The 100,973-nt window shown below is 50.9% G+C and carries 77 protein-coding genes and 2 riboswitches; of the genes, 39 read left to right on the top strand and 38 right to left on the bottom strand.

All coding sequences use genetic code 11. The annotated features are described in order from the left end of the window. Positions 1 to 572: 572 nt before the first annotated feature. The 13 genes from gspE (QLH52_RS19460) (at position 573) to QLH52_RS19400 (ending at position 18,170) form a co-directional block, all read left to right on the top strand. On the top strand, positions 573 to 2,279 hold the full coding sequence (gspE, locus tag QLH52_RS19460; RefSeq protein ID WP_319962646.1) for a type II secretion system ATPase GspE: 1,707 nt from the start codon (positions 573 to 575) through the stop codon (positions 2,277 to 2,279). A gap of 145 nt (positions 2,280 to 2,424) precedes the next feature. Next, the gene (locus tag QLH52_RS19455; RefSeq protein WP_319962644.1) at positions 2,425 to 8,205 is read left to right on the top strand and encodes an autotransporter domain-containing protein; all 5,781 of its coding nucleotides are present in this window, start codon (positions 2,425 to 2,427) and stop codon (positions 8,203 to 8,205) included. Between the two features lie 318 nt (positions 8,206 to 8,523). Further along, entirely contained in the window at positions 8,524 to 9,741 is a 1,218-nt protein-coding gene (locus QLH52_RS19450; RefSeq protein WP_319962645.1) for a type II secretion system F family protein, read from the top strand. Between the two features lie 58 nt (positions 9,742 to 9,799). Continuing rightward, a complete protein-coding gene (gspG, locus tag QLH52_RS19445) occupies positions 9,800 to 10,225 on the top strand; it encodes a type II secretion system major pseudopilin GspG (protein ID WP_319962643.1) in 426 nt (141 codons plus the stop codon). Further along, positions 10,226 to 10,693, top strand: a complete 468-nt coding sequence (locus QLH52_RS19440; protein ID WP_319962642.1) for a GspH/FimT family pseudopilin — start codon at positions 10,226 to 10,228, stop codon at positions 10,691 to 10,693. Further along, the gene (locus QLH52_RS19435) at positions 10,680 to 11,099 is read left to right on the top strand and encodes a type IV pilus modification PilV family protein (RefSeq protein ID WP_319962641.1); all 420 of its coding nucleotides are present in this window, start codon (positions 10,680 to 10,682) and stop codon (positions 11,097 to 11,099) included. Before QLH52_RS19440 ends, QLH52_RS19435 begins: the two co-directional genes overlap by 14 nt. Continuing rightward, positions 11,099 to 11,812 (top strand): prepilin-type N-terminal cleavage/methylation domain-containing protein, encoded by a 714-nt coding sequence (locus tag QLH52_RS19430; RefSeq protein WP_319962640.1) that lies wholly within the window; start codon positions 11,099 to 11,101, stop codon positions 11,810 to 11,812. Before QLH52_RS19435 ends, QLH52_RS19430 begins: the two co-directional genes overlap by 1 nt. Beyond that, positions 11,805 to 12,785: a type II secretion system minor pseudopilin gene (locus QLH52_RS19425; protein WP_319962639.1), complete on the top strand. Its 981-nt coding sequence runs from the start codon at positions 11,805 to 11,807 to the stop codon at positions 12,783 to 12,785. The genes QLH52_RS19430 and QLH52_RS19425 overlap by 8 nt, the downstream gene beginning before the upstream one ends. Next, the gene (locus tag QLH52_RS19420) at positions 12,763 to 13,935 is read left to right on the top strand and encodes a PilN domain-containing protein (RefSeq protein WP_319962638.1); all 1,173 of its coding nucleotides are present in this window, start codon (positions 12,763 to 12,765) and stop codon (positions 13,933 to 13,935) included. The genes QLH52_RS19425 and QLH52_RS19420 overlap by 23 nt, the downstream gene beginning before the upstream one ends. Continuing rightward, the gene (gspM, locus tag QLH52_RS19415) at positions 13,932 to 14,510 is read left to right on the top strand and encodes a type II secretion system protein GspM (RefSeq protein WP_101052139.1); all 579 of its coding nucleotides are present in this window, start codon (positions 13,932 to 13,934) and stop codon (positions 14,508 to 14,510) included. The genes QLH52_RS19420 and gspM overlap by 4 nt, the downstream gene beginning before the upstream one ends. Continuing rightward, on the top strand, positions 14,507 to 15,124 hold the full coding sequence (locus QLH52_RS19410; RefSeq protein ID WP_171694837.1) for a hypothetical protein: 618 nt from the start codon (positions 14,507 to 14,509) through the stop codon (positions 15,122 to 15,124). Before gspM ends, QLH52_RS19410 begins: the two co-directional genes overlap by 4 nt. Beyond that, the gene (gene gspD / locus QLH52_RS19405; protein WP_319962637.1) at positions 15,114 to 17,378 is read left to right on the top strand and encodes a type II secretion system secretin GspD; all 2,265 of its coding nucleotides are present in this window, start codon (positions 15,114 to 15,116) and stop codon (positions 17,376 to 17,378) included. The genes QLH52_RS19410 and gspD (QLH52_RS19405) overlap by 11 nt, the downstream gene beginning before the upstream one ends. 45 nt (positions 17,379 to 17,423) lie before the next feature. Beyond that, positions 17,424 to 18,170, top strand: a complete 747-nt coding sequence (locus tag QLH52_RS19400; RefSeq protein WP_319962636.1) for an MgtC/SapB family protein — start codon at positions 17,424 to 17,426, stop codon at positions 18,168 to 18,170. Positions 18,171 to 18,238: 68 nt separating this feature from the next. Here QLH52_RS19400 and QLH52_RS19395 read toward each other — a convergent pair whose 3' ends face one another. The 3 genes from QLH52_RS19395 to QLH52_RS19385 form a co-directional block, all read right to left on the bottom strand. Continuing rightward, a complete protein-coding gene (locus tag QLH52_RS19395) occupies positions 18,239 to 18,451 on the bottom strand; it encodes a hypothetical protein (RefSeq protein ID WP_033159564.1) in 213 nt (70 codons plus the stop codon). A gap of 316 nt (positions 18,452 to 18,767) precedes the next feature. Continuing rightward, positions 18,768 to 19,985, bottom strand: a complete 1,218-nt coding sequence (locus tag QLH52_RS19390; protein WP_319962635.1) for a M20 aminoacylase family protein — start codon at positions 19,983 to 19,985, stop codon at positions 18,768 to 18,770. A gap of 18 nt (positions 19,986 to 20,003) precedes the next feature. Continuing rightward, on the bottom strand, positions 20,004 to 21,419 hold the full coding sequence (locus QLH52_RS19385) for a sigma-54 dependent transcriptional regulator (protein ID WP_101052137.1): 1,416 nt from the start codon (positions 21,417 to 21,419) through the stop codon (positions 20,004 to 20,006). A 228-nt stretch (positions 21,420 to 21,647) separates the two neighbouring features. Between QLH52_RS19385 and QLH52_RS19380 the strand changes: the two genes are divergently transcribed. Continuing rightward, entirely contained in the window at positions 21,648 to 22,892 is a 1,245-nt protein-coding gene (locus QLH52_RS19380) for an HlyC/CorC family transporter (protein WP_101052136.1), read from the top strand. A 208-nt stretch (positions 22,893 to 23,100) separates the two neighbouring features. Here QLH52_RS19380 and corA read toward each other — a convergent pair whose 3' ends face one another. The 3 genes from corA to xrtA all read right to left on the bottom strand — a co-directional run bounded on the left by corA (position 23,101) and on the right by xrtA (position 27,729). Then, positions 23,101 to 24,378, bottom strand: a complete 1,278-nt coding sequence (corA, locus tag QLH52_RS19375; RefSeq protein ID WP_033159561.1) for a magnesium/cobalt transporter CorA — start codon at positions 24,376 to 24,378, stop codon at positions 23,101 to 23,103. Between the two features lie 274 nt (positions 24,379 to 24,652). Then, entirely contained in the window at positions 24,653 to 26,053 is a 1,401-nt protein-coding gene (locus QLH52_RS19370; protein WP_171694834.1) for a mannose-1-phosphate guanylyltransferase/mannose-6-phosphate isomerase, read from the bottom strand. A 152-nt stretch (positions 26,054 to 26,205) separates the two neighbouring features. Continuing rightward, positions 26,206 to 27,729, bottom strand: coding sequence for an exosortase A (gene xrtA, locus QLH52_RS19365; protein WP_319962634.1), 1,524 nt, complete (start codon positions 27,727 to 27,729; stop codon positions 26,206 to 26,208). Positions 27,730 to 27,989: 260 nt separating this feature from the next. On the opposite strand from xrtA, the gene QLH52_RS19360 reads away from it, so the two are divergent. From QLH52_RS19360 to QLH52_RS19295, 14 genes are all read left to right on the top strand, one after another. Beyond that, positions 27,990 to 29,228, top strand: a complete 1,239-nt coding sequence (locus QLH52_RS19360) for a hypothetical protein (protein WP_319962633.1) — start codon at positions 27,990 to 27,992, stop codon at positions 29,226 to 29,228. A 36-nt stretch (positions 29,229 to 29,264) separates the two neighbouring features. Further along, positions 29,265 to 30,218, top strand: coding sequence for a glycosyltransferase family 2 protein (locus QLH52_RS19355; protein WP_319962632.1), 954 nt, complete (start codon positions 29,265 to 29,267; stop codon positions 30,216 to 30,218). A 56-nt stretch (positions 30,219 to 30,274) separates the two neighbouring features. Beyond that, the gene (locus tag QLH52_RS19350) at positions 30,275 to 31,498 is read left to right on the top strand and encodes a glycosyltransferase family 4 protein (RefSeq protein WP_319962631.1); all 1,224 of its coding nucleotides are present in this window, start codon (positions 30,275 to 30,277) and stop codon (positions 31,496 to 31,498) included. Between the two features lie 20 nt (positions 31,499 to 31,518). Continuing rightward, the gene (locus QLH52_RS19345; RefSeq protein ID WP_033158988.1) at positions 31,519 to 32,091 is read left to right on the top strand and encodes a tetratricopeptide repeat protein; all 573 of its coding nucleotides are present in this window, start codon (positions 31,519 to 31,521) and stop codon (positions 32,089 to 32,091) included. 63 nt (positions 32,092 to 32,154) lie between these two features. Beyond that, a complete protein-coding gene (locus QLH52_RS19340; protein ID WP_033158989.1) occupies positions 32,155 to 32,973 on the top strand; it encodes an ABC transporter permease in 819 nt (272 codons plus the stop codon). A gap of 43 nt (positions 32,974 to 33,016) precedes the next feature. Continuing rightward, entirely contained in the window at positions 33,017 to 34,255 is a 1,239-nt protein-coding gene (locus QLH52_RS19335; RefSeq protein ID WP_319962630.1) for an ABC transporter ATP-binding protein, read from the top strand. A 12-nt stretch (positions 34,256 to 34,267) separates the two neighbouring features. Continuing rightward, a complete protein-coding gene (locus tag QLH52_RS19330; RefSeq protein ID WP_319962629.1) occupies positions 34,268 to 35,260 on the top strand; it encodes a class I SAM-dependent methyltransferase in 993 nt (330 codons plus the stop codon). 4 nt (positions 35,261 to 35,264) lie between these two features. Beyond that, complete coding sequence (locus QLH52_RS19325) at positions 35,265 to 36,278, top strand: glycosyltransferase family 2 protein (RefSeq protein WP_319962628.1); 1,014 nt, start codon at positions 35,265 to 35,267, stop codon at positions 36,276 to 36,278. Positions 36,279 to 36,340: 62 nt separating this feature from the next. Further along, positions 36,341 to 37,540 carry a glycosyltransferase gene (locus QLH52_RS19320; RefSeq protein ID WP_319962627.1) on the top strand — a complete coding sequence of 400 codons (1,200 nt, stop codon included), beginning with the start codon at positions 36,341 to 36,343 and terminating at the stop codon, positions 37,538 to 37,540. Positions 37,541 to 37,589: 49 nt separating this feature from the next. Beyond that, positions 37,590 to 38,987 (top strand): glycosyltransferase family 4 protein, encoded by a 1,398-nt coding sequence (locus QLH52_RS19315; protein WP_319962626.1) that lies wholly within the window; start codon positions 37,590 to 37,592, stop codon positions 38,985 to 38,987. A 30-nt stretch (positions 38,988 to 39,017) separates the two neighbouring features. After that, entirely contained in the window at positions 39,018 to 41,066 is a 2,049-nt protein-coding gene (locus QLH52_RS19310; RefSeq protein ID WP_319962625.1) for a glycosyltransferase family 2 protein, read from the top strand. Next, on the top strand, positions 41,063 to 42,391 hold the full coding sequence (locus QLH52_RS19305) for a glycosyltransferase family 4 protein (protein WP_319962624.1): 1,329 nt from the start codon (positions 41,063 to 41,065) through the stop codon (positions 42,389 to 42,391). Before QLH52_RS19310 ends, QLH52_RS19305 begins: the two co-directional genes overlap by 4 nt. Before the next feature lie 72 nt (positions 42,392 to 42,463). Next, complete coding sequence (locus QLH52_RS19300; protein WP_225893069.1) at positions 42,464 to 43,420, top strand: glycosyltransferase family 2 protein; 957 nt, start codon at positions 42,464 to 42,466, stop codon at positions 43,418 to 43,420. A gap of 86 nt (positions 43,421 to 43,506) precedes the next feature. After that, positions 43,507 to 44,391, top strand: coding sequence for an FAD:protein FMN transferase (locus tag QLH52_RS19295; RefSeq protein WP_033158993.1), 885 nt, complete (start codon positions 43,507 to 43,509; stop codon positions 44,389 to 44,391). Between the two features lie 494 nt (positions 44,392 to 44,885). Here QLH52_RS19295 and QLH52_RS19290 read toward each other — a convergent pair whose 3' ends face one another. Continuing rightward, positions 44,886 to 45,863, bottom strand: coding sequence for a malate dehydrogenase (locus QLH52_RS19290; RefSeq protein WP_033158994.1), 978 nt, complete (start codon positions 45,861 to 45,863; stop codon positions 44,886 to 44,888). A gap of 207 nt (positions 45,864 to 46,070) precedes the next feature. Here QLH52_RS19290 and QLH52_RS19285 point away from each other — a divergent pair, with 207 nt between their 5' ends. The 4 genes from QLH52_RS19285 (at position 46,071) to QLH52_RS19270 (ending at position 50,712) form a co-directional block, all read left to right on the top strand. Then, positions 46,071 to 46,928, top strand: coding sequence for an NADP-dependent methylenetetrahydromethanopterin/methylenetetrahydrofolate dehydrogenase (locus QLH52_RS19285; protein WP_033158995.1), 858 nt, complete (start codon positions 46,071 to 46,073; stop codon positions 46,926 to 46,928). Positions 46,929 to 46,945: 17 nt separating this feature from the next. After that, entirely contained in the window at positions 46,946 to 48,301 is a 1,356-nt protein-coding gene (locus tag QLH52_RS19280; RefSeq protein WP_033158996.1) for a glycerate kinase type-2 family protein, read from the top strand. Between the two features lie 24 nt (positions 48,302 to 48,325). After that, positions 48,326 to 49,585 (top strand): serine hydroxymethyltransferase, encoded by a 1,260-nt coding sequence (glyA, locus tag QLH52_RS19275; protein ID WP_033158997.1) that lies wholly within the window; start codon positions 48,326 to 48,328, stop codon positions 49,583 to 49,585. Positions 49,586 to 49,992: 407 nt separating this feature from the next. Further along, positions 49,993 to 50,712, top strand: coding sequence for a hypothetical protein (locus QLH52_RS19270; protein ID WP_033159041.1), 720 nt, complete (start codon positions 49,993 to 49,995; stop codon positions 50,710 to 50,712). Between the two features lie 540 nt (positions 50,713 to 51,252). On the opposite strand, the gene lolD is transcribed toward QLH52_RS19270, so the two are convergent. From lolD to fur, 3 genes are read right to left on the bottom strand one after another with little or no spacing between them, the layout of a single operon-like run. Continuing rightward, positions 51,253 to 51,951, bottom strand: a complete 699-nt coding sequence (gene lolD / locus QLH52_RS19265) for a lipoprotein-releasing ABC transporter ATP-binding protein LolD (RefSeq protein WP_033158998.1) — start codon at positions 51,949 to 51,951, stop codon at positions 51,253 to 51,255. Further along, positions 51,944 to 53,191, bottom strand: coding sequence for a lipoprotein-releasing ABC transporter permease subunit (locus tag QLH52_RS19260; protein ID WP_033158999.1), 1,248 nt, complete (start codon positions 53,189 to 53,191; stop codon positions 51,944 to 51,946). The genes lolD and QLH52_RS19260 overlap by 8 nt, the downstream gene beginning before the upstream one ends. A gap of 2 nt (positions 53,192 to 53,193) precedes the next feature. Continuing rightward, positions 53,194 to 53,616: a ferric iron uptake transcriptional regulator gene (gene fur, locus QLH52_RS19255; RefSeq protein WP_026146882.1), complete on the bottom strand. Its 423-nt coding sequence runs from the start codon at positions 53,614 to 53,616 to the stop codon at positions 53,194 to 53,196. A 115-nt stretch (positions 53,617 to 53,731) separates the two neighbouring features. Here fur and QLH52_RS19250 point away from each other — a divergent pair, with 115 nt between their 5' ends. Next, positions 53,732 to 54,286, top strand: a complete 555-nt coding sequence (locus QLH52_RS19250) for an outer membrane protein assembly factor BamE (RefSeq protein ID WP_033159000.1) — start codon at positions 53,732 to 53,734, stop codon at positions 54,284 to 54,286. 18 nt (positions 54,287 to 54,304) lie between these two features. On the opposite strand, the gene QLH52_RS19245 is transcribed toward QLH52_RS19250, so the two are convergent. From QLH52_RS19245 to QLH52_RS19225, 5 genes are read right to left on the bottom strand one after another with little or no spacing between them, the layout of a single operon-like run. Next, positions 54,305 to 54,778: a LabA-like NYN domain-containing protein gene (locus QLH52_RS19245; RefSeq protein ID WP_033159001.1), complete on the bottom strand. Its 474-nt coding sequence runs from the start codon at positions 54,776 to 54,778 to the stop codon at positions 54,305 to 54,307. A 7-nt stretch (positions 54,779 to 54,785) separates the two neighbouring features. Next, positions 54,786 to 55,100, bottom strand: a complete 315-nt coding sequence (ppnP, locus tag QLH52_RS19240) for a pyrimidine/purine nucleoside phosphorylase (protein ID WP_033159042.1) — start codon at positions 55,098 to 55,100, stop codon at positions 54,786 to 54,788. A gap of 36 nt (positions 55,101 to 55,136) precedes the next feature. Further along, positions 55,137 to 55,724, bottom strand: a complete 588-nt coding sequence (gene mnmM, locus QLH52_RS19235; RefSeq protein ID WP_033159002.1) for a tRNA 5-(aminomethyl)-2-thiouridylate-methyltransferase MnmM — start codon at positions 55,722 to 55,724, stop codon at positions 55,137 to 55,139. Then, a complete protein-coding gene (locus QLH52_RS19230; protein ID WP_033159003.1) occupies positions 55,699 to 56,754 on the bottom strand; it encodes an NAD(P)/FAD-dependent oxidoreductase in 1,056 nt (351 codons plus the stop codon). Before QLH52_RS19230 ends, mnmM begins: the two co-directional genes overlap by 26 nt. 5 nt (positions 56,755 to 56,759) lie before the next feature. Beyond that, a complete protein-coding gene (locus tag QLH52_RS19225; RefSeq protein ID WP_033159004.1) occupies positions 56,760 to 57,110 on the bottom strand; it encodes a HopJ type III effector protein in 351 nt (116 codons plus the stop codon). A 366-nt stretch (positions 57,111 to 57,476) separates the two neighbouring features. Here QLH52_RS19225 and QLH52_RS19220 point away from each other — a divergent pair, with 366 nt between their 5' ends. From QLH52_RS19220 to QLH52_RS19205, 4 genes are read left to right on the top strand one after another with little or no spacing between them, the layout of a single operon-like run. Further along, positions 57,477 to 57,986, top strand: coding sequence for a polysaccharide biosynthesis/export family protein (locus tag QLH52_RS19220; RefSeq protein WP_033159006.1), 510 nt, complete (start codon positions 57,477 to 57,479; stop codon positions 57,984 to 57,986). 25 nt (positions 57,987 to 58,011) lie between these two features. After that, complete coding sequence (locus tag QLH52_RS19215) at positions 58,012 to 59,352, top strand: hypothetical protein (protein WP_319962623.1); 1,341 nt, start codon at positions 58,012 to 58,014, stop codon at positions 59,350 to 59,352. Between the two features lies 1 nt (position 59,353). Continuing rightward, entirely contained in the window at positions 59,354 to 61,096 is a 1,743-nt protein-coding gene (locus QLH52_RS19210) for an LPS biosynthesis protein (protein ID WP_033159008.1), read from the top strand. Positions 61,097 to 61,114: 18 nt separating this feature from the next. Continuing rightward, positions 61,115 to 61,897, top strand: coding sequence for a CpsD/CapB family tyrosine-protein kinase (locus QLH52_RS19205; RefSeq protein ID WP_319962622.1), 783 nt, complete (start codon positions 61,115 to 61,117; stop codon positions 61,895 to 61,897). Positions 61,898 to 61,945: 48 nt separating this feature from the next. Here the strand turns inward: QLH52_RS19205 and QLH52_RS19200 are convergent, their stop codons facing one another. The 21 genes from QLH52_RS19200 to QLH52_RS19100 form a co-directional block, all read right to left on the bottom strand. Then, positions 61,946 to 64,333 (bottom strand): tetratricopeptide repeat protein, encoded by a 2,388-nt coding sequence (locus tag QLH52_RS19200; RefSeq protein ID WP_319962621.1) that lies wholly within the window; start codon positions 64,331 to 64,333, stop codon positions 61,946 to 61,948. Positions 64,334 to 64,487: 154 nt separating this feature from the next. Further along, a complete protein-coding gene (locus tag QLH52_RS19195) occupies positions 64,488 to 65,147 on the bottom strand; it encodes a hypothetical protein (RefSeq protein ID WP_319962620.1) in 660 nt (219 codons plus the stop codon). Positions 65,148 to 65,158: 11 nt separating this feature from the next. Then, positions 65,159 to 66,853 (bottom strand): putative porin, encoded by a 1,695-nt coding sequence (locus QLH52_RS19190; RefSeq protein ID WP_101052126.1) that lies wholly within the window; start codon positions 66,851 to 66,853, stop codon positions 65,159 to 65,161. 18 nt (positions 66,854 to 66,871) lie between these two features. After that, on the bottom strand, positions 66,872 to 67,534 hold the full coding sequence (locus tag QLH52_RS19185) for an energy transducer TonB (RefSeq protein WP_240617987.1): 663 nt from the start codon (positions 67,532 to 67,534) through the stop codon (positions 66,872 to 66,874). 11 nt (positions 67,535 to 67,545) lie between these two features. Beyond that, positions 67,546 to 67,950: an ExbD/TolR family protein gene (locus QLH52_RS19180; protein WP_020482301.1), complete on the bottom strand. Its 405-nt coding sequence runs from the start codon at positions 67,948 to 67,950 to the stop codon at positions 67,546 to 67,548. A 91-nt stretch (positions 67,951 to 68,041) separates the two neighbouring features. Continuing rightward, positions 68,042 to 69,829: a DUF2341 domain-containing protein gene (locus QLH52_RS19175; RefSeq protein ID WP_319962619.1), complete on the bottom strand. Its 1,788-nt coding sequence runs from the start codon at positions 69,827 to 69,829 to the stop codon at positions 68,042 to 68,044. 193 nt (positions 69,830 to 70,022) lie between these two features. Continuing rightward, a complete protein-coding gene (locus QLH52_RS19170) occupies positions 70,023 to 80,600 on the bottom strand; it encodes a filamentous haemagglutinin family protein (protein WP_319962618.1) in 10,578 nt (3,525 codons plus the stop codon). A 42-nt stretch (positions 80,601 to 80,642) separates the two neighbouring features. Next, positions 80,643 to 80,721, bottom strand: a riboswitch (cyclic di-GMP riboswitch). A 565-nt stretch (positions 80,722 to 81,286) separates the two neighbouring features. Beyond that, on the bottom strand, positions 81,287 to 82,876 hold the full coding sequence (locus QLH52_RS19165) for a ShlB/FhaC/HecB family hemolysin secretion/activation protein (RefSeq protein ID WP_240617986.1): 1,590 nt from the start codon (positions 82,874 to 82,876) through the stop codon (positions 81,287 to 81,289). A 109-nt stretch (positions 82,877 to 82,985) separates the two neighbouring features. Beyond that, positions 82,986 to 84,545, bottom strand: coding sequence for a hypothetical protein (locus tag QLH52_RS19160; RefSeq protein WP_101052120.1), 1,560 nt, complete (start codon positions 84,543 to 84,545; stop codon positions 82,986 to 82,988). A gap of 100 nt (positions 84,546 to 84,645) precedes the next feature. After that, a complete protein-coding gene (locus QLH52_RS19155; protein WP_101052119.1) occupies positions 84,646 to 85,437 on the bottom strand; it encodes a hypothetical protein in 792 nt (263 codons plus the stop codon). A gap of 39 nt (positions 85,438 to 85,476) precedes the next feature. Then, a riboswitch (cyclic di-GMP riboswitch) is annotated at positions 85,477 to 85,555 on the bottom strand. Positions 85,556 to 86,251: 696 nt separating this feature from the next. Next, the gene (locus QLH52_RS19150) at positions 86,252 to 86,767 is read right to left on the bottom strand and encodes a type II secretion system protein M (protein WP_319962617.1); all 516 of its coding nucleotides are present in this window, start codon (positions 86,765 to 86,767) and stop codon (positions 86,252 to 86,254) included. Continuing rightward, on the bottom strand, positions 86,748 to 87,941 hold the full coding sequence (gene gspL, locus QLH52_RS19145) for a type II secretion system protein GspL (RefSeq protein ID WP_319962616.1): 1,194 nt from the start codon (positions 87,939 to 87,941) through the stop codon (positions 86,748 to 86,750). Before gspL ends, QLH52_RS19150 begins: the two co-directional genes overlap by 20 nt. Beyond that, entirely contained in the window at positions 87,934 to 88,854 is a 921-nt protein-coding gene (gene gspK, locus QLH52_RS19140; protein WP_319962615.1) for a type II secretion system minor pseudopilin GspK, read from the bottom strand. Before gspK ends, gspL begins: the two co-directional genes overlap by 8 nt. Continuing rightward, a complete protein-coding gene (gspJ, locus tag QLH52_RS19135) occupies positions 88,851 to 89,429 on the bottom strand; it encodes a type II secretion system minor pseudopilin GspJ (RefSeq protein WP_319962614.1) in 579 nt (192 codons plus the stop codon). Before gspJ ends, gspK begins: the two co-directional genes overlap by 4 nt. Beyond that, a complete protein-coding gene (gspI, locus tag QLH52_RS19130) occupies positions 89,419 to 89,796 on the bottom strand; it encodes a type II secretion system minor pseudopilin GspI (protein WP_319962613.1) in 378 nt (125 codons plus the stop codon). Before gspI ends, gspJ begins: the two co-directional genes overlap by 11 nt. Continuing rightward, a complete protein-coding gene (gspH, locus tag QLH52_RS19125; protein WP_319962612.1) occupies positions 89,793 to 90,335 on the bottom strand; it encodes a type II secretion system minor pseudopilin GspH in 543 nt (180 codons plus the stop codon). Before gspH ends, gspI begins: the two co-directional genes overlap by 4 nt. Further along, positions 90,320 to 90,751 (bottom strand): type II secretion system major pseudopilin GspG, encoded by a 432-nt coding sequence (gene gspG / locus QLH52_RS19120; RefSeq protein WP_319962611.1) that lies wholly within the window; start codon positions 90,749 to 90,751, stop codon positions 90,320 to 90,322. Before gspG (QLH52_RS19120) ends, gspH begins: the two co-directional genes overlap by 16 nt. Before the next feature lie 96 nt (positions 90,752 to 90,847). Next, on the bottom strand, positions 90,848 to 92,059 hold the full coding sequence (gene gspF, locus QLH52_RS19115) for a type II secretion system inner membrane protein GspF (RefSeq protein ID WP_319962610.1): 1,212 nt from the start codon (positions 92,057 to 92,059) through the stop codon (positions 90,848 to 90,850). Positions 92,060 to 92,065: 6 nt separating this feature from the next. Then, complete coding sequence (gene gspE / locus QLH52_RS19110) at positions 92,066 to 93,577, bottom strand: type II secretion system ATPase GspE (RefSeq protein WP_101052113.1); 1,512 nt, start codon at positions 93,575 to 93,577, stop codon at positions 92,066 to 92,068. Further along, positions 93,564 to 95,468 (bottom strand): type II secretion system secretin GspD, encoded by a 1,905-nt coding sequence (gene gspD / locus QLH52_RS19105; RefSeq protein ID WP_033159029.1) that lies wholly within the window; start codon positions 95,466 to 95,468, stop codon positions 93,564 to 93,566. Before gspD (QLH52_RS19105) ends, gspE (QLH52_RS19110) begins: the two co-directional genes overlap by 14 nt. Positions 95,469 to 95,489: 21 nt before the next feature. Next, a complete protein-coding gene (locus tag QLH52_RS19100) occupies positions 95,490 to 96,035 on the bottom strand; it encodes a type II secretion system protein N (protein ID WP_165385939.1) in 546 nt (181 codons plus the stop codon). Positions 96,036 to 96,186: 151 nt separating this feature from the next. Here QLH52_RS19100 and QLH52_RS19095 point away from each other — a divergent pair, with 151 nt between their 5' ends. Then, positions 96,187 to 97,326, top strand: coding sequence for a hypothetical protein (locus QLH52_RS19095; RefSeq protein ID WP_319962609.1), 1,140 nt, complete (start codon positions 96,187 to 96,189; stop codon positions 97,324 to 97,326). A gap of 57 nt (positions 97,327 to 97,383) precedes the next feature. Beyond that, positions 97,384 to 99,639, top strand: a complete 2,256-nt coding sequence (locus tag QLH52_RS19090) for a hypothetical protein (protein WP_319962608.1) — start codon at positions 97,384 to 97,386, stop codon at positions 99,637 to 99,639. 167 nt (positions 99,640 to 99,806) lie between these two features. On the opposite strand, the gene QLH52_RS19085 is transcribed toward QLH52_RS19090, so the two are convergent. Continuing rightward, positions 99,807 to 100,271 carry a hypothetical protein gene (locus tag QLH52_RS19085; RefSeq protein ID WP_319962607.1) on the bottom strand — a complete coding sequence of 155 codons (465 nt, stop codon included), beginning with the start codon at positions 100,269 to 100,271 and terminating at the stop codon, positions 99,807 to 99,809. Between the two features lie 139 nt (positions 100,272 to 100,410). Beyond that, positions 100,411 to 100,973 (bottom strand): hypothetical protein (locus tag QLH52_RS19080; protein WP_319962606.1); only part of this gene is annotated, 563 nt, incomplete at its 5' end.

The raw sequence follows: 100,973 nt of genomic DNA, 5'->3' as shown, positions 1-100,973 counted from the left end.
GCGCGTCTACATCAATTCTCAAGACCGGCTGAGTAACTTTACGACAGCTTGAGGGCTTCGATCATTTGGCTGACGCCAAATTTTCGGCTTAAAAAAACTTAAGTCCGACGGGCTCCTAGGGGGGTGCGTACTTTCTGCCATAGCCGTATATTTACGTTTTGTTGAGCTTGTCATGGATTGTATCGGCAATACCCGTTTGGTCAAACGCTTCAAATGATCTGACATCTGAATTTATATAAGGATGGCTAAAGACATTTGCTTTTGACAAAGGTGCAGGCAGGTATAGGGGCGATGCCAAGCCATTGGGGCTTGCCATCATGATCAACCTACCAAGCAATTGATCAGTATTTAACCGTCAACTCACCATGGTGCGATCTGACAAAAGCGGGAACCCAAGGGCGTCAAAATCCCCAACACTCGCCACCCCAAAAACAAGAAACTGTTCGAGCAGCGCCTCATTCCCTCTCTAACGCGGCGCAAGAGTCACCATCCCATAAACAATTACTGCCGGACTGAGTGGAAAATCGCTACAATGCGCCCGAGTTCTGCAAGTTTAGGCTGATACAGTGAACATGGAAACCGTGGAAAACCCCGAAAAATACGCCGCCTTTCTCAGCTTGTTAAAAAGGAAAGGTAAGCTCTCCGACAGCGATTTGAGTAAAGTCCGCCGCATGCAAAAATCGGCATTGGACGACTCCGTGCCGCAACTGCTGATCAAACTGGGTTTGTGTTCGGACAGCGACATCGCCGGCAGCTTCGCCGAAGCCAGCGGGATTGCTCGCGTAGGTCCGGCACAGTACCCGCCGCAAACGCCGCTGCCGGATAGTGTTTCGCAGCGTTTTTTAAAGCAATACCATGCCGTAGGTCTGACGGCGGACGACGAACAGATCCAAGTCGCGGTGATGGACCCGGAAGATGAATATGTGACGCAAGCGCTGCAACTCGCCACCGGTAAACCCATTAAATTGCAAATCGGCCAACTTTCGGAAATCGACGCCGCGCTGGAATTGCAATACGGCGAAGGCAAGTCGCAAATGGACAAGCTGATGGACAACCTCAATGTCGAGGAAGAAGGCAGCGAAGACCTTGAACATCTGAAAGACCTGGCCAGCGAAGCGCCCATCATCAAAATGGTGAACTTCATCCTGCAAAAAGCCGTGGAAAGCCGCGCCTCGGACGTGCATATCGAACCGTTCGAGCAAAGCCTGAAAGTGCGTTTACGCATCGACGGCGTGTTGCAGGACATCGACTCGCCGCCGGTGGCTTCCACCGCCGCCGTGCTGTCGCGAATCAAGATCATGGCCAAGCTCAATATCGCCGAACGCCGCCTGCCGCAGGACGGCCGCATCAAACTGCAAATGATAGGCAAGGAGCTGGATTTGCGGGTTTCCACCATCCCTACCCTGCACGGCGAAAGCGTGGTTATCCGCTTGCTGGACAAGGAAAACGCGGTACTGGATTTCGAAACCCTGGGTTTCGTCGGCAAACAGGCTGAACGCTTCATGGAAGTGCTGGCCCAACCGCATGGCATTTTGCTGATCACCGGCCCGACCGGTAGCGGTAAATCCACCTCTCTGTATGCGGCTTTAAAAACCCTGAACACCTCCGAACGCAAGATTATAACGGTCGAAGATCCGGTGGAATATCAGCTGGAAGGCATCAACCAGATTCAAGCCAAACCGCAAATCGGCCTGACTTTTGCGTCGGCGTTGCGTTCCATCGTCCGCCAAGACCCGGACGTGATCATGATCGGCGAGATGCGCGACCTGGAAACCGCAAAAATTGCCGTGCAATCGGCGCTGACCGGTCACTTGGTGCTGTCCACCCTGCACACCAACGACGCCGCCGCCGGCGTCACCCGCTTGCAGGACATGGGCCTGGAAGAATACCTACTTAGCTCGACCATCAACGGTATCCTGGCCCAGCGCCTGGTGCGCCGCCTATGCCCGCATTGCAAACAAGCCCACCCGGCCTCGGACACGCTGATCGAAGAAATGAAACTTAGACAGTGGCAACCTACCGGCAAAATCCTGCTGCACAAACCGGTCGGCTGTCCCACCTGTAACGGCATCGGCTATAAAGGCCGACTAGCGATCATCGAATTTTTGACGATGACCGACACGATCCGCAAGCAAATCATGAAACACGAAGAAGCTTTCGTGATCCAGCAAACCGCGATCCAGGAAGGCATGCAAACCATGTACGAAGACGGCGTCGGCAAAGCCTTGCAGGGTATCACCACCTTAGAAGAGGTATTAAGGGTAACGACCGAAGCTTGAGCCGTTTAATCGGCGCCCGACAACAAACTTTCGTTGATCCAAACCTAGAAAGGCTTTGAATAACAAAGCCAACATACCGCATAACAAATAGCGTCAAGTGGAATATGACTAAAACCCACTTTTTAATCAACATCATGGATTCAAGATGTGCCAATCGCCAGCCGAGTCTGCAAATAATCCACCGATAACCAAACGACGTTCGCGCAGCGTCGGTGCCGATGCCTCTTGCGCTTTCTCGGCGTTGCTGATCGGATTTTTTTCAACTGCCGAAGCTGCCGTTTGTACCTGGCAAGGTGGGGATGATATTTGGTCTACGCCCGCTAACTGGTCATGTGCCGCAAGCCCCGGAGCGGCCGATGATGCGGCTATCAATGTCGGCCAAAATGTGGCTCTTGATATTTCGCCCACTGTGGCAAATTTCAGTATGGCGCATGCCGGGGCAACTTTGAGCGGTGCCGGCACATTATCCTCAACCAACGACTTTGATATGCAAGCCGGTACGGTCAGTGCCGCACTAGGCGGCAGCGTCGGATTGACCAAAACTACTGCCGGCAGCGTGACACTGAGCGGGACGAATACCTACACCGGCAACACCCAAGTCAATGCCGGCACGTTGGCCTTGGGTGCCAGTGATGTGCTTGCCAACACCTCCAGCTTGATCGTCAACGGCGGCACTTTTGATTTGGGTGCTAACAACGACACCGTCGCCGGCGTGCAATTACTGTCCGGTTCGATTACCGGCACCGGCACGTTAACATCAACCAGCGCGTTTGATATGCAATCCGGCACGGTCAGTGCCGCGCTAGGCGGCAGCGTCGGATTGACCAAAACTACTGCCGGCAGCGTGACACTGAGCGGGACGAATACCTACACCGGCAACACCCAAGTCAGTGGCGGCACGTTGGCTTTGGGTGCCAGTGACGTGCTTGCCAACACCTCCAGCTTGATCGTTAACGGCGGCACTTTCGATCTGGGCGCAAACAGCGACACCGTCGCCGGCGTGCAATTGTTGTCGGGGTCGATCACCGGCACCGGCACGTTAACGTCGAACAGCACGTTTGATATGCAAGCCGGCACGGTCAGCGCTGTGTTAGGCGGCAGCGTGGGCTTGAACAAAACCACTGCCGGCACCGTGACGCTGAGCGGCACCAATACCTACACCGGCAACACCCAAGTCAGCGCCGGCACTTTGGCCTTGGGTGCCAGTGACGCGCTTGCCAACACCTCCAGCTTGATCGTCAACGGCGGCACCTTTGATCTAGGCGCAAACAGCGACACCGTCGCCGGGGTGCAATTACTGTCCGGTTCGATTACCGGCACCGGCACTTTGACGTCTACCAGCACGTTTGATGTGCAATCAGGCACGGTCAGCGCGGCGTTGGGCGGCAGCGTGGGCTTGAGTAAAACCACCGCAGGTACCGTGACGCTAAGCGGCAGCAATACTTACACCGGCACCACCCAAGTTAGCGTCGGCACATTGGCTTTGGGCGCCAGCGATGTGCTTGCCAATACGTCCAGTCTGGTCGTCAACGGCGGCACTTTCGATTTGGGTGCGAACAACGACACCGTCGCCGGGGTGCAATTACTGTCCGGTTCGATTACCGGCACCGGCACGTTAACATCAACCAGCGACTTTGATATGCAAGCCGGCACGGTCAGCGCGGCGTTGGGCGGCAGTGTGGGCTTGAGTAAAACCACCGCCGACACCGTGACCCTGAGCGGGACGAATACCTACACCGGCAACACCCAAGTCAATGCCGGCACGTTGGCCTTGGGCGCCGGCGATGTGCTTGCCAATGCCTCGAGTCTGATCGTCAACGGCGGCACTTTCGATTTGGGCGCGAACAACGACACCGTCGCCGGCGTGCAATTACTGTCCGGTTCGATTACCGGCTCCGGCACTCTGACGTCGAACAGCACGTTTGATGTGCAAGCCGGCACGGTCAGCGCGGCGTTGGGCGGCAGTGCGGGCTTGAGTAAAATCACCGCAGGAACCGTGACGCTGAGCGGGACCAATACTTACACCGGCAACACCCAAGTCAGCGCCGGCACGTTGGCCTTGGGCGCCAGCGATGTGCTTGCCAATGCCTCGAGTCTGGTCGTCAATGGCGGCACTTTCGCTCTAGGCAACCATAACGACACAGTAGATGGGGTGCAATTAACGTCCGGTTCGATTACCGGCTCCGGCACTCTGACGTCGAACAGCACGTTTGATGTGCAATCCGGCACGGTCAGTGCCGCACTAGGCGGCAGCGTCGGATTGACCAAAACTACTGCCGGCAGCGTGACACTGAGCGGGACGAATACCTACACCGGCAACACCCAAGTAAATGCCGGCACGTTGGCCTTGGGCGCCGGCGATGTGCTTGCCAATACGTCCAGTCTGGTCGTCAACGGCGGCACCTTTGATCTAGGCGCAAACAGCGACACCGTCGCTGGGATGCAATTACTGTCCGGTTCGATTACCGGCACCGGCACCTTGACCTCGAACAACACATTTGATGTGCAAGCGGGCACGGTTAGCGCGGCGTTGGGCGGCAGTGTGGGCTTGAATAAAACCACCGCAGGTACCGTGACGCTAAGCGGCAGCAATACTTACACAGGCACAACCCAAGTTAGCGCCGGCACATTGGCTTTGGGCGCCGGCGACGCGCTTGCCAACACCTCCAGCTTGATCGTCAACGGCGGCACTTTCGATTTGGGTGCGAACAACGACACCGTCGCCGGCGTGCAATTACTGTCCGGTTCGATTACCGGCACCGGCACGTTAACATCAACCAGCGACTTTGATATGCAAGCCGGCACGGTCAGCGCGGCGTTGGGCGGCAGCGTGGGCTTGAGTAAAACCACCGCAGGTACCGTGACGCTGAGCGGTAGCAATACCTATACCGGCAACACCCAAGTAAATGCCGGCACGTTGGCCTTGGGCGCCAGCGATGTGCTCGCCAATGCCTCCAATCTGATCGTCAACGGCGGTACCTTTGCTCTGGGCAGCCATAACGACACGGTGGCTGGCGTACGACTGCTGTCGGGGTCTATCACCGGCACCGGCACCTTGACCTCGAACAGTGCCTTTGATCTTCAATCCGGCACGGTCAGCGCCAATTTGGGTGGTGGCGCGGGTTTGAACAAAACCACTTCGGGTACGGTGACCTTGAGCGGCACTAACAGCTACACCGGTAACACACTGGTAGATGCCGGCGTATTGAATTTTACCGGCAGCAATACCCACTCCGGCAATTTCACCGGCAACGGTACCTTGCAATTCGGCGCAGGCACGCAACAATTCAATGCCGGCACCAACCTCGGCACGGCTAATATCGCTTTTAGCGGCGGAACCAATCTAGTCAACGCCGGTGTTGCGCTAACGGCCAGCGATGCGGTGTTTAGCGGAGGGACAACTACTATCGCCGGCGATTATTCGGTAAGCAATTCCACGACGGTATCCGGCGGCACCGTCAATTTTTCGTCCGCAGCGACCAAGCAGCTCAATCTGGGTAGCACTTTTACCATAAACAACGGCACCGTCAATTTGCAGCACACCAGCACGGAGGTCAGCCGTTACGTGCAGACTGGCGGCATATTGTCGGGCCCGGGCGAATTAAGAGTGCAATCCGCAGTGCTTTCCGGCGGTGAGATGCGCGGCCCAGGTAGCTTGATTATCAGCGGTTCAGGAGGCTCCGCCAGCGACTTATTGCTGAACGGCAATTTCATCCTCAACAATCAATCGACGGTCATTAATTCCGGCAATGTGCGCGTGACCGGCAACGCAACCTTTACCGGCAACGGCACTTACCGGCAAACAGCGGGTACTACCCGGGTAGACGGGGTTTGGAGCCAGGCTTTGACCGACATACAAGCCGGCAGCTTCGGCGGCAACGGCAGCGTCAGCGGTCCGCTCATCAACAATGGCACGGTCGGCATCGCCGGTTCGCACCTGACTTTGAACGGGCCGGTATCCGGCAGCGGTTCTTACGCCGGCATCGTGGACATAAACAACAGTTTCTCGCCGGGTCCGGGTGCCAATGGGCAAGGGATAGCGGCCATTGACGCCGCATCGGCTGATTTGATTTTCCGCCAATCCGGCAGCTTGAATTTGGAATTGGGCGGGGTAAACGGACAGTTGGTAACCGATTCGATTACTGCGCGCAGCATCGATATTCAAGGCGCAAAGCTTAACTTACAACGCTTGGCCAGCCAGCCTAACTTCTCGCCGCAACAGGCTTTTTCGCAGTCTGTGCTGTTGCAAACCACCAGCGGCAGCATCTCCGGAAATTTTAACCAAAGCATTACCTGTCCGGAAGGCTCCAGCGATATGTTTATATTTTCCAAGCAGGAAAAGCAGTTTTTGCTGACCATGGTGCCCAGATTGCCCAATCTGGTTCCCGCCGACGTGCAATCCTTGGCCAACGCCTTACAGCAAATAGACTGCAGTGCCTCAACCCCAACTAATCTGCAGAATCTATTGAACGGCTTGAAACCCTTTTTAGCAAACGGTAACGCCGATGCCAGCAAAGTAGACCAATTCATCAGCGCGTTGCGGCAAATCAGCCCTGGCCAAATCGCGGCGGAACAAACCGTATCGAACCAAATAGCCAAATTGCAGACCGGCAACATCACTCAGCGACTCGTCACCCTGAGGTCCGCAAGCGTCGGCGCCGGTTCCGCTTCAAGTTTCAAGTCGTCCCCCACGTTCAACACACCGGTAAGCAGTTCAATGGCTATCGGCAGCTCTCCGGGTATTCTCAGCGCACCCAGCTCAGCCAACAATATCAGCTCGCCGAATGCGTCAAGCAGCATAAACACGCCTAGTAGTGCACCCAGTGCGCCCACCAGTTCAGTCAGTTCAGTCAGTTCAGTCAGTTCAGTCAGTTCAGTCAGTTCAGCCAGTTCAGCCAGTTCAGCCAGTTCAGCCAGTTCACCCAACACACCCAGTTCTAACGCTATCAGCATTCAGGCTTCAACGCCGGAAAAAGACGGTCAATCCTCATCCAATGCCCCCTCCTCGGTCAGTATTTCCTTAAGCACGGATAACAACAACGACGGCACCGATCTTATCTCCGGCTTCAGCAATTTGGGCTTATTCATTAACGGCCAATTCGAATGGGCTGATAGAACCGCAACGGTCGTTCAACGCGGTTATGCGTCCACGATGTCCGCCGTCACTGCCGGTGCCGACTATCGCTTGAGCAAACGGCTACTCTTGGGTTTGTCTGCCGGCTACGGCAGCAGCACGGCCCTGATTTCCCAACAGGGCGGCAGCCAAAGCATAGATGGGTACACCTTATCAGCCTTCGGCTCGTTAAACCTGACCGATAACTGGTACGTTGATCTGGTCAACAACCTGACTTATAACCAGTACGATTCCAAACGTGTCACACTTTATAACGATGCCAACGGCACAGCGATTAATGAAACGGCATCCAGCCAAACCGATGGCTGGCAAAATCGCACCAGCCTCAGTAGCGGTTACGACATAGCGGTAAAAGAATGGACATTCGGCCTTAGAGGCCGCACGGAATACGGTTACAACTTTGTCAACGGCCGCAAGGAACAAGGTGCCGGTTTAGGCATGAACATGATAGTCGGCGAGCTGGACAACGAGTCGTTGAGCAGCAGTATCGGCGCGATGGTCTCGCATGCGCTGAGCACACCGGTGGGCGTGCTGGTTTCGCAAGTGAATGTCGAGTGGGAGCATCAGTGGTTCAACAAAAACTCCTTGATTACCACCCGCTTCGTCGATTCGCCTAACAATGCCTTTACCACCAACAGTTTTAGCGTCGATAAGGATTACATCAATTTGCGCGCCGGTTTATCCGCCCAACTGCCGTTTGGCGGCTCGGCATTCGTGCAATACGACACCACCTTCGGCCAGGAGTACGTTTCCCGCCACGCCTTTAATGTCGGGATACGCATGGAGTTTTGAGATACGCCCGCAACTACTTTATAGTGGCGAGCATGTTTTGCCGACGGAATTAAGCCTCGCCAGACCGAATCTGCGTGATGATTAACCCGGCCCTTAAATACCCGGTCACCTTTATGCCCTTTGGCTATCGAAGCGCACATCCGTCTGGGCTTAACTTGATCGGAATATCCGTGATCAATAGGGCCGGGCTAGTAACATGAAATGTGATAGACATATACACGTTACGCCACGGTTATCGAGTATCCATGTTTTGGCATTGCAAAAACATTGCCGACTACCGAAGCGCAAACCCAGCTAAAAAGCAAACTAAACAAATACATGCCTTTATTCTCCTACAAAGCCGTCAACAGTCAGGGTGTCGCCGAAGAAGGTGTGCGTAATGCTGCAGACGAGCAGGCCTTGCTGCTGGAATTGCAAAACCAGGGCTTGATTCCCATCCGCATTGAGTTGGCGAAAGATAAGACTTTTCTGGGTTTCAAACTAAAGTCGGCTGCCGTCAAACTGTCGCAAAAAGAAATCGGTATGCTGACCGGCGAATTGGCGACTTTGCTGGAATCGGGTTTGCCGCTGGATCGGTCGTTAACGATTCTGATGCAGTTGACCGAGGAAAATCCGAAACTGAATAAACTGGTCGGCGAAGTACTGGAAAAGGTCAAAGCCGGCAAGGCACTAGCCGATGCCTTGGAAAGCCAGAGCGGGGTGTTTTCCAAATTTTATCTGAACATGATCCGCGCCGGGGAAATGGGCGGCAATCTGGGCGGCGTGTTGCTGCGCTTGTCGGAATACATGGAACGTTCGCAGGAACTGAAAGACACGGTCAGCACCGCGTTGATTTACCCGGCCATTTTGTTGCTGATGTCGCTGGCCTCATTGTTCGTAATGCTGACTTTTGTAGTCCCGCAGTTTAAGGAAATGTTCGATAGCGCCGGCCAAGCCTTGCCGGTGCCAACCCAGATAGTGATTGGCCTGGCCGAGTTTCTGCAAAGTTATTGGTGGGTACTGCTGATTGTTATTGTCGGCAGCGTGCAAACTATAAAATTGCAGTTGGCCGATCCGGCCGGCAAGAAAGCCTGGGACGGCCGGCTACTGAAGTTTCCGTTGTTCGGCGACATCATCCTGACCATGGAAATAGCCAATTTCAGCCGTACCTTCGGCACGTTATTGGGCAACGGCGTGTCGATTTTGAAATCGCTGGGCATCGTCCGGGAAACCGTCGGCAATATAGTCTTGGCCGATCTGTTGGAGCATGCCGAAGCCCAGCTCAAGCAAGGCCGGACCATGTCGGACGCCTTGGCCCAGCAAAACCTGTTTCCCAAACTGGCGGTGCAAATGATTAAAATGGGCGAGGAAACCGGCAAGCTGGAGGAAATGCTGATGCGGGTAGCCACCATTTACGACAAGCAGCTAAAGACCACCATCCAGCGGATGCTGGCGCTGCTGGAACCGGCTTTGATTATTTCGTTGGGCTTGATGATAGGCGGCATCATCGTTTCCATCTTATTGGCTATTTTGAGCGTTAACGATTTGGCTGTTTAGGCCTACGGACGAATAAATTCGCCCGTACCATCCAATTTTAATAGAAGGAGTTTTGCAAATGAAACACATGTTACGCCGCCACGGCGGTTTTACCTTGCTGGAACTGTTGGTGGTGTTGGGCATTATCGCCATGCTGGCCGGGATTGTCGGGCCGCAGGTAATGAAACATATGGGCGCCTCCAAAACCAAGGCCGCCAGGGTGCAAATCGAGGATCTGGCTGCATCGCTGGACATGTACAAACTCGACGAAGGCCGTTATCCCACCGCACAGCAAGGTTTGGCGGCGTTAGTGGAAAGACCCGCCGATGCCAAGCGTTGGAACGGCCCTTACTTGCGCAAGGACAAGATCCCGCAAGACCCTTGGAATCAGGATTATCACTATGTCTTCCCCGGCCAGCACGGTAAGTTCGATTTATTCAGCTATGGTGCCGATCAAAAAGAAGGCGGCGAAGGCGAAGATCAGGATATCAACAGCTGGGAATAAATGACCGCCCTACCCGCCCGCCAACGCATGCAAGGCTTTACGCTGATCGAGCTGATCATCGTACTGCTGATCAGCGTGCTGGCTTTTGCGGTGGTCGGCAGTAATATCGGCTCCGGCAACCGCAGTACCAAGTTACAAGCCGTCGCCAGGGATATGGCCTCGGCCCTGCGTTACGCCCACGGCCAGGCACTGATGACGCAAAAGCCGGTCAGCGTGGCCATCGATCTGCAAGACAATAGTTACCGCATCAGTAACCGCGACAAAACTTATCCGTTTGCCGAAGAGATTGACGTGTCCTTAGTGGTCGCGGAGGAAGAGTTTAGCGAGGGCGAACAAGGCCATATTCGGTTCTTTGGCGACGGCTCGTCCACCGGAGGCAGAATCACGCTGGAATGGGGCAATCAATTGCGCCGCATCGACGTTAACTGGATTACCGGCCAGGTCAGTATTTCCGATGCATCGGCATAAAGGCTTTTCCCTGCTGGAAATTCTGGTCGCCTTTTCCATCATGGCGATAGCGTTGACGATACTGCTGCGCATCTTCGGCACCGGTGTTAACAATGCGGTTATTTCCGAGGAATACACTATCGCGGTGCAAATTGCCGAATCGCTGATGGCCCGCACCGGGGTGGAGACAGAGCTGACAGCCGGTGAAAGCCAGGGCACGGAAGGCGATAAATACGACTGGCAAATCACGGTCAATCCGGCGACGCCGGCGCAATCCCGTGCCAGTCTGAAAGATACGGATCCCGATCAACAAAAACCGGCGCCGGTGCTGATGTCAGTACGGGTAGTGGTGGCGTGGGGTGAGGACGAACAACCGCGTGCCGTGGAATTGCATACCTTAAAACTACAACAACCAGGTCCGGGCTAGTGTCGCAGCATTCATCGGTAAAAGGATTTACGCTGATCGAAATGCTGATAGCCATCAGCTTGCTGGGGATCATGGTGGTCTTGCTCTTCGCCAGTTTGCGGATAGCCGCGGAAAGCTGGAACAGCGGTGAAGCCAAAATCAGCGAAGTGAATAAAAAAGCCGTGGTTTACCAATTCTTCAAACGGCATTTGAGCAATACCAAACCCTTCCCTATCATCCAGGAAAACCAAGCACAAAACGCTCAACAACTGGGATCACAAGAATTGCCGAAACTGGCTTTCGAAGGCTTGCCGCAAAGCATCAGCTTTGTCTCTGCGCTGCCGGCCGCGTCGGCGCGCAAGGGCTTACAAGTGTTTCATGTCGGCCTGGACCCGCAGCAGCCGTCGACCCTGAAAGTCGCATTAACCCCTTACCGGCAAACCGAATCGATACCGGCCGACGCCGAACCGGTCGTACTATTGGAAAACTTACGGCATTTCAAAATCAGTTACTTTGGCGCATCGGCTGACAACGTTGACGGTAATGGTGCTTGGCTGGACGAATGGCAAGGACAAGCCACCGGCCAGTTACCCAAACTGGTAAAAGTCAGCATCGCACTAAACGACGACAGTTTTTGGCCGGACATGATATTTGCATTAAAAATCAACGGCCAGCCGAACGCAGAAGCGTTGCTCGGCGAGCAAAACCAGCAGCCTGGCATCGCGAATGAATAGCACGCTTCGTACACAGGCCGCCCATCGGCAACGCGGCCTGGCGCTGGTAATCGTCATTTGGATTTTGACGCTGCTGAGCCTGATGGCCGGCAGTTTTGCGTTAAGTATGCGCCGGGAAAGCAGCGTCGCCGGCGCGTTGAAAAACAATGCCCAAGCCCTAGCACTGGCGGAAACCGGTTTAAACATTGCCCAATTTATGCTGCAACAGGCCGATCCCGAGCGGCGTTGGCACGCGGATGGCAGTATCTATCGAATACCGGGCAACGATAGCGAAATTCGGGTCCGAATTATCGCCGAATCCGGCAAAGTCGATATCAACGCCGCGGAGGAACCTTTATTAAAGGCCTTGATTAGTTCGGTAAGCGACGACAAAAAGCTACAGCAGAATTTGTTGGATGCCCTGCTCGATTGGCGAGACGCCGACGATGATCCGCGTCCGCAAGGCGCCGAGAAAAAACAATATCGGCAGGCCGGGCTGGCTTATCAGCCCAGCAATCAACCTTTTCAATCCCTGGAGGAGTTGCAATTGGTGCTGGGGTTCAACGCCGAAATTTTCGAGCAGCTGCAACCGTGGATTACCATCTATTCCGGACAAGCGGAATTAAACTTGCAGAGGGCACCGTCGGAGTTACTGGAAATGGTTGGTGACAACCTGAAGGCACAGAATATTCATGATGTATACTTGGACAAACGCTTGTCTGAATCGGCTGCGGCAGACGATAGCACGGCCGATCAGACCGATCCGGCATTGGCGGATGAAGAGCAAACGTATACTATTATGGTACAAACCCTGCTGGAAGATCAGGCGACGGCCGCTATCGAAGCAGTGGTAAGAATCCAGAACCAAGACCCCAGCCAAGCGCCCTACCAAATCCTGGATTGGAAACAAGGTCAGCAAGTATTGGCCTTATTCGACTCGGCCAAGGAATCCCAGCTCATTACCGTTCAAGATGAATTTACAAACCAGCATTGATTTCGATCTGAAACGTTTCTTCCAGTGGTGGGGGCGAGAATTGGCGTTTTTGGTACCGAGTCGTCTCAGATCCTTGCTGACAGACCGTAGTGGCGCATTCGTAATCAGCGCCGCCGACGCGGATTTTCAAATCCGTTTTTACCGCGAGGCCGAACAGCAAACCCCGATGACATGGCGCTTGGACAGCAACCTCGCGGATAGTTATCAAACCTTGAAGGCCCAACATCCGGATTTTGAAAAAGCCGAATGTATCTTGCGCCTGGACCCGACACAGGCGCTAAAAAAAATCGTCTATTTACCCGCTGCGGCACAAGAGAATCTGCAGCAAGTTGTCGGATTTGAGTTGGACCGTTACACGCCGTTCAAGGCCGAGCAAGTCTATTTTGCCGCCATTCCGCTCGGTAAAACCGAGCATGGTCAAATTGAAGTATTACTGGTATTTACACCCAAAACCGTACTGGACGAGCAACTGGTCAAACTACAGGCTTTGGGGATACAGCCGGTGCGGGTGGATTTTTGCCATGCCAGCACCGTGTGCCCTGCCGATGCGCCCGCTTACAATTTACTCCCGGAACGCTACCGGCCACACGGCAACGCCTTAGCTCAAGCCATGCACTGGCTGCTGAACAGCTTACTGTTACTGTTGTTTCTGGCAGTTTTGATTTGGCCGGTGTGGCAGGAAGGTCAAGCCGTCGATGTCTTGAAAAATCACATCAAAACGCTGGAAAAAGAAACCCGCGTAATAGAAGAACAACAGCACGAAATCGATGCCTTACGCCAGCAAACCCAACGATTGATAGACATTAAAACCCAGTCTCCCGCTCTGGTCGCGGTATTGAACGAACTGAGCACCTTGTTAAAAGATGACAGCTGGTTAACACATTTTCAATTTGCGGACAAACGTCTGCAAATCCAGGGTCAATCGCCGGGCGCGTCGTCTTTGATCGGTTTGTTGGAAAGTTCCGGATATTTTAGTAATGTCAGTTTCGTCTCGCCGTTGACCCAGGATAAAGCCACCGGGCGCGAGCGCTTTCAAATTAGTATGGATGTTAGCCCGCCACCCGCTGAGCCTGCTGAGGATACTGAGGCGACGACGACCAGCCAGCCTGCTCCAGCTGAATCCGAGGCAAATGGAGGGTCCGAGCAATGAATCAAGCGCGCTATCAGCGCTGGCTGGCACTGGCTCTACTTGGATTGGTGTTATTTACCGTGATATTTTTGGTACTGCTGCCTTTATTCAGCAGCTGGCTGGATTACCGCGAGCAAAAAAACGACCTGTTGTTTCGTTTGCAACGCCAACAAGCCATTGTCGCCCGCCGCGACAGCGTTGCCCAAAACCTGGAATCATTGAATCAACAATACCAACAGCAAGGCTATCTGAGCGACAGCGACACCGAAGCCTTGGCCTCAGCTGAGCTGCAAAACATCGTCAAGACCGCAGTAACGGAAGCCGGCGGCCAACTGACCAGCACGCAAGGTTTACCGGGCAAGGCCGAAGAGGATTTTGTGCGTATCGCGGTAAAAGTGCGCATGAGCGGCAGCATTGAAGCATTGCGCGCGGTGCTGCATAGTCTGGATACCAATATGCCCTTGCTGCTGGTCGATCAATTGGACATTTCCCCGGTACGCGGCGCGCGTAACCGCAGCACCAACAAAATGGACCCCAGTTCTCAGTTGAATGTCAGTTTTGAAGTGATCAGCTTTATGCGAGCCAAAGCCTCATGAATCAGAAACTGATCAGATTGCAATTACTGGGTTGCGGCACGCTGAGCCTACTGTTGGCAGCGGAATGGACTTATAGTCAATATACGTTAAAGCAATTGCAAACACTGCTTGAGCCGCGCCCGCAAACCGAATCCCCGGCCGAGCAATTGCCCAATATCGCCGATAATAGCGGCTCTGCGGAAACCTACAGCGATATTGTCGATAGACCTTTGTTTGTGGAAGGCCGAAAGCCTGTCGCCGAAACCAATCCGACCGACAATTTGCAAACTCAAGATTCCGGACAAATCGACGATTGGGAGTTAATCGGCGTTTACGATAAAAATAACAAGCCGACCGCCTTGTTTAGAAAGCGCAACGAAGCCAAAAAGTTTTTAAAAATAACCGAAGAACAAAGCATATCCGGCTGGCTGCTGAAGCAAATACACGCCGACCATGTGCTGCTTCAGCAAGGCAGCCAGGAAAAATCGGTCGTATTGAGAAAGCCGCGTGCGCAAGTCAAGCCTCCGGTACCGGGCAAGCCAGCCGTACCGCCCAGACCGCCGCAGCCCAACGCCGTTGCCAAACCTATAGAACCAGTACCTAATGAAAATCCCGAGAACATCAATGACAACTAAAAAAATCAACATTCCTCCAATGTTGGCGTTGGCGCTGTCCATGACCGGCTGTGAATTTATCGGCCCGCAGTTGCATGAAAAACTGGCTATTGCCGATCACAAACCGGCTCAAGAAGATACTTTGTTGATTCCGGAACTGGCTAACGAGGCCAATAAAAACGCCGAAAATAGAATCACCAAAGTCGAAATGTACCCTAGCGGCGACGCAAGCATCGCCCCGCAAGCCGGCCACCAAGGCAGCGGCAAAACCAGTGGTAAGGGCGAATACAGTTTGAATTTCGATGACGCCGATCTGGGCGAAGTGGCGAAAGTAATACTCAGCGATATTCTGGGCCGGAACTACACTATCAGTCCGCAAGTGGTCGGCAAAGTGACTTTGCAAACCTCCAAACCCTTAAGCAAGGACGAGCTGATCCCAACCCTGGATATGCTGCTGAGCTTGAATAATGCCGCCCTGACCGAACAAGGCGGCATGTATCTGATTAAACCGTCCAATGAAGCCTTGTACAGCAGCTCAATCAGCTCGCTGTCCGGCGCCAAAATGCCCAATGGTTATCAGGTGCGGGTAATTCCGGTCAAAAATGTCGCGGCCTCGGAACTGGCGGAGATATTGAAACCGTTATTGCCGGAAAAATCGTTGCTGCATGTAGATCCGAACCGTAATCTGATATTGGTCGCCGGTTCCGGCGCGGAAATCTCCAGGGCGTTGGATGTGGTCAATACCTTTGATGTCGATATTTTAAAAGGCCGCTCGTTTGCTCTGTTTACACCGGCTAACGTCAGCGCCGGCAAAATCATTGAAGAGCTGGAACAAATCTTCAACACCAAAAAATCCAAAGACGACGAAGCCAGCTTTTTCCGGTTTATCGAAATAGAAAGGCTTAACGCGGTATTAGCCGTCACCCATCAAGCCGGTTATCTGAAGGACATTGAAAACTGGGTATATAGGCTGGATCGCATTAACACAGCGGCAGCCGGCGGCGTAAATGTGTACCGGGCGCAACATGTCAGCGCCACCGATTTGGCCGAGACCTTAAGCAATATTTTCGGTAGCGGCGGTTCCGGCAAATCCAGCAAGGCTTCTATCGCCTCCGGCCGCAAATCATTATCGGCCACCAATAAAAAGTCGGATAGTTCATCAAGTAGCAGCGCAGGCGGCGCCAACCGGCAGCAGGATTCGATGAGCGATAGAACGCTCAGCGACCGAACCAAAGATAAAAGCGGCAGCGGCGCACTCGGCGGCAATTTAAGCGGCAATTCGGGCGGCAGCAATAACAACGACATGCCGAATGTAAAAATCATCGCCGACGAAGGCAATAACGCGCTGATTATCGTCGCGACCGCCCAGGAATATGCAGTGATTGAGCGCGTGTTAAAACAGCTGGATGTGCTGCCTTTACAAGTGATGATCGATGCCACGATTGTGGAAGTTACGCTGAAAGACGATTTAAAGTATGGATTGCAATGGTATTTTAGCCACAATAACGGAGGAAATAACGATACAGCTGGAGGCTCTGCACAAGGCTTGAGTCTCACAAATGTTGCTAAAGATGCTATGAAGGCATTTGGCACAAGTGGTTTCTCCTACGCTTTTTCTAGCGGTTCGAAGGACATTCAAGCCGTACTAAATGCCAGTGCTGTCAATAATAACGTCAATGTCATCTCCTCGCCGTCCTTGATGGTATTGAACAACCAGGAAGCCACGATCAAAGTCGGCGATTCGGTGCCGATACGTTCGTCGGTTTCCAGCAATTTGAGCAGCAACAATTCCAATAACGGTATCGTGCAAACCAGTTCAATCCAGATGATCGATACTGGTGTGAATTTGTCGGTTAGGCCCAGGGTGAATGCCGGTGGATTGGTGCTGATGGACATATTACAAAGTGTTAATCAGGCTATCAAAACCACGACCAGCGACACCATCGACTCGCCCACCATTCAAAAAAGGGAAATCGAAAGCAGCGTTGCGGTACAAAGTGGCGAAACCATTGTTTTGGGCGGTTTGATCAAAGAAAACAACGATTATTTGCGTGACGGCGTGCCGCTGCTGCACGAGATACCCTTAATCGGGCCGCTTTTCGGCGGTACGACGCGGAACAAGGACAAAACCGAGCTGGTGGTGCTGCTCACCCCGCGCGTGATGAAAAGCCGCCAGGATGCTAGGGATATAACAGACGAGTTCAAACGTAAACTGTCCGGCATCTATTATCAAAAGCCTGTTGAAATCAATGTTGAAGTGGAAACAGTGCCATAGACCCAAACCTGTAGCCCGTATCTACCAAAAAACCGGACGATAAACATGAATCCAATCTCGCCGGACCGGCTGATCTCGTTTTGGTCGCTTGCCCAATTGGAAGCCAGCGTGGTGATTCTGATGAATATCGTCGGCGCTTTGTTTTTGGGCATGGTGGTGGGCTACGAACGCTCCTACCACGGCCGAGCAGCCGGCATGCGCACCTATGGTCTGGTGTGCATGGCTTCCGCGGCAGTAACGGTTATCGTCGGTTACCCGCAGTTCTGGTTTGGCGGCTTATTGCCGCTCACCACTACCGCCGACCCCACTCGGGTTATTCAAGGCATCGTGACAGGTATCGGTTTCTTGGGTGCCGGCGTAATCATGAAGGAAGGTCTGAACATCAGCGGCTTGACGACCGCCGCATCGATTTGGGCCTCTTCGGCGATTGGTATTTTATGCGGCGCCGGGTTTTATTTTGCGGCCATTTTGTTGGCTTTAATTGCGTCGGCGACGATGATCTGGGGCGGGCGAATCGAATCTGCCTTGCCTTCCCGTCATGCAGTGTCAGTGATTTTGCGTTTTCAAACCAGCTATCGACCTAATCAGACCGAGATTAACGATTTGGCAAATGCCTTGGGTTATCGATTGGCCGAAGGCTCGATTAGCGTTATCAGCAACAATAAACACGAAGAATGGCATCTGGTTTTTATTGCAACCGGTAATCATAAAATATCGATTCCTGCGATTGCGGAAAGCCTGGAACGCTGCGATTTTCTCAGCGGTTATCAAGTCGCCTTTGCCCGAAACTGAGCGTCAGGAAGCAGTGAATCGTTAAGACGCCCTGCTTCCTCACCGCTTTTCTCCGTTGAATTGCCGGGTTATTCCAATACGTTTTTCACACATTGTCTGGCGAACGTATTAATCGACAGCGTATCGCTTAAGTATTGGTTGAATAAACCGCTGATATCGACCGGGTTGAGATAGACATAAACGCCGCAGCCGGTTAGCGCGATAAATTGCTGACTCAGCGTTTCAACGAATAAAGTGCGTGTGTTGCTGAGTTGGGTGATTTCGTTGCTTGAGGTTTTCATGACATCCACCTAATTTGCTGGTTAAACCCAACAACCAAGCAGCATGATCCACGCCAAATCACTCATCGATTACGCTTCAATAGCCTGAACGCAAACCGGAATCCGTCCAAGTACCTCAAAATCCTGCTTTTTCTAAAACAAAAGAAAACCGACTGCTTCTTTCTCTGGATTGATGCTTTGAAGGAAACCGCTCTCCTCATGAGCTAAGCATGGAAAACTGTGCACTGACCTGGCAATTTTGTCGCAAAAACTGCCAGAGTTGTCACAAAACCGGCATTTTCAATCCACTCTGTCACAGTCGTTTGGCAGGCATTATTTAAGCCGGCAGACAAGTTTCTACCAATCTCACCCAGTAGGTCGCGCCCAGGGGCAAAATATCATCGTTAAAATCGTAACTGGTGTTATGCAGGGCACAAGGACCGGCGCCATGACCAATACTGCGATGATCACCAGAGCCGTTGCCGATGAAACAGTAGCTGCCGGGTAACTTTTGCAGCATAAACGCAAAATCTTCGGCGCCCATCGTGGCTTTTTGCTCCAAAACATGCCGGTCGCCAACAATAGAGGCCATGACGCTACGCGACGTTTCGACTGCCTCACTGTGATTAACCGTCGGCGGATAGCTACGTTTAAATTCAAAATCACATGCCATTCCATGTGCCAGACAAATATGCCGGGCTACTTCCTGCATACGGGTTTCGATCAAATCCAGTAATTGGTTGGAGAATGTGCGTACTGTACCGGCTAGCTCGCAGGTATCGGCAATAATATTGGTCGCCTCTCCGGCATGTAACATCGTGACTGAAATCAAACCGTTATCCAAGGGATGGGCGCTGCGGGTTAAGATGGTTTGAAACGCCATAATCATTTGCGCGGCCACCGGCACCGGATCCAATCCCAAGTGCGGCAATGCTGCATGGCAGCCTTTGCCCCGAATCACGATACGAAAAGTATTCAAAGATGCCATCACCGGTCCGGGACTCACCGCAAACTGCCCAGCCGGCAACTCCGGCCAATTGTGCATGCCATAAACCGCTTGCATCGGAAACAATTCAAACAGGCCATCCTTGATCATCTCATCGGCGCCGCCACCGCCCTCTTCCGCAGGTTGGAAGATCAGATAGGCTGTACCGTCAAAATGACGGTGGATTGCCAGATATTGCGCCGCAGCCAACAGCATCGCGATATGGCCGTCATGCCCGCAGCCGTGCATTTTGCCTGGGTACCGCGAGGCATGTGCAAAGCTGTTTTGTTCATGCATCGGCAAGGCGTCCATATCGGCACGCAAGCCGATTGCCTTGTCGGAACTCCCTGCTTTGATGATCCCGACTACACCGGTTTTACCCAAGCCGCGATGAATAGGAATCCCCCATTCGGTCAGTTTAGCCGCGACCAAATCCGCGGTACGCATCTCTTCGAAGCACAACTCCGGATGGGCGTGTATATCGCGGCGCAATTGGCGAATACCGGCAATATTGGCGACAATTTCCGGTATCAGTAAGGCTGACGACAATTCAGCATCGAGTTTATTCATGGCAAGGCGGTGTGCGGTCTAAGCCGTATCGGTTTTGCGCAGCTTTTCCACGAGCGTGGTTCTGCGCATATTCAGCAGTTTGGCGGCATGGGCGACAACGCCATTGCATTCTTCCAAAGCCTGACGAATCAGTTCGTTCTCGAGATCGGTCAAATATTCCTTAAGATCGATACCTTGTTCGGGTAAATGCACGGCCGCGACTGCACCGGGAGTCGGCATCGCCAGCGCTTCACGCTCAGCCGGCCGCACAATGTGAATATCTTGCTCCGGCAATACAATCTGCACGCCTTCCGGTACTTCATAGCCCTGAAATTTTTCCGGTAAATCACTGACATCGACACTAGCATCCGGACTAATGATGGCTAAACGCTCGATCAAATTTGACAACTCGCGGACATTACCGGGCCAACTGTGTTGCATCAAGGTGGCGATTGCGCGAGGCGATAAACTGACGGTACCCCGGTTGGCGGCTTCCATGCGGGCTATCAGGTCGTTGATTAAATAAGGAATATCTTCGGCTCTTTCCCGCAAGGCTGGCACTTCGATCGGGAACACATTCAGACGGTAGAACAAATCCTCTCGAAAGCGCTTCTCGGCAATTTCCTGTTCGAGGTGACGATGCGTCGCGGCAATAATCCGCACATCGCAATGGATGGTTTTATTGCTGCCGACGCGCTCGAAAGTGCGCTCCTGCAATACTCTTAACAATTTAACCTGCATCGGCATCGGCATGTCGCCGATTTCATCCAAAAACAGCGTACCGCCTTCCGCCATTTCGAAACGACCTTGCCGCGAAGTCAACGCGCCGGTAAATGCACCCTTCTCGTGGCCGAACAATTCACTTTCCAGCAGTTCACCGGGAATAGCCCCGCAATTGACCGGCACGAATGGCCTGTCTCGCCGCGCAGAGGCACGATGCAGCGCTTGCGCCACCACTTCCTTACCTGTGCCGGATTCGCCGAGGATAAGCACCGTGGCGTCGGATTTGGCGACTTGATCGATCTGCGCACGAGTTTTTTGAATGGCTTTGCTTTTACCCGCCAGGCCCTTATCAGGCAGCGATTTTTTACTGGCTTGCGCAGGCTGCGGCAAACTGTCCAATAGTTGGATCAATAGCGGGTAGACAGTCGGCCACTCCAAGGTTTTATTGACCATTTGCTGAATGGCGCTAACCACCTGCGGCCCACCGGCGTCCACCAGCAAAACCACAGGAATGTCGCCGACGCTTTCGGTGACCGTTTTGATCAAGCTGGCTTGCTTGTCTCCGCCGCAGCCGACAAATACCGCACCGAAACTGTCATGATCTCTAAACGCCGCTTCAAAATCGCTACTGGCAACCGCCTCCACCCGATATTCCAAAAACCGGAGTATGCCTTCCACTTGCTGACTGCGGTGGGTGTTGTCATCAATGAGCAAAATTTCTGGCAAAGCCATGCGTATATTCTCTACAAACTACGTTGTTTTAAGGCGGAAGGGGGTTGCTGATTTTAAGTTAAGCATCGAATCCGGTTATTGTCAAAATGGCCCCATTTCAAGCTATTGCATAGTTTAGTTCATGTTATTTACATCGATTGACTAATCAGCCATCCCATTTTGCAGCTTGACAAATTTTCCACAACATAGAAACTAGCTCGATGTTTAACAACCAAGAGCCCCGTTGCCTTGAACGACATATCTTTGAGTATACTGTTCGGTATACTGGCAGCCTTACTGATTATTTCAGCTTTTTTTTCTGGCTCTGAAACCGCCTTGATGACGCTGAACCGTTATCGGTTGCAGCATTTGGTGAAAAAAAATCATAAGGGCGCGATTAAAGCCCATCAACTCTTAAAAAGGCCGGACCGTTTGCTGGGCCTGATCCTGCTGGGCAACAATTTTGTCAATATCCTGGCGTCGTCGTTAACAACCTTGATTGCCATCCGCGTGAGCGGAGATAACGCTATAGCCCCCGCTATCGGCCTGCTAACTTTCGGCATGCTGGTATTTTCCGAAGTAACCCCAAAAACCCTGGGCGCCCTCAAACCTGAGTTGCTGGCCTTACTATCCTCCTGGATTTACATTCCCTTATTAAAGATATTTTATCCCTTGGTATGGGTGATTAACGCTATATCCAGCCTGTTGTTATGGCCGTTCGGTATTAAAAGCTCGAGTAATACGGCTATCGAATCGCTAAATAAAGACGAGTTAAAAAGTATCGTTTCGGATGCAAATCATTTGCCGACGCGCTATCAAAACATGCTGTTGAGTATTTTAGATCTGGAATCCGCCAGCGTTACCGACATCATGACCCATCGCAATGAAATTATCGGTATCGATCTGGAAGAATCGGTAGAAGACATTATCGAACAACTACAAAATAGTCCGCATACTCGCCTGCCGGTATACAAAAAAAATATAGACCGGGTGATAGGTTTTCTACATTTACGTACGATTTTGGCACAAATTAGCGACCCTGATTTCGATAAACACAATATCACCAATAGCCTGTCCAAGCCTTTTTTCATTCCGGCCAGCACCTCGATTCACAAGCAAATGCAAATCTTTAAGGCCGAAAAACTCCGTATCGGCTTGGTAGTAGACGAATATGGCGATGTACAGGGCTTAGTGACGCTGGATGATTTATTACAGGAAATCGTCGGTGAACTGGTCTCGGAAGAACCCGATATAAAAATGCAAAAAGACGGTAGCTATCTGGTGGATGCCGGCGTAACCATCCGCGAACTCAATCGCATCACCCACTGGGATTTGCCCACCGAAGGCCCGAAAACATTGAATGGCTTGGTAATCGAATACATGGAAACCATTCCGGAACCGGGTACCAGCGTGAAACTGCATGGGCATATTATTGAAATAATTAAGCGCGATGAAAACGCGATCAAGCTGATTAAATTCAATCCCAAACGCTGACCAAAATTTATTTTAGGCAAAAAAAAGGCGGTTATTTTTAATAACCGCCTTAGAAGCAATAGGAAGAAATATAACGCAACTTTAAACTATCAAACCGAACTAAAAAGTTAGGTTAATCATAGTGGCGAAAATTTCAAATTCAAATGTGACATATTGTCGCAGGTTGAGTTTGAGCGTTAAACAGTTCAGCGGTATGTAAATCGCTCTCTTACCTCAACCAACCCTTCCTTTTAAAGAAAATAAACGGCAATAATACCGAGATAGTCATCAATCCGAGTGCAAAAGGATAACCCAGCATCCACTGCAATTCCGGCATATTCTCAAAGTTCATACCGTAAATACTGGCAATCAGGGTGGGCGGCAACATTGCCACCGAAGCAACCGAGAAAATCTTGATCACCTTGTTCTGATTGATATTGATAAAACCGACGGTGGCATCCATTAGGAAGTTAATCTTGTCGAACAAAAACGCGGTATGGCTATTAAGCGATTCTATATCGCGCAGAATTTGCTGCGCATCTTCCAACTGCGTGGTATTCAGCAGTTTGCGGCGAATCAAAAACGACACGGCGCGCTGAGTATCCAGCATATTCCGGCGGATTCGGCCATTTAAATCCTCCTCTGCGGCAATATCAGTCAAAATATCCGCGGCTTCTTCGTCGCTAATATCCTGGCTCAAAACTTTTTTGCTGACAATTTCCAACTGCTCGTAAATATTCTCCAGCGCATCGGCGGAATACTCGGCTTCGGCGCCGTATAAATCCAGCAACATATCCTTACAGTCAGAGACAAAGCCTGGCTGCGTGCGGGCCCGTAAACGCTGTAAGCGAAACACCGGCAATTCTTCGCTACGTACCGAAAACAACATGTCGCCGCGCAGTATGAAGGCGACAGGTACACTGCGCGATTTGCCTTCGCGATCCAGTAAAAAATCCGAATGTATATGAATTTCGTGCTGATCCTCGACGTAGAACCGGGCGCTGGCTTCCAAATCGGTCAAATCCAGGGGGTCCGGCAACTCCAGGCCATAATGTTGCCCGATAAGCAGCCGCTGCGCCTTGCTTGGCGCCAACAAATCGATCCAGATCGGCTTGATGGCGTACAAATCGTGGCGGCAGGTAATCGCCACTTTGGCGAGGCGACCTTCGACCAACTCGAATGCGCTCATTTGTCCCACGCCACAATGCGGTTCTCGGTCGCCGACCAATTCCTCGCGCAAGGTATCGGACAATTCCCAAAGCACATCGTCCTGTCTGGCTTCCTCGACCTGCTGCCAAACCAAGTTCGCATCTTCCAGATCCAGAGCATGCAGAATTTGCCCAATTTCGATAGCAGACAGCCGCGCCAACAGACTACGCAGTTCCACCATGTGCTGCTTTTGTACCAAAGCAGTGATCAGCTTGCGACGCGGCATAGGCTGATTGTTCAGCATGCCTTCGACAAGCTTATGTTTTTTCAACAAATCGTTGATTGTTTGTAGCGACAAGAGCAACTCCGGAATAAAGCAAGCACCAAATTTTTTATTCGGCGGGTATAAAACGGCTAACTTTAAACCAAAACGCTGACAAAAAATCCTTCGCCGCTCTTCGTTGAACGGCGAACTTCAGTAAATTTAGACAAAAGCACTTAATTTTGATGACACATCAAACGATGGATTGATGCAAACCATCTGCTTAAAGTAGTTACTGACAGATAATTCAAACAATATGCAAGTCCAGGCGCCACGTAAACAGACGCGGCGATAAGCAAGCAATTCCGAGTTAAATACGGCCGTATTGGTCTTCGTAACGGACGATATCATCTTCGCCTAGGTAGCTGCCGGACTGGACTTCCACCATTTCCAATGGAATCACCCCCGGATTCTCCAGGCTGTGAATAACCCCCAAAGGGATATAAATCGATTCGTTCTCGGTGACTAAAATTTTCTCACCGTTTTTATCTACCCAGGCAGTACCTTTGACAACTACCCAATGCTCTGCGCGGTGATGATGCTTTTGTACTGATAATTTGGCGCCGGGCTTCACGACAATACGCTTGGTTTGATGGCGCTCACCGGCATCGACCAAATCGTAATGTCCCCAAGGTCTGTAAACTTTACGATGCACGCTGGCTTCACTGCGTTTCAATTTTTTCAGTTGATCGACTACTTCCTTGACGTCTTGCACCCTATCTTTCGCGGCGATCATGACCGCATCGTCGGTTTCGACCACTACCAAATTATCCACGCCGATCACCGCTACCAGTTTATTAGCCGAGTGAATATAGGAGTTGCAAGTATCCACCGTTAACACATCGCCTTTGATGGCGTTGCCGGCTGCATCTTTATCCGTTACGTCCCAAAGCGCGGACCAAGAACCGACGTCATTCCATTCCGCATCCAACGGGATCACTACCGCCTTATCGGTTTTCTCCATCACCGCGTAATCAATGGAATCTGATGGACACGTCGAAAAAATCTGCTTATCCAATCGAACGAAGTCCATATCCGGTTTAGCGGCCCGCAGAGCCTCCCTGCATACTTCCAGCATTTCCGGATTGAATTTTTCCAGCTCACGCAAAAAGCAACCCGCTTTAAAAGCGAACATGCCGCTGTTCCAAAAATACTCGCCACTTTCCAGATAGCGCTGCGCGGTTTGCAAATCGGGCTTTTCAACAAATGCGGCAACTTTATAGGCTTCACCGTGGCGGGTATCGCCGCGCTTGATGTAGCCATAGCCTGTTTCCGGCTCGGTTGCGACGATGCCAAACGTCACCAAAAGATCCTGTTTCGCCAACAGTTCGGCTTGAACCACCGCCCGATGGAAAGCGGCACGATTACCGACCACATGGTCAGCTGGCAAAATCAACAACACATCGTCTTCGGAGCGTGCACTTAATGCCGCCATCGCTACGGCCGGTGCGGTATTTTTGCCGACAGGCTCCAAAATAATGGCAGCCGGTTTGATGCCGATTTCCCGCATTTGCTCTGCGAGCATAAATCGATGGTCTTCGTTACAAACCGCAATGGGTGCTTGTAAGCCGGCAACGCCATCAAGCCTTAAAATGGTTTCCTGAAGCATGGTGTTGCCGGACACCAATGGCAAAAATTGCTTGGGATACTGACCACGAGACAAAGGCCATAGCCGAGTTCCTGAACCGCCTGATAATACTACCGGGATCATAATGTCGTTTTCCTTACGGGCTGAATGAAAATGGGTTGAGCTAGTCTAACATTTAGGTAACTGCTGGGGTCAAGCCTTGGATCAGGTAATTTGACTCGCAAATTTGCCCCTGCGTTTTCATTGAATTGTCACAATAAGCTCGGCGCAGCCGTTTAATCACAACAAGCTATCGCGAGCTGTTTCAATTTTTGCCGGGCCAAATCGTAATCTCCATCCGGGGTTTCGGTATACATCACGACAAGCAACTCAGCGGATGCATCACCTGACAAACGTTTCAGCAATTGCCACCATTTAGCCAGATAGGCATTGGCGGTATTTTTGTTGCCAACCCGATACCAACGCTCAACCAACAAACTCCGATGCGTACTGTTTAGTACCGCTTCTTCAATATCGCCGCTTTTATCGGCCGCCCACTGCATGGCAATGACGTCGTCATGCAGCATCCGCCATATCGGGTGTTTTTGCGGCACCAGATAATTTTGCGAATTGACCAGTTCACCGCCTTGGGTTTCATCGCCAAAATTGGCAAAATACATACCGACTATCGTTTGACCATCGCTTAAATAAACTTTGGCATCCGCCACCACGCCCTTAAAATTGGGCTCCCAACCCCAATCGGGCACTGCAACCGGCTGCCAATCAGGCAAAGACGGACTGCTAAAGCGCTCGGGTACCTCGACGTGGGCGGCCTGTAGTGCGGATAGGCCTTGTGACGCAAAGGGCCAAATAAAAACGCATAAAGCGGTTACTGTTAAGGCTGGCCAATAATGTTTGTAAATCGTTGCAGCATCAGCAAGGTTAGAGTCACCCGCCAAATCCAGGGTCGATGCGGCCCCTACCCCAGCATCCGAATCGTGCCAAAAAGAGCCAAAATAAAACAACGCAAACATGACGATCCCAAAAAACACCCAGCCGTAAACGATGTGATCGACACCCGCAGCCAGTTTCATGTTACTGAAATGGCCTATCATCACAATCAAATAGGCGCGCAGACCGTTAGCTAAAATTGGCACCAAGAAGGAGAGCGTAATGAAGATAGTCCGTTTGTTGTAGCTGCTGTAATTGAGATAGGCATAGACCGAACCCAGTGTTAGCGAAGAAATCAAATAACGCAAACCACTGCAACCCTCTACCACCGACCAGTTACCCGAGGTTAGCGTAAAAAACAAGCCTTCCCGGTAAACACTCATTCCGGTCAGCCGTATCAGCGTAACGACAAAGGTGGCGGTGTATTCCATTAAAGGCGGAATAAATGCTTCCCCGAATGGCACCATCAAAAATAAAAACACTATCGGAAATAACATTTGCGCGACGGTATGACTGCCAAGCACAGCCCAAAAACCACCGACCAAAACACCAACCACGGCCCATTGCTGAATCACCGCCACATGCACCAAATCCGCAATTAACCAGCCAAATCCGCTAACGATAATAAACAGCAAACCTAACGGGCTAAAAACCGGCCGTAAATCTCGATAGAGCTCCCGGCGCGACCAAATCAACCAAAGACTAACCGGGGCCACTAAAAAACCGTGCGTGAATGTGTCTGACCGCGACCAAATAGCGACAATTTCTGACCAGGTCTCAAAAAAAGCCGCTACTGAAACCAGGGTAACCAACACGACGCCCAGCAGTGGTTTACGCCAGTGTTCAGACAGTCCTAAAGCTTTTAACATTCTAATTCCTCTGCTATTTAGAGTTTTGTTATGGTTACTCAACTACGAACGCCCGCGTCGTCTATGTGCTACAGAGCCTAGACTCATCCCAATGTTTAGCGAATGGCTATTTACCGCTGTTATCATAAGCCTGCTGCTATGTCGACCACATCTAAAGTTTGCGCAGTGGTTTTCAGCTAGTTCACTAATCTCTGCTACGATAAAAGTTCAGCGCGTTGGTCGACCCAATATTCAGGCTTTTTAATTATTAAACAAAATCCATGGTAGTTCTGTTTTTTTTAGGTTTCTGGCTGGCCTGCCTTACCGGCTTATGGCTGTGGAAAAAACCCTTATTTATCGCTACCTGGCGTGAGCCCTATTTTGCCGATACGCCGGTTTTAATCGAAAGCGACGACTGGGGTCCGGGTGGCGACTTCCACGCAGCCCGTTTAACAGAGCTGCTCTCCATGCTGGCTCAACACAAAGACGCTGTAAACCGCTCTGCAATACTTACCGCCGATATGGTGTTAGCCGTTCCGGATTTAGCAAAGATCGAATCCACGGGCCAATACCACAGGCGCATGCTGGACAAAGACTTCCCGGCCATTTTTGCAGCACTGCAACAAGGCATACAACAAGACACTTTAGTGCCGCAACTGCATGGGATGGAACACCTGAACGGCAAGGCCTTCGCGGAATTATGCCGGCAACAAGACCCGCGCCTGGCAACCGCTCGCGCAACCAAGGATTGGTGGGACTGGGAAAAACTGGATTCGCCGCTACAAGGCCACTATGTAGACGGACGCAATTTACCTACCCAGGCAATTGACGCCGCGGAAGCCAATTCACTGGTCGCAAATGCCATGCAATGTTTTACCGGCATGTTCGGCTATCCCAGCCTCAGCACAGTCGCCCCGTGCTATTTATGGAACGATGAGATCGAACAAAGTTGGCAACAGCAAAATATCATCGCCATTCAAACTGCCGGCTACCGCTGTACCGGGCGCAATGAAACCGGACATTATTTTCAGGATCCTCCGCTGATACGGGTCGGCAATACCAATCGTTTCGCACAACTTTACCTCGTTCGCAACGTGATGTACGAACCTGTTGACGGCAAAAACACACCGGCCAGCGCGTTTGCCGAAGCTGAAATGGCTTATCGCCAAGCCCTGCCTGTGAGTATTTCCACACATCGCTACAATTACACGCGCTCGGAAGACGAATGCCAACAAGCGATACGTGGATTAGACCATCTTTTAGGGCAAATCAGGGCGAATTTGCCCAACGTTCGCTTCTTGGCGTCCCCGGAACTCGGCGAATTCTTGCAAAACAAAACCGACAATATCGTTAATCATTTCAATCAGCGTCAATGGCCAGCAATTAGCTTAGCTGCGACGCACCGCAAAACCGGAGCATTTCTATACCGTCTATACTATAGGCACAGAAAATTAGCGCTGATCGGTTATTGCACCGGATTAATTGTACCGGCGTGGTTGATCTGCAAAACCAGTCTATAACCATTCTAACGTATCGAAAATTTTGATTAGCCCAAAATGAAAATCAGCGCCGTCATTCCAGCGTATAACAGCGCGACATTCATTCGTGCCGCCATCGAAAGCATCCAGGCGCAAACCAGCAAAGTTGACGAAATCATCGTGGTGGATGATGGCTCCACGGACAACACCGAACAAGTCCTTAAGACGTTTGCCCATACCGTCATTTATCACAAACAAGCCAATCAAGGCCCATCCGCCGCGCGCAATAAAGGCATAGAATTGGCTAGCGGTGACTGGATTGCATTTCTGGATGCCGATGATCAATGGACTGTGGACAAAACCACCAAGCAAATCCAAGCATTGCAAACCAATCCGGAACTCCACCTGATTGCCGGCGACATGACGGAAATCGACAACGACGACCAACTGCTAACCCAATCGGTGTTAGCCAAACATAAAATGTTGGACTATTTCCAACAGCTGGCCGGAAAACCAGTTCCCAACGCCCTTGCCGCGTTAGTGAAAAAAAACTTTATACCGACAGGTACCGTTTTGGTGAAGCGCCAAACCTTGCTTGAAGCAGGCATGTTCAATACCGAGATTCGCTATGGAGAGGACTTGGAATTGTGGGCAAAAATCGCCACGTTTCACGCAGTAACGTGCCTTCCCGACATTTTGATGCTGCGCCGCCAGCACGGCAACAATGCCACGCAAGCCAGCGAAGGTATGTTAATAGACTTGACCAAGGTCACGGAGTCTATTCGAAACTTTGCCTCGTCCCAACTAACTGCTCAAGGCATTTCGCCGAATAGTCTGGTGGCGGAGGCGCAATGGACGCTTGGCTACTGGTATTTCAGCGGCGGCAATAATGCCAAAGCCAGAGAGGCCTTTAAAAAAAGCCTCTCCCAGGATTTCACACTTACCAATCTACTCTATCTGATTTTCAGTATCTTGCCAGCCAGCTTAATTAATGCGCTACGTATCATTAAACAAAAATTCGCAAAATCCTGAGTATATGAGAATATTCCTTAACGCTTTCTACGCTGATATTGCCAAACTCTGATTTCATGTCGACCAACAACCTCCCAAAAAGAATTATCTATGTCGAAAACGGAATTGGTTATGGTGGAGCCATTATCTGTTTGAGACATTTAGTCAGAAATCTTGATCGTGATCGCTTTCTACCTCTGGTTGTGACAGGACGCAGCGGTCCGCAATATCGGGAGATTGCCGATGAAGCCTTATGGAAACACATCCCGGACCGCCATATAGACATCGTGGCGTGGCGTGCAAAAGCGGAATCGATTCAATGGTTAACGAAGGTGTCTCCCCTGCGGTTTTTCGTCAATCAACTGATAGCCAGAAGCGACGATTTATTTAATTTTTTACCGTTTTTTCTCGACTTGCTTTGGACTGCATGGCGTTTCAAAGCCGACTTGATCCATGCCAATAACGAGCCGCTTTGTAACAGAGCCGCACTCTTGGTAGCAAAGATTTTGCGTATCCCCAGTATTTGCCATGTCCGTGGCAACCCTGACGGACCGCATTCAGCGCGCTGGGCTTATTCCCTACCCGATCATTTTGTGTCCGTCTCCCATTGGGTTGCCAACAGCATGCGTGAAAAATTAGCCATGCACGACGAGAAAATTAGCGTGGTCTATGATGGCATCGCTTTGGATAAGCTGAACAGCCAAGCAGGTGGCTCCTTATTTAGGCAACGATTCGATTTACCTGCAAATATCTTTATCGTAGGTTTAGTAGGCTTACTTATTCCTTGGAAAGGGCAACAACTATTTATCGACGCGGCTAAAATACTGCAAGACCAAGTACCCCATTTAAAAATGCTGATTGTCGGTGGAACGCCAGACGACTGCATCCCTTACGAACGAGAGCTTAGAGAACGTGTAAGACAGGAATCGCTGTCGGATACCGTCCACTTTATCGGCCACGTCAGCGACATGATAGAAGCCTACAAAGCGCTGGATATTGTGGTCTCAGCATCCACTAGCCCCGAACCATTAGGTACGGTCGTCATCGAAGCGATGGCGTTAGGCCGGCCATTGATCGTACCAAACCATGGCGGCGGCGCGGAAATGGTTGAAGATAATCAAACCGGACTGTTATTTAACAGCGGTGACGCGGAAAGTTTGGCAGCGTCTATCCTTAAGTTTTACCGCTCCAGCGAGTTGATGAATCGGTTGGCCAGTAACGCCCGGGCCAAAGCATTAGCCACCTTCGACGTCCGGCAGCACACAGAAGCGATACAGTCCATATATCAAAAGTTTTTATAAAACAGTACTCAAGCAAATTCATGCGCCAGAAAAAAGTCAGATTACTTCCATTGCTATTTATTGCCTGTATCCGGAATGCGGCAGCCGACTATCCGAAAACCGACGCCGATTACGCCTTCCTGCCACCCTACTGCAAGGCGCGCGCATCCGATCAAAAATCGCCTGACTACCAAAGCTGGAACCGAAAGCTCGGCGACGACTTCATTCATATCCACCACTATTGCGCAGGCTTACACACCATGAATTTAGCCTTCAGAACCCATGACGAGGCAGAAAAACAGTCTAAATACCGCGCGGCAGTGGGAGATCTTCTATATGTACCGGATCACGCCTCGCCTACTTTTAAGTTAATGCCAAAAATATTTTACGATGTCGGTCAAGCCTACCAATTCATGGGTGAAATTGATGAAGCAATTGCCGCCAACTTAAAGAGTATTTCGCTTGATAAAAATAACTCTTTTCCTTATGCCGCCTTGAGCAGTTTGTATCAAAGAAAAAACATGAAAGCAGAAGCTAAAACCATTTTAGAAAAAGGCTTGGAACACAACCCCAACTCGAAAATATTGCTTAAACGCATGAAGAATTTCAAATAATCCCCATCTCTAATTAAAAGCTTAACCGCTACCGATTGGATTATTCAGTTAAAATAAATACCCATGTTACGAATCGCCAAAAACTTATATACCTACAGAGAGCTAATAGCCGCACTCACCTGGAAAAACATCGTTATCCGCTATAAGCAAGCATACCTCGGAATTTTATGGGCTGTATTAAAGCCTATTATGTTAATGCTGGTATTTACCTTGGTTAAGGGTTTTGTGGGCATAGAAACCGGGGGCTTACCTTATCCGCTTATTACGTTTGCAGCACTAATACCTTGGGTATTTTTTCAGGAATCAGTTTCTGAGGGCGTCAATAGCGTAACTTCGAATGCCAATTTGATCAAAAAAATATATTTCCCGCGTGAAGTGTTTCCATTAACCGCGATGGTTACCAAACTAGTGGAATTAGTTATCAGTTTTGCGATATTGGCGGCCATGATGATTTATTATCATGTCATGCCCACTCTGCATGCGGTCTGGATACCGGCTTTCGTGCTATACACGATGATAGTCGCCTTAACAATCAGCTTCTTTGGCGCAGCGATGAATGTATACTACCGCGATATAGCTCAAGCAATACCAATAGCATTATCTTTATTGATGTACGGTTCCCCAGTCATCTATCCGTTGAGCTTGGTACAAAAGAAATTAGTTATCGAACAGGCAGCGGGCGAGTGGTCCAATGATCTGTATTTTTTATACACACTTAATCCATTAGTGGGCATTATAGATGGATTTCAAAGTGTTTTAATTAGAGCAACAGAGCCCGATTTAAATGTAATTTATCCGGGGTTAATTTTGATTTTGGTAATACTACCGTTCAGCTATTGGTTTTTTAAGCGCGCGGAAAGTTGGTTCGCCGATGTCATATAAGATTCGGCAAAAAACTTCAAAATTACATCATTAATTAGCATATATGGCCATCATAGAAGTCAACCACCTCACCAAGGAATACCAACTCGGTCACCTTACCAGTTTGAAGGAAACCGCTTTAAACACCATGAGACGCCTCGCCTTCCAACCGGTTCACGAGCGCGAGCGTTTCAAAGCGCTTGACGATGTCAATTTTCACATCAATGAAGGTGAAGTAGTCGGCATCATCGGGCATAACGGCGCAGGTAAAAGCACTCTGCTCAAGCACTTGGCCAATATCAGCAAACCCACCAAGGGCGAAGTCATTGTTAAAGGCAGCGTAGCACCGTTGATTGAAGTGGGTGCCGGTGTCAATCCGGAACTAACCGGCCGAGAAAATATTTATCTTAATGGCGCCATCCTGGGTATTCCCAAAAAAATCATTCAACAGAAATTGGATGAAATCATTGATTTCTCCGAGCTAGAACAATTTATTGACACACCGGTTAAACGTTACAGCTCCGGAATGACTGTTAAATTAGGTTTTTCTATTGCGACTAGTATGGAAGCTGATATTCTTATTGTTGATGAAGTATTGTCAGTCGGCGATCTAGCATTTCAAAGAAAGTGTTTTGATCGAATGGAAAACCTTATAAAACACAACAAAAAAACTGTTTTAATTGTCTCACACAATATAAGACAAATAGAAAGACTATGTACAAGAGCTATTTTATTCGATCATGGCAAAATTCAAAGCGATGACACGCCTGAAACAGTATGCGACCTATATTACTCACAAAGTGACACAAAAATAAACAAGCAAATTAAAGAATCTCGCCAACTATCAAAGAACAATCAAATAGGCAGTGGAGAATTTGAACTTATTCGAATGCATTTAACCACGCAAGACGAACAAGAAGTATCATCAATTATTCACAAAGGAAACATTGATGTAGTTATAGAGTTCTTTTTAACTTCACCACTGGAACATATAACTTTTGGATTAGGAGTGCATACTACAGACTTTTTATATCTCACAACACACAATAGTGAAAATGAGATTCCAGAAATGGCGTTAGCGGCAGGAAAACATCAAATTAAATGCACTCTAAAACACATTCCTTTACTACCCGGCATTTATTCCTTAAGGCTTGGAGTTACAGCATCTAAAGTTACACGCACGATTTTTTATTCAGAGAATATTTTGACATTCCAGGTTATGCCAGAATTAGGAAAATCGCAAACCACAACAATGCGGGATGGATTCTTCGCTTTAGATGCCCAATGGATCCCCGTAAATTAATTATTAAAGCACATGAAATCAGCCATTAAATGCCGTATTTGTGACTCAAAAGACAATCATCAACGCTTTATATTAAAGGAAATGATGTTTGGTTCCAACGAAGAATTCGAATACTTCAAATGCTCTCACTGTGGATGCCTTCAAATCACTGATATTCCTAGCAACTTATCTAGATTTTATCCTGATAATTATTATTCCTACCAAAAACCTATTTCAGATAAAACCTCTAAAATTTATACTTGGCTACAAAAACAACGCTGCAAAACGGCGATGTTCGGAAAAGGTGTTAAATTTAATAGAATACTATCGAGATTCATAGACTTACCATATGAATGGTACAAAACAGGACCATTACTCAAAAAGGCGCTATTTAAAAATTTCGACGACGCAATATTGGACATAGGTTGCGGAGAACATTCAAACTGGCTCATTGAAATAAAAAAATTTGGCTTTAAAAATCTAATTGGCATTGATCCATTCATTAAAATGGATAAAGAAGAACAAGGAATAACTTACTACAAAAAAAGCCTATTAGAAATGGAAGGGAAATTTAAATACATCACATTTCATCACTCGCTGGAGCATATACCAGACCAAATATCTCAGCTTGAAGCCGCCAGCAAGTTGCTATCACCTGGCGGTATTTGTCTAGTTCGGATACCACTAGTGTCTTCATATGTTTGGGAAAAATATGGTGCTAGCTGGGTGGAATTAGATGCACCAAGACACTTATACCTTCATACAAACAAAAGCATAAAATTACTTGGAGAAAAGGCTGGTTTACGTTTGATTGATACAATCTATGACTCAGATGAATTTGAATTTGCAGCGAGTGAACAATATCAAGTAGGTATTCCGCTTTTTGACGAGCGATCATACCTAGTCAACCCTAAAAACAGCATTTTTTCCAACTCCCAAATGGATGAATTTAGAAAAGAAGCTGAACGTGTAAATAGAGAAGGTTCCGGTGGTAGAGCCGGATTTTATTTCGCTGCTAACAAATAAAAATATGGCATACAACCAACCAAAAGTTGCTATTTTAATATTAAACTGGAATGGAAAAAAAGACACGCTGGAATGTCTTGAATCATTGACATTATTAAAATATAAAAATTATCAAACTGCTGTGATAGATAATGGCTCCAACGATGACTCAGTGGAAGCTATAATGAAACAATATCCGCAAACCACAGTTCTACAGACAAACGCAAATCTAGGCTACGCAGGTGGAAACAATGTTGGAATTAGCTGGGCAATAGATAATAATTTTGATTATATATTTTTATTAAACAATGACACTATTGTCGACCCCTACTTAATTAATTCCCTCATAACCTCAGAACAAAAACAACATAATAAATCAATTCTTGGTGCAAAAATATACTTCTACGACAAGCCAAACACACTATGGTTCGCAGGCGGTCGTTGGCTAAAACAATTCAATCGATTTGAACATATAGGTTATGGCTCAACCGACAACATTAACTTCAACAACTTAAACGAAGTGGACTATATTACTGGTTGCGCACTGTTTGCATCTGCTGCCACATTTAAGGATGTAGGATTATTGGATGAGCAGTTTTTTCTTACTTACGAAGAAACTGATTGGTGCTACCGTGCGCGAAAAAAAGGTTATAAGTGTTTCGTGGTTCCTGATGCAAAGCTGTGGCATAAAGTCTCCTCTTCTTTCGGTGGAGCCGAATCGCCGCTAGTAATTTATTTCATGACTAGAAATAAATTACTCTGGGGAAAAAAACATCTAACTTATCAAGCCATACTCAAACTTCACAAAGATAACTACCACATATTGCGTAATATTTTCTTACCACCCATTACCTTATACAACCCTGAATTACCTTTGATAAAAGGTCTGCTTTGGTCATTATCCACTTGGCTCAAAACAATCAAACTCAATATTTCGAAACCAGCAAATATAGCAACTTTAATTGCAATTCGAGACTATTATTTTAGCAGATTTGGCGACTGTCCTGAGAAAATTAGACAACTAAACATAAAAAAATAAAACCACAATTTTCAATCGCCGTTTTTTTTAAATTTACTCCAGAAGCAACTAACACATTAAAAATGAATATTCTAATAGTAAGCATGTGGTTGCCAATGCCTGACCGAGCATCCGCCGATCTTCGTTTTTATACTTTTTTAAAAATTTTATCGAAGTCGCATCAGATTACCATCTGTCCCTTCAACTTAAATGAACAAGTTGAAGAAATTGGAGAAGAAGCAGTTCAAGGCTATCTAAATATACTCAAAAACCTTAGCATTCATCTCGGCACTACAGATGTATTAACCACCCTTAGAATCGAAAAATTCGATATTGTTATTTTCGAATATTTTCATTACGTTAATCGCTATATTGATTTTGTTAGATTTTTTCAACCGAAGGCCCGTATTTTAGTTGACTCAGTTGACATTACGTATAACCGATTCTTTTCAAAGGCCAACTTAACTAAAGACTCCGCTGATTTTAAATACGCTGAAACTATAAAAAATCAAGAACTTTCAGCCTACGCCAGAGCGGATATGACTATCACTGTAACGATTGATGATGATTTACTGCTTAAAAAAGATATTTCCAATATAAAAACCTGTATTTTGCCTAATATCCATAAGATTCCTGAACGGCTCTTGCGCACTCCACCTTATACCAAATTATTATTTGTTGGTGCTTTCAAACACGAACCGAATATTGATGCCATTCATTATTTCTGCAAAGAAATTTTTCCAAAAATATTAGAAGTCAATCCTAATTTCCAATTGGAGGTAGTCGGGCCAAACCCACCAGAGTCGGTTCTAGAACTACAATCTGAAAATATTTTTATTCGTGGATTTATTGAAGATCTGGAAGAACATTACCGTAACGCTCACATATCTATCGCCCCACTACGTTTTGGCGGAGGAATGAAGGGTAAAATAGGTGAAGCGTTGAGTTACGGTATACCAGTAGTGACCACCCAAATAGGTGCTGAGGGGTTTGGGCTAACTAACAATGAAAATATTTTAGTCGCAGAAACCTCAAATCAATTTGCGGAACTTGTCTTAAAAGTTAGCAGAGATGAACAGTTTTACGAAAAGCTGTCAATCAATGGGTATAACTTCATTAAAGACAAATATTCCGAAGATGCAACCAACAAAAGAATTACAGAGATAATAGACTCTATCCCGCTAATTACACCAAAAAAACTAAGCGTTATTACGAGGATAAAAATGTTTGTAAAATTCAGTTACAACCGACATTTTGGTTGGCGGCTAAACAGTACTAAATGAATTTAATTTGATCATACTCCGACACTTTTCGTGATTCGACCAACCCCAAATGATTACGCCGTACAAACCCAAAAGAATTCTATTTGTACAACACGGTGCCACCGTGATGGGCGGCGTCGAGCGACTGTTGTTACAAATCTCGGACTCCTACCGGGACAGGGGTATTGAATCCATCGTGGTATTGCCCGAAGACGGGGAGCTCGTGACCCGTTTAAATGCTATCGGCATAAAAACCTATATTATCCCGAGCATTTTATTCCCTGGCTCAAACAACGCCGGCATCAATCTATACCTTGCAGGTACTATCGAACGAGCACAAGCGGTATTACAGATCATTAAAGACGAAGCAATCGATATAGTTCATACCAATACTGTCTACCCATTCGATGGCGCTTTAGCGGCAAAAATGGCCAATATTCCGCATATCTGGCATGTACATAGTAATTTCGATATCGATACCACTCCTACGCTGCTAAAGGCCTACAACTTATCCGATCAAGCGATTAGAGCGCTTTACGCCGCTCTTTGCGATACTTTGGTAGGGGTGAGTAGGCGTACTTTGAAATTTTTTGAAGGAGACCCCAGGATTTCCTCGCGTGTCATTTTGAACGCGCTCAAGATAGACGAGTTTGATCATAAAACCTTATCCCAAAGCGGCGAACCAAACTTACGCGATTTATTAAAAATTAATAGTAATTACCCGATAGTCGGCTTCGTTGGCAGGATATGCGATCAGAAAGATCCTTTAACATTTGTGCGAGCGGCCAAACTTATTTCCGAAAAAAATCCGGAGGCGCATTTTGTAATCATTGGCCCCCCAGATGATAAAACTCTAAAAAAGCTAGTCGAAGACGAAATTTGCCGTTCTCGTAATCCAAGCCATTTCCATTTCCTAGGCGAAAGAGAGGACGTTCCTGCCCTGTTGCCGCAACTCAGCGTCATACTCATCACATCGATATTCGAGGGACTTGCCGGCGTCTGCCTTGAGGCCCTTGCAGCACGCTGTCCTACCGTGTCAACACGTTGTGGAGGTTCTGAGGACGTAATTGTGGATGGTGAAAACGGTTTTTTGGTCGATATAGGGGATTATGAAGCTATAGCGCAAAAGACTTTGAGAATTATTGAAGATCCTGAGCTCTCTAATAATTTAAAGATTTCCGGAAGAAAAATAGTTGAAAAAAACTTTTCCTGGGAATGCTTTATCGATAATTTTATAGCTTTATATTCTGAATTACTGAAAAAAAATAATGATCGGCAAAAATCCGACCCGGCCTTGGAGCTCTGCTTTCATCTTATCGCGCAAAATGCTGCGCTAAACTTAAAGCTCGAAGCCCACAATTCCAGACTTATTGAATTGGAAGGTTTTTTTGAGCGACTGCAAAACAGTAATGTATACCGCATCACCAAGTATATTTATAAAATACTTGGCGGGCATGTAAGGTCATAAAAACCAATCATGCATATTAGGCCAAACGAAATGGTGCCGCCATCCATCAGCGTCATCATGGCCGTTTACAATACTCAACGGTATTTAACGGAAGCCATTCAGAGTATTCTGTCGCAATCTTTTACGGACTTTGAATTGGTGATCGTCGATGACGGGAGCACCGATGGCAGCCCGGAGATTTTGAAAAATCTCGCCCAACAAGATTCGCGCATCAAACTCATCACTCAAGTCAATGCCGGCATAGGTGCAGCAACCCAAAGAGGCATTACCGAAAGCCAAGGTGAATATATCGCCATTATGGACTCCGACGATATTTCCCTCCCCGATCGATTAAAGCTACAGAAACAGTTCCTCGATCAGCATCCAGACATTGACGCGGTCGGTAGCCAATGGCGAATGTTGCACGCCGACGGGCGAGATATTGGTATCGATACGCACCCGCTTGATTCAGAGAGAATTTCGGTGTTGATGTACGCTTTTTTTTCGCTGCATCACCCGACCACGATGATTAGACGACACGCATTGGAAAAAGTGGGCGGATACTCCGTAGACCGCAGTTGTCTGGTACCCGACTACGACGTATTTATGCGCATGCAATTGGCGGGATGCCGGTTCGCGAATCTGCCGGAAATTCTGTTCATCTGGCGCTTAAATCCAGCCAGTACTACACACCACAAAGCGCGAGCACAGTGTGCTTCGGTAGCGGAGGTTCGCGATGCGGGATTTAACCAACTGCTATTGAACGATCCTCTGCAAGCTGCGGACACCGCAAAAACGGTTATTTGTACTTTTCCAACCGGCACATGGCAAGACGAAAGAATCAAACAACTATTACCCGAGCAGGGACCGTCATTGTTGTATCGCACCTGGCGGAATCTGCCAGACGCTACCTCGGGAGACCGTCTTAACAAGGCGCTGGTCTTGTGGCTGGAAAAGCCGGAGCTCTATTGCGAAACCTTGCGCGAACAACTACTCGTCAACGACAAGCCTTGGTTGGCGGCATTACTCAATGCCTACCGCGGCATCGAAAACCTAGACCCAGCCCTGAATCCCGATACGCTGGCGATTATCCCCAGCAATCAGATAGCAGTAAGTTTATTCGTTACCTATAACCAAGCTGGTGAAGATTTCAATCAACGTCTGCAACAAGCCTTCGCCTTGAAGGCTCAGGCTAAGTTTTCGATAGAAATTATTGTAGTTTCAGTCAAACCAGAACTTAGCCTGAAACCTTTTATCCCGTCACTTGCCACTCATGATTGTATTTTCGATGAAAACGGCCTTGCGTGGCACACGGCATTGCATAGGGCTAAAGGTGCTTATTTTGCATATTTGGAAGACAATTTTAGATTCAATATCGATGTAATGTTGAAAATCCTGGCAAGTCACATCCAGCACAAAACATCTATTTCATTTATGCCGGATACTCGATACTTTAGCGAAGCATGCGATGAAAAAGGTCAACCAGCTCTAGATAATCAATTCCATCCAGTTTGGACACGTAGCACTCTACTTGGAAAAAATCGCGTGCAGTCTAGTCACTTTATTCATCATCGCTCTTTATTGAACAACTTAAAAGGCAATTTAGCGGAGCTGGGTGTGGCAACAGGGCGATACCTGGGTAGATACTTGGCAATTAGAAACGAATTTAACATTATCGATGGAGCTGTTAGCTATTTTATGCCAGGAATAATTTTAAACGCCAACCCATTACCTTTATTTCAACAAACTGTTGGCGATTGGTATCTGGATTATGGCATGACAAACTTTCCTGATTTTGTATTCCATGACAACTTGTCAAAATCTGAAATTTCACATTATGCTCAAACCCTTTCAACAGCTTGGCTCAACAAAAATTTATATGTATACCAAGGTAATATATCGGTACTGGAAAGCTTCTACCTCAATCGTGTCAATTTAGCGATCAGAATACCATTATTTAGATACTTACTCGCACACAACAAGAAAACTTATTTACTCGCCTTCTGGCGGAAGAAGGATTATCTAAATGCAACTTTGGCTTTATTTTATTGTGTTTATCAGACCATAGCTGTTCGTTTGTTTTCTCCGTATAAAAAATGAAAACTCTACATATTTGCCATAATAGTGATTTAAAAAACGGTGTTGACAAAACCACCTGCACCTTGATGGTCGCATTAAAAAAACTAGGCGTTGAACCTATCGCGGTGGTGCCCAAAGCAGGCAATGTCACGGAATATTTGCAGTCTCAGGCGATTCGTTACTGGCTGGTCCCATATTCCTGCTGCGTAAGCCGAATAGAGCGGGCGCAATTTAAGTTTTACGGAGATTCTTTTGCACAATTAGACAATTTAATTACGTTGATACAGCAGGAAAACCCGGACATTATTCATATTAACACCGGTCATTTACTGCATGCCGGTATTGCCGCCGCGCGTCAAAGAGTACCGGCCATTTGGCATATTCATGCACCGTTTGCGGAAGATTTGTCCCGTTATGAATCCAGCATTGGCACCGGCGGCTATATTCACCTTTTAAAACAATTGAGCAGCCGCATCATCGGCGTATCAGACGACGTTGCTAAATCGCTATCGGAACATTTGCCCCCAGACAGAATAAATACGCTCTACAACGGCATCGATATAGAAGAATTGCGTAGTTCTGCCAAGTCGTCTTCAACCGATATTCGCGCGGAATTGGGCCTTTCCGCAGACGCAAAATTGGTAATCGGCGTGGGCCGCATCTCTGCTCAAAAGGACTTTGCTGCCTTTGCCAGAGTAGCCGCCAAGGTCGTTACGTTTAAATCGGATTGTTATTTCCTTATCGCCGGCCCAAAACAGGAACCGGAAGCTGTCCGCCTGTTGGAAGACGAATTAGAGCGTGGCCAATTAAACAACAAGTTACATATACTCGGACCGCGAGATGACATTGCCGCCTTGCTGGCACAAAGCACTATATTTCTCTCCACGGCAATTTTTGAAGGCCAAGGCATTGCCGCTCTGGAGGCAATGGCTTTGGGTACGCCAGCGGTCGCGATGGCGTGTTCGGGTCTACGGGAGTGCATCGTTAACGAACACGACGGCATTTTGGTAGATCCGGGCGATGAAAATTCCACCGCTACGGCCATTTTGCGCCTGCTGGACGACCCAGAATTGGCTCAAAAACTCACCGCCAACGCCCGTATCTCCGTCGCTGAAAATTTTTCCAGCCAAAAATACGCTAAGCAATTTTTGAACATCGCCAACGCTGCGCTGGCCTACGGCCCGCCGGCGATTTCTGATCAAGAACTTGATCTGCTATCGGGATTATTGGGACAAATCAATAATGCCCATCTGCGTTTGCTAGGCTTTGAACAGCAAACCTTAAATCAACGTATAAAAGGCATTCTCTGGGAATGGCGCCAACAGCTAAAGGCAATATTCCAGTAAAAGCTCGAATTGCCACAATTTGATTTAAAATAAATTTCGCACAATCAACGGCCTGATTCAGGCGAATCCAGTATGCGACAAACTACTGATATATCTCAAGCTAAACCACTCATTTCCGTGATTATGCCTTGCTATAACTCGGCACATATCATTGAAAAAACCATCGCCAATCTGTATCAACAAACTTTCAAGAATTTCGAATTGATAGTCGTTGACGACGGTTCATCGGATAACTCGCTAGAGGTTTTGCAGACAATAACAACGCTGTATCAAAATATATTAGTTATTTCCCAACAGAATAAAGGCCCCGGCCCTGCGCGCAATCGCGGATTGGAAGCCGCATCAGGAGAATTTATCGCCTTTCTGGACTCCGACGACAGTTGGCACCCTGAGTTTCTGGCAAAGCTTCATCATAAGCTTGAAGAAAAACCGGATAGCGTACTCGCATACTGCGGCTGGCAAAATATTGGTCTGAGCGCAGAAAAATCCCAACCTTATATTCCGCCTGATTACGAAGAAAATGATAAGTTTGCCGTTTTGTTGCGCAGTTGCCCTTGGCCAATTCACGCCGCATTGACGCGCAAATTTGCCATCGATCAAGTTGGAGGTTTTAACGAACACTGGCTAACCGCTGAAGATTTCGATATGTGGATCAGAATTGCAATGTTTGCCAATATTGTCCGCGTTCCTGAAGTATTGGCTTATTATCACCATCAACAAGGCGAACAAATTTCCAGCAACCGACTTAGGGCCATAATAAATCATTGGGGCGTGCAAAAAGGCTTGCTGCGAGACTTTCCCGTAATATCGCAAACGCTGGGTAAAGCTAAAACCGATCTTTTGACAAAAGGCCAGTTATTGCAAAGAGCTTATGAGTTTTATTGGAAAAACGATTTACCTAGCGCGCATCATTTATTTAGAAAAACCTTGGGTTTGGGGTATTTTGGTATGAAGGACTTAAAATATATTCTACCCAGTTTACTGCCTCTAGCGCTTTACCTGGTTCTAATAAAAAAAATACGGAGTTAATATTCCATCAGCCACGCTTATCACTTTAAAACCGACAAAGATTAATCGTGAGCCCAACATCCTTATTTCGCTTCCCATTCCAGGCTATGGGTACTCAATGCGAAATCCAATTGATTGCCACGGAGCATAAACAGGCCAAGCGTATTGCCGATATAGTAACAGCCGACGTGCAACGCTTGGAGGGCTTGTATTCCCGGTATAAACCCGACAGCCTGCTTTCAAGCATCAATCAAGTCGCAGCCATGGGCGGCCGCATTACCGTGGATGAGGAAACGGCTGGCTTACTGAATTATGCTGCAACCTGTCATCAACAAAGCGACGGCCTGTTCGACATCACGTCCGGAATTTTACGGCAGGCTTGGCGTTTCGAGTCCGGCCAGTTGCCGGATGAACAACTAATTAAAACACTATTGAAAAAAGTTGGATGGGACAAACTACGCTGGCAGGCACCGCTATTAGAGTTCCCATTGGCCGGCATGGAGCTGGATTTTGGCGGCATCGTCAAAGAATATGCCGTAGACCGGGCTGCGGTAATTGCACGGAATGCCGGCGCTCGCCACGGCTTTATCAATCTGGGCGGCGACATCAAACTGATAGGCCCACGTCCGGACGGCACTGCCTGGCGAGTGGGTATCCATCACCCCCGCCAAAGGCAGGCATTAGCAAGTACTTTGGCACTACATAACGGCGCAGTCGCCAGCAGTGGGGACTATGAGCGCTGCATTATCGTCAACGGCCAGCGCTACGGACACATCCTCAATCCGAAAACAGGCTGGCCGGTTCGGCATTTGGCATCTGTCAGTGTCGTCGGCGAATTCTGCGTAGTGGCCGGCAGCGCGTCAACCATCGCCATGCTCAAGGAAGAACAAGGCCCAAGTTGGCTGGAACAGTTGGCATTGCCGTACTTATGGATAGACGTACACGGCAATTCCGGAGGCTCGTTAGCCGTTGCAGACCCAGCAACGCGCTGAGTTTTATCCCTTACCGATACGGTGCCAATTCAATATGCCCAAAAATACGGCATATCCCTTGCCATTGCGGCATAAGCCTCAAAACCGGTACTTTGGAATCACCCATCACCCCGTACGTGCCCCGTCAAACGGGAATTCATAATTGGCACACCTATTGCTTTATCTAAAAAAATAATAAAGCACTGTTTTGTTGCCTGCCCCACCCAAACAATTTCCGGGGTATCAATTAAAGCCCCCGACCCATTCAAGATTTTAAGGACGCGCTAAAAAACTCTCTCGCTGGATGAGGGATGGAGCGCTTTTTACCAGTCGTTAACAAGCTGCCACGGATGGCGGCGCCTTACGAATCGGCTAGCCGAGAGACCCGCCGACGTAAACACAAGAAAACATCAGCAACAAATAATGGAGCGGTAGTTATTGCGCTATACCGCGATTGTGATGCTCGATAAGCCCAGCCGCGCGGAATAGCCGCAGAGCTCCCGCATTCGGACAATTTAGAGTAGATGTTTGATGGCTTGTCGCTCTTCTTTTAACTCTACTTCGTTTTGACGCAATCTTGCCAAGCTGAACTCGTTAAGATCCAAGCCCTTAACGATGCCGATCTGCCCATCCACCACCGTCACCGGGAAGGAATAAACCAATCCTTCCGCAACACCATAGCTACCGTCGGATGCGACCGCCATACTCACCCAGTCCCCCGGATCGGTACCGAAGGCCCAAACCCGCATATGCTCAATCGCCGCATGCGCCGCAGACGCCGCGCTGGACTGACCGCGTACTTTGATAATTTCCGTACCTCGGTACTGCACAGTGGGGATAAATTCATCAACAAACCAGGATTGCTCGACCAAAGAGAATACATCCATGCCCTTGACCTTGGCATGATGTAAATCAGGATATTGCGTGCAGGAATGGTTACCCCAAACCGCGACGTTTTTCACGTCTCTGCTCAGCACCCCGCATTTCTCGGCCACCTGACTGATCGCGCGTTTATGATCGAGCATGGTCATGGCCGTAAAACACTCCGGCGCCAAATCCGGTGCGTTATGAATAGCGATTAGAGCATTGGTATTGGCCGGGTTGCCGGTCACTAAAACCTTGACATTCCGGTTGGCTACTTCATTCAGCGCCCGGCCTTGGGTGATAAAAATCTGCGCGTTATCCAATAACAAATCGCTACGCAGCATCCCCGGTCCGCGCGGCTTTGCCCCTACCAAAAAGGCATAATCGACGTTATCGAATGCCACTTTCGGATCGTCGGTAATGATGATTTTGTTGATCAACGGAAACGCGCAATCGTTCAACTCCATCACCACGCCTTGTAACTGCTTCATAGCCGGTGGAATTTCCAATAGACGCAGCACGATAGGCTGATCCGGCCCCAGCAATTCGCCAGACGCCAAATGAAATAGCAAGGAGTAACTAATCTGACCAGCTGCACCTGTTACAGCAATATCCACGGGCGTTTTCATCTGCGTTCCTCTTTATTGATTGGATTCTTCCACACCCGACCCAACGGCAGGCTTTTCCAATATGACATAAAGTTTTTGAGCAAACAATCACTAATTCCTGCTTGCCAAAACCCGCTTGGATTCTGCGGCGAGGTAAATATTATTCTGTATAATGCCGGCGGCTAACCTTCTCCCACCGGGCCACCATTATTCATATCAGGTAGCTTAATGAAAAAATTGTTATTCCAGTTCGACACCGACACCCATCCCTCGGCTTTCGATACCGTAGTCGCTTACGACGGCGGCGCGGACCATGTCATTGGTTACGGCAACATTACCCCCGATAACGTCGGCGGCCTGGTCGACGGTACGATCTTCACTCGCGCCCCCAAAGACAAAAAAAACACGGCGATTTTTATCGGCGGCAGCAATATCGAGGCCGGCCAGCGTTTACTGATAGCGGTGCAAAAACATTTTTTCCCCGGGTTTCAAGTGTCGGTGATGCTGGACAGTAACGGCAGCAACACTACAGCCGCCGCCGCCGTCGCCAAACTGGGCAGCAGCGCAAGCCTGGCCGGCAAAAAAGCGGTGGTATTAGCTGGTACAGGTCCGGTCGGTCAACGTGCGGCGGCAATGATGGCGCTGGAAGGCGCGCATGTCAGCATCACGTCCCGACACATATTTAACGCGGAAAAAGCCTGCTTCGCGATGAAGGAGCGTTTCGGCGTAGATCTGACACCCATAGAAGCCGCCGATTACGACAGTCGCGCCGCCGCCATCCAAGACGCCAACGTCGTATTAGCGACCGGTGCTGCCGGTGTCCAATTATTAAAGCCGGAACATTGGCAAAACAATCCAAATCTGCAATTGTTGGCGGACGCCAACGCCACGCCGCCTGTCGGCATTGGCGGCACGGATGTACTGGATAGAGGCGAACAACGACACGGCAAAATCGTCTGGGGCGCCATCGGCTTCGGCGCGCTAAAACTAGCCCTACACCGCGCCTGTATCACCAAGCTATTTGAAAGCAATAAGCAGGTGTTCGACGCGGAAATCATCTTTGCACTCGCTAAAGCCATGGCTTAAGGTTCTGCCGGATCGATATGTCCGCAGTTCAGCCAAGTTATCGTGAACAGGCAGCCGCCATTTTTCGCGCCGGCGTTGCGGCGGCTGATCCGTATCTTGCCGTAAAACGTTTTCTCAGAGCCGATAGCGAACTGCTGCATATCGGTTCGGAACAAACCGGCTACCGCAGCGGCGACTGGCGGCGCATTCATTTAATATCTTTCGGTAAAGCTGCTTGCGCAATGGCCGATGCGGCACAAACAATAATTCCCGAGTCTTGGCTTGCCGCTAAAGGCATTGTCGTGACCAATTACGACAACATTGATGTCGTCGAAAACTGTCAGGTATTCGGCGCCGGCCATCCGCTGCCGGACGCCGCTGGCTTGCATGCGGCAAAAGCCATCGCTACCCGCCTGAGCAACACGAATCCCGGCGAGTTGGTGTTGGTGTTGATTTCCGGCGGCGGCTCGGCATTGCTGCCCTACCCGGCCGTCGGCATCAATTTGGCGGATAAAATCGCCACCACCCGTCTATTACTGGCCTCCGGCGCAACCATCAACCAGATCAATTGCGTCCGCAAACATCTGTCTCGACTCAAAGGCGGCGGTCTTGCCCGATTTGCCGCACCCGCCGACTTGCACGCACTGATTTTATCCGACGTGCTGGATAACGATTTGAGCGCCATCGCCAGTGGCCCCACCGTGCCCGACGACACCACTTTCATAGACGCCGTCGCAATATTGGAATCGTTCGGCATATGGCAGAAAATACCATCCAGCGTGCAAAACTATTTGCAACAAGGCGCTCAAGGCTTGCAAATCGAAACGCCTAAAGACAGTGACCCGCTCTTCCGGCAGACGAGCCACCATTTGCTTGGCAGCAATGCCATTAGCGTTGACGCTGCAATCGATCAAGCATGCAAATTGGGCTATGACACCCAGCTTTACAGCAAACAGTTGGGCGGCGAAGCGCGCTTGGTTGCCGAGCAAATAGCACTGCATGCGCTATCCGCAACAGCCGGCATGACGCAACCGACAGCCGTCATCGCCGGCGGCGAAACCACTGTTACCTTAAAGGGCAATGGCAAGGGCGGCCGCAATCAGGAAATGGCTCTTGCCTTCGCCCTGGCCGCCGAAAAATACGGGCTGAACGGCGCTTGGACCTTTCTCAGCGGCGGTACTGATGGCCGCGACGGCCCTACCGATGCCGCCGGCGGCATCGTCGATGACGGCACTTTGCCACGCATCCGCGCCGCCGGACTCGACCCGGCGGCCTTGCTCGACGATAATGACTCATACCCTGCCTTGCAAGCGGCGAACGATTTACTGCTGAGCGGCGCAACCGGCACCAATGTCGCCGACCTGCAAGTCCTGCTGCTGCATCCCCACGAATAACCCGAACTTACTTTAGGAGACCCCATGTTTAGCGAATCGATGACCATCAAAGGCTTTGACGACGAACTATTTCAAGCGATGGAACAAGAACGCCAACGCCAGGAAGACCATATCGAACTGATCGCCTCGGAAAACTATGCCAGCCCCCGAGTTTTGGAAGCCCAGGGCACGGTGCTGACCAACAAATACGCCGAAGGCTATCCGGAAAAACGCTACTACGGCGGCTGCGAATACGTCGATGTCGTTGAGCAATTGGCGATCGACCGCGCCAAAGAATTGTTCGGCGCCGATTACGCCAACGTGCAAGCTCACTCCGGTTCGCAGGCCAATATGGCAGTTTTCATGTCATTGATTCAACCGGGCGACACCATCCTGGGCTTGAGCCTGGCCGACGGCGGCCATTTAACCCACGGTGCCAAACCCAACTTTTCCGGCAAAATCTACAACGCCATCCAGTACGGCTTGAACAAAGACACCGGCGAAATCGATTACGAACAGGTCGAAGTCCTGGCCCTGGAACATAAACCTAAACTGATCATCGCCGGTTTCTCGGCTTATTCCCGCATTTGGGACTGGCAACGTTTTCGAAACATTGCCGATAAAGTTGGCGCTTACTTCGTCGTAGACATGGCCCATGTCGCCGGCCTAGTCGCAGCGGGTTTATATCCCAATCCGGTGCCGATTGCGGACGTGGTCACCAGCACCACCCACAAATCCCTGCGTGGCCCGCGCGGAGGCTTGATCTTGTGCAAACACAATCCGGACCTGGAAAAAAAGATCAACTCCAACATCTTCCCCGGCATCCAAGGTGGTCCGTTGATGCACGTGATCGCCGCCAAAGCCGTAGCCTTTAAAGAAGCGCTGACCCCGGAATTTAAAACGTATCAGCAACAAGTGGTGAAAAACGCCCAAGCCATGGCGGCGGTTTTTATCCAACGCGGTTTTGATGTGGTTTCCGGCGGCACCGACAACCACTTGATGCTGGTGTCTTTAATCCCCAAAGGCATCACCGGCAAAGCCGCCGACGCCGCATTAGGCCGGGCCCACATCACCGTCAACAAAAACGCGGTACCCAACGACCCGCAGTCACCGTTTGTCACCAGCGGCATCCGCGTCGGCACCCCTGCTCCCACCTCGCGCGGCTTCAAGGAATACGAAGTCCGTCAAGTGGCGGAATGGATGTGCGATGTGATGGATAACCTGGGGGATGAGAGTGTGATTGATGCGGTTAGGGAGAAGGTGCATTTGTTGTGTGCTAGGTTTCCGGTTTATTCAGCCAAATAGGATTTGATTTTATTCAGTTGATATTGTGTCGCTACCGCGACGGTTTATTTTGGTGTCGGGTCTCGGCCCGACGGCCGAGATACTTTCTTTTGCTCCGCCAAAAGAAAGTATCCAAAGAAAAGGCGGCCCGGATGCCGCTTTGATCCTGCGCTCCTCGCTTTTGAACGGGGTTGCCGAAAGGGGCTTCCTGCCCCTTCGGCAACGCGATGCATCCCTGCATCGCCCCTAACGGGCTGATCCGTTCAAAAGCTCCGGTGCTCGGCGCGACATACGGGAGAAACCCAAGCGCAAATCCCACCGCTTGTGCTCTTCAAAATTTTGTAGGGTACGTTAACAATAGCGTAATGCACCGAACGATCCAGAATCACAACTTAGCCTTAAGCAGCCAATTTATTTATGGAGGATTTATGAAAAAAGCCTGGATTTTTACGCTCACGACACTTCTAGCAGCTTGTTCCGCAACTGATATGCGGCCCCATCTGGAACAATCGATTGGAGACACTCCAAGAACTCAGTTTTCCACCGCTACAACTGTGGAAGAAATTAGAAATTTGCGCCCGCAGGCAACGATCCCATTGAAAGTCGCGGTAGTACCAGCCAACCACCGTCGAACGGAAATTTCAAAAGAAGAGCAAGAGGCTATAAACATTTGGGGCGAAAAGTTTAAGGCCTTGGGTTTTATTAAAAGCTTTGACATTGTCCCTCAATCCTTAATATCAAATTGTGGCTATCGAAGCGAAGGCAGTTGCTTCTCCAACGAATCACGCCTAGCCGGCGCAAGGATGGGAGCCGACACCATCTTGTTCATCAACGATAGTACGGATACAGATTCATACTTAAATCCATTGAGTATGTTAAATATATCCATCATTGGAATGTGGTTAGCTCCTGGGCACCACCGAGACTCATATTCGATATACGAGGCCTCCCTTCTTGACATAAACAATGGGTATTTGTACGGATTCGCACGGGATAGCGGCGAGTACAAAGCAATCCGTCCGTATATGTACGCGAACCGTAATACAGGGCAAAACGAAGCTCGGCTGGAAGCGTTGAACAAAGTTTTTCAAAAACTCTATGCCGCAGCCGAAGAACAGATGCATAAAGGTTTAAGTTTGCACAAATAGCCTAGATGAAACTCAGCGAAATCCAGAATCATTGAAGCCACCAAAACCTCGATTTCGTTTCACTCCATCGCAGTTTCATTGTTCCCTAACCGACTTTTAATTCCGGGACGATTTTTTATCCCGTATGCCGCGCCGAGCACCGGAGCTTTTGGCGAGAATTGCCCGAAGGGGTGCGGCAGGGATGCCGCACGTCGGCGGAGGGGCTGGGAAGCCCCTTCTGCCGACCCTCGTCAAAAGCGAGGAGCGCAGGGAATAAGCGGCATCCGGGTGGCCTTTTCTTTGGATACTTTCTTTTGGCCACGCACAAATTCGTCTGGAAGGAATTTGAACAGCCGACAGGCTGGCCCGAAGGGCGAAAACCAAGGATGGTTTTCGTAGCGAAAGTATCTCGGCTGTCGGGCCGAGACCCGACATTAAATCAAGCCGTCGCGATAGCGACACAACCATTTGAATCTCCTCTCCCCAACCCTCTCCATCAGGAGAGGGAGCAAACGCCCTGAGGAATTAAGGGCAGTACCAGAAAATCAGAGATAGCCGCCTTCAGCTATGATGCACCCTTTCCGGCACAATCAACCCATCCTCCATATAAAGCACATGATCCATTCGCCCAGCCAACTCAGGATCATGCGTCACCACCAAAAAACTCACCTGTAATTCCTGATTTAGCTCCAGCATCAACTGATAAATCTGCTCGGCGGTTTTGCTGTCCAGGTTGCCGGTAGGCTCGTCGGCCAGGACGCATTTAGGCTGATTAATCAAAGCCCGGGCTACAGCAGCGCGTTGCCGCTCGCCACCGGACAATTCGCCGGGCTTGTGCAGCATGCGATGCCCCAAGCCGACACGTTTGAGTAGCTCGGCAGCTTGCTGTTGGGCTTGCTTGATCGATTGGTTGCCGATCAACAATGGCATGGCGACGTTTTCCAGGATGGTAAATTCACCCAGCAAATGATGAAACTGGTAGATAAACCCCAGTGAACGATTACGAAGCTGACTCAGTTTGCCGGCGCTAATCTTATTCAAATCGGCGCCATCCAGCATCACCGAGCCGGAGCTGGGTTTTTCCAGGCCACCCAGCAAATGCAGCAAGGTGCTTTTGCCGGAGCCGGATGCGCCCATGATAGCGACACGCTGACCGGCATGAATCGCCAAATCGACGCCGCGCAACACTTCGACATTCAAATCGCCCTGTTCATAACGCTTGGTTAACTGCTGGCACTGCAACACGATGGCATTATTCATAACGCAACACCTCGGCAGGATTTATACGCGCCGCCTGCCAAGCTGGATACAGCGTCGCCAGCAAGGATAATAAAAACGCCACGCAGGCTATCCAATACACATCGGTCCAGATCAGTTTTGACGGCACTTCGCTGATGTAATACACATCGGCGGCCATGAACTGCACGCCAAAGGCTTTTTCGATGGCCGGCACAATGGTTTCCACATTTAGGGCCAGCAACACGCCGCCAACCGTGCCTAATAAAGTACCTATACTGCCGATGATACAGCCCAGAACAATAAAAATCCCCATCACCGACCCGTTCGATAAACCCTGAGTTTTCAGAATGGCGATGTCACCGCGCTTGTCAGTGACCACCATCACTAGTGTGGAGACGATGTTAAACGCCGCTACTGCCACGATCAGCAGCAAAATGATAAACATCGCCCGCTTTTCGGTTTGCACGGCGCGGAAAAAGTTGCTGTGGGCTTTGGTCCAGTCGCTGACCCGAAACTCTTCGCCCAGCGTATCTGCCAAGCCTTGGGTAATGCGTGGCGCGTTGAATAAATCATCCAGCTTCAAACGCAAACCGGATACTGCCGACTCCAATCTGAACAATTTGCCGGCATCATCGAGATGCATCAGCGCCATATTGCGGTCGTATTCGTACATGCCGACTTTAAACACACCTACGACGGTGAAGCGCTTCATGCGCGGCAGAATCCCGGCCGGCGTGGAGTTAATTTGCGGCGTTATCACGGTGACCTTGTCACCCATCATCACGCCCAGATAACTTGCTAACTCGGCACCTAAAACGATGCCAAACTCGCCGGGGACTAAATCGTTCAAACTACCGAACATCATTTTATTGGCCACTTCAGACACTTTGGCTTCATATTCGGGCAACACGCCCTGCAACAAAGTGCCGCTGACTTGACGATCAGCATTCACCATCACCTGACCGTGGATAAACGGCGCAGCACCTTCGACATGAGGCATGCTGCGAGTGCGTTGCTCTAAAGCTTGCCAATCATCCAGCTGCCCGAAGCGGCCGGTAATTGTGCTGTGCGCGGTCATGCCCAGGATGCGCTCGCGCAATTCGGCTTCGAAACCATTCATGACCGACAGCACGGTAATCAAGGCGGTCACGCCCAATGCGATACCGAGTACGGATGTTAAAGTGATGAATGAAATAAATTGAGTGCGTTTTTTAGCACGGGTATAGCGTAACCCGATATACAGGATGAGAGGTTTAAACATGCTTAGGCTTTTGGGGGTTTACAAGCAGCGCAATAACCGTAAAGGTAGAGGCTGTGATCGGTAAGGGTGTAACCCAATCTTAGGGCAATTTCCGATTGGCGTTTTTCGATGACTTCATCGGTAAATTCGTCGACTTTTCCACACTTCATGCAGACGACGTGATCGTGGTGGCCGCCGCTATTTAGTTCGAATATCGAGTTGCCGCCCTCGAAATGATGACGGTTAACCAAGCCGGCGGCTTCGAACTGGGTCAACACCCGATAAACCGTCGCCAGGCCAATTTCCTCACCTTCCGCCAACAGAATTTTGTAGACCTTCTCGGCCGACAAATGCCTATCGTCCTGTTGTTTTTCCAGAATCTCCAGAATTTTGATTCTGGGCAAGGTCACCTTTAAGCCCGCATTACGCAAATCCTGAGTTTCCACAAGCCCCCTCCTTTAAACCGATAATCCGCAACATTGTATCGTTTTTTGCGCCAAGCCGCTGACAGAATTATGGGATAATGGCCCATCGTTTGTCGTCAGACTCCATTCTCTTCTCATGAAAAAATCGACTTTTTTGCTAGCGGCCGTCACCAGTTTATCGATTAACGCTTGCAGCACCATTCTCACTAACTTGCCCGGCGTGTACACCCTGGATATTGAGCAAGGCAATATCATCGATCAAAGCATGATTAACCAATTGCGGCCCAATATGACCAAGCGCCAGGTCTTGTATATCATGGGTTCGCCTATGCTGTCCGATGCCTTTCATGAAAAGCGCTGGGACTATTTATACTCTGAGCAACCGGGCGGCGAAGACCGGGTGCAAAAACGGGTGTCTTTATTTTTCAATGGTGACAATTTGATGGGCGTGCAAGGCGACTTCAGACCCAGCTCGATGCCGGTTGCCAAGGAATCCACGGAAACCAGCGTTGACGTACCAAAACGCGACCTGGAACGCTCGATGTGGGAAAAAATTAGCGGTTTATTCGGTAGCGACGAACCCGACACCTTTGCCCGCAGAAACAATCAAAACGCTACCGAACCCAAAGAAGCCGCCAGTTCCGCAGAGAAAGGCAAAGAATTGGTAGAAGAAGACGCCGACAAACAATAAGCAAAACGCCCAAACGTCTTACAGCAATAATGCGCCGGCAATGGCAATGAAATTGTCGGCCGCTTGAATCAAGGCCGGCGCGGTTAAACTATGAATGCCATAAACATCGCTGGCAGTACCGAAATCGCTGCGCACCTTTTGCAATAACAATTCGAAATCGCCATCCCCGGACAAGAGAATAATCCGATCAGCCTGCGCAGCGTAATCCATTACATCCAGGGTAATCCCCACATCCCAATCGCCCTTACTGGTACCGTCGCGGCGCTGAATATAGGGTTTTAGTTTGACGGTAAAACCGATATTTTTCAGGATTTGCTGAAAACCTTGTTGCTTGCTGTCTCCGCGGTCCGTCGCATATGCAATGGCAGCAACAACCTGTTTACCCGCGGTTGCCTGCTGCCAAAACGCGCTGTAATTGAAATGTTTCTGGTAGCGTTGCCGGGTGGTGTAGTAAATATTCTGCACATCGACAAAAATCGCTACCCTTTCCATCCGGCGCTTACTTCAAAAAAGAACAGCAGTAATCGCTGGCAACACTAACCTTCATGGTGAAAGCGGCATTGCCCGGCACATTGAAAGACTCGCCGCCTTTCACGGTTTGCCAGGCATCGTTACCGGGCAATAACACTTGCAGTTCGCCCGCCAGTATTTCCATCAATTCAGGTTCGGCCGTGTTAAAGGTATATTCGCCTGGCTGCATAAAACCCAAGGTTTTTGAAGAGCCATCGGCAAACTTAATGGTGCGGCTATTCACTTTTCCATCGAAATAGACATTGGCCTGTTTGACGATGGTGACGTTATTGAATTCTGACATGATGCACATCTATTGCTAGTAAAAAAAGGAGCGCAATCATAGCAGATCGGCTTGTTTGCGAATAACAAAAAGCCGGGGCGCACTAGGTTTGTCGTGACTGCTGAGAATGACCTCAGAAGTAAAATGGGTGCCATCCAACTGCCCGGACCATGCCGCCAACTGCTGGGTTTCCAGATCACCGCCGGCATGACCCGGATACGCCAATACCGTGATAACGGCGCGCGGCGCCAACAAGCCAGACGCGGCATTTAAGGCGGCCAGCGTCGAATCGATTTGGGTAATCACGGTTTTGTCGGCGCCGGGTAAATAACCCAGATTGAACATCACTGCTCTCACCCGGCCACGCCACTGCTCAGGAACATGCAACAGCATATCGGCATGGCTGGCGAGACGCAGTATCACCCGGCGCTGCAAATCGAGCTGAAGTAAACGCTGAAAACTGTTGATCAGCGCTTGCCGCTGAATATCAAATCCGAATACATGACCACTCGCCCCAACGCTCTGCGCCAGAAACACGGTATCGTGACCGTTACCCACTGTCGCGTCGACCGCCACGTCACCCGGATCTAGGTAAGAACCAACAATATGATGGGCAGTTTCAAGCAGGGATATAGGTTTTGTCATAGCGGCGTATATCACAAACGGGTGGCAAACCGGCGTACTGTTGCAAGTAATCGGCAAACCGGGCAGCGTACCAGGGAATCGCCAAGCTGCCCTTGGCGCCAAAGCCATTGAAAATATGCAGTTGCGGATATTTGGGATGCGTGCCGATAAACGGCTGTTTATCGCGTGTAGCCGGCCGGATTCCGGCGCGATGCTGATAAACATTAAGGTTTTGTTGTTGTGGGCAGACCGCACGTAAGCTCGCCAATAAAGCGGTTTTCGCTGCTTCGGTCGGCACATGATCTACTTGATCTGTTTCGAAAGTCGCACCGGTCTTAAAGCGCCCGGACTCCAATGGAATCAGCCAATGCCCGTAATTCAAAATCTGTTTTGGAATATCTTGCCTACTTTCGCAACCCAGTATTTCACCTTTTGCCAATTGAAACGGTAAATACTTAAACCATGGATTGGTAAGCGCCTGATAACCCTCGCAGAAAACAATATGCCGCGGATATATTTCCTGCCAACGCAGCGCCGGCTCGAGATTAATTTCTGCGTATTGCAGAGTGTGTCGCCGATAACAGTGCTTGTTCCGTAAAAAATCACGCAACCGACTCAGCAAAGCCTCGGTCCGCAAATAGCCGGTCTGGCCTTGTTGCAACACACCGTAAGGCGCGTTAATTCCCTTGGAGGCCGCCGCCAACTCCGACAAATAGTCACGATAATCCGCCTGACTCAAACGGCGTTCGGCAATTTCAAGCTCTTTGGCGGTGCGCAAAATTTTCAGCATTGGCATTTGCTGATAGAAGGCTTGTCCAAACTGTCTCTCAAGTTGCCGATAAGCATGCATTGCGACCGGCAGCAGGTTTTCCACATCCACCTGCTTTACCAAGCGCTGCCCGGTCACTGGATTGATTAAACCGGCTGCGACTTGCGAGGCGTTCTCCGCGCCGTCGTCCACCACCAAGATTCGCATTGGCCGCTGCAATAACTCCCAAGCCAATAAACTGCCAGCCAAACCCTGACCGATCAGCAGTACATCGATTTGCACGGCAATTATTGGGCTTGCAAGGCCTCGCCTTTAAAAACAATGCCTTCCCAACCATCACGCATAAAGTGTCTGATATTTTGATGATCGTCGCCGGACGGGTTACCCAATACATCTTGGCGATAATAATCACCGAAGAGCGCCAGAGTTTGTTCGACAGTCAGTTTATGCAATTTGGCGAATGCAAAAATCTTGCAAGAGCCCTCATTACGACCCGCTTCGTTTACCAGAGGCTGTTGCAAGCCGTTACTAAATTCGGTGGGTTGGTATTGATAATGCTCGGCAATGAGCGCAATGACTTCCTGAAATTCGACCGCTTGCCCGGACTTAACACGTTGTAAAAAATCGTTCACTGTCACTGCCTTACTCCCGAAGTTTTATTAATTTTTGGTTAATTTACTGTTTGATTCGAACAAAACACAGTCATTCCCGGTTATAATCGCATGAAATGTCTAGGTGTTTCTCACCTAAGACTGCGTTTGGGATCGTCTTATTCTTGTTATATTCCGTTACTAAAATCCCGCCTTACTTTGGCGTTTGGCTCGAAAAGTGCGGTTTGCAACCTCAATAACATCATAAAGGAATACATTTTGAAACAGATAATTACTCTTTTCTCGTTTTGTCTGCTTTGCTCCTCCACTGCCCTGGCAGAACCGGAAACCCCGATCCCACCTGCACCGCCAATAGAGCCCATTAACAACACTACAATCAGCCCTGCACCTACGGTGACTATAGAGCAGACCAATTATGCGGCTTACCAACTATCGCCTGGTGATGCATTGGAAATCACAGTCTGGAAAGAAGAAGGCTTACAACAATTGCAAATCCTGATTTCCCCGGACGGCACGATTATTTTCCCCTTGATCGGCACCGTCGGTGCTGCCGGTAAAACCATTACCGAACTGAAAGACAATTTGACCAGCCGATTGGCCGATTACATATCCGACCCCTCGATTTCGGTTAAATTACTCAACAACCAGGGCAACTCGATCTTTGTGATCGGTAAAGTCAATAAGCCCGGACAAGTGTTTTCCGGCAGACGCCTCGATGTGCTGCAAGCCCTGAGTCTGGCCGGCGGCCTGACCGTGTTTGCCAAGGAAGGTTCGATTAGCATTATTCGCCGCACCGGCGATCAAGTTAAAGTGTTTCCTTTCGACTACAGCGATGTGATTGATGGCGAAGACCTGGAACAAAACATCCTGCTGGAACCGGGAGACACGGTTACCGTACCCTAAGCGGAATTAGATAGAAGCACTATCTATGAAGATAAAAACGGATTTTTTGCTACCTGCGTTGGTTTTATTCAGCACCGATGGCTATGCGCTGGATTTGCTGTTCAAACCGGAGTTTAGCTTTAAGGAGCGCTTTGACGATAATGTACGCATGCAGATTCATCCAAAGCATAGCAATTTTATCAGCACCCTTTCTCCAGGTGTGATGTTCGGCTATCTTGCCGACGACAACGAATTGAATACCCGTTTTAAGTGGAATGAGTTGATTTACAGTAGCGACTCGGCGCTGGATTTTTCCGAAAAACTAGTCAACCTCAGCCACAAATATCAGGGCGAGCGTTTAAAAACCGATCTAGCAGCAAGCTATGCGGAAGAATCCTCGATTAATAACCAACTTGACCCTACAGTAATCGACCCAACACAGATCAACGAAGCAGGTGGCGTGCAACTTCTCGTACCACGGAACACCAAATCAGTCTCCCCAACTGTCACTTATAACTTGAACGAGAAAAGCTCTCTACAATTGGGTTATAGCTACCAGGATGTGGCGTTTGACAGAGCGCAAAACCTGATAAATAACATTAATTACTCGGATTATAGTTTCCAGCAATATTCGGCAACGGCCAGCCATGCCTACACCGAACGCTTGTCATTTAACCTGACAGGTGCGTATTCGGTGTATGAATCGGCAAACGAGAGTCCAGGAATCGGTCTTTTCAATCCTTTTCCTTTTCCTGTACCATTGCGATTTTATCAAACCGCGCCAATAACAACAGGTTTCAGCCAAAAATCGACTACGTTCACTTACCAGGCGGGTGTGCAATATCTATTTGACGAGCAGACCCAATTAGCATTTTCAGCTGGGATTCGCGACACAACAACTGACAGCACTCAATTCACCAGCTCGTCAAACCCTGCGCCAGAGCTTAATAGTCGGTCTTCCTTATCCAAAAACACCATAGGCAACGTATTTTCGGCAAGCTTGGCTCGTAAAAGCGACTGGGGTGACTTCAGCTTAAGTGCCGGACAACAGCTCAACCCGGCCAGCACCGGTCAGCAACAAACCTCAACCACCTTTTCAGCCCGAGGCCGATACAATCTCACGGAGCGCTTATCCACCGGTATCAACGCCAATTACTTGCTATCTGAATCGATATCCACATTTAGTAACGATACCAGCAGAAGCAATAACCGCACATTTATTACCCTATCACCGAATGTTCAATGGCGCTGGACGCCGGAAATCAATTTGGATCTGTCTTATAGCTATCGCCAGCAAGTGTATGAAGCAAACAACCAGACCATCACCGGCGACAGCGTACAACTACAATTCTCTTATCAACCGCAAATCAATCGTCAGGTGAAATAGCGTGGAAAATCAAGCCATCGACATCAAGGACTATCTAAAAATCATCAAACGACGTAGACGGTTTTTAGTTATTCCGTTTCTAATCATTGCGCTGATCAGCATCGTTTTGGCAGTGCTGTTACCGGCAGTTTACCGCTCTACTTCCACCATTCTGATCGAGGCGCAAGAAATCCCCGCCGAACTGGTGCATTCCACAGTGACCACCTTCGCCGACCAGCGGATTCAGATGATCAGCCAACGGATCATGACCCGACCGAATTTGACGGAAATCATCAAGAAATACGATCTCTATGCCGAGGAACGGCAAAAAAAGCCGGAAGAAGTCATTCTGGAAAAAATGCGTAAAAGCATCAAAGTAGAAACCATCAGTGCCGACGTCGCCAATAACAAAAGCGGCCCTGCCCAACAAGCTACCATTGCCTTTACGCTAACATTTGATGATAAATCACCCGCGCTCGCGCAAAAAGTCGCTAACGAATTGACTTCCTTGTTCCTGAAAGAAAACATCAAATCTCGCACCGAATCCGCTGAAAATGCGGCGTTGTTTTTGAGCGAAGAATCAAAGCGCCTTAAAGCCAAAATCCAGGAAATTCAACAAAACCTGGCTACGTTCAAGGAAAAGAACCTGAATCAACTGCCGCAAATCAGCGCCATGAACCAGCAAGAACTGACATCTCTGAGCAATCAGTTATTGCAATTGGATAGCCAAGAACGAACGCTGCAAGATAGGCGTTATTATCTTGAAGGCGAACTGGCGCAAATCGATCCCAACACCATGGCTACCAACGCCGTGGGCAATCGGGTGTTCGATATGAAAGACCGCTTGAAGGAACTGCAATCGCAATATCCATCGGTGTTATCCAACCATTCTGCGAACCATCCCGATGTGATTAAAATCAAGCGAGAAATCGACTCATTGCAAAAAGAAATTGGCTCCAACACCGATCTGAATGCGATGAACGGCGAACTAACCGACAGAAAAGCAGAATTGGCCTTGTTGTTGAAACAGTATTCGGACAAACACCCTGATGTGGTGAAACTGCAAAAACAAATCAGCGCCTTGCAACAAAGCCTGGCTAGCGCGAAACAAAGCGACTACAGCAATGCCAGTATTCAACCGGATAACCCGGCCTATATCACCTTGAAATCGCAACTAGCTTCAGTGAATACCGAAATCGAATCGTTGAATTTCACACGTAGTCGCGTACAGAGCAAAATGGAAGAGTTACGCTCAAGCCTACGCCAATCGCCATTGGTTGAAAAAGAATACATGGATTTGATCCAGGATCTGGACAATACCAATCTACGCTACCGTGAAGTGAGTGCGCGAGAAATGGAAGCGCAAATCTCGCAGCAATTGGAAATGGAAAGAAAAGGCGAGCGTTTTACTTTAATCGACCCCCCCCAAGAACCATTACAACCGGTCAGCCCGAATCGAATTGCGATTATGGTACTGGGCATGGTGTTGGCGGTGGCGAGCGGCTTAGGGGCGGTGGCATTGACCGAAATGCTGGATTCGACCGTTAATAGCCCAAAAGCGGTCGCGGCGATTCTGGGTGTGGAACCTTTGGCGTCGATACCTTATTTCGAAAGCCAGCGGGAACATCAAGCACATAGAAACGAACGACGGCTGTTGTTGATAGGCATGGCAATAGCCGGCGTTCTGGCTGTCATCGCATTTCATTTTATCGTCATGCCGCTAGATGTATTTTGGTACAAATTACTACGTGTCGTGGGCAATTAATCATTTAAGGGAAAATTCATGAACCCCATTGAAAACCTCGTGGAAAAAAGTAATCCAGCCGCAACCGGATTGGCCAATCAACCCGGCGACAAAGTCAGCATCGCTTACACCCAAACGCGGGTGCACACTCCGGATCAAAACTTACTGAAGCAAAACCGGATTATTTCCGCGGCGTTACCTGGAAAATGGCTGGAATCCTACCGCATGCTACGCACCCGCTGCTTGCAGCAGATGGATGCGATGGAATGGAAAACCATGGCTATCACCAGCCCCAGCGAAGGTACCGGCAATAGCTTAACAGCCGCAAATTTAGCCATCAGCATGGCGATGGAACTTGACCGCACAGCCCTGCTGGTGGATGCCAATTTCCAAAATCCCAGCATTAATCAATTATTCGGCATTCAGCCGGGCGCAGGTCTTAGCGATTATTTGTTGAACGACACCGAATTAAGCTCCATGCTGATCAATCCGGGCATCGAACGTCTGGTAGTACTGCCGGCCGGCAAACCCTTGTTTAATTCCACAGAAATGTTGCGCTCACCGAAAATGGTACGACTGGTTAACGAACTGAAAAGCCGTTACCCATCGCGTATCATTATTTTCGATATGCCGCCGATCCTGTCGCACGATGATACACTGGGTTTTTCGCCTTATGTGGATTGCGTGTTGTTGGTGATCGACGAGGGACATACCAAGACGGATCAATTGAAGCACGCGGCCTCTTTGTTAAAAGACACCAACGTACTGGGGACAGTATTCAATAAAGCCACCGACATTAAAATCGGCTATACCGGGGTTTAAGCCGGTTTGACGTGGCTACCTGCGGTAGCCACGTCCCTACATTTCCTATCAGAGTTTACTCAAAACATCCTTCGCTTCATTCAAGCCATCGAATTCCACTTTTTTATCGACCGCTTTTTGCAAATATTCGCGGGCTTTAACCGGATCATTTTGCTTGAAATACACCATACCCAAATGATAATTGCTGATCGGCGATTGCGGATCGCGTTCAATCACTTTCAACAATATCTCTTTAGCCTTATCGTAATTGCTTTGTTTATAGGCAACCCAAGCAACCGTATCCATCATATTGGGATTATTGGTTTGCAATAAAGGTTCGGCCAATTTGGCTGCCCGTTCCAAACTATCCGGACCGGCGGAAAAATCCGACAAGTAACTGGCCAGATTGTTAACCGCCACCACCGAATCCGGATGCAGTTTGTAAGACTCTTCGTAAAGCGCCAACACCTGCTCATGCTGACCGTCACGATGATACAAACGCGCCAAGTCGTCGACCAATTCCAATGCACCTTTAGTTTTTTCAATCCCTTTTTTGTAGATATTGATGGCTTCGGCCTGGTTTTTTTGTGCCAACTCGATCAAGGCCAAGTTCCGATAAGGGCTATACCACTCTGGTTTGATATTCAAAGCCTTTGTGTAAGCTGTTTTTGCTTCGGCAAATTTCTGTTCGTTCAGATAAGCACCACCCAGCAAATTGTAGGCAACGAAATGATCGGGTTGCTGTTTAATGACTTGCTGCAATTTACCGATAGCCTTATCCGACTGTTTCAATACCAGATAGCTTTTGACCATCTCGGTCAAAGGCTCAATCGCATCCGGCTTACGCGCCAAGGCCTGTTGAAAGGCTTCGGTGCTGGCTTCCAGCTTGCCTTCCGCCTGATAGCCCAAGCCGGACATGTAAAAGCCGGTGGCATCCTTATCGGATAGCTGCTGCACCTGTTTGGCAATCTCTTGCGCTTTATCCCAATGCTTTTGCGACAACTCCATTTTAAACAGCGCCTCCAAGCCTTTCAGACTTTTCGGATTGGCTTTCATCAGCGCTTCAAGCTGCTGCTTGGCTTGATCTTGGTGCCCGGCTTTCATATGTAAGCCAACCAAATCCAGCCGGGCGGTCTCATCGCCCGGTGCGACGGCCACAACTTTTTCCATGTTTTCGCGGGCCAGTTCTTCTTCGTTATTGCGCAGATGAGCTGCGGCCAGCATTTTCAACACACCGATATTGTTGGGTTGATCAACCAATACCGAGCGAAAATCGGCAATTGCGTCGGGAATTTTGTTTTCACCCAAAGCAAACTGACCGCGCAGCGTCAAAGCCTCGGCATCGCGCGGATTGTTATCCAACACTTCCTTGATCAAGGCCTTAGCCTCGTCGCCGCGCTTGGTCATTGCATACAAAGCCGCTAATTTATTTCGTGCGGTGATGCCGCTGGGTCCCAATTTATCCTGATCGACGACTTCTTTCATAGTCGCTTCGGCCTTATCGACTTGCTTTTGGGCCAGCTGGATATTAGCCAGTTTGAATTTCAGTTCATACGCTTGCGGCTTTTGCTCTATCATCGGTAGCAGCTCTGCAATCGCCACTTCCGGACTGCGCTTTTCCAACAGGAAGTCGACCAAATAAGTTTTGGCGGTATCGTTGTCCGGCAATTTGCTAACCGCATCGCGTAGAGTCGCTTCGGCTTTATCGACTTGTTTGGTACCGACCTGGAACAAGGCTAACGTACGGTAGTGCTGTAATTGCTGCGGCTCCAGTTTGACAATTTCCAACAACATGGCCTCTGAATCGGCAATCTGATTGTTTTTAGCGTACAAACCGGCCAGCATGCTGCGCAACGCCACATTATCCGGTTTCTTTTCAATAGTTTGCTTCAATAAAGTAATCGCTTCGCCTACTTTATCCAAACGCGCTTTAATCGAGGCCATCATCAAGGTCGCCGGCACATCGTCCGGACTGTTTTTCAAGGCGCGCTCCACAGTCATAATCGCGCCATCGCTGTTATTTTTGGCTGCTTGGACGCCGGCGAACAACACCAAAGCCTCGACATTGTCCGGTTCCTTGGCCAAAGCTTCGCCGACCATTTTTTCCGCATCGTCTACCGCGCGATTCAATAACAGCAGCTGACCAACCCGAACCCGCGCCATCACGTGATTTTCATTGCCGGCAACCACGGTGCTGTATTCCTTAAAGGCATTTTCGATTTTGCCTTGTTTACTCAGGGCTTCCGCAATCTGGAAGTGAGTTTCCCAGTCCTTAGGATCGATTTGCAGCACGTTTTTATAGGCAAGCAACGCTTTCTCATAATCACCCGCTTGATATAGCTGTTTGCCTTCTTCCATGTATTTCGCTTTCCGTTCATCGGCGCCGTTACAGGCCACCAAGCCGGTCGATAACACAACAATGCCTAGATTTTTTAAAAAATTTTGTTTCGTTGTCATTAGTCTCTCGATAATTCGTGCATTTGATTATGTAGCCGCCATGATGGAGCGCCGCTTTTTGGGATTTTAACTTATTTACGCGACCAAGCCTTAAGGCTTTCGGTAAATCAGCTAGGGTCGAGGTGCGGCATGTTGCCGCACCTGAGTAGAGAAACTATTGGACGCCAGCCGGCGCTGTGCCGCTATCCGCAGCAGATTGTTTTTGATATTTACCGGCGTTCAACTTGTCCTCATATTCCTGGACGATAGTTTCCATTTCCACACTGTTGAATTGCAGCAAGGCTTCATTCTGCAACACACTAGCCAGTGCGCCTTTGTTTTCGTAGCGTTCCAGCAATTCCTTGGCGGCCTCGTAAAGTTTCACATTATGAATATCGCAAACCCCCAATTGCTGCTCGGTTGCTTGCTGCTTGGCAGTTAATGCCGTTAATTGCGCTTGCAAATCGGCTTTAGCCTGACTCACTTCCTTATGCTTTTCCATCACGTCGGAGAGTCTGGCATTGCTTTTCTCCAAACGCTCGCGCACCTCACCATTGGCATTTCGCTGCGCGGATAACTCGCTGCTGATTTGCTCCTTGGCCGCCACTGCCGCCGAATGGGCTTTTTTCAACTGCTCAAGCTCCTGTAACTCCTCGGCTAACTTGGCCGATTCGGCCTTTGCCGCATCGCGTTCGGCAGTCAGGCTTTTAACCATCGCTTGCAGCTTTAAAACAGCGCCATCGTTCTTGGCAGCCTCACGCGGCGCGGCCTGACTGGTGGACCAGCTACTGCCAATAAGCACAAACAATACGGCCACTTTCGGAAATATATTCATCGGCAACCTACCTAGAATTGCGTATTGACGTCGATCTGCAACACATCGATACCAAGAGGGGGTCCCGTGATGATATCGGCACTCAACCAGCGGCCGGTCAACCAAACGTTTTTCATCAAGCCATAGTTACCGCCGATGAACCAGCCCTTACTGTTGGTACCGCCGAGGTGGAAATCAGAATCGGTGAATGCATCCAATACCGCATCGCGCTCCACGTACTTATAGGCAGCAAACACATTCCAATGACCGGCCACTTCGGCTCTTGGCCAACCGAAATCCGCCCTAAACTGCCAGGCGTTGGTTTTACCCTCAACCACCGTACCGTTCAGCATCCGGCTGACCGCAGCTTTATTAAAGCCGACGTTTTTAGCGTAGTCGCCGCTCAAGCGCAGATGGTAAGGGGCAAACAAAGTCATTTCATACGAAACATTGGCGTTGACGATATTGTAATCAGACGCCAAACCGACCATGCCCGGATTGGAAGCCAAAGCCCCCGTGCCTTCTCGGCAAATCGACGCCAAGGTATTGCCGCCCTGCATGAATTCCGGACGCGAAGCAGTGTTGCCGCGCGTATTGAGATCGCAAGTGCCTAAAACGCTGGTATTTTGCTTAGCCTCGACGTTGACGTAATCGAAATAAGCCAACGCGGCCTTTAAATTATCTTGATTGACAAAGCCCCAATCCACGCCGACTTGACCGCCGAACAACCATTTATCGCTGCTCAGCGCCGATTCTTGTAATGGAAACGCCCCGGCTGTCGCAAAAACGGAATGGGTGTGGTCGTCGTTAGCCATCAAGCTGTCCGATCCGCCCAAACGGTGGCGCACGGTGCCGGCAAAACCTTCGAAAGATAAATCCGTATCCCACACCAATTCGCTACCGCCGGTAAACTCACCGCCGCCGGTATACCAGGGGTTCTTGATCCGGCCGCCGGACAAGGTCAGCCATTTGAATTTATTGTCGTCAATCGCATCGTACTGCAGATAGGCCCGGTCCACGGTGAAATCGTATTTTTGTCCGGTAAAGCCCAAAGACTGGTTGGTAGATACCGGGTCACGTTGATTACCCGTCGCCAAACGCACACCGGCTTTCATACCATCGGTAATCGTTGCATCAATGCCCAAGCGCAAGCGCTCGCGAAAATGCTGTCTGTCGGTAGTCGTATTCAAGAATTGATCCACACCCGCCGCGTTCAGACCGCCTCTTTCGTTAACCGCCTGCCAGTCAATATAAGAATTGGCGATGTTTTCCTTGGCCATCATCTCATGCTGAGAACGTAAACGAATATCGCCGGACAGCTTGAAACGCCTGGTCCACTCCGGCAACGCATTAGGCAAGCCCCACTGTTCGTTCTTGGCCTTTTGCATCACATCACCGACCACTTCTTCGCGCAACTCGCTACGCACTTGTTGGCGAATTTCGTCCTTTACAAAATCAGGCACATAAGCCACCCGCACTTCATCGGCCGGCACGGCTTCCTTGACACCGGCCGCCTTGGCTTCGGCCACTTGCTGGCCGGCTTCGACTTCGGCTTGTTTGATCATCTCGTTGGCAGCCTTGTCGGTAATCACCCCTTGTTTGACCAATTGCTTGATCAAATTAGTGGTGGTATTGCGCAATTTCAGCAACTCTTCCTTTTCTCCGGCCTGCACGGTGCCGATCAGCCCGGATAGCGCCAGGGCCATCAGCTGTTTCTTATTCGCCATTGTTTTACCTGTGGATACTTAAATACGTGATGAAATTTTTAACTTGATCGGTTGCTGCATACCCGGTGGCGGCGCCTCCGCCACGCGGTCGAATTTGTTTAATAAGCGGCTGAGCAATTCGTCGATGTCCGCATCGTTGCTGCCCTTGGCCAGTTCGATGCGCTCTACCGAACCGTCGGCTTTCAGCCAGACCTTGACGATGGCGGTATAGCCCTTGCGGCGCAATTCTTCGTGGCTGCTGAGAATGTTCAGAATCCCGTTCTTGACCAAACCGCCGTACCAGGCAAACGGGTTGCCGGCGCCACCGCCGAACAAGCCGGTACCGCCCTTGCGGGCCGCCAGACCGAAACCGTCCGATCCCGCCGTGCCCTCAGCATCCAGCCCCAGATCGCGCGGCGGCGCTTGTTCTGGCTCGGGTTCCGGCTCAGGCTCGGGCTCCGGGTCGGGTTCCTTGATTTTTTCCTTGATCTCCGGCTCGGGCGGCTTCTCAACTTTCGGCGGTGGCGGCGGAGGGGGCGGCGGTTTAAACAGGGTCACCGGCTGAATTTTTTTCTCGTTTTTCGCCGGTTTTTTGTCGACGAATTCCATAATGATTTTAACGACGTAAAAAATCGCGATAGCGGCGATTACGGCAGCGATGAGCATCGGAATATAAACCCGCCAATGTTTCTTCTTTGACATGTCGCAAGACTTTATTTGGTCAGATTTTGGGTAACCAGACCAACCTGGGTAATTTCCAGTTTGCCGAGCAAAGCCAAAATATCGACGACGCTTTGATACTGGACAGTAGCGTCCCCCTTAACCACCACCGGCAGTTCCGGATTGGCGGCCTTGTATTGCATCAGCGTCGATTCCAGTTGCTCCATCGTCACCGGAAAAGTGTCGAGAAATAGCGTGCCATCGGCAGTTACTGTAATGGCTTTAGTTTGCGGCTTGGCCAGACTGGGCGTATTGCTAGCCTTAGGTAGATTGACCTGCACGCCTTGCACTGCTGCGGTGGTCATCAGAATAAACACCACCAGCAACACATAAGCCAAATCCAGCATCGGCGTAACGTTGATTTCGTCGTACGCTGCGTTTTCTTCTTGAACTTTCATTGAGTATTCTCGTATTCCGTAGGGTACGCACCGCGTACCTTTACCTTTTCAAAGTTTGCCGGTACGCGCTGCGTACCCTACGAACGTTTAATTAGCTATGCTGCTCGGCCAGTTTCGCAACGAATTCGTCAACAAACACGTGCATGTCGGCGGTCACGGCCTTGATCATGCTACCCAGATAGTTGTAGGCAAACAGCGCCGGAATCGCCACGCCCAAACCTGCGACGGTCGCCGCCAAAGCTGCGGCGATACCGGGTGCTATAGCGTTGACATTCACTTCGCCGCTGGCGGCAATCGCCGCAAAGGTGATCATGACCCCGACCACGGTGCCCAGCAAACCCAGGAACGGCCCACCGGAAATCGCGATGGTCAATAACACCATTTGCGAATTAAGTTTTTGCAGTTCCCGAACCAACACGCCATCCATCGAGGCCTTTACCGCATTCAAAGCCTGGGCTGACAAGCCCTGGTCAGCGGCATCGGCGCCCACGCTTTTCGCCAGACGTTTGTTCATTTCCTGCACGCCGACGTGGTAAATCCGGTATATCGATGAACCCGCAAACGCCGCATGATTGCCGGTCAAGGACAGCAACAACGGCGATTCGTCATAATCTTCCTGGCCGTCTTCGTCCTGGTGATCCAGATTGCTGATATTTTTCGCGCCTAATTGACTAAAAGCTTCTTCGAATTTTTTGTTTTCGCTGCGAGTGCGGTTCAACACAATCGCCTTACTGACGATCACTAAGGTACTGACGATAAACATCACGCCCAGAATCCCGATGATGACCCAACCATCCACGGTAACGTTATCCAGCGTCGACATCAGATAAGACTCGCCGCCCTCCTCGCTGTCGGGCGTGCTGTCTTCACCGTAGTTCAACAACGCCGACGACTGGCCTTGCATCATTGCCGCGAATTGCAGGTAATTCTGATCGCGAGCGACCTTGGCAATACCAAATTCATCAATGGCACCGACCAAGCCACGCGAACCATCCACTGCCGCGCCTATGCTCATGTCACCCAACAGCGACGGCACGCTGGCCGGCAGGATGCCAACCGGTTTACCGTCCACATACAAGGTAAAACCGTCCTTATTCCCGGCGACTGACAAATACTGCCAAGTGGCCAAATTCAGATCGGCGGAACTGACCAACTGCTTACGATTAACCTCCAAAACCGGGGTTTGACCTCTAACAGATAAAATCAGCCCATCCCGCGCGAATATCACCCCGTCGGTTTGCGCCTGATCAATTTTTACCCATGCCGAAACGGTCCAGCCAAATTCGACCGCCATTTGAATCGCAGGCGTTGCCGTGATGCGTATCGCTTGACTACCGTTAAAACCGCCCGCTTCGCCAATGGCTCCACCTTCCACAACGGTTTGGGTAGCGGTGGCCGGTTGATTGGCATAGGCCGTAGCGTCTTTAACCGGACCGGCTTCGAAGTGATAGGCGACAGCCTGAGCCACATCGAATATCCCCGCAGATTCCTGAGCATCCACAGCCTTGGGGTTGCCGTAATACATCCAGAACATCGGCTCATCGGCCGTAGCAATGTCCTTGGGCAATTTCACCCAAATCAAAGCCATTTCGTTGACCGTATCGATTTTCTCTATGTAAAACTTCAGCGGCGTTTTGTCGTCGCCGGCCATGAAGCGTAAATCTTTGCCGTTTTCGCCCAAATCGGCGAAGAAGCTGAAATTGCCGGTATGCAAACGCACCAGCACCAAGCCTTCCGCTACCGGCGTCACGCCGCCCTGCTGCAATTGCTGGGCGTCTATGGTTATTTTCTTTCTATAACCCCAATCGTCGTTCCACCAAGCTTGCGCCAGTCCGGGCATGGCTAACAGGGCCGCTACTAAAAACACAATCCGTTTCATGATCACTCTCAAATCAAAACATAAACTGGATTATCCCAACGTTTTTTTACATGATTATGACGGGCGGGAAAGAATCGAAAAAACGGGAAAAAATAGTATTAATCCGACCGATTTAGCGCAGGCCGACACGCCCACTGCCCGCTGCGAACACGGGCAATTCAGCCATTGTCAGCCTGAATGGCAAGACAGCCGGCTATTCACCAAAACCCAGAATATCCACGCTCAAGATACCCAAAGTGTTGGTCGCTGCCTTAGCCAGTTTTTCGGCTGCATCCTTGCCAACGTTGCCGGTGCTATCCAGCGATTTGCCGACCGCCGCCGCCACATTGCTGACACCGGTCAAACCGGCGGCGATGCTACCGGTCGCGGCGACAGGCACGCCCACGGCAGAGCCACCGACATCAATATTATCCGCGCCCACAATGGCCGTTGCCGCCAGCGTAATGTTATTGCCTCTAATACCCGCCTCACCGGCATCGATGATGCCGCGCGGTGCAAACAACAACACGTCGCCTGCTCCTACCGTTCTGATACCGCCGCCCTGCAACACCGGCGATACTTCCAGTACCGGCATCCCCGCCGCATCGTAACTGACTTTAAGCGGCGGAGCCGCCAACGCGGTTTGCGCACTCCGACCGGCATCGACATCGCCTTCAGTGGAACCGCCGGTTATATTGCCGTTACCCAAAGTCACCACTCGCTGGATGTTCACGTCGATGTCGTTGCGGGCCAGCAGATTAGCCTCACCCTGCTTTTTCACGATCACGCCCAACTCATCGTCTTCCTTTGCCAAACCAATATCGGCGGTCGCCAAACCCACGGTAATGCCACCATTGGGAGTAAACAGATTGGCATCACCGCCGTCCTTGGTTTGTATCGAACTCAAGAACAGCGATATGTTGCCCAGCTTGGGTCTGACCAGTTCGCGGGCATCGTCTTTCTCCCGGTCGCTAGCACTGGCAAAGGTTTTACCCTGCCGCGCCAACTCTGCTTCGACTTTTTGCTGTGACGCGGCATTCAGACTATTCAGGATGTTGCTGGCGCTGGTTTCGGCGTTGACCACTATGCCGTTCGCTGCGTCAACACGGTAATCGCTATTGCCCGCCAATAAGGTGGTGCCGGGGAACAGCGACTCGATGGTAGCCAGCAATTTTAGCTCGGCCAGATCCTGCGCCTGTTTGGTGGTGGCTTTGGCCAGCGTGCTGGCATTGGCTTTTACCTCCTGCAAAAACACCGATTGCACGACGCTTAACAGCTTGCTGTCTAACCGGGCCTTATCCACCGTGGAAAGCCCGCTAAATGCCAGTTTGGCCGCATCGACACTTAACGACGGGTCGCCGGTGATACTGCGCATTTCCTGCACGAACAAATTCAGGTAACGCTGATTTTCCAGGACGTATTTACCCGAGTTGAGCATAAACCCTTCGGCAAAGCCGTTGCTGTTCAGCGCACCGCCAGCCAAACCGGCAATCACGGTAATGTTGGCACCGTCATCGGCCAGCGCGGCGTTGGATTGATCGCCCGAAGATGTAATGCCGATGGACGATCCCAAATTCACATCCCGGCCCGCCAGTGCGGTTAATTGTCCGGGACCGGCCACGTCTATGCCTTGATCGGCTTCGATGATATTGCCGGTATCGGGGTGAATATTGATCGTGTAACGAATGTCTCGGCCGGCATTAAAGATACTGACCGCGTCGGCGTTGTTATGTTGAATATTAAACGTCGCGCGGACAATATCCTTACCGGCGCTGACCTCGGCGGGCTTGGCCAATACGAATACGATGTCATCGTCGATACGGCCGATGTTGCCGCTGCCGGTACTGATCAACACCGGATTCGGGTCATTGGCGTGCAACGGCGTGCTGGCATGTATCGCGGTGGGCGATTGCGGTTGCTGAATATCCAGAACCTTCAGCACATTGTCCAAGTCGGTTAAGGAAGACCCGACGAAGGGCAATGCGGCGCTAGGTAATGCCGCGGGTTCCGCATCGCTCAAAATAATCCGCGGATTACCCTTACCAGTTAAATTCTTAGCCGCAAATAATTCCAAGCTACCCTGCGCCGATGGGTACAAGGTGAAGCTCTTGTCCACGGCAATATTGCCGTTCAGTACGTAGGCATGCAGGCCGGCGGGATAAACCAAAAAGCCTTCGGAGATATTGGTATTGGTGGCCTTCTTCAAACTGGCGATGTCGTTTTCCAGGCCAAGGTCGCCGGAGAGCGTGGTCAATGTCACATTGCTGTCGGTGCTATAGCGGAAAAACCGATTCGATGAGCCATTGATCAAATCGACCGAATCCGGCAAGGTCACGAACATCGGATCGACAATCGCTTCCAGGGCCATGGACTTGCCGGCGACGACATTAAACTGCGCATCGCCCAAAGCCAGTATCGGATTCAGCCCTTTGTTGGTTCCGGCTTTCAGCGATCCGTGCGCATAAATATCCGCCGCCCCGCCATCCACATAAAACACGCCGCCGGCGATATCGCCACCCGCCTGCAATTGCAGATTACCACCGCCGTTCACTTCGACCACATTGGTCTTAAACGTGATAACAGTGGCATCCGCCACCGGCGTATCCCTTTCACCTACCTGTTTACCGGTGGTAGGGATCATCACCGACAAGTCTTCGACATTTCCGCCCGCGCTGATGCGGACATTACCGCCGCCGAAGGCGGTTACGCTTTGCTGATGCTGACGAGAAAAGCCACTTGAGTCGCTGATACCCAACGCAACACCCCAGGCTGTCGGACGTTCCGAGTTAAATTCCGTACTGTGCTGATTGCTGCTGGACCAATCGCCGGTGCGCACCAACGCATCGCTGAGCAACTGTGCACTAGGTTTGGCGTCTATATCCCGCCCGACCTGAATACTAATGTCGCCGCCGTCCAAAGGATATTCTGCGTAGAACAATGCGGCCAAATCCGGTCCGCCGCTGCCCCAGCGTTTGGCATCATCCACATCCGCCCGGCCCGCCGTGTAGATCGCCGAGTTTTGATTACCGTAAACCAAGTCACGCGCCGCGCGAATATCAATATCGCCGGTGCCGGTCCGCACGCTGACATCATTGGCTAAACTGACGTCGCCGCTGCCGGCGCTGGTCAACAGACTGGCCGAGGCCAGTACCGTCATCGCGTTCGCCGAGTTCAGATCGGCGCCGCCGATCAGTTGGTAACTCCACGAAGCTCCGGTTTGCAAATAATCGCTGACGTTGATCGCTCCAAAACTGCCGGAATTCAAAACGCCGGTGGAAAAGCCGTCGCTCAAATTGGCATTGATTAACAAATTGCCTTTCGCTCTAAGCGTTAACACCCCAACCAGATCGTTGTTCGCGCCATAACGCCAGGCCTCTCCGCTATCGAGTTTCCCCAAATCCCAAGTCTCGGCGATAGTCAAATTGCCGCTGCTGCGAACTTCCACCCCGGGGATGATGGTAAAACCGGCGCCAAAGCGGCTGTTAGCCACATTAGCCGCTGCCAAATCGGCCATATAAGCCAGATTATCGTTATGCATCGCCTGCTGTTCGGCGGAGGCGATACGGCTGTTGTGATAAATACGCGCGCCTTCAACGGTGACGTCGCTATCGCCAACGATAGTGCCTGCGGCAATGGGCTTGACGTTAATGTCCGCCAGACCGTCGCTGTCGGTATCGTCGCGGTCGGCACGTAAATACACCTCGCCCGCTACGCCGGCTCCAGCCGCTGCAACGTTGATGCGCGCGCCGGGCTGGATGTCAATGCCGGCGCCATCGGCGGACGCATCGATAGACGACAAACTCACCTTGCCGCCGTTGCCGTTCGCCGCTTGCGCGTTCGCTAGAATCAGCGCCGAGCTATTCAGCGTCAGCAGATCTTCCGCCGCCAAAGTCACCGAACCGCCATTCGCACCCGCAGCATCCAAGGTGCCGGCAATGCTGATACTGCCGGTGTCGGCGCTCAGGTTGATCGCATTAGCATTCACGGTTTGCCCGGCATCAACCACGATATCGCCGCTGCGGGTTCTCAGTTCGACAGCACCACTAAACCCAGCGGCGGCAAATACATTATTCAAAGCACTAAAGCCGCCGGCGCTCAAACTGCCGGTATCAACGGCGACCTGGCCACCGTTTGCCTTACCGACGCCATGAGCATCGATAAAACCGTTGAATTGCACCTGGCCGGCGCCGGCTTGCGCGGACAGTAAACCGGCCAGCATCCCGGCATTACTGGCGTTTAACAGCAGCTTGCTGCCCGCTTCGGTGCTGACATTGCCATGCTGAGAACTCAGACTGATTTTGCCGCCGGATAGATTCACCGGCTTGCTTAAACCCGCATACGCCACAGCACCGGATACATCGATCAATGCATTCCCGCCTAAGGTCACATTACCCTGCAAAGCGTTCATGGACACGTTACCGGTTTGATACAACAAGGCCGTATTCAAACCAATGCTATCGGCTTCCAACAGTAATTGCGCAGCTATGCCTTGGGTAGAAGCGGTTAGCAACTGGCTGCCACCCGTGAGCGACAAGTTATGGCCGCTGGCACTGATGATGGTTTTAGCGCCGTTCTCGGCACTGACATAAGGTGTGCTGACACTTAAGTCGGCCAATGCGGTTAAGGTGCTGTCACCATTGCCCATCATGCGCTCACCGGCATTCACATTAACTGCGCTAAAACCGGACAGCTGGAATTTACCTTGGTCCAGCAGCAGCTCTTGCACATTGACATTCAACACCCCGCTGCCGTCACCCGCCAAAACACTACCCGTAGACTTGCTATTGGCAAGACTCAAGGTTTTCGCATTCAAAGATAGGGTTTTCCCGACATTGGCTTTACCGGCCAGACCCAAGGCATCAATGCGTAAATCGCCGAACTGAAAAGGCTGACCAAGGGCATCGGTTTGCAATAACTCACCGTACAAATTGACCATACCCCGGCTGCTCAACACCAGTTGATTAACAGTCAAGTGTGCGAGCTGAGTATTATCCAGCGACAGGCCGTTCACTACACCGGCGGTCTCGCCGAGGTTGATGGTCTCCGCGCCCAGATACAAGGAACCGCCGGCCAGATTCAATTCGCCTGCCATTTTGGTCCGCCGTGTCGAGTCCAGCGCCACCGAACCCGCGCCGGCCGAAATGACCGCGCCGGCACTTATGTTTAGATCGCCTTTCAAGCCCTTGGCGCCGGTTCGGTTGATCGTTGCCTGTTTGCCCGCCGATGCGCGCAGTAAGGCGCCGTCGCCGTTCAGCTCCAGCACCGTATCGCCATCGGTATCCGCAACCGCGCCGCTGGCTTCGATTTTGACACCCTGTTCAAGCGTGACGGTTTCGCTGGCGGCCAGCAAGGCCTCCGGCGCTTTCAAGGTCGTGTTTTGGGCTAGCGTCACTGACTTGGCAATAACATCCAGCTTGGTATGGCCAGTCGCGGCATCAAAGCTTCTCACCGCACCCAGCAACAAGCTATCCACTCTAAACTTATCCAGGTCGCTAACCAACAATTCGACATCGTCGGTTGCGGCGGTTGTGCCCAAGGCCAATTTATCCGCCACGATGTCGACCAAGCCGCCACGTCCGCCCTCGACTACATCGGCCACCACGGTGGGTAGCTCCAGACGGGTTTTGGCGTTTAGCACCAATTGCCCGGCATCTTGCGGCAGACGCGGAATCGCCAGTTCTTTATTTACCGCTCTATCCGCGAAAAATTGGTTGGCCGAGCTGATGTTGTATTCGCTGCGGGTTTTAGCAATGCTGCCGGCTTCGACCACATACTCCGACCAATACTGATCGCGGATGTCTGTTCCGGCAACGCTGCGGTAGCCGGTAACGACAGCAGCGCCATCGACCCGGGTTCTACTGGTGCCGGGAATGGCATTGGCGCTGCCGGCGACCGGCGACACCAAAAATGCATCCGGCAATAAGGCGTAACGAGCCGGCAGTAAGGCGTAGTAGCCGGCGGCAAGGCCGCTACCGGCACCGATGTAAATGCTGTCGCCAGTCTTCAAACCTGATTCGGGAAACGATTTGGGGTCGAACGGCGAATAACCGGACATACCCGGCACGACCGCAAAGCGCTGATCAGTATCAAGAACATCTACCGAACCGCCATCACCGGGAATAAATTCGAAGCCCAATAAATCGCCGCCGCCGGATAAATCCACCAAAGCACCGTCTTCCCGAAGGATTTGCGTGGCCTTAACGGTTATTTTCTTCTCGGGGCTTTCAAACACCCGCTTTTTATCCGTTTCTGCCGGTTTCAGATCGGGGTTAACCACGTTCAGGTTGTTGCCAGTGCCGGCCAAGGGCAGCAGCCATTCCAGGCCGCCTTGGGTGACGCCCAGCGGGATGATTTGCCCCTTGGCCGAGACCGACGTAACGCTGTCGGCTCCGAAGGTCACCGATTTTGTCGCCTCCAAAACGATCTCGCCCAATGGCGCGGTGAGCACGCCGTTTTGGACGATATTCGGACCCTGCACGGTCAAACTGCCCAAGGCAGACAGCACCGGCGTTGCATGACCGCTTTTGTTGAAAGTCACCGTGCCGTTCGGATCGCCGGCGACCGCCAAGGTAAACTCGGTCAAGGAGGTGGGATAAACCTGCGCCGCAGTTAAATTAAGCTTGGAAAAGGTTTTAAACTCGCCGACAAAATCCAATTCCTTACTATCAATCCTTATACCTTTCAGGCGAATATCACCGTCGGCGGCGAGATCAACCGTATTAAAACCGGTCGTTACCGAACCACCGACCAAATCGATTAAATCGGCATTAACCGCCAATCTGCCATCGCCGTTGCTGGTTTTTACTAGCGGTGCGCGATAGCTATCCGACCCCAAAGTCGCGGTGGTAGCGCTGACTTGCACATTACCGGTATCGGCGGCGGTGTTCCGCTCCCAACCGAAATTGACTGCATCCAAAGCAATAGCGTTATTCAGTTGCAGATCGACATCGCCCGTAAACCGAATCTCACCCTTCTCTCCGGATACGGCCAGATCCAGAGAGCTAAAACCGCCCTCGCTAATCTGCTCGGCAGCCAGATAGCCAATGCCGGTCAGCCGATCACCGGGCGAATCTTTCTTGGGTAATGAATCGCCGGGTTTAGAAAAAACGGCGGAAAACGGTACATTGCGTTCCTGGGAGATTTTCAAAATGCGCGGCGCGCGCGGAAAGATTGAGTTTTCTACATCCGGATCGGCACGATTGTCTACGTTAAGAAACACCGACAGTTTGCCGCCGGAGGTGCCGGGCGCAACGCCGCCGGCGGCTTGCATATCGCCGTCCAGGAACGCGCCTTCGGCGGCGGTGATATTGATGCTGCCGGCGTGCGAACCTACTAGCGTGGCGGCAAAACTCGCGCCTATCGCGGCGGGACTATTAACCGGTAAATCCAGGATGTCTTGGCTACCGGAAACATTGATCAAAGAGCCGGCCTGGGAGGCAAAAAAGCCGCGTTGCGCATTGACGAGCACCTTGCCGCCGTCAAAAACCTTACCGATACGCCGGCCCAAGCCGTCCACGGTAATTTGACTGCCGCCGGACACATCGATGCGGGCAGTGCTACCCAGCCAGATGCCTTGATTCTGCTGGTACTGCGGATCGACCTCACTTTGATCGGGAATAATATCCAGAGCCAGGGTACCGCCATGTGCGATGATCCGGCCATCCAGCACCAGGGACGAATCGGACTCCAGCGTAACGCTGCTTAAATCGTCGGCGTTAATCGTTGCGGTAGCAGCCACCAGCAAATTGCTGTTGGCATTAATCCCGGCGGCATGGTCGGATCGCAAGATCAATTTGCTGGGTGCGCGCAGCTCCGGCAACAAGGTCGTCAAATCCGAGAATGCTTCGATACCGTCGGCGTTAGCCTGTTCCAGATAGGTGTTATTTAGTACTCTGTTCTGTTGGCGCAGCTGGATATTGGCACCGTCGTCCACCGTCAATCCGTTTAGGTTTGCACCTATATCGAACTCGGCAAAGCCGCCTTCGCCGAAAAACGTCGTAGCGATTTGCAAAGGCTGTACGCCGCCATCGCCTATGCTAGGCGTCTCTTCCCGGCGAATGGCTACCGCGTTGGCTTTTACGGTAAAACCGCCGCCTTGTTGCATGGCATAAGCGTGCATGACACCATCCAGCAACACGTTGGCGCCGGCCTTGTCTATGGCAGGTTCGGCGACCAACATAATACCGCCCTCTTTAAAAGTATCACCCTCGCCGGTGTTTCTTTGCGCCTTACCGGCTTCCAGCCTGCGGTCTTCGTGCAACCAGGCCCCGGCGCTGATGTCGATCAAACTGCCGGCCCGCAAATACACCCCACCGCCGTTACCCTTGGCCTTGGCTATAAAGGTACCGCCGTCTATGGCCACCGTCTTGCCGTCAAGATTTTCAGGCTGGGCGAAATCGTTAATCCATTCCCCGCGCAAATCTATTTTGGCGCCGGAAGCCAGATTAATCTCACCTTGCAGCCCAGGCGCGTTGGTTTCGGCGGTTTCCAGTTTTACCGTGGCGCCGGCACCAACGATATTGCCGCGCACGTCAATCGCGCCGCCTTGTAACGTCAGATTACCGCCGGCCGCCAAGCGCAAAGTCGCATTCTCGGCAAGGCTGATGTTACCGTTGGTTTTAAACACCGCAGTATGCACGCCGCCGTCGATGAGCTTGTTGGCATCCACGGCCAAAGCCATGGCCAAGCCGTCATTTCCGACCGGGAACACCTCGTCGATATCCAAATCAATGCTGTTTTGCACGCCAGCGGAGAAAATCAAGGCCTGTGCATTACTCAGGGTAAACGCGGTATCGACCGTCAGACGGCTGCCTTTGGCCTGCTCGGCCAGCGTCCGCTGCCGCCTGCCGCTGGTGGTTTTACCCAGCAGGTCGCCGTCTAAAATGGCGTTGTTGGCTCGAATCATCAGGCTGCCGGCGTCCTGGCCTTCCACATAACCCGGTTCGAAACGCGCCAGCGTGAATGGACCGTCGATTTTCCAGACTTTGGTGATGCCCCATTTTTGATATTTTTTCACCACCTCGCCGTAAATCGCCTCGTAAGGCACCAAAGGATCGGCTTCGCTAATATCCACCAAGCGGCCATTAGCCAGCAGCTTACTGGTGGTAATAAAGCCATCCAGATAAGTAATCTCGCCACCGGAAAAGTCCAGAACCGCACCTTTTTCCAGGATGACATCGCCTTCGGAGTTAAGCGCGATCTCGCCGCCGTTAACCATCCTTTCGGCGACCGTGCGGCCAATCCCCGCCACGGTAGGCGCAATATCGGTTAGCGGCGTACCTTCTCGGATGTCCACCAGGACGGTCTTACCTTTTAATATGCCGGTTTTTTGCAACGGCGCGTCTTTCAATTCAAAGTTGCGCAGCTCCACTTCCAAGACATTGCTTTCCATGGTGCGGATGACTTTATCGGTACCGGACACATCGATTTTCGCGCCGGCATCGATCAGGATCCGGCTATCGTTTTTTAGGCTGTTGTCGGCAACCGGATTTAACGGCGATTTAGTCGCGGTAATTGATACCTTGCCCGAAGGCGCGTTGATTTCCGACCCAGCCTGTAAATGCACCTTATCAGCCATAATCTCGACCCGAGATTGCGGCTGCACCTGACCGGGTACAGCGGTTTTTTCTACCAACACCTTGACGGTTTCGCCGGATTCCAAAGTTTGCGTTTCCTCTATGTATTCCACCTCCGGCAGAATCTCTGTGGTGCTGCCCACACCCAAAGTCACTTGTGCGGAACGCCCCAAACCATCGCCTTTATCTGTCGTGCGGGTGGTCCCCTTTGCGGCTATTACTGTCTCGCCGCCTTCGGTTTTGGTGGTGAAACCCTCCCTAGCCAACAGGCGGATAGTGCCGTTGACGTTGGTGGAGGTTGTTGCCGACACCTTGCCGCTTTGTTTGACGGCAAAACCCATCAAGGTGACGTTACCGCGATTGGCAACGATGTTACCCAAGTTTTCCACCTTGCCGCCGGTTTCGACTTCCACCAGCAAGCCGCGCACGTCGTTATTGCTTCTGTCATCGGCGGTAGGAGCTTCCTGCAAGTACACCTTGTCGGTTGCCGCCGCCATGATCACCTGGCCGCCGGGCGATTCCACATCACCTTTGTTCATGATGCTCGGGGCAATCACCAGGATGCGGCCGCCCTCGCCGGACTTAATCCGCGCCCCGCTTTCCACTTTGATTTCGATGGGGACTTTTTGACCGTCGGCATCCAGCTTAAAACTGCCGTCGGTATTTTTTTGATAATAATCGCCGGAACCTACAAAAGCGGCGCGACCATCCTTGGAGACAGTGCCTATGGTTTCTTTATCAAAGGTTTTTTCGAAACTGACATCCATCGTCGAAGCCACCAAACCGCGGGCATTGACCACGGAATCCCTACCGAACACGAAACCGTTTTTATTGACCAAATATATCTGGCCGTTAGCGGTTACCGAACCCAAAATCTGGCTGGGATTTTTACTGGGATCGACGATTTTGTTTAGGGCGATGGCGCTGGCGCTGGGCTGTTTAAACTCGACGGAACTCTCGGCACTGACGTTGAATTTATCCCAATTCAGAATAACCCGGTCGGTTTCCTGATTAATGGTCATATTATTGCCGATGACGGAACGACTGGCGCCGCCCATGCTGGCCCAAACCGCGCTGGGCACCGGTAACTCGGCGCAGACCGGCGAGACGAAAGCGATGAGCATACTGCCCGCGACTGCCGACTTTACGCAAGCCGCAATAGGATTTAATCTGAAAAATACCGCGTCGCCATGCTGATGCTGTTGTCTATTAGTCATAATTTCGCCTGTGCCAATCCAAGAAACAACCGAATAAAATCAGTTGGCAACCCGGCTGTCTTGACTGACAAGACCCGCGGCTTTCCGCCCCCGCCTCGCAACGGGTTTAGCAATATTTAAATAAAATGGTAAAAATTATAAAAATAACTTTTAACTACCTTAATAAGCATAAAATGCTGAATAAATACTAATTTAAAACCATTGCATAATAACTGTACAAAAGTAGTATCAAGGCAATATAAAATATTACATATTTATTACATGAAATAGATTTGTAATAAATATGTAATATTATTAGGCGAAACCTATAATCTAAAATAATCGTATTGCCCGCAAAAGCGGCTGCCCAGGGAAATCCACAACCTGGATTCGCTGCACGGTCTGCGGCTCCCGCATACGCGAGAATGACGAGTTTTTAGAGACCCTCTAGGGAGCCACTGATAGTGCCTTTTCCCTCAGCAGGCTGTCGTAAACACGCCTTGCCCGGAAGGCGATACCGTTAATTCTTAAGGGTCCGCGTAGGGTGGATAAGCCTTGCGCATCCACCACGATTGCCGGATGCGCTTCGCTTATCCAGCCTACGATTCATTAACGCTGTTTTGACTGAATAATTAAGACAGGAGCGAATAACCCAAAGACACCAATTAATTCGCTCCCGTCTTCCGCAACCATTCAGCCGCCGCGCCCTAAAATTGCGTAGCAATCCTAAAGTCCACCCTATTCTCGCCGCGCCGGACAGTGCCTTGGTCGAGCAGCGGAATGCCAAAATCAAACTCGCCTTGCACATGTTTAAACATATCGAAACGTAAACCCACGCCGGTACTGGCCAGCGCCATTTCGTTAGCATTACCCGGCAAGGCATCGACAATCCAGCCTTTCCCGGCATCGACAAACACCAGCGCCCGCATTTTGTCGAACTCGTCCCATTCGTCCGGCACCAGCCGGGGGCTATACCATTCCAGCGAGGCGGTCACCCCGTCATCAGACAGCGCATTGGTTTCCAAATAACCGCGCACAGTTTGATAGCCGCCCATTGAAAACTGCTCGTTACTGATTAACGGCGAATCGGTGATCTGTCCGGACATGCGCGCCGCCACTTCCATACCCCATGGCAAATCATGCCGGTAGTCCATACCGCCGCTCAGATAGATAAAATTGGATCGGGCTAAAAAGCGCTTGTCGGCAAACTGCTGCTCATCGCTGCCCAAGCCGCGTATCGCAAAATTAACACCCACATTGAAAGACAGCAAAGACTCGGCATCGCGGTAATTGCCGCTGTACTGGGCCATGAACGGCAGATAACTGATAGGGGTTTTTAAGGTATCCGAACCTAATAAATTCAAATCTTCCTTAAAGTCTTTGTAATCAACGCCTAGCGTCGCAGTGTGGGTGTAATTATTTAGGGTCTTCAGCGGCGACACAAAACGCGCGCCGTAAATATCACCGCTACCAATCACCGATAAGGCGCCGGCACTGGCAATTTGCGAGGTAGAAGACGAACTGACCGCGTATAAAGCCAAGCGCTTATCGTCGTCAATGATAGGCATGACATAACTGCCCACCAATACCTCCACTTCGTCCGGATTTTCCGGCGAGGTTTGATACATAAACGAAGCACTGTGAAATTTTTGCCAGAGATTGTCGTAACGCAGCGATACCAAGGTCCGTAAGCGGCTGGTGTTTTGCGTATTGTGGGAATTCACTTCCACCTTGCCGTGCAAAGGCAGTTCGTCTTTCACCTTTAGATCCACTTCCAGCGTGCCCGGCGTTTCACCGGCGCGCAGCACCGGCACCACGGTTCTATCCTGGCTCTCGCCGGCCAACGTGGTCAATTGCTCCTGCATTTTTTGTAGATTGGGAACATTACCCTCTGCCAGCTCAGGTACTTTGGCTTTAATGGCCCCCAACGAGAAATAACGGGAATCGGTAACCCGCAAGCGCGACACCTTGCCTTCCGTCACCTGTAAATACACCACGCCGCCCACCACGTTTTGCTCGGGAATATCCACAGAGACAGTTTGATAACCTTTGCTGCGATACAGCTCTTCCAGTGCGCTACGCGCTTCTTCCACGGTATCGATGGTTTTTTTCGGACCTAAAAACCGGTAAACCGTGCGTTCAACCAGTTTCCGGTCCAATAAGGTGCTGCCCTTCATCCGCAGCTCCAGTAAATCGAATTGATTGCCGGTTTCTTCCGCCTGGCCAAGCGCGCTGGCCGTCAGCAACACAGCCGCGAGACCGAACCGGACCGAGCCTAAAAACAAATGTTGTTTCATTTCACCCATCGCAAAAAAAGACAGCCTCCGCAAGCGAAGGCTGTTTGTATTCAATGCGCATCCTTGCGCGAACCTCCAGCTATTACACTAAAGGTTTGTTACATGCTGATTACATCGGCTTGTTGGTGTTGGTAGATGCTTTGATAACCGGCACTTGGCAGTTGCTCAAAGAACCTGCAGCAGCATGCGAGTAAGGCATAACAGGCGCATTGACGTTCAAGGTGTCGGTGAAGTTGTTGCCGTTACCGATAGCCAGATAACCTGATTGACCGAATGGGTGAACAAAACCAATGTTCAACTCGGTAGCCAGAATGGTTGGTGAAGCCGCATCGGCAGCGATTTTAGCGATGACGGTAGATTTATCCGCGCTGATACCTTTACGCCATTGGAAGGTTTGCTCAACCCAATCCATATACTTGCCTCTGAAGGCTTGTTCCAGAGTCGGTGCTACACCGTCCACTTTAATAAAGCGGTAATGCTTGGCATGCGTAGCATTGTTTTCCAAGCTTTGTTGACCGATGGCCCAGCCTCTGTTACCGGCAGTATTAACCGCGGTGTTGAATACGTCAGGGTTAGTCGTGGTGATTTGTTTAGCCACCGCTTCGCCGTCGGCAAAGTCTTCCAGACACAATTCCATATCGCCGGAACCACTAATTTCGTGCTTCACAGGACCGGCCAAAGAAGAACCTACCCAGTCAGGATTCAAACCGGCCGTGCTGCAAGGGTTGTTTAGGAATTTAACGTACTGTTGCGCGCCGGTACCGGAACCGTCGATACGTTTGCAAAAATGCACTTTAGTATCGTTAGGGGTTACGTTTCTGACAGTGCCGTCGGAATCGGTGTAAGTCAAACCGGCAGTCAAGCTGGTTAAGGCCGTGCCGTTTACTTTAAACTCGGACCATCTTTTGATTTGACCGGAGATCAACTCAGCCACTTGTTGTTTGCTCAAGCTAGGCATACAAGCTTCGGTGTAATCGCCCGGTGCGCAGCTGCCGCCAAAACCGGCCAACAGGTTTTGCGCTCTTTGTAAAGCCACATACAAGTTATCGGAAACCGGCACGCCAAATACCAAGGCCGCCGCAGGCACCACGTTCAGAGCCGCGTCGGCAGCCACTGGATCAACCGCAGAAGCGTTTGAAGGTTTGTTTGGGCCAACAAACAATTTTGGCTCAACATCGGAAATACCGGCATCGGACAGCACGTTGGTCAGGTTAGCGCCGCTGGCGTTGCAAAACCAAGTGTTGGTCGCGCCTTGTTGCGTGCAGTTACCGTTGTCGATACGCATCGCCGCAATCGCCACGCCGTCGATCAGCGGGTTAACGCCTTGCGCAGAACCGCCGGCAGAACGTTTGTGGAACAGGACTTTAGCCGTGGTTGCCGCAGAACCGTTGACGGTCAGGCCGGGTACGTTAGTAGAGTTCAGTGTGCAGAAATAAGCACTATGGTTTTTACCTTCGGAACCCGCTGTACCGTTATCTTTAAATACATCCAAAGTACCGGCGTCGCACAAGTTCACAAACAAGGCAGCCAGGGCTTTGTCTTGCGCGCTAGCGCCGGACATGAAGATTTCGATATCCGGCGTAACGCTTGGCGCATGCGCGGATGCGCCTTGCGAAAAACCTGCCAGAGAAGCCACTGCGATAGCAGCAGACAATAATTGCTTTTTCATTGTATATCTCTCAATGGATTAAATTTAAAGTGTGAGCCGACCCGTTCATGAAGGGGGAACCAGCAAAACAGAATCCGGCCGGCTCAAGCCGCTTACGGAATTAAACCGCCAGCGATTTACGACGAGTGGCGCGCAGTACACCCATCAGACCGGCGCCGAACATCCAAACCGCAGCAGGTAGTGGCACAGCAGCAGGCGCAGCGGTATAGGTCAAAGAACCGACGTTGCCGTTGATTGCGAAATTCCATACGCCTGGGAAAGTGACTAATTCGCCGGTGTCGAAGTCATCGGCATTGGCTCTTTCGCGAACAAAAGACAATGCTGTGCCTAACTGACCTTGCGCGGTAAATGGCAAGGCAGTTTGGAAATCGTTACCGTAAACAGCTGTGTATCCTTGCTGGCCGACAGTTTTGAAGGTACTCAAGTTGTTGCTGTTAGCATCTTGAGTTTGGATATAGCTGACCAAATCATTCCATTTACCCATCGTGTTGCTAATGTCTGGAGCGTTCGCGTCGATGCTGGATGGTGAAGGCACTACAGAAGTGGTGTAAAAACCAAATTTAGCTAAGTCGGTCAATTCATTCAATACACCATGACCACCAGAAACACCCCAGGCAACGTTGTTGCCGGCAGTGTAAGCAGCAGCGAACGATTGGAAGTTGTTGTCGCTCAGTGTGAATGACAATGGTTGGCTAGGATTAGCCAAAAATTGTTCAACAGTGATGCCCAAATCCAGCGTGTAAGAGTTTTGTGCTGTGTAGTTAACCAGGTTAAACAAAAACTCACTACCGTCTGCTGTTGCATCGCCGATAGCTTGGATACGCGCTTCCGCGGCGCCTGAAGCGGCCGCTGCCAATACTGCAACTGCCAACAATTTTTTAGACAATTTCATTTTTAAAACCTCATGTTTAAATTTCGATTAATGACATAAGGTGACAGCCCAGCCGTCTTGACCTGCAAGACCCGTGACTTTCCGTCCCCGCTTCACAACGAGTTTGGCTTTTACACGCTTTAGATTGCACTCGACACCATCTAACATCCTGACAGCGCCGCTTTGTTGCCCCCGCTACCATGTTCCGCCTAGCCTCCTCCCTATCCTCTTCCTTCGCCGCTCCTTGTTCGTGCCGTCCATGTTCCCTAGTTGCTCCCGAATCTTTGCTGAACGGCCGTTCCTCAACCCCTCAACTTGGCGCGAATTATTCCAGAGCAATAGCGGCGTTTCGGTTACAGCATTGTTAAATTAACGTGACATGTAATACATCTGTATTACAAAGCCGGCCGCTAACACGAAAATTCAGCGGATGACCGGGCGGGAGGGAGTGATGAAATCTAAGATTCTATTTGCGGGGGTCGCATCAGTGCGATTCAGTTAAGGAAGAAACCCCTTTTCCTCCGGGAGAAGCTGGGAATGCGGGAATCAAATAAACTATTTTCGGTGTAGCCTAGGTATTAGTGGCCGCTAGCTCTCGACGGCAAGGGCCTTGCTGACTATTGAGCAAGTTAGTTAAACCCAAAAAGTCCGTCATGCCGCCGGGATAAGGGCGTCCGGTGCCATGGATGGCAAGCTTCGAACTCTGCGTGCGCTGAACACGGCATTCCCCGACAAGCAAACGCCTTGCGACCGCTTCACCAATCGATTGGGAACACTGGGCTCCCGCCTGCGCGGGAGCGACGGACGTTAAAGGCCAGGCTAATATGAAGGCGGGCTAAACAACGCCCAACAAGACTTTGGCGTTAACGATACCGTCCGCATCGGCCGGTTTTTCCACATCGATTTGCAGCACTTGCAAGCGGTGTTTGGTTTCCAAAATTGTCAACCATGACATCAGTCGGTCGAAGGCCAGATTTTCCAGCCAGACGCTGACTTTGTCCTCGCCTTCCGGTGACAGATGTTTGATCGCCGGTTTTATATCCAGCTGTTGGCTGCTGAAATCGACTAACGCCAGCGGCGATTGATTACCGCCATCCACTGCCGGCGTATCAACCGCGGCTTGTTGCCGCAAAGCCGCCGCTTCGTTGCCGACTTGTTGTAAATAGCTATAGATTTGCCTTTGCGCCTGGATTTTTAGCGTCAGCAAGCGGCTTTGTTCAGCAATTGGTTGGTAAAACAGCAGGTATGCGCCATACACCAGTACGACCAATAAACCGCCCAGCCCCAGCACTCGCTCTCTGGGTGATAGTTCAGCAAAACGCTGGGTTAAGTCATTTTTCGCGAATCTCAAGTTGCGCCTCCACGCCGTTTGCGCCGCTGTCGGCCGATTGAATTTTGACCTGCATGCTGCTTTGCAACTGCTGTTTAAATTGCTCCAGCTGGCCGATGTCTTCGGCAACCACATGCAACTGCAAACCTCCGTTCAGAAAATTGAGTTTTTTCAAATGCACAGCCGGCGTGTCTTTTAATACCAAGCCTGACCGGTAAAACAAGCGCATGAAACCGCTACCGATGACATCGTGTTGTTTTCTGAGCTGCGCCAATTGTTGCTCGGCTTGGGCTTTGACATTGACGATGCGCTTAACCTCGGGAAAGGTCTGTTTGAACAAGGCTTGGGTTTTAGCTTCCCACTCGCTCAGCTCGGCTTGCTGTTGCCAGTAGGTGTGCAATAAGGCGTAGCTCTGCACCGCCAAGGCCACCGCCAAAATAATGGCCGCTGGCAGCCACTGTTGCCAGCGGCCTACTTGCCGGCTGCTGGCGGCATAGGCACCGCTCAACAAATTCAGCTCAGCCGGCAATAATTCGACGGCACTCGCCATGAATGGCAAAAGCTTTGCTATGACTGTTTCCAAACCTTCAATTGCCAAACCATCCGGCAGCTTGATGTCTTCGCTGGCTTTGCATAGCAGCAAAGTCTGGCAATCGACACCTTCGGCACAGGCTTTTTCCAACAGTTGCGGCAGAAATTGCGCATCCACGCCGCCGCCCAAATAGGCAGCGCTGCGCAAAATAGCGTTGCTGTCGTCGAGCAACAAAGTCGTTTGTCCAAGCTGATACGGCAGGCATAAGGTTTCCGGATACGCAGCTGCCAGCTCTAAACCGGCTTCGCGAAACGGAGTAAGCAGCGCCGCTAATGTGTCGTGCGTAATCGCCGCTACGGCGAGTTTATCCCGGTCCTGCTTTAACCAAACCAGATGATAATTTTCCACGTCCTCGGCCAACAGGTCTTCCAAGGCAAACGGCAAGGCTTTTTTCAGTTGCGCGGTGGTTTTAACCGCCAGCTCGATTTGTAATAACAACACCGAGGCAGCCGGCAATAACAGCAGCACAGACTTACCCTGCGCAGCCGCTGCCAACTCGGCCATCGTGCCTGATGTCGGCCGACTATCAGGCCCGGCAAGACTCAACCATTCCAGTTTATCGGCAGATTCGGCGCCGAATCTGACCAGCAGTTTTTCAGCCATGCGCCAAACCCTGGCGCTGCCGCTTCAAGACTTGCGCGCCGCCACTATCGCGTTGCAATTGCGACTGAAACTGCAAATGGGTTTTGCCCATATCAATTTGCCCTTGTAATAAAAAGTTTTGCGAACTGACACCCAAACCATATTTACCGATGCCGGCGTCGGCAACCGTTTCATCCTTTAAAAATTCGGCGACTTTGGCGAAAGGCTTGCCTCTGGCTCTGAAGATGGATGCCGCCTGATCGGCGCTGATGTCGTCCGCCAAGCAGCGCAACACGGTAGCGCTGGCGGTATTAACATTCAGCGGCGCGTAGCCTTCCACCACATACACATACGGCAATAATTTCGAATAAATCTCGCGCGTCATGCCTTGTACCAGCAATAACTCGCTGACATCTGCAAATTGCCGGTTCGCGGCGCGGTAGCCGGGCTTAGATCGGGTATAGGTGTCGTCTTCCGCACCGTGAGGATAGCCAGCGTCCATATCTGCATCGATCCAATCCGTAATGGCCTGCACCAGCTCGGTTTTCAGCTTTAGCTGCGCCAGCAAGCGTTCCAGCCGTTTTACATCCGGCACTGACACTTTTCCCTCAACCAACAAGTTGTTCAGATTGATCCGGCCTTGCAAATCCTCAATGCCGGCTTGCATCGTGCCGCCAGTCACCACGGTCGTTGCCAGCGGTTTGGACCAGGTATCATCCACACCATCGACATCACCCGACAGCCGGCCAATCGCCCAGCTTTCCAAGCCATACGCATATTCCCAGGCTTGCATGCTGCGCAGTTGATTTTCGGTGCGGTGAATATCCAGCTGCCGCGCGCTGGACATGGACACGACCGCTACCGTGGCGATGGCCAGTATCAGCATCACCGTGATCAACGCGATCCCTCGTTGATTCTGATCTAGCAACTTCATTCCCGCACCAGAAACAGCCGGCGCATGTCGCCCAGGCCGGCCAAGTTAAAATTCGCTTCCACCGCTTTGGGCAATCCGCTGCCTTCCGCCGGCCAATGCGTCATCCAGTCGCTGCCGTAAAAGCGCAATTCAAACGCGCTTACATTCAGCAATTTTTTACGGCGAAACTGCGTCTGCTGGGTACGGTCCAACACGATCCAGACCTGCCTGTACAAACTGCCGTTTTCCAGGCGATAACTGACACGCTGCAAATCACTTCGTATCGACAACTCGGACCATTCCGGCACGCTGCGCGTCAAAGTTAGCAACTCCTCGCCGTTGCCACCGGAAAAAGCCGGCTGTTCACTACCCAATTCGTCCCGAATCGAGCGCGGCAAAGCCTGGGCTAAATCTTCGTTCAGTAGATACAAGGTTTGCTGCAACGCGGCGATGCTGTCCGAGCGCTGTTCGGTACCGGCTCTGGCGTCCAACACCGCACGCAAACCGGCGTAAGCCATGGCCGCCATGATGGCAAACACGGCCATCGCGATCAGGATTTCCAACAAGGTGAAGCCGCGACTGGCGCTATTGTGCATGGCCGGCCGGAACATAACTAAGCAGGCCGGCGTAAGGCGACTTGTCGCCTTCCATGAACACCTCAATCCGGTAATCCCAGACCGTGCCGCCTAGACTCGGCGTCACGCCGCGTTTGGCTTGCCAATACCAGCGTCGCCCGGCCATTGTTTCCCAGCCGTCCTGGTTCTCCGGCTTTTCAGTATCCAGACGTAATTGCACCGCATGATTAGCGGCTATCGTCGCGGCTATCATTTTGTTTTCCAGATACCAAAGATTCTTGGTGTTATCGGCGGTAATCTTGATCAGGCCGGCCATCAGGATGGCTAACAGGGCCAAGGCAATCAGCACCTCCAACAGCGTAAAACCGCCGTCGCCGGGGTATTTCATGGCTTGAGAGCGGCGCTGGAAATGGCCAAGCCCTCGTCCGCCGTATTGCTCAGCCAAAACCGGAACTCGCTTTTGGCTAAATCCAAAGCAATTTGAAACACCGCAGAGGCCCCGTCCGGGGTAAACACAATCTGCGGTTCCGGATGTACTTTGCCGCCGAACCGTTGATTCAGATACACTGGCTTTTCGTCCAGGCTTAAAGCCAATCGCATACCGGCTGGCAAATCCCGCTGCCTGAATAGCGCATCGCCCGTCTCAGCCTGCCACTTGCCTTGTGCCGGCGACAGAAAACGATAACCCTGACCAACCAACTCCAAGCCGATACTTTCGCCGCGTATCATCGCTTCCTGTTCGGCCAGCGCCAGCAGCTTTTGCAGGCGCTGAATTTCCAATTGTTGCTGCTTGCTGAGATCGGCATTGCCCATCGCCAGCATCGCCATGCTGCTCATCACGCCGATCAGGACCATCGCAATTAACAGTTCTATCAGCGTAAAGCCACGCGCGCTCAAGCTGGGGTATGGGCTTATTTTTGCGCCCAATTGGTGATGTCCGCACCGGCTTCGCTGCCGCCTTCCACACCGTCGGCGCCAAAGGAATACAAATCAAACTCGCCGTGCGCGCCGGGCTGCATATAAAAATACGCTTTACCCCAGGCATCGACCGGCAGTTGATCCAGATAACCGCCCTGCTTCCAATGCGCGCTGGCCGGTAGATTGGCGGGTTTATGCACCAAAGCTTCCAGGCCTTGGTCGGTGGTGGGGTAGCTGAAGTTATCCAGTCTGTACAAGTCCAGCGCGGCGCTGATGGCCCTGATGTCTTGCAAGGTGCGCGTGGCCCTAGCCTCGTCCGGTCTGCCCATGATTTTCGGGACGACGATGGACGCCAAGATGCCCAAAATCACCACCACGATCATCACTTCGATCAGGGTAAAGCCTTGCTGTTTTTTATGTCTCATAGCGGTTTAAAGTCTTATTGGTTTAAGCACGCCCCGGTATGCGGGACAACAGAGAGAAGATTAGAAAGCCAACGTGACAGGCGTATGACAAAACACCTATCTGATCAGCTGGTTCATTTCAAATATCGGTAACAGAATCGCCAGTACGATGGTCAAAACCACCAGGCCCATGAACAAAATCAAGGCCGGTTCGAATAAACCCATGGTCAATTCGGTCAGCGCCTGAATATCACGCTCCTGATCGTCGGCGGCGCTTTCCAGCATGCGCGGCAATTGGCCGCTGGCCTCGCCGCTGGCCACCAAATGTATCGTCACGGGCGGGAAGAAACCGCTGGCCTCCAGCGCCTTGTTCAAGCTCTGGCCTTCCCGCACGCGAATCGCGGTATGCGCCACCGCCTGCCGCATCGCCTCGTTCGCCAACACCTGGCTGGAGATTTTTAAGGCTTCCAGCAGCTCGACGCCGCTATTGGTCAAAATCGCCAGTGTGCGGGTAAAGCGGGCGGTGTTTAAGCCTTTGGAAAAACGGGCGGTAATTGGCATGGTCAGCAGCCAACGGTGAAACAGCATGCGCGGCCGCTCCCGGCGCAGAATCAGCTTGGCGGCTACCGATAAAGCCACGCCAATAGCCAGCAGCAGCAAGCCATTGCGCTGCAAAAAATCGCTGCAACTAATTAAGGCCTGGGTAATAGCCGGCAGCTCGTGTCCCATTTTGTCGAACACGCCGGTAATTTCCGGCACCACATACGCCAACAGACCGATGACCACTAATATGGACACGGACGACAGCAACACCGGATAAATCATCGCCATCTGTAATTTGCGATGCAGCTGGCCTTTGTCGCTGAGATAGTCGGCGAGTTTTTCCAAGACCTGATCCAGCTTGCCCGAGGATTCGCCGGCTTCGATAGTGGCGCGGTACAAGGGCGGAAAGGTACTGGGAAACGCCTGACAGGCCACGGCCAGGCTTTGGCCCTCTAGAATCCGGCTTCTGATCGCCAGCAAAATCCGTCTGGCTCTGGCCGATTCCAATTGCCGGGCGATAATGCCCAGCGCTTCGTCTATCGCCAAACCGGACTTTAATAAAGCGGCCAATTGCCGGGTAATATGCGCCAGCGCGCGCATGCCGATGTTTTGCGCCAATAAGGGCGACTGGCCGCTGCGTTCTTTTTTATGAACTTCCTGAATGTCCAGCAGGGTTAAATCATTGGCTTTCAATTGTTGGCGCGCGGTTTTGATGGTGTCGCTCTCAATCGTGCCTTTAACCGACTTGCCCTTGCCGTTCAGCGCTTGATATTCGAAGACCGCCATGCCCAGTTAGTCCTTTAAGGTGATACGGATGGCTTCGTCGATACTGGTGTCGCCGTTCAGGACTTTTTCCAGCGCGCTTTGTTGAATGCTGCGCGAAGTCAGTCGGGCATGCCGTTCCAGTTCCTGGTCGCCGGCGCCGTCATGGATTAACTGCTGCATCGCGCTATCCAGCATGATCATTTCAAAGATCCCGGCCCGGCCCTTGTAACCGTGGTTATGACATTGCGGACAGCCTTGGGCTTGATACACCGTCACCCATTGCTCGGCGTCGCCGCTATAGCCCAGCTTGGCTAAATCCCGAGCCGGCACCTGCTCCGGCGTTTTGCAATGTGGACACAGTTTGCGCAACAAGCGCTGGGCGATGACGCCGACCAAACTGGATGCCAGCAAAAACGGCTCTATGCCCATGTCCCGCAGCCGGGTAATGGCACCCACGGCGGTGTTGGTATGCAAAGTCGATAGCACCAAATGGCCGGTCAAGCTGGCCTGCACCGCAATCTCGGCGGTTTCCCGGTCACGAATCTCGCCGACCATCACAATGTCCGGGTCCTGGCGCAGAATAGCCCGCAAGCCTTTGGCAAAGGTCATATCCACCTTGGCATTAACCTGGGTCTGGCCAACGCCGTCCAGATAGTATTCGATGGGGTCTTCGACGGTGAGAATATTACGGCTGCGTTGATTCAATTGATTAACCACCGCGTACAAGCTGGTGGTCTTGCCGGAACCGGTCGGCCCAGTCACTAAAATAATGCCATGCGGCCGGGCTATCATCTGCTGAATGCTGTCCAGTTCGTAATCCGACATGCCGACTTGCTTCAGGCTCAGTTGGTTGGCCTGCTTATCCAGCAAACGCAACACCACCCGCTCGCCGTGGCCGGAAGGCAAAGTCGATACCCGCACATCCACGGTACGGCCGCCGATATTCAAGGAGATGCGGCCATCCTGCGGCAAGCGCTTCTCGGCGATGTCCAGCTTGGCCATCACTTTCAGGCGGGAAATCACCATCGGTGCAAATTCGCGTTGCGGTTCGATAATCTCCCGTAAAGTACCATCCACCCGAAACCGCACCACCATACGCTTTTCGTAGGATTCGATATGAATATCCGAGGCGTTTTCCTTGATGGCCTCGGTGAGCAGTGCATTAATCAAGCGAATGATGGGCGCTTCGTCTTCGCTTTCCAGCAAGTCTTCCGGCTTGGGCAGATGCTGGGCCATCTCCGACAAATCCAGATTGTCCTGCATATCGGCCACCATCTGCTGAGCATGGCCGGTTTTGTGTTCGTAAACTGCTTGCAACAGTCGTTCGAATTCCTCCGCGCCGACTGATTCAAAACTCGCCGGCCGATCCACAAAGCGGCGGATTTCCAACAACGCCGTTACCGTGGCTTTGGGCTGGTAAACGATACGCGCCTGCTGCGCCGAATATTCGGCAACGAGCACGCCGTGACGTTTGGCAAAACCGTAAGACGGCAGCCTGTTATCGGTCGGGGCTGGCGCTGTTGGTTCAGCGGCTGCCATTGCGACTGGCCTCCCCGTTATCTTGCGCAGCCGCATTGTCGTCCGCTAAGTTATCCAGCAGAGGCTGTTTCTGCTCCGGCATCAACAGCACGCCGTCCTCGTTAAACTCTTGCTGCTTGTCGCGAATGTAGTTGTATTTGTCGTGGGTCAAACCGCTGGATTTACCCGCGTCCCGGATGATTTGCGGGCGCAAAAACACCATCAGATTCTTTTTGGTGATGGTCGTGGAATTGGTTTGGAACAAATAGCCCAGGTAAGGAATATCGCCCAACAGCGGCACCTTATCCACGGTTTCGGTGATGTCGTCTTCGATCAAGCCGCCCAATACCAATACCTTACCGTCATCAACCAATACGCTGGTTTCGATCTTGCGTTTATTGGTTTGTAAGTCGGCCCCGGTCGTGCCTTGCACGACGCTGGAAACCTCTTGCGCGACTTTCAATTTAACCGCGTTACCTTCGTTGATCTGCGGCAAGACTTTGAGTTTGATACCGATGTCTTCGCGCTGGATAGTCTGAAACGGGGTGCTCAGGCTGCCTCCGACCGACGGCGTGTATTGGCCTGTGGTTAATGGGATGTTGCGGCCGACTATCATGCTGGCTTCTTCATTATCCATCGTCACCAACGATGGTGTGGATAACACATTGACATCGGTATCGCTGGCAAAGGCGGTCAGCAAGGCTTTTAGTTCGCTGCCGGCCAAGTAACCGATGCTTAGGCCCTTGCCGGCGGAGGTAATGAATTGCGAAAGATTCAAAGAGTTGCCTTCGCCTTTTCTGCTGGCTGCAAACACGCTGCCATCGTCCTTGGTTTGCCATTCGACGCCGATATTTTGCGATTTGTCGTAGCTGACTTCAGCGATGATCGCTTCGATATGCACTTGCGCGCGGCGCACATCCAGCTGCCGGACCACCGATTTCAAGGTCAACATTAAATCGTGCGGCGCTGTGATAATCAGCGCATTGGCGGCTTCGTCCGCGCGAATATCAAAGTCCTTGGCGGTGGTGGCTTTGGTTTTGGCTTGATCGGCTTTTTCGTCTTTTAAAGATCCCACCCCGGTCAGCGTTTCCACCAATTCCTTGGCTACCGCGTAACGCATATAAATTACTTCGGTATTGCCGGCTTTTTCCATCGGCGTATCCAGATTGGCGATCAAGGCCCGCATCTGCAAGCGCATCTCCGGGTCGCCGCCCAGAATAATGGAATTGGAGCGTTCGTCGGCCACCATGGGCGGCGGGACAGCCGTGGTTTTTCCGGCATTATTGCTGGTAATCAGCGTATTCAGCGGCAGTATCAAATCGGCGGCGTTGGCATGGCGCAGATTGATAATTTCAATGTTTTGTAAATCGCTTTTATCGATTTGCTTGATCATCGCCGCCAAGCGCTTAACATTCGCGGCGGTATCGGACAGGATGACGGTGTTACTTTCCGGCACCGCACCGATAAAGGCGTATTGCGGCATCAAGGGTAACAAGGTTTGCACCAGTTGCGCCGCATCGACGTGATGCACCTGCAACACCCGGGTCAGTTGCTCGTCGCCGTTTTGCGGATTACCGCGCAACTCGCTTTCCTCGCCGTCCTGCTTGGCGGTGACGTTGGGAATAATCTTAACCACATTGCCGTTCGGAATCGCCGAGTAGCCGTGCACCTTTAGTATGGACAGGAATACATCGTAGACTTGCGCGGACTTCATGGGCGTGGAAGTCACCACCGATATATTGCCGGTAATGCGCGGGTCGATAATAAAGTTTTTACCGGTGACATCGGCAACCGTTTCGATCAGCGCGCGAATATCGACATCTTTCAGATTCAGCGAGAATTCGTCTTTTTCCGCCAGTACCATCGGGCAGAATATGGCCAGCAGCAAGCCGATCAACAAGCGTGTTTTCATTTGCAGTTTACAAGGGAGGGATTATTCGGCGGCGGTTGGCGCGTGGACGCTATCTTTTTTTAATAACAGGGATTCCCGGCGTTCGCCACGCTTCAGCAACACCCGGTCGGCTTCGACAGAATGCAACACCGCGCCGCCGGGCAGTTCATCGCCCAGCCTATATTTCTTTTGCTGGCCGTCGTCGGTTTGGATGATGCCGCTGGCATTTTCCGGATTCTTGGATAAAAACAGGATACCCAGCAGTTTGAGTTGCGATTGCGTCTCCGCAACGGCGCCATCACCAGACACGCTATTCGGGCTTTGCCCGAACAAATGCCAAGTGCCGATTTCCGACAAATCCATGGGCGGATTTTGCGTGACCATTTCGGGTGAGATGGGCGCTGCGGACTCTGCCGGCATCTGGTCGACATCGGCCAACGCATCGGGCAGATTGGCATACAACACCGCAAGCAAATAAACCGTAGCCAGCGCTGTGGCAAGCCATGGCAAAGAAGCGCCGCCGCCCAATCCACACGCCGCTGATTTCCAAGCGAAAGCAAATCTTGAATATCCCGCAAATTTCATCATGGATGAATTATGCTGGGAAAACATGACTGTTTTATGACAAAGCCGACCCGGCCAATAGCGCCCCATCCGCGCCGGCGGTTGACTTGCCGACGGCCCCAAAGCGCTGATAAAGTCGGCCGGAAAACCGAACCCAACCATATCAACTAAGCACATGAATGGATTATCAACCCTGGCACAGGCCTTTGGCGGCGAGGCGAGCCGCATCGAGGGAATCGACAAATTAGCCGGCGATTTAAATCGCTGGTATTTGCAACAGCCGGCGGATCGCAACTTTCTGCATCCCTGCTTAATCGGCGGCAAACCGGCCTTGGTGTGCCAAGCCGGCCTGAGCCGCGACGCAGCCTCAGCTTATGCCGAATTGGCAGCCATCGCCCGGCGCTACGACATCTATCTTAAAGAAGACAGCCGGCAGCGCGACGATAGCGCTATCTTGCATAACCGCCGCCGCGAAGTCAGTCTGGTGTTGAGTTTTTGCATAGGCATGCTGGGCTCTTCGCGCATCGTAAGCGCCAACGATTTGCAGCCGGTCAATGCCGTGCAGGCCGTCGCCAGCCAACTAGCCGAACCGGTCAACAGCATGCAGGCCAAGCTATCGGTAGATCCAGACGGCGCCGCGACGGTACGCTTGCGTCTGCGTAAACCGCCCAACGCAGCGGAAGTGATGGCGGCCTACAGTCAAAAGCAGGCCACGCTGAACAGCGATGCGCTGGCGAAAACGGAAATTGCCAATTTTCTAAGCACCATCTACCAGGCCGAGTCCGCCGATCCCTCTAGTATCCGCGCGGATCTGGCGGTGATGGCCGACTACTTTTCACACTACCCGCAAGCAGTGAATTTGCTTAACGAACTGCGTGGTCAAAAACTCGTACTCAAATACCGGCAAAATACCTGGCAAACCCAGGCTTTTGGCAACGAATTTGGTGTGGATAGCGTGACGATTTATTTCGATACCCGCTTGGGTGCGCAATTGCTGAACGATCCTGGCTGCGACAGCACACCCGCCTGCAGCATCTCACCCGCCGACGCCTTACTGCATGAGTTGCTGCATGCCAAGTTAATGTTACTGGACAGCCAACATTTTATCGACGGCGGCGGCATGGCCCAGACTTTGTACCCTTTCGAGCACGAACGCGAAGTGATTCATCACGAAAACCGGCTTTACCAAGACATGAATCAATTGGACGGCCGCGCCCGGCCTTTAAGGCATAGACATAGCGGCGAGTTATTGCAAGTCTCTTGCCCGGCCTGCAACCCAATAAAGCAAGTTGCGTCAGGCGACCCAAGTCTGTAAAACTAACGAAATTTCGTGATAGACATAACAAAAACTACTCAACACAGGAGACACACCATGACGCCCATATCCAGCCGCAATGTTGCCGAAAAATGGCGGTTTGCCCGACTCGGCGGTTTCGATCAGGTTGAATTGCAGCGCGGTAGCGATTTGATTGGACTGCCTGAACTGGATCAGAAATTATGGGCGGCGCTGAGTTGCCCGACCCACGGCTTGTTCTTCGACAACCAAACATTGGCGCTACTGGATACGGATAACGACGGCCGCATCAGAGCGAACGAGGTCATCGAAGCGGTGCGTTGGGTGAGTAAAGTGCTGAAAAACCCGGCCGATTTGATCCAACAAAACACCACACTGCCGCTGGCGGCGATTAACGATCAAGATGAAGAAGGTCAACAGCTACTGGCTTCCGCCGTCGAGATCTTAAAAAATCTGGGCAAGGCGGATGCGACCGAAATCACCGCCGATGATCTGGCCGATATGACCAAGATTTTCGCCAACACCCAATTTAACGGCGACGGCATTATTCCGGTTAAAGCCGCCGGCGATGAGGCCGGCCAGCAAGCCATCACCGACATCATCGCCTGCTTGGGCGAAATTCAGGACCGCAGCGGCGAGCCGGGCATTAATCTGGAAAAAATCGAACAGTTTTTTAAAGACGCCGGCGCATACTTCGATTGGTGGCAACAGAGCGACGCCGAAGCCGTGCGGATTCGCAATCAAATCGCCGACACCGAAGCGGCGGCGGGCTTGCTAGCGCAAGTAAAACCCAAAATCGACGACTTTTTTACCCGCTGTCAATTGGCGGAATTCGACACCGGCGCGACCGAGTTGTTGAACCCAGCCGACAGCCGCTACGAGCAACTAGCCGGCATCGATTTATCCGCCGGCAGCGAAGAGCTGGCCAAACTGCCGCTGGCCGCTATCGCCGCCGGCGCTAACTTGCCGTTAAATGCCGGCTTGAATCCGGCTTGGCGGGCTGCGATAGACCAGTTAAAAACCCAAGTACTGACACCGCTGCTCGGCACTTTGGATAGCTTGTCCGACGCACAATGGCAAAGCGTGGTCGGCCAATTCGCCGATTACCAGACTTGGTTGCAGAAAAAACCTGCCAATGCCGTCGAAAGCCTGGGGCTGGAGCGCATCAAAACGCTGTTGCAAAGCGATACGCAAGCCAAATTGACCGGCTTGGTAGAACAGGATTTGGCTTTGGAACCGCACGCCAAAGCCATCGATTCTGTCGTGCGCTTGCTGCATTACTACCGCGATCTGTACACCTTATTAAACAACTTCGTATCGTTTCGCGATTTTTACAGCCCGGAACCGCACGCTATTTTCCAAGCCGGTACCTTGTATCTGGACGGCAGAAGCTGCCAATTGTGCGTGAAAGTGGATGACGTGGACAGCCATAGCAAGTTGGCGGAACTGAGCAAAATCTTTCTGGCCTATTGCGTCTGCCGCCGCCAAGGCAGCAACGAAACCCTGACCATCGCCGCGGCCTTTACCGGCGGCGACAGCGACAATCTGCGCGTCGGCCGCAACGGCGTGTTTTACGACCGCAATGGCGTGGACTGGGATGCGACCATCGTCAAAATCATCGAAAACCCGATCAGCATCAAAGAAGCATTCTGGGCGCCTTATAAACGTGTCGCGCGGATGATTAACGAGCAATTGGAAAAAAGCGCGTCGGCCCGCGACAAAGCGGCCCACGAAAATACGTTTAAAGGAATTTCCGAAGCAGGCACCAACGCCGGACAAGGCAAGGAACCGCCGGCCCCATTCGACGTCGGCAAATTCGCCGGGATTTTCGCCGCCATCGGTTTGGCAATCGGCGCCATCGGCACCGCGCTGGCCACCGTGATGAGCAGCTTCATGGGCCTAGTCTGGTGGCAAATGCCGCTGGCCATCATCGGCGTGATGCTGGCGATTTCCGGCCCATCCATGTTTATCGCTTATTTGAAACTACGCCAACGCAATCTGGCACCGGTTCTGGACGCCTGCGGCTGGGCGGTGAATGCCAAAGCCTTTATCAACATCCCCTTCGGACGCTTGTTGACCGGTGTCGCCAAATTACCGAAAGACGCGGAAATGCAAATGGTCGATCCATTCGGCGAAAAGCAAAGCCATTGGAAAAGCTACGTGTTTTTGCTGATCCTGCTGGCCGGCGCGGCCTATGCCTGGCATAAAGGCTATATCGGACCCAAGCAAGAAACGGAACAAGCAGCCCAGGTTGAGGAAAAAGCGGTGCCAGCAAAAGTTGATGCGCCTGCTCCGGCAGCGGCCCCGGCAAAGCCTGCGGAACCGGCTAAGTAAGCCTATCGTTGCATACGACCGGAGCGGCGGCACTTATCGGCTGTTGCTCCGGTCGCGTTTAATCTTAGAAATGTAGGGCGTCAATAGGCGTAGCCGTATTGCGCCGTATGTTGGCCTTAATCATTCGGCGCATTACGCTAACGTCAATGCGCCGTACGCGGTGCGCCTTACGGCCTTATTTTAGACTTTAAAAATTCAAAGACGGATATTACAGCAGGCAATAATGGTTTTTCCGTGCCATTTTCAAGAATAGCGAATACAACGGCAGCCTCAGCAAAAACACCCTCCCCGAAAGGTGCCTGAAACAACCCTGACGACCCAGAAAGCTGCGATGACGACGATACTTCTCGGTCACTTACCCTCAATTTTGCATGTTTAGTCGCGTCAGCGACATCCCATATAAACTGAAAATCCTGACATTCTTTAAGAATCTCTTCACGTTTGGATTTTACCCGGGCATCCATCGTATTCCGATCCGTCGCCAACTGATTTTCCTGTGCAAGATGATCAACGATGTGATTTAGAACTAATGTAGAAAGAAGGCCTAGCCGTAGGTCATACGACGAATTTTTGAATTCCTGAACAGTTGGAACAACCATTAAATTAAAATAATCTTTGGCAGTGGCTGGCATGTTTTTCCGAGTGGCCTAACGTTACGGTAAGAGGGCGCAGCTTCCTGAGAGCTTAAACGAAGCAGCCGAACCTTGATAAAAAACTAAACATCAAAACCGCCAACGGGCGGCGCGTCCCTTTGACCGACTTGTTTTAAGCTCACCTCGAAACCCAATGTATTTCTGACTGCGGCTCTCCAGAGGACTCCCTCCACGTCAGTTTTACTTGATAGGTAAGAGGGCTAGACATGTGCATAGCAGCAAGAAGCTTAATTCGTGAGTTTGGCCTCATTTCAGGGCAAGGCAATTTCTCATCAGTATCGCTTGTAAGAAGTGGATTGTCAGGACAATCGACAAGCTCAAGATTTACATCATACGCACTACCTTTTCCGGTATTTGAAATTATGAAATTGCTAGAGTTTCCAACTTTTGTTATTGCAACATTTAATTGTGGCTTGGTTTTTAAAAATTCTTGTTCTTCAAGTGTCTTAATTTGAAGTCTTGAAAGTTCGGCGGTAATACGTTCAAGCGCTAACTGCTCCGCAGCTAGCTTGCGTGTACGCACTAAAGAAACCGCAGAGATTATGACTGCAATAACTGACACTAAGGATTCCGCCAAAAATAACTTCCTGAAATTAGTTGGTTTGAGGAATAGCCCGATAGTTCCAGCGCGGTAGATGTTCGTCGAAAACGATCCGCATGTTTTCAATGAAATCTGCAGCG

Source organism: Methylomonas defluvii, from assembly GCF_033949435.1.
Classification (GTDB): Bacteria; Pseudomonadota; Gammaproteobacteria; order Methylococcales; family Methylomonadaceae; genus Methylomonas; species Methylomonas defluvii.
This window is presented reverse-complemented; position numbering and strand designations above follow the sequence as displayed.

What these genes read in the sequence shown, in the direction of transcription:
- gspE (WP_319962646.1), top strand. Translation starts at nt 573, where the DNA reads ATGGAAACCGTGGAAAACCCCGAAAAATACGCCGCCTTTCTCAGCTTG.
- QLH52_RS19455 (WP_319962644.1), top strand. Translation starts at nt 2,425, where the DNA reads ATGTGCCAATCGCCAGCCGAGTCTGCAAATAATCCACCGATAACCAAA.
- QLH52_RS19450 (WP_319962645.1), top strand. Translation starts at nt 8,524, where the DNA reads ATGCCTTTATTCTCCTACAAAGCCGTCAACAGTCAGGGTGTCGCCGAA.
- gspG (WP_319962643.1), top strand. Translation starts at nt 9,800, where the DNA reads ATGAAACACATGTTACGCCGCCACGGCGGTTTTACCTTGCTGGAACTG.
- QLH52_RS19440 (WP_319962642.1), top strand. Translation starts at nt 10,226, where the DNA reads ATGACCGCCCTACCCGCCCGCCAACGCATGCAAGGCTTTACGCTGATC.
- QLH52_RS19435 (WP_319962641.1), top strand. Translation starts at nt 10,680, where the DNA reads ATGCATCGGCATAAAGGCTTTTCCCTGCTGGAAATTCTGGTCGCCTTT.
- QLH52_RS19425 (WP_319962639.1), top strand. Translation starts at nt 11,805, where the DNA reads ATGAATAGCACGCTTCGTACACAGGCCGCCCATCGGCAACGCGGCCTG.
- QLH52_RS19420 (WP_319962638.1), top strand. Translation starts at nt 12,763, where the DNA reads ATGAATTTACAAACCAGCATTGATTTCGATCTGAAACGTTTCTTCCAG.
- gspM (WP_101052139.1), top strand. Translation starts at nt 13,932, where the DNA reads ATGAATCAAGCGCGCTATCAGCGCTGGCTGGCACTGGCTCTACTTGGA.
- QLH52_RS19410 (WP_171694837.1), top strand. Translation starts at nt 14,507, where the DNA reads ATGAATCAGAAACTGATCAGATTGCAATTACTGGGTTGCGGCACGCTG.
- gspD (WP_319962637.1), top strand. Translation starts at nt 15,114, where the DNA reads ATGACAACTAAAAAAATCAACATTCCTCCAATGTTGGCGTTGGCGCTG.
- QLH52_RS19400 (WP_319962636.1), top strand. Translation starts at nt 17,424, where the DNA reads ATGAATCCAATCTCGCCGGACCGGCTGATCTCGTTTTGGTCGCTTGCC.
- QLH52_RS19395 (WP_033159564.1), bottom strand. Translation starts at nt 18,451, where the DNA reads ATGAAAACCTCAAGCAACGAAATCACCCAACTCAGCAACACACGCACT.
- QLH52_RS19390 (WP_319962635.1), bottom strand. Translation starts at nt 19,985, where the DNA reads ATGAATAAACTCGATGCTGAATTGTCGTCAGCCTTACTGATACCGGAA.
- QLH52_RS19385 (WP_101052137.1), bottom strand. Translation starts at nt 21,419, where the DNA reads ATGGCTTTGCCAGAAATTTTGCTCATTGATGACAACACCCACCGCAGT.
- QLH52_RS19370 (WP_171694834.1), bottom strand. Translation starts at nt 26,053, where the DNA reads ATGATCCCGGTAGTATTATCAGGCGGTTCAGGAACTCGGCTATGGCCT.
- xrtA (WP_319962634.1), bottom strand. Translation starts at nt 27,729, where the DNA reads ATGTTAAAAGCTTTAGGACTGTCTGAACACTGGCGTAAACCACTGCTG.
- QLH52_RS19360 (WP_319962633.1), top strand. Translation starts at nt 27,990, where the DNA reads ATGGTAGTTCTGTTTTTTTTAGGTTTCTGGCTGGCCTGCCTTACCGGC.
- QLH52_RS19355 (WP_319962632.1), top strand. Translation starts at nt 29,265, where the DNA reads ATGAAAATCAGCGCCGTCATTCCAGCGTATAACAGCGCGACATTCATT.
- QLH52_RS19350 (WP_319962631.1), top strand. Translation starts at nt 30,275, where the DNA reads ATGTCGACCAACAACCTCCCAAAAAGAATTATCTATGTCGAAAACGGA.
- QLH52_RS19345 (WP_033158988.1), top strand. Translation starts at nt 31,519, where the DNA reads ATGCGCCAGAAAAAAGTCAGATTACTTCCATTGCTATTTATTGCCTGT.
- QLH52_RS19340 (WP_033158989.1), top strand. Translation starts at nt 32,155, where the DNA reads ATGTTACGAATCGCCAAAAACTTATATACCTACAGAGAGCTAATAGCC.
- QLH52_RS19335 (WP_319962630.1), top strand. Translation starts at nt 33,017, where the DNA reads ATGGCCATCATAGAAGTCAACCACCTCACCAAGGAATACCAACTCGGT.
- QLH52_RS19330 (WP_319962629.1), top strand. Translation starts at nt 34,268, where the DNA reads ATGAAATCAGCCATTAAATGCCGTATTTGTGACTCAAAAGACAATCAT.
- QLH52_RS19325 (WP_319962628.1), top strand. Translation starts at nt 35,265, where the DNA reads ATGGCATACAACCAACCAAAAGTTGCTATTTTAATATTAAACTGGAAT.
- QLH52_RS19320 (WP_319962627.1), top strand. Translation starts at nt 36,341, where the DNA reads ATGAATATTCTAATAGTAAGCATGTGGTTGCCAATGCCTGACCGAGCA.
- QLH52_RS19315 (WP_319962626.1), top strand. Translation starts at nt 37,590, where the DNA reads ATGATTACGCCGTACAAACCCAAAAGAATTCTATTTGTACAACACGGT.
- QLH52_RS19310 (WP_319962625.1), top strand. Translation starts at nt 39,018, where the DNA reads ATGGTGCCGCCATCCATCAGCGTCATCATGGCCGTTTACAATACTCAA.
- QLH52_RS19305 (WP_319962624.1), top strand. Translation starts at nt 41,063, where the DNA reads ATGAAAACTCTACATATTTGCCATAATAGTGATTTAAAAAACGGTGTT.
- QLH52_RS19300 (WP_225893069.1), top strand. Translation starts at nt 42,464, where the DNA reads ATGCGACAAACTACTGATATATCTCAAGCTAAACCACTCATTTCCGTG.
- QLH52_RS19295 (WP_033158993.1), top strand. Translation starts at nt 43,507, where the DNA reads ATGGGTACTCAATGCGAAATCCAATTGATTGCCACGGAGCATAAACAG.
- QLH52_RS19290 (WP_033158994.1), bottom strand. Translation starts at nt 45,863, where the DNA reads ATGAAAACGCCCGTGGATATTGCTGTAACAGGTGCAGCTGGTCAGATT.
- QLH52_RS19285 (WP_033158995.1), top strand. Translation starts at nt 46,071, where the DNA reads ATGAAAAAATTGTTATTCCAGTTCGACACCGACACCCATCCCTCGGCT.
- QLH52_RS19280 (WP_033158996.1), top strand. Translation starts at nt 46,946, where the DNA reads ATGTCCGCAGTTCAGCCAAGTTATCGTGAACAGGCAGCCGCCATTTTT.
- glyA (WP_033158997.1), top strand. Translation starts at nt 48,326, where the DNA reads ATGTTTAGCGAATCGATGACCATCAAAGGCTTTGACGACGAACTATTT.
- QLH52_RS19270 (WP_033159041.1), top strand. Translation starts at nt 49,993, where the DNA reads ATGAAAAAAGCCTGGATTTTTACGCTCACGACACTTCTAGCAGCTTGT.
- lolD (WP_033158998.1), bottom strand. Translation starts at nt 51,951, where the DNA reads ATGAATAATGCCATCGTGTTGCAGTGCCAGCAGTTAACCAAGCGTTAT.
- QLH52_RS19260 (WP_033158999.1), bottom strand. Translation starts at nt 53,191, where the DNA reads ATGTTTAAACCTCTCATCCTGTATATCGGGTTACGCTATACCCGTGCT.
- QLH52_RS19250 (WP_033159000.1), top strand. Translation starts at nt 53,732, where the DNA reads ATGAAAAAATCGACTTTTTTGCTAGCGGCCGTCACCAGTTTATCGATT.
- QLH52_RS19245 (WP_033159001.1), bottom strand. Translation starts at nt 54,778, where the DNA reads ATGGAAAGGGTAGCGATTTTTGTCGATGTGCAGAATATTTACTACACC.
- ppnP (WP_033159042.1), bottom strand. Translation starts at nt 55,100, where the DNA reads ATGTCAGAATTCAATAACGTCACCATCGTCAAACAGGCCAATGTCTAT.
- mnmM (WP_033159002.1), bottom strand. Translation starts at nt 55,724, where the DNA reads ATGACAAAACCTATATCCCTGCTTGAAACTGCCCATCATATTGTTGGT.
- QLH52_RS19215 (WP_319962623.1), top strand. Translation starts at nt 58,012, where the DNA reads ATGAAGATAAAAACGGATTTTTTGCTACCTGCGTTGGTTTTATTCAGC.
- QLH52_RS19205 (WP_319962622.1), top strand. Translation starts at nt 61,115, where the DNA reads ATGAACCCCATTGAAAACCTCGTGGAAAAAAGTAATCCAGCCGCAACC.
- QLH52_RS19200 (WP_319962621.1), bottom strand. Translation starts at nt 64,333, where the DNA reads ATGACAACGAAACAAAATTTTTTAAAAAATCTAGGCATTGTTGTGTTA.
- QLH52_RS19195 (WP_319962620.1), bottom strand. Translation starts at nt 65,147, where the DNA reads ATGAATATATTTCCGAAAGTGGCCGTATTGTTTGTGCTTATTGGCAGT.
- QLH52_RS19190 (WP_101052126.1), bottom strand. Translation starts at nt 66,853, where the DNA reads ATGGCGAATAAGAAACAGCTGATGGCCCTGGCGCTATCCGGGCTGATC.
- QLH52_RS19185 (WP_240617987.1), bottom strand. Translation starts at nt 67,534, where the DNA reads ATGTCAAAGAAGAAACATTGGCGGGTTTATATTCCGATGCTCATCGCT.
- QLH52_RS19180 (WP_020482301.1), bottom strand. Translation starts at nt 67,950, where the DNA reads ATGAAAGTTCAAGAAGAAAACGCAGCGTACGACGAAATCAACGTTACG.
- QLH52_RS19175 (WP_319962619.1), bottom strand. Translation starts at nt 69,829, where the DNA reads ATGAAACGGATTGTGTTTTTAGTAGCGGCCCTGTTAGCCATGCCCGGA.
- QLH52_RS19170 (WP_319962618.1), bottom strand. Translation starts at nt 80,600, where the DNA reads ATGACTAATAGACAACAGCATCAGCATGGCGACGCGGTATTTTTCAGA.
- QLH52_RS19165 (WP_240617986.1), bottom strand. Translation starts at nt 82,876, where the DNA reads ATGAAACAACATTTGTTTTTAGGCTCGGTCCGGTTCGGTCTCGCGGCT.
- QLH52_RS19160 (WP_101052120.1), bottom strand. Translation starts at nt 84,545, where the DNA reads ATGAAAAAGCAATTATTGTCTGCTGCTATCGCAGTGGCTTCTCTGGCA.
- QLH52_RS19155 (WP_101052119.1), bottom strand. Translation starts at nt 85,437, where the DNA reads ATGAAATTGTCTAAAAAATTGTTGGCAGTTGCAGTATTGGCAGCGGCC.
- gspL (WP_319962616.1), bottom strand. Translation starts at nt 87,941, where the DNA reads ATGGCTGAAAAACTGCTGGTCAGATTCGGCGCCGAATCTGCCGATAAA.
- gspK (WP_319962615.1), bottom strand. Translation starts at nt 88,854, where the DNA reads ATGAAGTTGCTAGATCAGAATCAACGAGGGATCGCGTTGATCACGGTG.
- gspJ (WP_319962614.1), bottom strand. Translation starts at nt 89,429, where the DNA reads ATGCACAATAGCGCCAGTCGCGGCTTCACCTTGTTGGAAATCCTGATC.
- gspI (WP_319962613.1), bottom strand. Translation starts at nt 89,796, where the DNA reads ATGAAATACCCCGGCGACGGCGGTTTTACGCTGTTGGAGGTGCTGATT.
- gspG (WP_319962611.1), bottom strand. Translation starts at nt 90,751, where the DNA reads ATGAGACATAAAAAACAGCAAGGCTTTACCCTGATCGAAGTGATGATC.
- gspF (WP_319962610.1), bottom strand. Translation starts at nt 92,059, where the DNA reads ATGGCGGTCTTCGAATATCAAGCGCTGAACGGCAAGGGCAAGTCGGTT.
- gspE (WP_101052113.1), bottom strand. Translation starts at nt 93,577, where the DNA reads ATGGCAGCCGCTGAACCAACAGCGCCAGCCCCGACCGATAACAGGCTG.
- gspD (WP_033159029.1), bottom strand. Translation starts at nt 95,468, where the DNA reads ATGAAAACACGCTTGTTGATCGGCTTGCTGCTGGCCATATTCTGCCCG.
- QLH52_RS19100 (WP_165385939.1), bottom strand. Translation starts at nt 96,035, where the DNA reads ATGATGAAATTTGCGGGATATTCAAGATTTGCTTTCGCTTGGAAATCA.
- QLH52_RS19095 (WP_319962609.1), top strand. Translation starts at nt 96,187, where the DNA reads ATGAATGGATTATCAACCCTGGCACAGGCCTTTGGCGGCGAGGCGAGC.
- QLH52_RS19090 (WP_319962608.1), top strand. Translation starts at nt 97,384, where the DNA reads ATGACGCCCATATCCAGCCGCAATGTTGCCGAAAAATGGCGGTTTGCC.
- QLH52_RS19085 (WP_319962607.1), bottom strand. Translation starts at nt 100,271, where the DNA reads ATGCCAGCCACTGCCAAAGATTATTTTAATTTAATGGTTGTTCCAACT.